Source organism: Flavobacterium sp. GNP011, from assembly GCF_056428925.1.
Map to the genome: position 1 here is coordinate 57,672 of NZ_JBWJVJ010000007.1, position 92,583 is coordinate 150,254.

71 protein-coding genes (1 of these 71 cut by a window edge) are annotated in these 92,583 nt (G+C 32.5%); 33 read left to right on the forward strand and 38 right to left on the reverse strand.

The genetic code is table 11. The annotated features are described in order from the left end of the window. The 5 genes from AC061E_RS08385 to AC061E_RS08405 all read right to left on the reverse strand — a co-directional run. Positions 1–2,836, reverse strand: partial view of a SusC/RagA family TonB-linked outer membrane protein gene (locus AC061E_RS08385; protein WP_478285819.1) — the 5' portion only. Its footprint begins 305 nt before the window's first position; 2,836 of the gene's 3,141 nt are visible here — the first part of the coding sequence; its start codon is at positions 2,834–2,836; its stop codon lies off the left edge, out of view. A gap of 494 nt (positions 2,837–3,330) precedes the next feature. Continuing rightward, positions 3,331–4,884, reverse strand: a complete 1,554-nt coding sequence (locus AC061E_RS08390; RefSeq protein WP_478285820.1) for a DUF4957 domain-containing protein — start codon at positions 4,882–4,884, stop codon at positions 3,331–3,333. A gap of 42 nt (positions 4,885–4,926) precedes the next feature. Next, positions 4,927–6,714 carry a RagB/SusD family nutrient uptake outer membrane protein gene (locus AC061E_RS08395; RefSeq protein WP_478285821.1) on the reverse strand — a complete coding sequence of 596 codons (1,788 nt, stop codon included), beginning with the start codon at positions 6,712–6,714 and terminating at the stop codon, positions 4,927–4,929. Between the two features lie 19 nt (positions 6,715–6,733). Then, entirely contained in the window at positions 6,734–9,865 is a 3,132-nt protein-coding gene (locus tag AC061E_RS08400; RefSeq protein WP_478285822.1) for a SusC/RagA family TonB-linked outer membrane protein, read from the reverse strand. 111 nt (positions 9,866–9,976) lie between these two features. Beyond that, positions 9,977–11,410 (reverse strand): glycoside hydrolase family 28 protein, encoded by a 1,434-nt coding sequence (locus AC061E_RS08405; protein WP_478285823.1) that lies wholly within the window; start codon positions 11,408–11,410, stop codon positions 9,977–9,979. A 305-nt stretch (positions 11,411–11,715) separates the two neighbouring features. Here AC061E_RS08405 and AC061E_RS08410 point away from each other — a divergent pair, with 305 nt between their 5' ends. Then, entirely contained in the window at positions 11,716–12,744 is a 1,029-nt protein-coding gene (locus AC061E_RS08410; protein ID WP_478285824.1) for a LacI family DNA-binding transcriptional regulator, read from the forward strand. Between the two features lie 98 nt (positions 12,745–12,842). Here the strand turns inward: AC061E_RS08410 and AC061E_RS08415 are convergent, their stop codons facing one another. From AC061E_RS08415 to AC061E_RS08460, 10 genes are all read right to left on the reverse strand, one after another. Continuing rightward, positions 12,843–14,459: a UxaA family hydrolase gene (locus AC061E_RS08415; protein ID WP_478285825.1), complete on the reverse strand. Its 1,617-nt coding sequence runs from the start codon at positions 14,457–14,459 to the stop codon at positions 12,843–12,845. A 29-nt stretch (positions 14,460–14,488) separates the two neighbouring features. Next, a complete protein-coding gene (locus AC061E_RS08420) occupies positions 14,489–15,934 on the reverse strand; it encodes a tagaturonate reductase (RefSeq protein ID WP_478285886.1) in 1,446 nt (481 codons plus the stop codon). Positions 15,935–16,120: 186 nt separating this feature from the next. Then, complete coding sequence (locus AC061E_RS08425; protein WP_478285826.1) at positions 16,121–16,936, reverse strand: SDR family oxidoreductase; 816 nt, start codon at positions 16,934–16,936, stop codon at positions 16,121–16,123. Further along, on the reverse strand, positions 16,937–17,617 hold the full coding sequence (locus tag AC061E_RS08430) for a bifunctional 4-hydroxy-2-oxoglutarate aldolase/2-dehydro-3-deoxy-phosphogluconate aldolase (RefSeq protein WP_478285827.1): 681 nt from the start codon (positions 17,615–17,617) through the stop codon (positions 16,937–16,939). Between the two features lie 11 nt (positions 17,618–17,628). Continuing rightward, positions 17,629–18,651, reverse strand: a complete 1,023-nt coding sequence (locus tag AC061E_RS08435) for a PfkB family carbohydrate kinase (protein WP_478285828.1) — start codon at positions 18,649–18,651, stop codon at positions 17,629–17,631. 14 nt (positions 18,652–18,665) lie between these two features. Next, positions 18,666–19,013 (reverse strand): cupin domain-containing protein, encoded by a 348-nt coding sequence (locus tag AC061E_RS08440; RefSeq protein WP_478285829.1) that lies wholly within the window; start codon positions 19,011–19,013, stop codon positions 18,666–18,668. 11 nt (positions 19,014–19,024) lie between these two features. Further along, the gene (gene uxaC / locus AC061E_RS08445; RefSeq protein WP_478285830.1) at positions 19,025–20,425 is read right to left on the reverse strand and encodes a glucuronate isomerase; all 1,401 of its coding nucleotides are present in this window, start codon (positions 20,423–20,425) and stop codon (positions 19,025–19,027) included. A 16-nt stretch (positions 20,426–20,441) separates the two neighbouring features. Continuing rightward, the gene (locus AC061E_RS08450) at positions 20,442–21,227 is read right to left on the reverse strand and encodes a gluconate 5-dehydrogenase (RefSeq protein ID WP_478285831.1); all 786 of its coding nucleotides are present in this window, start codon (positions 21,225–21,227) and stop codon (positions 20,442–20,444) included. Positions 21,228–21,232: 5 nt separating this feature from the next. Beyond that, positions 21,233–22,069 carry a 5-dehydro-4-deoxy-D-glucuronate isomerase gene (gene kduI / locus AC061E_RS08455; RefSeq protein WP_478285832.1) on the reverse strand — a complete coding sequence of 279 codons (837 nt, stop codon included), beginning with the start codon at positions 22,067–22,069 and terminating at the stop codon, positions 21,233–21,235. Positions 22,070–22,157: 88 nt separating this feature from the next. Continuing rightward, positions 22,158–23,603, reverse strand: coding sequence for an MFS transporter (locus tag AC061E_RS08460; RefSeq protein ID WP_478285833.1), 1,446 nt, complete (start codon positions 23,601–23,603; stop codon positions 22,158–22,160). A gap of 915 nt (positions 23,604–24,518) precedes the next feature. Between AC061E_RS08460 and AC061E_RS08465 the strand changes: the two genes are divergently transcribed. Genes AC061E_RS08465 through mptB form a run of 5 tightly spaced genes read left to right on the forward strand, consistent with a single transcriptional unit; the run spans position 24,519 to position 29,261 of the window. Continuing rightward, positions 24,519–25,238, forward strand: a complete 720-nt coding sequence (locus tag AC061E_RS08465) for a DUF547 domain-containing protein (RefSeq protein WP_478285834.1) — start codon at positions 24,519–24,521, stop codon at positions 25,236–25,238. Between the two features lie 41 nt (positions 25,239–25,279). Beyond that, entirely contained in the window at positions 25,280–25,678 is a 399-nt protein-coding gene (locus AC061E_RS08470; RefSeq protein ID WP_478285835.1) for a toxin-antitoxin system YwqK family antitoxin, read from the forward strand. Between the two features lie 4 nt (positions 25,679–25,682). Then, the gene (locus AC061E_RS08475; RefSeq protein ID WP_478285887.1) at positions 25,683–26,372 is read left to right on the forward strand and encodes a glycosyltransferase family 2 protein; all 690 of its coding nucleotides are present in this window, start codon (positions 25,683–25,685) and stop codon (positions 26,370–26,372) included. Between the two features lies 1 nt (position 26,373). After that, positions 26,374–27,855, forward strand: a complete 1,482-nt coding sequence (locus AC061E_RS08480; RefSeq protein WP_478285836.1) for a cellulose synthase family protein — start codon at positions 26,374–26,376, stop codon at positions 27,853–27,855. 41 nt (positions 27,856–27,896) lie between these two features. Beyond that, positions 27,897–29,261, forward strand: coding sequence for a polyprenol phosphomannose-dependent alpha 1,6 mannosyltransferase MptB (gene mptB, locus AC061E_RS08485; RefSeq protein ID WP_478285837.1), 1,365 nt, complete (start codon positions 27,897–27,899; stop codon positions 29,259–29,261). Here mptB and AC061E_RS08490 read toward each other — a convergent pair. The 4 genes from AC061E_RS08490 to AC061E_RS08505 form a co-directional block, all read right to left on the reverse strand. After that, positions 29,258–30,109 carry an EamA family transporter gene (locus AC061E_RS08490; RefSeq protein ID WP_478285838.1) on the reverse strand — a complete coding sequence of 284 codons (852 nt, stop codon included), beginning with the start codon at positions 30,107–30,109 and terminating at the stop codon, positions 29,258–29,260. The two genes, mptB and AC061E_RS08490, sit on opposite strands and share 4 nt — an antisense overlap. 49 nt (positions 30,110–30,158) lie before the next feature. Next, entirely contained in the window at positions 30,159–30,752 is a 594-nt protein-coding gene (locus tag AC061E_RS08495; RefSeq protein ID WP_478285839.1) for a 2OG-Fe(II) oxygenase, read from the reverse strand. Between the two features lie 114 nt (positions 30,753–30,866). Further along, on the reverse strand, positions 30,867–32,324 hold the full coding sequence (locus AC061E_RS08500; protein ID WP_478285840.1) for a magnesium chelatase: 1,458 nt from the start codon (positions 32,322–32,324) through the stop codon (positions 30,867–30,869). 144 nt (positions 32,325–32,468) lie between these two features. After that, positions 32,469–33,587 carry a vWA domain-containing protein gene (locus AC061E_RS08505; RefSeq protein ID WP_478285841.1) on the reverse strand — a complete coding sequence of 373 codons (1,119 nt, stop codon included), beginning with the start codon at positions 33,585–33,587 and terminating at the stop codon, positions 32,469–32,471. A 330-nt stretch (positions 33,588–33,917) separates the two neighbouring features. On the opposite strand from AC061E_RS08505, the gene AC061E_RS08510 reads away from it, so the two are divergent. The 3 genes from AC061E_RS08510 (at position 33,918) to tamL (ending at position 41,920) form a co-directional block, all read left to right on the forward strand. Next, a complete protein-coding gene (locus tag AC061E_RS08510) occupies positions 33,918–34,337 on the forward strand; it encodes an acyl-CoA thioesterase (RefSeq protein ID WP_478285842.1) in 420 nt (139 codons plus the stop codon). 263 nt (positions 34,338–34,600) lie between these two features. Beyond that, positions 34,601–39,559, forward strand: coding sequence for a translocation/assembly module TamB domain-containing protein (locus AC061E_RS08515; RefSeq protein ID WP_478285843.1), 4,959 nt, complete (start codon positions 34,601–34,603; stop codon positions 39,557–39,559). 66 nt (positions 39,560–39,625) lie between these two features. After that, a complete protein-coding gene (gene tamL, locus AC061E_RS08520; RefSeq protein WP_478285844.1) occupies positions 39,626–41,920 on the forward strand; it encodes a translocation and assembly module lipoprotein TamL in 2,295 nt (764 codons plus the stop codon). A 63-nt stretch (positions 41,921–41,983) separates the two neighbouring features. Here the strand turns inward: tamL and AC061E_RS08525 are convergent, their stop codons facing one another. Further along, a complete protein-coding gene (locus tag AC061E_RS08525; RefSeq protein ID WP_478285845.1) occupies positions 41,984–44,491 on the reverse strand; it encodes a M14 family metallopeptidase in 2,508 nt (835 codons plus the stop codon). 248 nt (positions 44,492–44,739) lie between these two features. Here AC061E_RS08525 and AC061E_RS08530 point away from each other — a divergent pair, with 248 nt between their 5' ends. The 3 genes from AC061E_RS08530 (at position 44,740) to AC061E_RS08540 (ending at position 47,556) form a co-directional block, all read left to right on the forward strand. Further along, entirely contained in the window at positions 44,740–46,167 is a 1,428-nt protein-coding gene (locus tag AC061E_RS08530; protein WP_478285846.1) for an L-serine ammonia-lyase, read from the forward strand. 51 nt (positions 46,168–46,218) lie between these two features. Further along, entirely contained in the window at positions 46,219–47,205 is a 987-nt protein-coding gene (locus AC061E_RS08535; RefSeq protein WP_478285847.1) for a fumarylacetoacetate hydrolase family protein, read from the forward strand. Between the two features lie 135 nt (positions 47,206–47,340). Next, complete coding sequence (locus AC061E_RS08540) at positions 47,341–47,556, forward strand: hypothetical protein (protein ID WP_478285848.1); 216 nt, start codon at positions 47,341–47,343, stop codon at positions 47,554–47,556. 86 nt (positions 47,557–47,642) lie between these two features. Here AC061E_RS08540 and AC061E_RS08545 read toward each other — a convergent pair whose 3' ends face one another. Next, positions 47,643–48,086: a nuclear transport factor 2 family protein gene (locus AC061E_RS08545; RefSeq protein WP_478285849.1), complete on the reverse strand. Its 444-nt coding sequence runs from the start codon at positions 48,084–48,086 to the stop codon at positions 47,643–47,645. Between the two features lie 98 nt (positions 48,087–48,184). Between AC061E_RS08545 and panB the strand changes: the two genes are divergently transcribed. From panB to AC061E_RS08585, 8 genes are all read left to right on the forward strand, one after another. Further along, positions 48,185–49,003, forward strand: coding sequence for a 3-methyl-2-oxobutanoate hydroxymethyltransferase (panB, locus tag AC061E_RS08550; RefSeq protein ID WP_144892010.1), 819 nt, complete (start codon positions 48,185–48,187; stop codon positions 49,001–49,003). 54 nt (positions 49,004–49,057) lie between these two features. Then, entirely contained in the window at positions 49,058–49,408 is a 351-nt protein-coding gene (locus AC061E_RS08555; protein WP_478285850.1) for a four helix bundle protein, read from the forward strand. Between the two features lie 103 nt (positions 49,409–49,511). After that, positions 49,512–50,201 (forward strand): RluA family pseudouridine synthase, encoded by a 690-nt coding sequence (locus AC061E_RS08560; RefSeq protein WP_478285851.1) that lies wholly within the window; start codon positions 49,512–49,514, stop codon positions 50,199–50,201. Positions 50,202–50,341: 140 nt separating this feature from the next. Beyond that, entirely contained in the window at positions 50,342–51,670 is a 1,329-nt protein-coding gene (locus AC061E_RS08565) for an aldehyde dehydrogenase (protein WP_478285888.1), read from the forward strand. 54 nt (positions 51,671–51,724) lie between these two features. Continuing rightward, positions 51,725–52,513 carry a DUF2189 domain-containing protein gene (locus AC061E_RS08570; protein WP_478285852.1) on the forward strand — a complete coding sequence of 263 codons (789 nt, stop codon included), beginning with the start codon at positions 51,725–51,727 and terminating at the stop codon, positions 52,511–52,513. Between the two features lie 710 nt (positions 52,514–53,223). Next, the gene (locus AC061E_RS08575; RefSeq protein ID WP_478285853.1) at positions 53,224–56,700 is read left to right on the forward strand and encodes a PAS domain S-box protein; all 3,477 of its coding nucleotides are present in this window, start codon (positions 53,224–53,226) and stop codon (positions 56,698–56,700) included. Between the two features lie 69 nt (positions 56,701–56,769). Next, complete coding sequence (gene ypfJ, locus AC061E_RS08580) at positions 56,770–57,630, forward strand: KPN_02809 family neutral zinc metallopeptidase (RefSeq protein ID WP_478285854.1); 861 nt, start codon at positions 56,770–56,772, stop codon at positions 57,628–57,630. Between the two features lie 355 nt (positions 57,631–57,985). After that, positions 57,986–59,272: a DEAD/DEAH box helicase gene (locus AC061E_RS08585; protein WP_478285855.1), complete on the forward strand. Its 1,287-nt coding sequence runs from the start codon at positions 57,986–57,988 to the stop codon at positions 59,270–59,272. Positions 59,273–59,456: 184 nt separating this feature from the next. Here the strand turns inward: AC061E_RS08585 and AC061E_RS08590 are convergent, their stop codons facing one another. The 5 genes from AC061E_RS08590 to AC061E_RS08610 form a co-directional block, all read right to left on the reverse strand. Further along, the gene (locus AC061E_RS08590; protein WP_478285856.1) at positions 59,457–60,410 is read right to left on the reverse strand and encodes a phosphoribosylaminoimidazolesuccinocarboxamide synthase; all 954 of its coding nucleotides are present in this window, start codon (positions 60,408–60,410) and stop codon (positions 59,457–59,459) included. Positions 60,411–60,511: 101 nt separating this feature from the next. Beyond that, the gene (locus tag AC061E_RS08595; RefSeq protein ID WP_478285857.1) at positions 60,512–62,860 is read right to left on the reverse strand and encodes an alpha/beta hydrolase family protein; all 2,349 of its coding nucleotides are present in this window, start codon (positions 62,858–62,860) and stop codon (positions 60,512–60,514) included. A 45-nt stretch (positions 62,861–62,905) separates the two neighbouring features. Then, on the reverse strand, positions 62,906–63,718 hold the full coding sequence (locus AC061E_RS08600) for a Cof-type HAD-IIB family hydrolase (RefSeq protein ID WP_478285858.1): 813 nt from the start codon (positions 63,716–63,718) through the stop codon (positions 62,906–62,908). Between the two features lie 216 nt (positions 63,719–63,934). Further along, positions 63,935–64,885 carry a PhoH family protein gene (locus AC061E_RS08605; RefSeq protein WP_478285859.1) on the reverse strand — a complete coding sequence of 317 codons (951 nt, stop codon included), beginning with the start codon at positions 64,883–64,885 and terminating at the stop codon, positions 63,935–63,937. 21 nt (positions 64,886–64,906) lie between these two features. After that, positions 64,907–65,422, reverse strand: a complete 516-nt coding sequence (locus AC061E_RS08610; RefSeq protein WP_478285860.1) for a hypothetical protein — start codon at positions 65,420–65,422, stop codon at positions 64,907–64,909. 122 nt (positions 65,423–65,544) lie between these two features. Here AC061E_RS08610 and AC061E_RS08615 point away from each other — a divergent pair, with 122 nt between their 5' ends. The 5 genes from AC061E_RS08615 to dnaN all read left to right on the forward strand — a co-directional run bounded on the left by AC061E_RS08615 (position 65,545) and on the right by dnaN (position 70,404). Next, entirely contained in the window at positions 65,545–66,372 is an 828-nt protein-coding gene (locus AC061E_RS08615) for an SAM hydrolase/SAM-dependent halogenase family protein (RefSeq protein ID WP_478285861.1), read from the forward strand. Between the two features lie 18 nt (positions 66,373–66,390). Further along, positions 66,391–66,687, forward strand: coding sequence for a putative quinol monooxygenase (locus tag AC061E_RS08620; RefSeq protein WP_478285862.1), 297 nt, complete (start codon positions 66,391–66,393; stop codon positions 66,685–66,687). An 83-nt stretch (positions 66,688–66,770) separates the two neighbouring features. Then, positions 66,771–67,496 (forward strand): gliding motility-associated ABC transporter permease subunit GldF, encoded by a 726-nt coding sequence (gene gldF / locus AC061E_RS08625; RefSeq protein ID WP_478285863.1) that lies wholly within the window; start codon positions 66,771–66,773, stop codon positions 67,494–67,496. Next, positions 67,496–69,181, forward strand: a complete 1,686-nt coding sequence (gene gldG / locus AC061E_RS08630) for a gliding motility-associated ABC transporter substrate-binding protein GldG (RefSeq protein WP_478285864.1) — start codon at positions 67,496–67,498, stop codon at positions 69,179–69,181. Before gldF ends, gldG begins: the two co-directional genes overlap by 1 nt. Before the next feature lie 104 nt (positions 69,182–69,285). Then, positions 69,286–70,404 carry a DNA polymerase III subunit beta gene (gene dnaN, locus AC061E_RS08635; RefSeq protein WP_144892040.1) on the forward strand — a complete coding sequence of 373 codons (1,119 nt, stop codon included), beginning with the start codon at positions 69,286–69,288 and terminating at the stop codon, positions 70,402–70,404. 250 nt (positions 70,405–70,654) lie between these two features. On the opposite strand, the gene AC061E_RS08640 is transcribed toward dnaN, so the two are convergent. The 3 genes from AC061E_RS08640 to AC061E_RS08650 form a co-directional block, all read right to left on the reverse strand. Further along, complete coding sequence (locus tag AC061E_RS08640; RefSeq protein ID WP_478285865.1) at positions 70,655–71,098, reverse strand: DinB family protein; 444 nt, start codon at positions 71,096–71,098, stop codon at positions 70,655–70,657. 124 nt (positions 71,099–71,222) lie between these two features. After that, positions 71,223–72,995, reverse strand: a complete 1,773-nt coding sequence (locus tag AC061E_RS08645; protein WP_478285866.1) for a MutS-related protein — start codon at positions 72,993–72,995, stop codon at positions 71,223–71,225. Between the two features lie 113 nt (positions 72,996–73,108). Next, positions 73,109–73,942, reverse strand: a complete 834-nt coding sequence (locus AC061E_RS08650) for a universal stress protein (protein WP_478285867.1) — start codon at positions 73,940–73,942, stop codon at positions 73,109–73,111. 169 nt (positions 73,943–74,111) lie between these two features. Here AC061E_RS08650 and mnmE point away from each other — a divergent pair, with 169 nt between their 5' ends. The 8 genes from mnmE (at position 74,112) to AC061E_RS08690 (ending at position 80,783) form a co-directional block, all read left to right on the forward strand. Further along, a complete protein-coding gene (gene mnmE / locus AC061E_RS08655) occupies positions 74,112–75,515 on the forward strand; it encodes a tRNA uridine-5-carboxymethylaminomethyl(34) synthesis GTPase MnmE (protein ID WP_478285868.1) in 1,404 nt (467 codons plus the stop codon). 220 nt (positions 75,516–75,735) lie between these two features. Next, the gene (locus AC061E_RS08660; RefSeq protein ID WP_478285869.1) at positions 75,736–76,296 is read left to right on the forward strand and encodes a helix-turn-helix domain-containing protein; all 561 of its coding nucleotides are present in this window, start codon (positions 75,736–75,738) and stop codon (positions 76,294–76,296) included. A gap of 5 nt (positions 76,297–76,301) precedes the next feature. Further along, positions 76,302–77,444, forward strand: coding sequence for a tyrosine-type recombinase/integrase (locus AC061E_RS08665; protein WP_478285870.1), 1,143 nt, complete (start codon positions 76,302–76,304; stop codon positions 77,442–77,444). Then, on the forward strand, positions 77,431–78,375 hold the full coding sequence (locus tag AC061E_RS08670; protein ID WP_478285871.1) for a hypothetical protein: 945 nt from the start codon (positions 77,431–77,433) through the stop codon (positions 78,373–78,375). The genes AC061E_RS08665 and AC061E_RS08670 overlap by 14 nt, the downstream gene beginning before the upstream one ends. 224 nt (positions 78,376–78,599) lie before the next feature. After that, positions 78,600–78,929, forward strand: coding sequence for a helix-turn-helix domain-containing protein (locus tag AC061E_RS08675; RefSeq protein ID WP_478285872.1), 330 nt, complete (start codon positions 78,600–78,602; stop codon positions 78,927–78,929). A 29-nt stretch (positions 78,930–78,958) separates the two neighbouring features. Continuing rightward, positions 78,959–79,378, forward strand: a complete 420-nt coding sequence (locus tag AC061E_RS08680; RefSeq protein ID WP_478285873.1) for a SprT family zinc-dependent metalloprotease — start codon at positions 78,959–78,961, stop codon at positions 79,376–79,378. After that, on the forward strand, positions 79,375–80,025 hold the full coding sequence (locus AC061E_RS08685; RefSeq protein WP_478285874.1) for a hypothetical protein: 651 nt from the start codon (positions 79,375–79,377) through the stop codon (positions 80,023–80,025). Before AC061E_RS08680 ends, AC061E_RS08685 begins: the two co-directional genes overlap by 4 nt. Positions 80,026–80,027: 2 nt before the next feature. After that, complete coding sequence (locus tag AC061E_RS08690) at positions 80,028–80,783, forward strand: hypothetical protein (RefSeq protein ID WP_478285875.1); 756 nt, start codon at positions 80,028–80,030, stop codon at positions 80,781–80,783. A 245-nt stretch (positions 80,784–81,028) separates the two neighbouring features. Here AC061E_RS08690 and AC061E_RS08695 read toward each other — a convergent pair whose 3' ends face one another. The 9 genes from AC061E_RS08695 to AC061E_RS08735 all read right to left on the reverse strand — a co-directional run bounded on the left by AC061E_RS08695 (position 81,029) and on the right by AC061E_RS08735 (position 92,180). Then, complete coding sequence (locus AC061E_RS08695; RefSeq protein WP_478285876.1) at positions 81,029–84,481, reverse strand: DEAD/DEAH box helicase family protein; 3,453 nt, start codon at positions 84,479–84,481, stop codon at positions 81,029–81,031. A 66-nt stretch (positions 84,482–84,547) separates the two neighbouring features. Then, on the reverse strand, positions 84,548–85,666 hold the full coding sequence (locus AC061E_RS08700; protein ID WP_478285877.1) for a DUF2130 domain-containing protein: 1,119 nt from the start codon (positions 85,664–85,666) through the stop codon (positions 84,548–84,550). Positions 85,667–85,931: 265 nt separating this feature from the next. Continuing rightward, complete coding sequence (locus AC061E_RS08705) at positions 85,932–86,510, reverse strand: super-infection exclusion protein B (protein ID WP_478285878.1); 579 nt, start codon at positions 86,508–86,510, stop codon at positions 85,932–85,934. 17 nt (positions 86,511–86,527) lie between these two features. Continuing rightward, positions 86,528–87,658: a restriction endonuclease subunit S gene (locus tag AC061E_RS08710; protein ID WP_478285879.1), complete on the reverse strand. Its 1,131-nt coding sequence runs from the start codon at positions 87,656–87,658 to the stop codon at positions 86,528–86,530. 5 nt (positions 87,659–87,663) lie between these two features. After that, positions 87,664–88,176 carry a hypothetical protein gene (locus tag AC061E_RS08715; RefSeq protein ID WP_478285880.1) on the reverse strand — a complete coding sequence of 171 codons (513 nt, stop codon included), beginning with the start codon at positions 88,174–88,176 and terminating at the stop codon, positions 87,664–87,666. Beyond that, positions 88,176–89,069 (reverse strand): hypothetical protein, encoded by an 894-nt coding sequence (locus AC061E_RS08720; protein ID WP_478285881.1) that lies wholly within the window; start codon positions 89,067–89,069, stop codon positions 88,176–88,178. Before AC061E_RS08720 ends, AC061E_RS08715 begins: the two co-directional genes overlap by 1 nt. Positions 89,070–89,225: 156 nt before the next feature. Continuing rightward, entirely contained in the window at positions 89,226–90,791 is a 1,566-nt protein-coding gene (locus AC061E_RS08725) for a type I restriction-modification system subunit M (RefSeq protein WP_478285882.1), read from the reverse strand. 1 nt (position 90,792) lies between these two features. Further along, complete coding sequence (locus AC061E_RS08730) at positions 90,793–91,122, reverse strand: HIRAN domain-containing protein (RefSeq protein ID WP_478285883.1); 330 nt, start codon at positions 91,120–91,122, stop codon at positions 90,793–90,795. Positions 91,123–91,181: 59 nt separating this feature from the next. Beyond that, complete coding sequence (locus tag AC061E_RS08735) at positions 91,182–92,180, reverse strand: helix-turn-helix transcriptional regulator (RefSeq protein ID WP_478285884.1); 999 nt, start codon at positions 92,178–92,180, stop codon at positions 91,182–91,184. Positions 92,181–92,583: the final 403 nt, after the last annotated feature.

Sequence of the window (92,583 nt, forward strand, 5' to 3'; positions counted from 1 at the left end):
GCACTCCCGCACCATTTGCAGGTACATACCAATCTTGAAGATCTATTTTTTGACGTCCACGATCATTTACATCAGCAAAATTATTATGAAAATCACTAAACACTGTCATTCCTTGATTTGCTATCAAAGCCATTCCAAAATCAAATTGATGCACTTTTAATGAAGTAGAAAAACTTCCAGTCCATTTTGGATCAAAATTACCTAAAATCGCTCTATCATTATTACCATCTATTCTTCCATCATTATTCAAATCCTTTACACGTGCCTCACCAGGTAATTGATTGTAAATAGCTGCCTGAGCTCTTTCGCTCTCTTGCCAAACGCCATCAAATACATAGTTGTAATACGAATTAATATTTTCACCAATAAACAAATTATTTCCTACGTCACTTACATCTTTTTGGTTATATATAGAAACCAATTTATTTACGTTTTTGGTAAAAGTAAAACTTGTCTCCCAAGTAACATTTTTAGTTTGAATGTTTTTAGTAGAAAGAGCAACCTCAACACCTTTGTTACTAATCGATCCTACATTTGAAGTAATAATAGGAATACCCATTTCTAAGGGAAGCGCTTGTTGAAACAATAAACCATCTGATAATCTATCATACACATCTACACTACCTGATACTCTATTATTAAAAAATCCAAAATCAAAACCAAAATTAGTTTCTCTTGTTCTTTCCCAAGTAAGCTCTGGATTTCCTAGACTTGAAGGAATAAATCCATTGCTAAGTGTAGTGCTATTAAAATCATAAAAAGTTGAATTGCTTAGTACATTTAAACTTGAATAAGCTGGTGTATTATCATTACCTGTATATCCTAAACTGGCTCTCAATTTTAAAATACTTATAAAAGAAACATCCTTTAAAAAACTTTCTTCATTTACTTTCCATCCGACTGCAACAGATGGGAAAGTTGCCCATTTATTCCCTTTGGCTAACACTGACGAACCATCAGCTCGTATAGTACCCGTAAATAAATACCTTCCTTTGAACGTATAATTTAGCCTTGCAGCATAAGACTCAAGCGTGTTCTTGAAAAAATTTGAACGAATAGCATATGTATTTTGTGGTCCTGATCCTAAATTGTAAAAATCAGTATCAAATGGGTTTTCACGTGATGATAAAAAAGAAGTCTCGGTTGTATTGCTATACAAACTTTGTAATCCTAAGAAATTGAAAACATGATCTTTTTTTAGGGTATAATTGATATTGAATTGGTTATCCCAAGTGTAATTAAAATTTTCAACATTATTGATTTCTCCCGAAAGTAAGTTTCTGTTTGCTATTCCTATGTTAGTCAATGGTCCAAAAGCTTTACCACGTCTTGAATCTAATTTACCTGCTGAAAATGTCGTTTTAAAAGTTAACCAGCTATTTGCTTTATACTCAGCAAAAACATTACCTATAGTAGCCCAGTTCACACGTTCATCTGTAGAATTTTCAATTTCAAGCAATGGATTTATAGAACCTGTTTTATTTATTGCTAAGTTACCGTTAGGGTATCTCAAAGTTCCTGGCTGTAACGCCAATGTTCCAACAAACTCATTTCCAGCAGCATCAATTGCCCAAGGTGAAGAAAATGGATTTTGTCTAAAAGCCTCTTGCATAGCGGTTGGGCTACCTAGTTGCTCATCTGTTTTAGACAAAGTTAAATTTACTCCTAAACCAAATTTACTGTTAACCTGATGATTTAATCCTGCTTTAAAGGTGTATTTATCTATGCTTTCATTTTGAACGTTTCCTGTTTCGCGCTGTTGTCCAATAGCTAAATTATAAGCCATACCAGATTCCCCTCTTCCTGAAACCGTTAAATAATTGTTTTGTGACATTGCACCTCTTAAAACTGCATCCGTCCAATCAAAAGTTTGGTTTCTTGCCACTCTTTGTAATAAAACATTATTTGTACCACCAGCGCCAACATTACTACTCAACATGGCTGGTGTAATACTCGCATAGTTGGTTACTGTTGATGAAAGCGATGTAGGTAAAAAAGCTGCTTGATGGTAGCTCCACCATTTTTCTCCACTCATAAACTCTGGTAAACGTGCCACTTGCTTGTTACCGTAAGACGTCTCATAAGATACGTTTATTCCTGTTTTAGCACTAGCACCACTTTTAGTAGTTACAATTACAACACCGCTTCCACCTCTAGAACCATAAATAGCAGCAGACGAAGCATCTTTCAACACATCCATACGTGCAATATCTTGTGGATTTAAAAAATCCATATTATCACTAGGAACTCCATCAATTACAAATAAAGGACCTGAACCATTTTTGTTAATAGAATTTGCTCCACGAATAACCACATTAAAACCATCTCCTAGCCTACCTGAGTTTGATGTTACTTGAACTCCTGCAATTCCACCTTGAATAGCTTCTAGAGGATTGGTCACATTTCTTTCAGTAATTTTAGCAGAAGATAAGGTATTTACAGCACCCGTTAAATCTGTTTTTTTCACAGTTCCGTATCCAACAACTACTACTTCTTTCAAGGATTGTGATTCCTCTACTAGAGCAACTTTTATAGTTTTCTTACCTGTCACATTTACTTCTTGAGAAACAAAACCAACAAAACTGATTTGTAGTACTGCTTTCTCATTTGTTAATTTTATAGTGAAATTTCCAGAAAAATCAGTACTTGCGCTATTACGTGTTCCTTTTTCAACCACATTTACTCCAGGTAATGTTAATCCAGCAGCATCAGTTATAGTTCCTGTAACAGAGGAAAGTTGCTGAGCCTTCATCTCCTGAACCATAAACAAGCTCAGTAAAAAGAAAAAGGCAACATAACATGCAGAGCCTTTTTTAACAAAATGTCTAAAATTCATAATTCAATAATTTGGTTAGTTTGTTTTTTGATTTTTTAAAGTTTGGTTATTTTTTTTCGTTTTAGACATTAAATGAAATTATAAAAAATATTTAATTTAAAATTTTTTATAATCCTTAATACTAGTAATAATCAAAACTTTAATTAACAATGTAATCGATTACACAAAACTAATCTAATTTTGGATATAAACAAAAAAAAAGCTTCAAAAAAAATAGGTAGTATAAATAATATGCTATTTTTTATTATATTCTTATAAAATATAATTTTTTAATGCTTTTTATATATCGTTCTTTCTAAAAAATAAAATTAGATAAATGATATTAAAAAAAAATGTAATCGATAACAAGTATTTCATTACTTGTGTTTTATTTAAAAACCATCTTGGTTTTAAGTTAGAAAGTGAATATTTAATTTTCAATTAGTTTTACATCTAAAATAAACGAGACATACCATAAGTATGCCTCGTTTATTATAAGTTATTTTTTTTTAGGTTTAACGCCAACGTGGAGCACCAATTTTTGAATCTATTAAGGTTTGATTTTTAAGTTTGAAAATACCAGTGGCTACATTTTCAAATTGAGGATCTAAAGTGGTATGAGTCCCAGAATTATCAAATTTTATGGGAGATGCAGCGCTATTGAAAAGTGCTGCAGCATTGAAATAATTATTTTTAGAAAAGGTTGGTACTGTTGTTCCAACCTGATTGGAATATATAGCCGTTGTTTGTACAAATAGGGTATTGCTAACCGATAAAACGTTAGTCACGAAACGCACATAAAGAATTCTATTTCCAACAGCGTTACATACATTATATAAAGTACAACTATCAATATTTACTCTTGTAGTTAATCCTGTTCCAGAAAGACCAGTTGCAGCATCAATACGAACAAAGTCTCTAGTAGGTGAACAATTATTAAAAGTACTGTTTTTAATAGTCAAGTCTCCCACATACGTGATTCTAAAATCAATAAAATCACCTGTATTTGTAACTATATTAGTTACTAAACAGTTGTCAATGGTAATCGAAGGAACTCTTGCGCTGGCTACGTTACCTCCTAGTAAAGAACGATCAAAATCATGAATGTCACATCCACTAATTAACAATGCCCCATAAGTAGTATTGGCAGAATTGTATCGAATAGCGTCTGTTAATGTCTTGTCACCACTCAAGTCTAAATCCAACAATGTAATATCTGTTGCGCCAGTTGATACTAAGAAATTAACATGTAATAAGGGTTTATTGAAATTATATAATCCTCTGATAGTAATAGGTTTGTTAATGGTAATCGTTCCTGAAAAAGCTTTGTAATCTCCAGGAGCTAAAACTAAAATTGCACCAGAAGCTGCATTGGTTATTTTATCATTTAAATTGTCTTCGGGTTTAATAAGTATCCCGTTTCCTATATCTATTCCTGTTTTGAAGGTGGTATTTCCGCGTTTTTTTGTGTTGTTGAATAACTCTGCAACATATTGTGTCTCACCAGTCAAACCAGTGATTATTGCTACTCCTTTTGTTTTTTCTTCTACTGTTAAGTTCCGTTGTATTGCTCCAGGATTCATTGTGATATGAGTTACATTGCTATTGGCTAACCATCTTAAAGTAGCTTGTTTTGCCTGAATTTCAGAATCAATTATAGCTATAAATAACTGTTCTGATAATGTTTTGGCTGTTGTTACGGACCATTTTGAATCTTCAAGACCTGTTGCGCTGATTCCTTTTACTCTTATCGAGTAGGTAGTTTCGCCTTCAAGAGCCACCTGGACAGGAAGTTCTTTGGCGGTTACTTTTAGTGTCTTGAAAATGGTTTTGAATTCGGTGTCATCGGCACTAAATTCAACCGTATAATAGTCGATAGCTTCATTGGTCGTCCAGTTGAGTTCTACCGTTGTTTGATTTTTTACTTTAGCAGTTAGTCCAATTGGAGAAAAGGCTCGATCTGTTATTAGACTGTCAATTAATTCTTCATTATAGCTTTGACAACTGCTTGTTATTAATGCTAAAAGAAAGAAAGACAGCAGGACTTTTAGGGTATGTTTTGTTTTCATGATCATTGATAGCTTAAATTATTTATTTTAATTTTTAGAAGATTAATAGCCATAATCATTAGTCAATTTACCATTGCTTCCATCGATAAACACTTGCCATATTGGCCAAAATTGTCGGTTATCTGGATTAACACCTGCTTTGTACAAAGAGTTAAGCTTTGCATCGTCAAGTTTGTTCCAAGCAAATGAGCTATAATCTGTTCCAGGATTCGTTACTTCACCTCTGTTTAACCCATAAATAGTTAGAGTTACATTGTCTATCCCAAGCTTAAAATATAAGGTACTAGGTACATCAGCATATTCCCCAGCACGGGCTTTTAGGTTAGCCATTTTTAATTTTGCTTCGTCTAACTTTGTTTTTAATAAATTCCAGCGAATCAATGCTTGCTTGCGTTCCATTTCGCCTGTAAATTCAAATTTATGTTCTTCTACAATTGCATTGAACATAGCCGTTTTTGAATTGATAGCATTAACATAATTATCTACTTTTTGCCCATGTAATGCTGATGCAAAAGCTCTTCTACGAATTTCTTTTAAATAGGGTGCTGCTGCTGCAGGTCCTTCTAATTCGTTAGCTGTTTCAGCAGCCATTAAAATGATTTCAGCATAGCGCATGTACATTTTGTTTACACCATCATCGTTGGTAGAAGTGACAAAGCGTTTCATCCATTCGTAACGGTATTTTCCGAAATACCAAGTGTCTAATGCTCCTAATTCTTGTTTAGCAATTCCGTTTACAGCTGCACTATATCTATAAGGAACACAAGTTACATTTCTTCTGCTATCGGCTTGGTCATAGTCATAAAAAACATGAGGAAGTGGACCTGCTGCTCCCCCACGATTGTTACCATTGGCATGAAATTGATTATTGGTTGCATGTCTAACGGCGAATGTAAACAACATTCTACCTCTACCATCTGCAAAAGGAAGTTCCCAAAGCGATTCACCTCCAGCGTTAATGTTTTCTTGATTGTAGTTTCTCCACAAGGTTTCGAAAGAAGATTCTAAACGAGCCGAGCCACTATTAATTACTGAACGGCATTCTTCAAGTGCTAGTTTGTACATCTTTTCTACAGAAAGCTCAACATCTTTACTCCTTCTTATTCCGTCAGGATACTGTTGAAAGCCGCTTGCGGCAAGAGCCAATCTAGCTCTAAGACCTTTCACAAAAGCTTTGTTTACTCTTTCTACAGTAGTGGTATTAACGCTTTGATTCGGCCAAGGTACTAAGGTAGCAGCTTCGCCCAAATCTTTTATTAGTTGTTTGTAAATTTCATCACGATTTGTTTTGGCTAAATAAATCGTTTGAGAATTAATAGGTTCAAAACGAGCAGGAACATCCCCCCAAGTTTTTAGTAAATCGGCATAATAAATGGCTCTTAGCGTTAAGGCTTCCCCTAGAAGATAACCAAGTTCATTACCTGGTTCTGGTTTACCAAAAGTTCTCAATCCACGAATACAGATATTGGATCTCTCTATTCCAGAATACATCATTGCCCAAACATTATTGGTAGTATTCATTTGGGTATTTATTGATTTAGCGTCATATACACATAAATCCGCATTATCGCCAGCTGTTTGTGAGCTGTTGAACCATTCAGTATCTGTATTTAAGCCATACCAAGGCAAAAAACGTCCTCGGTAAGAGTTGGTTTCGGCAAAAGGAATTTTAATTCCGTCAATTGCGCCTTTGGCTAAACCAGCATTAGAAAAAATTACAGATTCATCCAAAGTAGATTTTGCGGGAGCCTCTAAATAATCATCTCCTATATCTTGACAAGAAGAAAACAAGCCAGCTATAATTATTCCTGCAATTAATATCTTTTTCATATTGTACTACTTATTTAAATTAAAAATTTAGATTTAAACCAAAAACTATTTGTCTGCTTCTAGGATATGGTGAATAATCTACTCCAGGTGTAAGAGGAGTGTTTCTTCTGGTGGAAACCTCAGGATCAAGACCAGAATAATTAGTCCATACGAAAACATTGGTAGCGGTAGCGAATACTCTAAATTTGGTTGCCCCAATTTTTGAAGCAACATCTTGCGGGAGTGTGTATCCTAAAGAAAGGGTATTTAATCTCAAGAATGAACCGTCTTCTATAGCCCAATCACTCAACACAAAACGAGACATCATGGGTGACCATAAAGAAGTGTTTGCGTTAAGAGCGGCTAATTCAGTAGGGTTAGTAACTAATTGACCAGCTGCATTGAGATTCGTCCATCTTTTCCCATCAGCCATTTCGGAACTTAGGTTTCGGTATTGACTGTTCGGTGTAGCAGTGGTAAATTCAATTTTATTGGCATTATAAATATCATTCCCAACGCTCCAGTTGAAAGCTGCCGAAAGATCAAAGCCGTAAGCATTGGCGTTGATGACCATGCCTCCAGTGTGTTTAGGATTGGCGTCACCAATGATGGTTAAGTCTTTGGCATTTACAATACCATCTCCATCAATATCTTTTAATTTCATGCTTCCTGGAACTACAGGTCCTACAACGGTAGAACTATTAGCTACACCTGCTTTTAAGGTATAAGTCGTTCCATTATAGTCAAAGTCCGAAACTTCATAGCGACCATCACTCTTGTAGCCATACATTTGTCCTAAGGGTTGACCTACGTTTACTACAAAATCATTTCCAATGGCAGTAGATGCCCAGTTAGTGGCCTCGCCAAAGTTTTGCATTACACCAAGAGAGTTAATACGGTTTTTGTTGATACCGATGTTGAAAGAAAAATTCAAACCATAGTTTTGTTTTTCAAATACGATAACATTTAATGAGGCTTCAAAACCAGTGTTTTGTGTTTCACCCATATTTCGGTATTGAAAATCATAGCCAGTGCCAGGAACAGGAAAACGAATTAAAAGGTCTTTAGTGATGTTTTTGTACATTTCAAATGTTCCGCTTAATTTTCCATTGAATAATTCATAATCAAGTCCCACGTTTTGAGTAACAGTAGTTTCCCATTTCAAGTCTGGATTGGCTAATATTTTTGAAGCCGACCAAAAGCTGGTTACATTATTGATCCAAGCAGAGTTTGAAGACTCAAAATTTTGAACGGTTTGTCCGGTTGGAATATTATTGTTTCCAGCTTCACCATAGCTTAGTCTGACTTTAAGAGCATTCAACCAACTTACATCTTTCAAAAAGCTTTCTTCGGAGATTTTCCAAGCTAAAGCTGCCGCTGGGAAATACCCCCAACGATTATCGCCAAGAAATTTGCTAGAACCATCTGCACGATACGTTGCGGTAAATAAATAACGATTTTTATAATCATAGTTTACACGACCAAAGAAAGAAAGTAGCTTGTCGTCTGGACTGATAAAATTAATAACTGATTGTGGTTTACCTTGTGAGGAAAGGTTTTGAGCGCTATTAAAATCAAAAAACTTCGGAAAACCATGAACAGTGCTTGCAATTTGACTGGAACGAGAATCGATCATTTCTTCTCCAACTAGCACTTTTAATTTGTGATTTTCACTTAGGATCTTTTTGAAATCATAATTTAAGGTATTGGCATTTCTAAATCGTATATCTTTACGATCACTGATGATAACCGAAGGTAAACCTTGATTTTCAGCTGCAGGAATGTTACTTACATAATATGTTGAGCGACCATAGAAACGATTATCAGAATAGGTATAATTGTCTAAACCAAAATCAGATTTGAATTGAAGATCTGGAATGATTTTCCAACCAAAACTGCCCAGCATGTTGTAATTGGTTCTGTTTTGTTTACGATCATTATCGGCAACAGAAACAAAAGGATTGACCAAATAACTCGACAAAGCTTCATCGGTGTCATCTGTTGTTAATCCTGGGAGCGGTATAGGAGAGTAACCCACACTATGACGTAATCTTGCATCGGCCGAGGAAACTTCTCTTTGTTCATTTACACCTCCTCCAATAATTTCGGTATCAGAATAACGTAGGGTAAAAGAAAGGTCTATCTTGTCGCTAGCTTTGTTGTTTAAGCTTAATGAAACGTTATTTCTATTGAAATTTGAACCTACCATAATGGCTTTTTCGTCAAAACGAGCATAATTGAAATTGAAATTCACTTTCTCCGATCCTCCACGAATACCTAAATCATGGCTTTTTACTTCACCTAATCGACCGTAGATCTGCTCTTGCCAATCATTTCCTTTCATGCCAAGGTATTGATCATAATCTTGCCATTGCCCAAAATATTTTTCGTAGGAGGGAATATCGTCATCTAATAAAGCATATTCATATTGAAGTTTTACAAAATCCTCGGGTTTTAATACGTCAATTTTGTTGGCCAAGCTTTTTACGCCATAAAAGGTGTTGTAGTTCACGGTTAATTTTCCGTTTTTGCCTTTTTTTGTAGTGATTATCACTACACCATTCGCACCTCTAGAACCATAAATTGCTGTTGAGGAAGCGTCTTTTAGAATAGAAATATTATCGATATCAGAAGGTGAAACATCATTGATGCTGTTTACTGGGAAACCATCTACAATGACTAGCGGAGAACTGTCTTGTGTTAATGAACCACCTCCACGAATTCTGATTTTAATATCGGCGTCAGGGGAACCCTCTGAGGAGGTAATTTGTACCCCGGCAACTCGTCCTGTCAACGTTTCTGCTACGTTAGCAATAGGTTGTTTTCTCAAATCAGCACCTGATATCGAAGATACAGAACCTGTCAAATCGGATTTTTTTGAAGTTCCATAACCAATAACGACTACTTCTTTTAAGATTTGTTCGTCTGATTTTAAGACAACATTACTGGTGTTACCATTTGCTTTTACTTCTTTATTCTCGAATCCAATGTAACTAAAAACCAAAATGGCATTTGGATTCGATACTTTGATGACATATTTTCCATCAAAATCACTTGAACTAGAGTTGGCAGTTCCTTTTTCAATTACATTGACTCCGGGAATAGGTAGATTAGTATTATCAGTAACGATTCCCTTGATAGTTATGTTTTGAGCGAAACTTTGTGTACTCATGAACAAACATAGTAACAAGGAAAGAAACCAAAAAGGAGGTGTTTTTGTACTTGAAAAGTGGTTTAAATTCATAATTTAGGTCTTAATAGTTATTTTATGTGGTTTATTTTTCTAGTTCTCTTTCATTACTTCACCATTGATTTTAGTTTCAATAAAACGAAGATTTTCAACATGTTCTAATTGGAAAGGTTTGGCTACTTTGTCTATAGTGACATTTTTAAAGAGAATGTTTTTCACTGGAGATGTTGCATAACCTTTGGCTAGGATACCATATTTTCCTCCGTCTTTTACTTGTACATTTTCTAAGGTGATATTTTCTACTCTTGGGATAAAAGGACCTTCATTATCTCCTTTATATACAGAGTAAAACATATCAACTCTAAGTACTGCTTCTTTTACTTGCCCAACTTGTAAATTTCTCACATGAATATTCTCTATTAAACCGCCTCTTTTTGCATTTGTTTTTATTCGTATGGCTCGGTCTAAATTGGGACTATCCATGATGCAATTTTCAACATATACGTTACTCACTCCTGCAGATATTTCACTACCTATTGTTACTCCGCCATGCCCATCATACATTTTACAATTCTGAACGATGATGTTTTCGCTTTTAATTCCTACTCTTCTGCCATCGGCATCTCTTCCTGCTTTGATGGCAATACAATCGTCTCCAGTATCAAAAATGCAGTTTTTAATCCACACATTCTTTGAGTATTCTGGATCGCAGCCATCATTGTTAGGGCCGTGACTTCTTACGGTTACGCCATCAACCACAACATTAGTAGATTTGATAGGATGAATGATCCAAAAAGGTGCATTGGTTATTGTCACATCTTGAATCAATGTGTTTTTACATTCAAAGAACTGAATAAAATTAGGTCTCAAGTATCCATTGTTGCCAAAAACTCTTTCGTTTACAGGAATATTTTTTTCGGCCATATCTACTAAACGAAATCGATTGAGAGGATCGTTCTGACTTGGCATTCCCTCTTTCCATCCGTATTCATCTTTTCCGCACCAAGACCACCAGTTGTCATTTGCTGCTTGACCGTTCAATGTTCCTTTGCCAGTTATGGCAATATTTGTTTTTTTGTAAGCGTAGATAAGAGGAGAGTAATTCATTAATTCAGTTGCTTCAAATGAAGTATGTACCAGCGGATAGTAATCGTTTGTATTAGTGCTAAACAAGATTTCGGCTTTGTCTTCCAAATGTAAATTAACATTATCTTCTAAATGAATAGGACCAGTGAAGAATTTCCCGTTTGGAACAATTACTTTACCACCACCATTTTTAGAACAAGTTGCCACAGCTTTTTTGATCGCCTCGGTACAGTTGAAGGTTCCGTCGGCTTTTGCACCAAAATCTAAGATATTATATTCTTTATTTTTAAACTTTAAAGGTTTAATAGATTTAATAACCTTGTTCATTTGAACCCATGCCTTGTCGATATTTGGATTATTAGTTTGCGCTTTTGCAACAATTAAAAAAAAACAAACAAAGACAAGTGTTAAAAGTTTAGCCAAGGAATTGTCAGTTGTCATATTAGTTTTATTTAAAATTTTAAACATAATTATTATGGATTTATAATTTTTTAATGCAATCGATTACACAAACTTATGTTTTTCATACCAATTTACCAAAATTAAATTCATAAAAATACAAGTACTATAAAAAAAAGATTGTTTTTATATACTTAATGTAATATATTGTCATAAATATTACATTATAAACATTGTTTTTTTTTCAAAAAAGAACGTTATTTCAAGTTTACACAATCGATAACATAGCTGTATTATTAACAAAAAAGTATTAGTTTTACAACATTAATATAAACTACTGATTCCCAATGAGTGAGAAAACAACAATTTACGATATTGCTAAAGAGCTCAATATATCAGCAGCTACTGTATCAAGAGCGCTTAATAAAAACCCAAAAATTAGTGAATCCACCATTAAGCTTGTTCTAGATACTGCCGAAAAAATGAACTATAAGCAAAACCGACTTGCTCTAGCCTTGCGCAGTGGAAAAAGCGGAAATATTGGTGTTATTGTTCCTCGTATCAATACTAATTTTTTTGGTTCTGTTATTCGTGGTATCGAAGAAGAACTTCACCCTAATAAATACAACGTAATAATTTGTCAAACTCATGAAGATGAGAATAGAGAAATTGAAAATATAAACACTTTACTTGACGCACAAGTAGATGGAATAATGATTTCTATTACAAACGAATCAAAGAAAAATGAAAAAATAATTCATAGGGTTTTAGAAAAAAATGTTCCGCTAATCTTTTTTGATAGAAAGAAAAATATTGATGGCGTAAGCTCTATTACTATTGACGATTTTAAAGCGGGTTATATGGCTACTAAACATTTAATAGAACAAGGCTGTACAAAAATTGCACATTTGAGCGGTGATCAATCTCTTGAAATTTATGAAAATCGTTTTAAAGGATATCAAAAAGCATTACTAGATCATGGATTTCCTTTTAAAGATGAATATGTTATTCGATCAAAAAGTAATTTAGAAGAAGGTGCACTAGTAACTAAAACTTTATTACAACTGGATACGCCACCAGATGCTATATTTTCGGCGAGTGATTTTGCTGCATTAGGAGCCATACAAGAATTAAAAAGTCAAGGTTATACTTTGCCACAAGATTTTTGTGTAGTGGGTTTTGGAAACGAACCTTTTACAAAATTTATGGAACTTTCGATCACTACTATAGATCAATCCCCTCAAGAAATGGGAAAAATGGCTGCAAAAGTATTTTTAGAACAAATGAATACTTCAGATAATGTTAAAATTGAAAAAAAGATTGTTCTCAATCCAATATTACACATCAGAAAATCATCCTTAAGAAATCAGGAATAAAAAACGGGTGTTACTGTTGAGCAACACCCGTTTTTAACGAAATCTAATTGGCCATTCAAGTAATTAAAAAAATTAAGCACTTACGCCTTTATATTAGATTACAAAGAAACTCCTCTTTTCCAAGGTATAAAATCATTCTGATTTAACAAAGCAGCTTTTGTTTTTATGTCGCCGCTTGCCACTTGGATAATAAATTCCAGCATTTCATCGGCCATTTCTTCAATTGTTTTTTCACCAGTTATAATACCACCAGTATCAATATCAATAATATCAGACATCTTTTGTGCTAAGTCAGTATTAGAAGAAATTTTTACAACTGGTGCAATTGGATTACCCGTTGGCGTTCCTAAACCTGTGGTAAAAAGAACCATATTAGCTCCAGAACCAACCATAGCAGTAGTACATTCAACATCGTTTCCAGGTGTGCAAAGTAAATTCAAACCTGGTTTTGTAATATATTCTCCATAATCTGAAACGCCAACAATAGGTGAAGTTCCACCTTTTTTGGCTGCTCCAGCAGATTTCATTGCATCAGTAATTAGACCATCTTTAATATTACCAGGTGACGGATTCATATCAAATCCTGAGCCTGCATCAACTACTGTTTTTTCGTACCATTTCATTAGTTCCAAAAATCGAACTCCAGCCTCATCATCAACACAACGGTTCACTAATTCTTGTTCTACTCCACACAATTCTGGAAACTCTGAGAGTATGGTAGTTGCACCAAGAGCCGTCAACAAATCTGAGGTAACGCCTAAAGTTGGATTTGCTGATATACCTGAAAAACCATCAGATCCACCGCATTCTAAACCAATTGAAAGTTTAGACAAAGGAGCTGGTTTTCTTTCCAATTCATTGGCTTTTTTAATCGCTTCAAAAGTGTCTTTAACAACACTACTCAACATAGTTTCAATAGTACCTATTTGTTGCTGATCATAAATCAAAACCGGTTTTGTACTCGTAGGATTTATTTCGTGTAGCGCATCTTTAAAAATTTGGATTTGTAGATTTTGACACCCTAAACTTAAAACAGTTGCACCAGCAACATTAGGATTATTGACATAACCAGCTAATAATTTAGCTAAACTATGTGAATCTTGACGAATACCACCGCAACCACCCTGATGAGTTATAAATTTCACTTCAATATTTTGAAACAAATCTGAATTTTGTGTCTTTGAAATCGCTTCGTTTTCCCCGTTTTCAGCACTTACTAATGACCTCAATAACAATTGATAATCATTTTCTTTAGGCTTCATGAGTTCTTTTTCAAAAATATCTTTTAAGATTTCAATATTTCTGTTTTCACAAAAAACAAGCGGAAAAAAAAGCCATACATTTTCGGTCCCTACCTGTCCGTCTTCTCTATGGTACCCATTAAAAGTTCGGTTTTTCCATTTATCAATATTAGGAACTTCCCAACCAATAGTTTCTGTTTTTCCAGATACAGCGTCACTTTCATGCTTAACATTAGCAGTAGAAAGTAACCCACCCTTTTCTATAAATGCACTCGCTTTACCAACTAAAACTCCGTACATGATGATTCTATCTCCTATGTTAAAATCGGCTAAAGCTATTTTATGCTTCATTTTCACATCAGATGTAATTGAAATGAAGTCTTCCTCAAAAGGAATTATTTCACCTGCTACAAGATTTACTAATGCAACAGCAACATTATCTGATGGGTTAACTTTGATTAATTTCTTTTGCATTTTTTAAAATGTAATTTGTTTATATCCTATTAATTTTCAAGACTAAAATGAGCAAATCCTTTTTCAATTCCGTAATCCTCGATTGCGTTTAATGCAAGCAAAACAGCATGACTAAGACCTACAATTTTAGTCAAATCTTGTCCCCAAAAATTGATATTTGAAAGCGTTTTTTGAACTACTTCCTCTAAACTATTTGTTTTCCAAATCTCATCAAAAAAAGTTATAATTTCGGGATTGTCATCAAGGGGCAGTTTTTCTCCGTTCCAAGTTCCTTGATAAAACCTAATGAGACAAGCAAAAGAGAATGTAAGATTTATTGGTGTTTTATCGAACTTTTTAACATATTCCACAATACTTGGCAACACTCTAACTTTAAATTTATCAATAGAATTGAGCGCAATACTTGATAAATTATGTTTTATGAATGGATTTCTAAAACGGTCTAAAATGTCCTCTGCAAAGAGATCAAGTTCTACCTTGTCCATTGCTATTGTTTCATTTATTTCTTTAAAAATAGCATAATTGACAAAAGATCCTGTAAAAATATGATCTACAGTTTGTTTTACAGTTTCATTACCAAATAGCAATGAAAATGGAACCATTGCAGTATGAGCACCATTTAAAATACGAACTTTTCTCGTTCTATACGGTTGCATATCATCTACAATTTTCACATCTAAACTGGTTTTATGAAAAGGTAATTTGGCTCTTAAAGCGTCACCACCTTCAATAACCCACAGAAAAAAGGTTTCAGCAGTTACAATTAAATTGTCGGTATACTCTAATTGATTGTTGTATTCCTCAATTTCAGTTCTTGGATAACCAGGTACAATCCTATCAACTAGCGTATTATGAAAACTATTATTTTGGTTTATCCAATCCATAAAATCAGTGCCTAAATTCCAATCATTACTGTATTTGATAATGAATTCCTTAAGCGTATCTGCATTATTATTAATTAACTCACATGGAATAATACACAAACCTTTACTAGGATCACCGTTAAAAAACTTAAATCTTTCGTATAAAAGAAGTGTTAACTTAGCGGGATAAGAACTAGGTGGTTGCATTGTTGGAGTGTCTGATGAGACATAAGCAATTCCAGACTCAGTAGTATTAGAAATCACAAATTGAAGCTCCTTTTCTTTGGCTAAAGCCAAAAAATCCTGAAAGTTTACATATGGATTAATCCCTGTAACCAAGTTTGTAATTAATTTTTTCTCTTGGATTTCTTGTCCTTTAGTTAATCCTTTCAAGAATAGCGTATACAAACCATCTTGATTGTTAAGCATGTCGACCATACCATTCTCTATGGGTTGAACAACTGCAATTCCTGCATTAAATTCTAAAGAATCATTAAGCTCTTGAAAAGCATAATCAACAAAAGCTCTTAAAAAATTACCTTCGCCAAATTGCAACACTTTTATAGGACTTAAGACCTCTAGGTTTGTATTTTTTCTATTTAAATTCATGATTTTAAATTATTTAACACTCTTTTATAGTACTTATAATACCCCTAAAAAAGTAGAAATTTAATGAAAGAGTATTATAAACGACTTACTTTTATGCTTACATCCTTTTATTCTCTATGAGGAGTTAAGAATAACGATCAAAAAAACACGGTATAAGTCGCTTATTATACCTTTACTATAATACTATATTTATACTCCACTAAAAATTGTAAAGCCTCCATCTACTGTAATTTTAGAACCGGTTACAAATTTTGATGCGTCACTTAACAACCATATTAATGCACCAGCAAGTTCATCAGGATGACCAAAACGTTTGAAAGGAGTACTTTGCAATACTTGATTTCCTCTATCTGTTAGGGTTCCATCTTGGTTTGTAAGCAAGGTTTTGTTTTGTTCTGTTAAAAAAAAACCTGGCGCAATAGAATTCATTCTGATGGCATCTCCATACCGTATGGCAAGTTCTGTAGCAAACCATTTAGTGTAACTGTCTATTGATGATTTAGCTAAACTATACCCTAAAACTTTAGTTACGGCCAGTTGAGATACTACAGATGAAATATTAACTATACTGCCCGATCCTGCTTGTTGAATACTTGCACCAAAAACCTGTGTAGGTAAAATGGTTCCTAGTAAATTTAACTGCATCACTTGTTCTAAAGCATTAATGTTAAGACTAAAAATATCCTGATCTGGTTGGACAACGGCATCTGGAATATTTCCTCCTGCAGCATTTACTAAACCATCAATCCTACCAAAAGCATCTAACATTTTATCCCTTGCTAAAAGCAATTGGGCTTCATTTGTAACATCTGCAAGTAAGGCAATGGCCCTACCACCTTTATCTTGTATTTCTTGAACTCTTTGATGTGCTATTTTTTCATTTCTGCCTAAAATACCAACAATACCTCCTGCGCCAACAATACTTTTTATAAATGAATTTCCTATAATTCCAGTTCCTCCAGTGACTACAATCACCTTCCCTTTTAATGAAAAATTAGTTTCCATTTACTTTTTATTTTCGTCTCGAATTTGTTTTATATTTTCAAGGGTATTTCTTACTGTGTTTTCAAGTCCAAAAAAATCTTGATTTTTTATTACAACTTGTGATATTAATTGAGAACCAATACCAACACAAGTCACACCTGAATCAAACCAACTTTTTAAGTTTTCTTTATCTGTAGTTACACCACCTGTAGGCATAATACTAGTCCAAGGACAAGGACCTTTGATTCCTTTGACAAATTGAGGACCGTATACATCTCCAGGGAAAAGTTTTACAATTTCACATCCTAATTCCTCTGCACGAGCAATTTCTGTAAGGGATGCGCAACCCGGTGACCATAGCACTTTCCTGCGATTGCAAATAAGTGCAATATCTTCCCGCAATACAGGTGTAATAATAAAATTAGCTCCAAGTTGCATATACAGCGATGCTGCAGCAGCATCAGTAACAGAACCAACACCTAGAATCATTCCTGGTAGTTCTAATAATGCATATTTGTTCAAGGCTCCAAAAACTTCAAAAGCAAAATCACCACGACTGGTAAACTCCATCAATCTGGCACCACCATCATAACATGCTTTTATAATTTTTTTTCCAAGTTCTACGTCATTATGAAAAAACAATGGCACTAAACCCGTTGCCGCCATTGCATTTGCTACTTCAATTCTAGAATATCGTGCCATATATTACTATTTTATCGTGAAACTAAACCAGACCCGTCTCCATCTAGCATGTTTTCTATTTCTTTTATTGTAACCAAGTTATAATCTCCAGCAATGGTATGTTTTAAACAACAAGCGGCAACTGCAAAATCTAAAGCACGTTGATTACTTACTGGAAAATTCAATAATCCATAAATTAAACCACCCATAAAAGCATCCCCACTACCCACTCTATCCACCACAGGCGTTACTTCTTTTACTGCTGCATTACTTATATTTTTACCATCATATAATATACCTCCAATTCTTTGGTGTGAGGCACTCACAGAATAGCGGAGTGTCGTAGCTGCAATTTTTAAGTTAGGACATAGCTGAAATAATTTACCGTATAAGGATGGCAACGAAACTAAGTCTTGATAATTAGGTTGCACTTTAGATAAACCCAACATAAAATATGCTGTATCAATATCACCTAAAATTACATTACTGTACTTAAGAATTTCTGGCATAACTTCACTAGGAGTTTTACCATATTGCCATAATTTAGATCTATAATTTAAATCACATGAAATTGTTAATCCCAATTTATGAGCCACAACAACAGCCTCTAAGCAAGCTTCTGCAGCACTATTAGAAATTGCTGGAGTAATACCACTCCAATGGAACCATGTTGCACCCTCAAAAACCTGTTCCCAATTAATTAACCCTTTCGTAATTGTAGCCATAGCGCTGTGAGCCCTATCATAAACCACATTACTACCTCTTGTTCCTGCTCCAGTTTCTAAAAAATAAGTCCCCAAACGTTCCCCGCCACGAAGAATGTTTTTAGAACTTACGTTCATTTTTCTCATTTCTTTCTCTGCACAAACTCCTATCTCATTATCAGGAATTCTAGTAACAAATTCAGCTTCAATTCCATAATTTGCTAATGATGCCGCTACATTAAATTCACCTCCACCGTAAGATGCTGTAAAAGTTTTGGCTTGTTCAAAACGCAAATGTCTTTCTGTTGAAAGTCTTAACATTATTTCGCCAAAAGTGACTACTTTACTCATTCAATATTCCTTTACTATTTAATAAAATCAGCTCTCATAGGACTAAAAACATCAATCAAAATACCTTCTTCTAGGCATAAAACACCATGCAAACTATTAGAAGGAACCTGAAATGAATCCCCTTTTTTTAAAACACAGGTATCAGATTCTATGGTAACCTCAAATTTACCCTCGGCTACATACGTCAGTTGTGTGTGCGTGTGCTTGTGCATAGGTCCTATAGCGCCTTCTTTAAATTTAACATTCACCATCATAACACGATCATCAAATCCTGTTAGCTGTCTTAAAACACCAGTACTAGCAATTTCCCATTGCATTTCATCTGCCAAGAAAAATAATTGATTGGAACTATTTTGAGACATAAGTTTTTGAATTACAAATTAAAATACTCTTTTGCATTGTGGTAGCTAATGTCAGAAACCATTTTACCAATCCATTCCATATCGTGTGGTAACTCTCCCCTTTTAATTTCATCACCTAACAAATTACACAAAATTCTACGAAAATATTCATGTCTTGGAAATGATAAAAAACTTCTAGAATCAGTCAACATTCCTATAAAACAACTTATTAACCCCATATTAGAAAGTGCATTTAATTGTTTTGTCATTCCATCCTTTTGATCTAAAAACCACCATCCTGAACCAAATTGCACTTTTCCTTTTACGCTACCATCATTAAAATTACCAATCATAGTAGCCATAACTTCATTATCAGCAGGATTCAAATTATAAATTATCGTTTTTGTTAATTTATCTTGGCTATCCAAAGCGTTTAAAAAACGAGAAAGTTTTAACGCTTGCGGATAATCTCCTATAGAATCCCATCCTGTGTCTGGCCCTAAAATACGGTGCATTCGCTCATTATTATTTCGTAATGCTCCTAAATGAAACTGTTGCACCCAGCCATACTTGTGATACGTTTCGGATAAAAACAATAAAATCGCTGATTGAAATTTAAAAGCCTCCTCAGTAGTTATAGACAGGTTTTCTCTTTTCTTTCTAAAAATACGATTTACTTCAACCTCAGTAAAATTTTCGAAATAAATCTGATCCAAGCCATGATCACAAAGTTTACAACCGTTTTGATCAAAAAAAACGATTCTTTTTTCTAGAGCTACGCACAAATCAGCATATGAATCAATCGAAATACCAGCAACTTCACTTAATGAATTGATGTAAGCATTATACTCATCGTTTAAAATAAGAATAGCTTTATCTGGTCTAAAAGCGGTACTAACTTTAGTCTCAAATGGATTTTTAGTCAAAGACTGATGGTGTTCTAGAGTGTCAATTGGATCCTCAGTTGTACACACAAAACTGGCATTTACTTTTTTTAACAAGTTTTGGGTACTGTATTCTTTTGAAGCTGTTTTAGCCGATGACTCCTCATAGATTTTTTCGGCTGTTTTTTCATTTAATAGCTCATGAATATCAAAATATCTGGCAAGTTCTAGGTGTGTCCAATGATACAATGGATTACGCATAGTATAAGGAACCGTTTTAGCCCATTGTAAAAACTTATCTTTATCAGTTGCATTTCCAGTAATAAATTGTTCCTTAATCCCCAAAGTTCTCATGGCACGCCACTTGTAATGGTCTCCATTTATCCAAACTTGAGTACAATTTTCAAAAATTTTATCTTCAGCAATATACTGTGGTGAAAGGTGATTATGATAATCTATAATAGGCTGATTTTTAGAAAAATCATGATATAACTCTTCTGCAAATTTATTTTCTAATAAAAAATTATCGTGTATAAATGGCGCACTCATTTTTTTAATTTTTGAATTAATTTTCGTTTGTAGGTTTCCCAATAGTGGCCAAAATTCCACCATCTACATATACAATTTGACCGTTTACAAAGTCACTAGCTTTTGAAGCTAAAAAAACAGCTGTACCTGCTAAATCTTCAGGATTTCCCCAACGTGCAGCTGGTGTTCTATTGATTATAAAATCGTTAAACGGATGACCATCTACGCGTATAGGTTCTGTTTGTGTAGTGGCAAAATATCCTGGACCAATCCCATTAACTTGAATATTATACTTTGCCCATTCTGTAGCTAAATTTCTAGTAAGCATCTTGAGTCCACCTTTTGCAGCAGCATAAGCAGATACGCTATTGCGTCCTAGCTCACTCATCATAGAACAAATGTTAATTATCTTGCCTTCTTGTCTTTCAATCATTTGTTTAGCAACAAGTTGAGACATAATAAACGGACCAACAAGATCTACATCAATCACCTTTCTAAAATCAGCAATAGGCATATTAACAGCTAATTCTCTCTTAATAATACCCGCATTGTTTATTAAAATATGAATATCACCTTGCTCTTTTGTAATGCGTTCAAGATTTTCTGCTGCTGCATTCTCATCCGTAACATCAAATAAATAACCCGAAACGGTATATCCTTTTTGTGAATAATAAGCAAGAGCTTCTTCCATTTTTGAGGGTGTAGTTCCTGTAATGACAAGTGATGCTCCAGCTTGAGCGAGACCTTCGGCCATAGCCAAACCTAATCCGTGTGTTCCACCGGTAATCAAAGCTCTTTTTCCTTTTAAATCAAATAAATTCATAGGTATTATCTTAGTTCATTAGGTGCTACAATATCCATATCTCCATAATCTAAATTCTCTCCAGCCATACCCCAAATGAAAGAGTAATTGCTTGTACCCGCACCTGAATGTATAGACCACTCTGGTGATAAAACTGCTTGGTGATTTTGCATAAAAAGATGCCTTGTATTTTGTGGCTCTCCCATAAAATGACAAACTGTTTGCGGAGCTTGAATATCAAAATAAAAATAAGCTTCCATTCTGCGATCATGAGTATGAGCGGGCATGGTGTTCCAAACATTACCCGGTAACAACTCTGTTAGCCCCATTTGAAGTTGACAGGTTTGTACAATACTATTTACTATCAGCTTATTTAGAATGCGTTTATTAGCTGTAATTTCATCTCCCAGTGGAATGATTTCTGCATCTTCTCTACCAATTTTTTTAGTTGGATAAGAAGTATGAGCAGGTGCCGAATTAATATAAAACAAGGCTTGTTGTCCATTAGCATTTGCAAAAAGAACCTCTTTACAACCTTGACCTACATAAAGCGCTTCCTTAGTATTCAATTCATAGACAACTCCATCAACGGTTACAACTCCGGCTCCACCTACATTGATTATTCCCAATTCTCTCCTATCTAAAAAGTTTTCAGACTTTAAATATGGAATTGTTTCTAATTTTAAGCTTGATTTTACTGGCATAACTCCACCAACAACATACCGATCATACATGGAATAGGTAAGCTGAATTTCATCAGGAACAAATATATTTTCTATTAAAAACTGTTCTCTTAATTCATCGGTTCCATACTTTTTAAAATCAGTTGGATTTGTGGCATATCTAAAAGAAAAAATTGTCATGTTTTATTTTTTTATGTAATCGATTGCACAAAGATACTTGATAAAATAAAACTTTGGCAAAATAGTTTATAAAAATTTTAAATAAGATCTATAGAGAGGTTATAGGACTGTATTTAGGTACCAAAGACTTCATTACAATCCAGCCCGTTAAATAACACACAGCACAGATTGAAAAAATAATAAAATATCCAGCCTCAATACCTTTGAAACCCATAAAAATCAAATTCGTTTCTTTTGAGTAATCAAATAAAACACCAGAACCTTTATTAATTAATGTTGAACCTATTCCTCCTGCCAGACCTCCTATTCCTGTTATTGTGGCAATTGCTTTTTTAGGAAACATATCTCCCACGGTTGTAAATATATTAGCAGACCACGATTGATGTGCCGCCAATGAAATTCCAATAATAATTACTGGAAGCCAATAACTAATATGTCCTAGTGGTTGTGCTAAAAGTGCTAAGAGTGGGAAAAAAGCAAAAATAAGCATTGCTCTCATTCTTCCTTCATAAGGATTCATACCTTTCTTTTCAACAAAGTACGTTGGCAACCAACCACCAATTATTGATAATAATGTAATCATATAAAGTACAAATAATGGCAATGCTGATTGTGTTGAATCCATATTATAAACAGAACTTAGATAAGCTGGAGTCCAAAATAAGAAAAACCACCAAACGCCATCAGTCATGAATTTGCCAAAAGCAAATGCCCAAGTTTGTTTGTATTTAAAACAATCTTTAAGTGTGACTTTTGAATTTGACTCTGGAACATAGCCCACTAGTTTACTATCGGCAATATCATCTTGTTGAATGTATTCTAACTCTGATTGTGAAACTTTAGGATGCTTTTCAGGTTTATCATACATAAAAACCCAGAAACCCATCCATATAAAACCAAGTGCACCAATAATTATAAAAGCCATTTCCCAACCAAATGCTTTAGCAATAAACGGAATTGAGATAGGAGCTGCTAAGGCACCTACTGTTGCACCAGCATTAAAAATACTGGTCGAAAAAGCTCTATCTTTCTTAGGAAAATACTCTGCCGTAGTTTTTATTGCAGCAGGAAAATTACCAGCCTCACCTACCGCTAAAACAAATCGGGCAAAAATAAATAAGGTTACACTAACATTTATGATTAGTCCCGTGTCATTAACTGTTTTCAAAGCTTCTTTTGCGCCTTCAAAACCCACAAACCAATTGCCAGTGATAATTCCCGAAGTGGCAATACCACAAAATGCATGCAAGCAAGCACCAAATGACCAAATCCCGATAGCCCACAAAAAACCTTTTTTGGTATCCATCCAGTCCACAAAACGACCTGCAAACAATAATGAAACAGCATAAAAAATAGAGAATAAAGCTGTTATGTTACCATAATCGTTATTAGTCCAATGAAATTCTGGGGCAATAAAATCACTCCATGTTAACGATAAAACTTGTCTGTCTAAGTAATTGATTGTAGTTGCAAAAAAAAGCAAGCCACAAATAGACCATCGATAACTCCCTATTTTTATACTTTTTTGATTCATATTATTGGTATGATTTATTTTTATTATTAATTACTATATATGATACATTTAAACAAGTTATATAATCTTTAAAAAAAATATAAAACAAGAAATGTAATCGATTGCACAAATATAGATGTAAAAAATGATTATCCAAATTAATTGCATATAATTTTAAATAAACAAACTAAAAAAATACAATAATTAAAAATAATAAGTCAAAACTGCGCAATAAACAATTTAAATGTTAAGAGACGAAAATGCAGATTAACTATTAAGTAATTTTCATAGAATTAAAATACACTGAAATAAAAAAAATTATTTAAAAATTTTCAACTTAACAACTCATTAAAAAACAAGACAATAGCTTAGCTTATTGCTTAAAAAAAAAACATTTGTAAATCTTAATTGCCAAAACATAAAACTTAATAAGTTAAAAACTCGTAGATAAAAATAAGGAGATAAATAAAAAAATTCTATGTCCTTATAATTAGGGATACTGTAGTTTTAAAAAAGTACTAATATAAAGATATATTGAGATCTTATAAAAATGAGTTTTTAATTAAAATACGTTCTTTGAAATATTGGGAATTATTGATTTGTGAGCTAAATGAACAATATTTTAGATTGTCTATATAATTATTATATCTTTGCGCAAAATTTGGAATAGAGTTTGAAGTACTGATTTTTGAACATTCAAATGAATTGCATGATATTAATATTATTAATTCACTATTTTAGTTAAAACATTTATAACTAATACATTAATGATAGAATCATTTTATAAATTTATTAATCAAAGCTTTTGATTAATGAATCTTATTTATACATAATGAAATTGCAAAACATTTTAAGTTTAAAACAGTGAGAACAACATTAAAAATTAAATTTTCAGTTAAATATATTTATAACCAATACTAATTAAAGAATTTCAAAATGAAAAAAATTATTTTAACGCTTTGTTTTTTTGGCTTAACATTAGTTTCTAAAGCTCAAACTACAGAATTGTTTTTTGAACAGGCAACGATGTTCTTGAAGAAAAATGTAACTCCAGAGGGTAAAGTAGATTACTTTTCTATTAAGAAAAGTCCTGGAGAGCTCGTTTATATTTTAAGTAATATAGAAAAACTTGACACAAAATTTAGCGATAAAAAAGTAGCAAAAGCATTCTGGATTAATGTATATAATTTACGTGTAATTAAAAGTGTAGTTGATAAATTCCCAATAGAATCAGTAGAGAAAATTCCAGGTTTTTTTAGTACTGAAACTTTTATGGTAGGAAATCAAGAATTAACTTTAGACGATATTGAAAATGTTATCTTGAGAGATTTGTTTTTTGATCCTGCTATACATTTTACATTAACAAGTGCTGCAAATGGAGGTGCACCTTTATTAAACACTGCGTACTTACCTAATACTGTAGATGAACAAATTAAAGCAAGAGCAACATTAGTAATCAATTCTAAATACTATTTCTATGTTGATAAAGAAAATAAAATAATTGAGTTACCAAAGATATTTGAATGGTACAAAAAAGATTTTGCAGTAAACTATTTTAATGAAATTGATTTTATTAATCTTTTTTTAGAGAAAAAAATCGATAATAAATATACTGTAAAAACGTATGAATTTGACTGGACTTTAAACAAAATATAATCCTATATGGCCCTACCGCTGTGTAGGGCAAATAGAATTATATGAAAAACAAGAATTACATAATTATATTACTTTTTTTAATATGTATTATACCTGCCTTAGCACAAAAAACATATTTAAAAAATTATTACGATAACGGAAAATTAAGTTCTGAGGGTTGGGTAAACCAAAACAGAAAAACAGATTACTGGTTCTTTTATCACAAAAACGGCAATAAAAAAGAAGAAGGACATTACTTTAACGATAAAAAAACAAAGTGGTGGATTGTATATGATGTCAACGGTAAAATTCAAAGGAAAATTGAATTTATTAACAATCTTGAAAATGGCTTATGCATTTTTTACAACGAAGGTAAAATTTACAAAGCAGCAAGATACAATGCCGGATCTAAAATAAAAGAATGGACATCCATAGCGAGTTATAAAAAAGACAATCCATAACATGATGAAAATAATTAAAGTAATCATCCCTGCATATAATGAAGAACATGCAATTAAACATGTAATTCAAGAAATCCCTAGTTATGTAGCTGAAATAATAGTAATCAATAACAATTCTACTGATGACACGGTAGCAGTAGCTCAAAAAGCTGGTGCTACTGTATTATCAGAAAATAAAAAAGGATATGGTTATGCCTGTTTAAAAGGACTTGATTACATAAATACTACTCCCAATACACCCGATATCGTTGTTTTTCTTGACGGTGATTATTCTGATTACCCTGAAGATCTTTCTAAATTAATTGCTCCCATCTTAAATAATACCGCTGATTTTGTCATTGGCGCGAGAGTTCCTGAGTTAAGAGAAGATGGTTCCATGACACCACAACAAATTTTTGGAAACAAATTAGCCAATGTGTTAATGCGTCTTTTTTTTAGATCTAAATTTACTGATTTAGGACCGTTTAGAGCCATAAAATATAACACTTTACAGTCACTCAATATGGTAGATAAAACCTATGGTTGGACTGTTGAAATGCAATTGAAAGTGCTAAAAAAAAATATCAGCTATACTGAAATCCCTGTTCGCTACAAAAATAGAATTGGAGTTTCAAAAGTATCCGGTACTGTAAAAGGGACTATTATGGCAGGAGTTAAAATTATTAGTTGGATCATTAAATACGCTTTCAAATAATATGTTAGTACTATCTTACATCATCCTATTTTTTTATAGTGTATCTATTATATTGATCTTCTTTTACGGCCTTTCTCAATTGAACTTATTGGTTAATTACCTTAAAAGTTCCAAGAAAATTTTAAAATCGAATCAATTTGATTTTAATAACCCAAATGAGATTCCAAAAGTTACCATTCAACTGCCTATTTATAATGAAAAATATGTAGTAGAACGCTTGTTGCATACTATTTCTAATTTAGAATATCCAAAGGACAAATTAGACATTCAAGTATTAGACGATAGCACTGACGAAAGTTTAACCGAAAATATTCATATTGTAAATGAATTAGCTGCAACTGGTTTAAACATAAAACACATTACCCGAAGCAATAGAATCGGTTTTAAGGCAGGTGCACTGAAAGAAGGTTTAACTACTGCTGAAGGCGAATTTATTGTAATTTTTGATGCTGATTTTGTGCCTCAAAAAGAGTGGTTGTTACAAACTATTCCTCATTTTAAAGATCCAAAAATTGGAGTGGTACAAACTAGATGGGGTCACCTAAATAGAGATTACTCCATATTAACAAAAATTCAAGCCTTTGCACTTGATGCTCATTTTACATTAGAACAAGTAGGCCGAAATTCACAGTCTCATTTTATAAATTTTAACGGCACTGCAGGTGTATGGCGAAAATCTTGTATTATTGATGCTGGAAACTGGGAAAGCGATACTTTAACCGAAGATTTAGATTTAAGTTACAGAGCACAATTAAAAAATTGGAAATTCAAATATTTATTAGATGTTGTAACTCCTGCAGAGCTTCCAGTTATTATAAGTGCTGCCCGTTCTCAACAATTTCGTTGGAATAAAGGTGGCGCTGAAAATTTTGTAAAAATGAATCAGCGCATCATTAGCGCTACAAATATCAATTTTAAAACAAAAATTCATGGATTACTACATTTGCTAAATAGTTCTATGTTTTTATTTGTTTTTACAATGGCACTTTTTAGTGTCCCTGTATTGTTTATAAAAAGTTGGTTTCCACAGCTAGAAGTTTTTTTTAAAATTTTAGCATTTTTTGTATTTACCTCAGTTGTTTTTTTTACATGTTATTGGTTTACCTACAAAAAAATATATGGTGGAGGATTTATAAATTTCATTAAATACATTGGTTTATTTTTTACTTTTTATAGCATTGCCATGGGTTTTACATTTCACAATACCATTGCTGTTGTTCAAGGGCTTATTGGAAAAAAAAGTGATTTTATCCGTACTCCTAAGTTTAACATTGAAAGCTTAAAAGAGAAATGGAAACAAAACACTTATATAAATAAAAAGATATCAAAAAATATCATCATTGAAAGCTTGCTACTACTCTATTTCCTTTTTGGGATTTATAGTGGAATTCAATTAAATGACTATGGATTACTTCCGTTTCATATTATGTTATCCTTTGGTTATGGTTTTGTGATTGTTAATTCTTTCCGAATTGGAAACTAAAATGTAATCTCTATTTTTTTAAATAAATTCGCTTACGCAAAATGAAAGCACTTAGTAACTCATGTAAACTTTATACCATATTGAGCGCTCTATGCTATACCTACATAGGATATTTCATGGACCGAAAGGATTTTGTTGTTTTGCTTTTATTATTTGGTGTTTTATTTTTCTCACTTGTAAAAATCATTCAGGAACAAAAAGAAAACATTAACTATTTACTTGGTTTAGGTCTTTGTTTTAGAATCCTATTTGCATTTGCCTTACCTAATCTTTCTCAGGATTTTTACAGATTTATTTGGGACGGGAGAATACTCATAGAAGGATTTAATCCTTACACCAATTTGCCCAATGATTTAATTGTTAACCCCAATTTTAATATTGCTAAGGCACAAGAATTAATTAAATCGATGGGGAGTTTGAGTGCTTCTCATTTTTCAAATTATCCGCCAATTAACCAACTTTTTTTTGTGATCGCGGGAATCTTTGGCACCCAATCCATAGTTACGGCAACCATTGTTTTGCGATGTATTATCATTGTAGCTGATTTTGGTACAGCTATTTTTGGAGCAAGATTACTACAATCAATGGGTTTCGAAAAGTATAAAATATACTGGTACATATTAAATCCATTGGTACTTATAGAACTCACGGGAAACTTACATTTTGAAGGTGTCATGCTATTCTTTTTTATATGGGGCATCTATTTATTGCACCAAAACAAGTGGAAAACGGCTGCAGTAGCAATAGCCTTATCAATTGCAACTAAACTCTTGCCACTTATACTACTTCCATTATTTTTGCAAAAATTAGAATGGAAAAAAAGTTTTGTATTTTATCCTATAGTTATTGGCATTAATGTATTGCTTTTCTTGCCGTTTTTTTCAACCGCAATGGCTGAGAATTATTCAAATACAATTGCTTTATGGTTTGTAAATTTTGAATTTAATGCCAGTTTTTATTACATCATCAGAGAAATAGGATTTTATTATAAAGGCTATAATATCATTCATAGCACCGGAAAAGTTATCCCAATACTAATCATAATCTTTATCCTCTTACAGTCCTTTTTTGGTAAAAATAAAACCACACCAGACTTACTAAAAAGTATATTACTTGTGCTAAGTATTTACTTTTTTGTATCTACAACAATACATCCGTGGTATGTAATAAATCTTGTTTTAGTCTCGGTTTTTACAAAATACAAATTCCCAATTGTATGGAGTTTTACAGTTGTTTTGAGCTATTTTGCTTACTCAGGTCAACTATTCAAAGAGAATTTAATGCTTATTGCTATTGAATATGCCGTAGTTTTTTGGTTTATGTTTCGAGAATTAGAACTTAAACCCTTAGCATTTTATAAAAGATTACAATCTAAATTTTCAAATTCATTTTCTATAAAAGCTTAAGATTGCTGAGAAAACACAATCAAGAGTATCGCGATTAAAGCAATAAGTAAACCTAGACAATTTTTTACAGATAACTTTTCTTTGAAAACAACAACACCTATAACACTTCCTAAAATTATAACTCCTAAATTCATACCTGCAAAAACGGTAGATGGATTTGCAGTAAACACTTGGTGCGCTTTGAGATAAAAAAGGATGTTCCCAAAATTGAACACACCCACAAGACCACCTAACAAAATGTTTTTTAAAGTTATTTTAGATGCGTTTACAACTGTATCATAACATACCACCAGCAGCATAATAACTAATGCTATAGAAAAAACTACAACCAATGAACTGGTAAAAGGCATCGTTGTATAAAGTGCCATTTTCTTGAAAAGAATATCGATTATCCCAAAACCTAGTAAAACTAATAATGGGTAAGTCCAATTTGTTTTTTCTTTTGATACAGGTTTCATCAATATCATAAGTATAGCTGGGAAACCAATAATTAGCGATACAAGTTTGTACGTATTAAAAGTTTCATCAAAAATCAACCAAGCTGCCAAAATAGGAATAAATAAAGACAGTCTTTGAGCTGCATCGGTTCTTACAATTCCCACTTGTTTAATTGAGGTTGCCAAAAACAAAAAAACTGTTGGCAATAAAAAACCAATACTAACATACAATGCCCATGGAGCAGAGGATAAAGAAGTAAATTTGAAATCGAAAAAAAAGAAACATAAAAGTATGGCAACCGCATAGTTAGTTGCTACCATTTGAATAGCACTAGAGTTGTATTGTCTAGATAATTTAAAAATCACACCTACAGTAACACTACAAACTACACTAAGTAAAAGATAAATCATGTTTTTTCCTCAAAATTACTATTTAAGTACCAATTTTAAAAATAGCAACCTAATCTCTTTTGAGCCATCCTGTAATACTCATGCGGGGACAGTTTGTTTCCAATACTTCATGAACCAGCTCATCACTCTTAAAAAAAACTGTTTTTCCCAGAGTAGGAGCAATTTTTTGAGGAATCTCATTTTGATGTATCATTAGCTCACCGCCATCTGTAACTTTCCAGTCCGCATTTAAATAACTGATCATGCTAAATTTTCGGCTAGGATTGCTTTTAAATTGATCCAAGTGCTTTAAGTAAAAATCTCCTTTTTCATACAGGGAATAATGAAATTCATAACCTGTAATTCCAGTATAGCAACTTTGATTTAAGTATAAAATGAAGGCTTCAATTAATTTAAAAAATTCATTCTCAAAAACATTATTGTGCTTTTTATCCAACCAATAAATAGAATCACTCCGTATGGCACCATCATAAAGCAATTTATCTGAGTTGCCAATGCCAGCAGCAGTAAGCAAACTTCTTTCATTTAAGTTAAGAATGTTTTGTATTAAATGATCTGAAAGTTCTGGAGTCAAAAAATGCTCTGCTATACCTACTTTATTTTCAACATAACTTGATATCAAATTCTCAAAGGAATTTTCCATTTTAATTTTGGGAAAGACTGAAAATACAGTCAACGTAGCAAGGTAGATGAAATAAAATTACAAAGGCTGTTTTTATAAAAAAAAGGGTTTAGTAAAAACTAAACCCTTTTGCATTTATAATTTACTGATAAAACTACCGTAAATATCTTTGAACTGATATCCTTCGGAAAAACGATCTTTACTTAGTTTCTTGTATTCTACCAATCCCCAAAGTATAAATTCCATCATGAAAAATTTATCTTCTGAACTTACTTGCGGTTGGTATTTTTTAATCAAAACTTCCAATGGTGCTATTCCACCTAGAATTTTTTCATACTCTTCATCTGAGCAATCATCAAGTAATTCAAAACCACTTTCGGCAAAGAACCATTCTATGATATCTGTGTAAGCATTTTTGACACCTTCTTTTTCTAGTTTTTCAATTTTTGGAAAATACGCTGGAAAGAAAGTATGAATGGCATCACCCAATAAGTGTTGTGCTACGGCAGCGGCTCCCTCCTGCTCTCCTTCATAAACCAACTCTACTTTTCCAGTAATGGCTGGAATAATTCCCATAAAATCAGACAAACGCAAAGTAGTTTTATCTGCACCAGCTTTTAATGCTCTTCTTTCTGCAGTGCTTAGTAAATTTTCAAAAGCAGTAATACTCAATCTGGCACTCACCCCACTTTTATTATCAATGTATTCACTTTCTCTAGCTTCAAAACTTATTTGTTCTAATAAATCTCTTGCTAATGAGGGTACATACACCATGTCATTTTGCGTAGCATCCAGTTTTGCTTCTTGCTCTGTGATAGTTCTAGCAATTTTGATGGTTTCAGGATAATGCGTTAGGATTTGTGACCCTATTCTATCTTTTAATGGAGTTACAATACTACCACGATTGGTATAGTCCTCAGGGTTTGCGGTAAAGACAAATTGCATGTCCAGCGGCATTCTTAATTTAAATCCACGAATTTGAATATCTCCTTCTTGTAGAATATTAAACAAGGCTACTTGAATCCTGGCTTGTAAATCAGGTAACTCATTGATCACAAATATGCAACGATTCGCTCTTGGAATCATCCCAAAATGAATCACGCGATCATCAGCATACGATAATTTTAAATTTGCAGCTTTTATAGGATCTACATCACCTATTAAATCGGCAACTGTTACATCTGGAGTGGCTAGTTTTTCAAAAAAACGTTCGCTTCTGTGCAACCAGGATATTGGGGTATCATCTCCTTTTTCGTCAATAAGATCCTTGGCAAAACGAGATATCGGCTGCAACGGATCATCATTGATCTCAGAACCTGTTACAAACGGAATGTACTCATCAAGCAATTCAATCATCTTGCGAGCCATTCTCGTTTTGGCTTGACCACGAAGCCCTAATAAATTGATGTTATGACGGGATAAAATAGCCCGCTCAAGCTCTGGAATTACGGTATTCTCAAAACCATGAACCCCTTCAAAAGTGGGTTTTCCTGATTTTATTTTTTCTCTCAAGTTCGATCGCAATTCATCTTTAATGCTTTTGCTTTCGTATCCTGATTTTTTTAATTCTCCTAATGTTTTTATAGTATTCATCTATTTTTCTATTGAAATTGATATTGATTATTTATTTGGGTTTGCGTTAGGGATAGCAGTGTAAATCCTTTTTTGAGTCCCGAAATTATAGGGACTCAAAAAAGATTGAAACGAATAGCCCGACCCGCAGGGAAACGCCCAAAATTATTTTATTCTCTTTTTTCTATTGGTCTCGTAGTCCTCAAAAATCATTTCGCCCAATCCTTTTAATCCTGTATAAAAGGCTTTTCCTTGATTTGACTCCGTAAACTTGTTCACAAATTTTTGCAAATAAGAATCATTAGCAATCATAAAAGTAGTGATGGGGATGTGTAATTTTCTGGCTTGTTGCGCCTGATTGTAGCATTTATCCACAATATATTCATCAAGACCGTTGCTGTTCATATAATACGAACCATCTTTTTCACGAACACAACTTGGTTTTCCATCTGTAATCATGAAAATTTGTTTGTTTGTATTACGCTTTCTGCGCAAAATATCCATGGCTAGTTGCAAGCCAGCAACCGTATTGGTGTGATACGGACCCACTTTTAAATAGGGTAAATCTCTTATGGCAATAGTCCAAGCATCGTTACCAAAAACAAGAATATCTAAGGTGTCTTTGGGATAACGCGTGGTGATCAATTCTGCTAGTGCCATGGCAACTTTTTTGGCAGGCGTGATTCTATCCTCGCCATACAAAATCATACTGTGACTGATGTCAATCATTAAAACCGTACTCATTTGCGACTTAAATTGAGTTTCCTCCACTACCAAATCATTTTCGGTGAGCATAAAATCGCCAACACCATTATTGATTTGAGCATTTCGCAAACTCTCCGTCAAGGAAATGCGTTCGAGTCCGTCACCAAAATGAAATTCTCTAAACTCTCCCGTATGCTCATCTCCATTGCCTACATGCTTAGTTTTGTGATTGCCACTTCCAGAGCGTTTAAGATTTCCAAAAATGTTATCCAGAGCTTGCTGCCTTATGGCGCGCTCGGTCTTGGCTGTAATCCCCAGTCCGGAACTTCCATCCTCTTTCAACTCTTCCCGGATATAGCCTTTCTTCTTTAAATCTTCAACAAAATCATCAATGGTATAAGCCTCATCAGTAAGTTTATACTCTACATCTAATTCTCGCAACCAGTCAATTGCCTCATCAAAATCTCCAGAAGTATGCGTGATTAATTCCTTGAAAATACCAAAGAGTTTATCAAACGGAGACTGGAAAGGTGCTTCGTATTGCTTGAAATAAAATCCTTTTTTATTATCGTTTTTCATAGAATATAAAATTACATCATTTTAAAACGACAGCTTACAAACGTTTATTAATTTTTAGTTAAAAGCAATTTCAAGAATATAAACATTACAAAAATGATTTGGGCGTTCCCTCACCTCCACTATCGTTGCGGTGAGGTCGTGCTGTACGTTCTCAATCTCCCAAAAAAAGGGAGGATTTCCACTACCATCACTCACGCAAAACCACTTAAAAAGAACATATTTCCTAAAAAAGTAAATTCAGAGTGTAATTGTAAAATAAGAATATGAATACTCTAAAAACTTTTTCGCACCTTAGCAATCCATTTTAAAAACAAAAACCCCCGATTAAAAATGAGCGTATTTATAAAAGAATTGTCCTTTCGTTGGTCTGATCTTGATCCTAACTTTCATGTAAGACACAGTGCATATTATGATTTTGGAGCACAACACCGTATTGAAATACTAGAAAACCTTGGCTTAACCATGAAAGTAATGCAAGCACAAGGCTTTGGTCCTATATTGTTTAGAGAAGAATGTGTTTTTAGAAAAGAAATCAAACTTTCAGACAAAATTGTCATGCATACAAGAAGCTCACAAGTTAATGAAGACGGCTCAAGATGGTCTATTATTCACGAGTTTAGAAATGATGCCGATCAAGTTTGTGCAACCATAACCGTAGATGGTGCTTGGATGGATATTAAACTGAGAAAATTAGCTTTGCCTACACCTGAATTGGCTATAAAAGCTTTGAGTGTTTTTCCAAAAGAATAATACGTTCTTATCAAACACACTTATTTCCTTTGGGTGAAATACATACTTAAAATATTTCACCCAAAGTATTTAAGCATAACGGTTACGTCTTAATCCTAAAAATGGGAATAGGAACAATTGCCAAACTATTTTTTTGAAAGAATTATATAACTATTTTATACAATTCTATAATGGTAATTGTTGTTTTGTAGCGATATTTGTAGACATTTATGTTTCTGCATTAGCACATACATCACATGATTTTGATAGATAAAAAACTTCGTTTGAAAAAATATTTACAGCTTCTTTTAAAAATGTTCCTCTGGATAGTTGGCTCCTTGATAGCACTATTTTTGATACTTTTTTTGGTGATACAAATTCCATCCGTTCAAAATTATGCCAAGAACAAAGCGGTACACTATCTTGAAGAAAAAATCAAAACAAAGGTTGTAATTAACCACTTAGAAATAGGCTTCCCAAAAAAAGTCATTTTAGAAGGAGTTTACTTTGAAGACCAAAAAAAAGACACTCTTTTTGCTGGAGACACTCTTGCTGTAAACATCAGTTTATTTCAACTTATAAACAATAAAGTAGCCATAAATAGTGTTGATTTATCAGGTATTTCGGCGCACATAAAAAAAGATAGCAAAGGAACTTTTAATTTTGACTACATTATCAAAGCCCTTGCATCTCAAGAAAAACAAAAGACTGATTCAGCCCCAATAGAATTTTCAGTTGACGAAATTAAGTTGGATAGAATTAATTTTCGCTATTCTGATGGTGTTTCAAATAATGAAATTGCAACCTATCTCAATCATTTTAAAACTAGTATCAAAACATTTGATTTAAACCAAATGAACTTTGATATTCCAAAAATCAAGATTAATGGTTTGCAATTCAAGTTAATTCAAGGCATTACTTCTATAAAAAAGTCAAATATTGTAACAGAGAATAATGCCACGGAAAAGCCATTGAAATTAAAATTTGGTGATGTAGAACTTGGTAAAATAAAAATTGAATACAAAAGCCAAGAATCTAAATTGGCTACCAATATCTACGTGAAAAAATTGATCACCAAAGTAGATAAAATAGACTTGAACAATCAATATGCTATTTTAGAAAATTTAGAATTAACAGGAGTTGAAGGTGTTTTAGAATTAGGGAAAATAAAAAAATTAGTCACCCAAAATACTAAAGCTTCAAACGGTTCAAACAATTGGGATATTAAAGTAAAAAAGAGTGTTTTCAAGAGAATCAATTTTAAATATGATAACAATAACGTTGCTTTTACTCCAAAAGGATTAGACTACAATCATTTAGATATCAAAAACTTAAATCTAGACCTAGAAGTTCTCAATTACAACGCTGAAAACATCTCAGGTGAACTTAAATCTTTTTCAGCTAGAGATAAAAGCGGATTGAATATTACGGCGCTAAACGGTGACTTTTTCTATGGTAATAAAAATGCTTTTATCAAAAATTTGTATTTAAAAACTCCTCAAACCGAAATAAAGAATGAAATACAAATAGGTTATTCATCACTTGCTACTATTTCAAAAAATATTGGAGATCTGAGTTTAATAGCAAACCTTACCAAAAGTAGTATTGGTTTTCAAGATATTCTGTTATTTGTTCCTAATTTAGCTTCTACAAATCCATTTAAAAGTAATCCAAAAGCAGTCATTTCTATAAACGGAAAGGTAAAAGGAAAAGTAAAAAATATAATAATTCCGTCTATGGAAATCAGCGGAATAGGCTCAACCTCACTGGCAGCGAGCGGTACAATAATTGGTTTGCCAAATGTTGATAAAACCTATTTTGACATCAATATTAAAAGATTTCAGTCTGGTCAAAAAGACATAAATAATTTTGTCCCCAAAGGAACCATTCCTAACACCATTCAATTGCCTTCGAGAATTACTGTTACAGGAACTTTTAAGGGAACTATTGCTACTTTTATGACTGATTTAAAATTAGTAAGTAGTTATGGAAATGCGAATATTAAAGCTAAATTTGATCAAAGTCGCAAAAACTTTGAAAAATATGATGCCAAAGCTGATTTTGTAAACTTTGATTTAGGGAAATTTATCAAGAACGACTCCATTGGTAAAATCACACTAAAAACTACCATCAAAGGCACTGGTTTCAATCCAAAAACAGCAATAGTAGCTCTTAATGCAAGTATTCAAAAAGCGTATTTTAACAAGTATACGTACAAAAATATAGTTGTAAAAGGAACTATCCAAAAAGGTAATTTTAACGCTACTGCAGTGGCTAGAGACCCTTATTTGACATTCAATTTAGTGGGTAATGGTAGATTTCAAGATAAATATCCATCCGGAAAAATAAAATTAAATGTAGATATTGCTGATTTAGAAAAACTGAATTTACATGCTGGACCTTTAAAAATTCGTGGTATTGTAGATGCAGATATCCAATCGGGGGATTTAGATTATCTCAATGGTTCATTAACTGCTCATCATATTAATATCACCAATGCCAAAGAAAACTATACTATTGATTCTATCCAAGTTCATGCAATAGCAACCGCTCAAAAAAATTCTATTGAAGTAAAAGCACCTTTTATGGATGCGTTTTTAGAAGGGAAATACAAATTATCAAAAATAGGAACTGCAATTACCAATTCGATTGCTGCTTATTACGATACTAATCCTAAAAAAGCGAAAAAGAAAACTATAGAAAACCAACAATTTGATTTTAAGGTACAAATCAAGGATAGTCCTATTGTGATGCAATTGATACCTCAAATTAAAAGTCTTGAACCTATTACTATTACAGGTAATTACAACAGTGTACATGATTCTATTGTGCTAAATGGTGCCATTCCAAAACTAGTTTACGAAAGTATAACGGTTACTAATGCTACCTTAAAACTGGATACACAAGATCAAAAGTTGCTTTATAATTTTATTGTTGATGATATCCAAAACGAACAGTTTGAACTTCCGCATACAGAACTAACTGGGGATATTCAAAATAACATCATAACGTATGCACTTCAGTTAAAAAACACTAAAGAAGAAGAGCGCTACCTCATTGAAGGTAATGTTCAATCTCAAAATGGTGGTACCGAAATACGATTGAATCCTGAGAAATTAATTTTGAATTATGAACCGTGGACCATTGATAAAGATAACGTAGTTAGCAGTTTAACTAAAGGCTTGTTTATTAATAATTTTAATCTTCAAAACAACGGAAGTACTATTCAAGTTCAATCAGAATCAAATTTGGCAAACGCACCAGTGAAAGTCAATTTTAAAGAGTTTGATATCAACACCATTACAAGTTTTGTGGAGAAAAAGGACTTACAACTTAATGGAAAAATCAATGGAACGGCAGAAATAAGAAATTTAAACACATCACCCCTTTTCACTTCTGATTTAAGTGTTGAGAATTTTACATTTAAAAAAGATACTATTGGAAATATAAAGCTTCAAGTAAAGAACACTATTGCAAATCAGTATGATGCCGTTGTTGCAATAACAGGTCAAGGAAATCAAGTAAATCTTGAAGGGAATTATAAAACGACCACCAGTAGTTTTGATATGAATTTAATTATTGACAAGTTAAACCTTAAAAGCATACAAGGATTTAGTTTAAATAATCTAACGGAAAGTACTGGTTTTTTAAACGGAAAATTATCAATAACGGGAAGTGCAAGCCAACCTAATGTACAGGGGGAAATCGGTTTTAACGAAGTTGGTTTTAAGGTAACCCCACTTAATGCTAGATTCAAATCTATAAATGATAAAATAGTTTTTCAACCCAACACAATTGTTTTTGAAACCTTTACCATAAAGGATGAAAATGACAATGATTTGAAGGTTTACGGTACAATTGACACGTCTAATTTTAGTAATTTCGGATTTGATCTAACTGTTGATGCTAAAAATTTTAAAGCAGTAAATTCAAAAGCAAAAGACAATGATTTATACTACGGTGAATTATTTCTGGATAACAACATCAGGATCGCTGGTAATATTGATAATCCTATAATTGATGGTACTATAAAAATCAATAAAGACACCAAGTTTACCATTGTATTACCACAATCTGATCCATCAATTGCTGATCGAGAGGGAATTGTTGAATTTATAGATCAAGATAATCCTCAAATAATTACGAATACAAATCTTGAAACTATAAGTAGTGAATCAACCGTAAAAGGTATTAATGCATCAGTAAATATTGAGATAGATAAAGATGCAGAGCTTTCACTGGTTATTGACAAAGCAAATGGAGATTATTTAAAATTAAAAGGCGAAGCTCAATTAACTGGTGGCATAGATGCATCAGGGAAAACGAACTTAACAGGTCGATATGAGTTGAATGAAGGAAGCTACGAAATGAATTTTAACGGTATCAAACGAAAATTCAATATTAAAGAAGGCAGTTATATTTTATGGACCGGCGAACCAACTAGTGCAGATATTAATATTACAGCTATTTATAAAACTAATGCTGCGCCTATTGATTTAGTAAACGATCAATTGGGCGACATAACACCTACGTTAAGAAATACATACAAAGAAAAAATTCCTTTTGAAACAGCCCTAAAAATGAATGGAGATCTTATGAAACCCAACATTTCATTTGATATTATTTTACCTGATGGTAACAACAATGTTTCTACTGAAATTATTAATACAACTCAAGCTAAACTAAGTCAATTAAGAGAACAACAAGATGAGTTGAACAAGCAAGTTTTTGCATTGTTATTGTTAAATCGTTTTATTGGGGAGAATCCTTTTACTAGCGAAAACGGTGGTACAACCGTTTCTTCATTAGCTAGAGAAAGCGCTAGCAAAATTTTATCGCAACAACTCAATAACTTGGCAGGAGATTTAATTCAAGGAATCGAATTGAATTTTGATTTAAATACAACTGAAGATTTCACATCAGGACAACGTCAAAACAAAACTGATTTGAGTGTAGGTGTTTCCAAAAAACTACTCAATGACCGACTCAAAATAACCGTAGGAAGTAGTTTTGGTATTGAAGGTTCTCAACAAGCCAATCAAAATGCAAATAATATTGCAGGTGATGTTTCTATAGATTATCAACTTACAAAAGATGGAAGATACAAAGTAAGAGCTTATCGTGTCAATAAATACCAAGTAGCACTTCAAGGTGAAGTTGTAGAAACTGGAGTTGCATTTGTAATCACAATGGATTACAACAAGTTCAGTGAATTGTTCCGAAAAAATGCATCAAAAAAATAATTTCAAATCATAAATAAAGCTGTACTTACATATCAAAATAGTCTTTATTTTACAAAACGAATCGTAATGAAAGGGAAAGGTATTATAAACTTATTTTTTTTATGTCTGCTATTTCAATCCTGTAGCAACACCCGTTTTTTACCCGAAGGTGAATTGTTGTATACAGGTGCCGATGTTATTATTGAAAAAAATGACAGTACTAAGAAATCCAGAAAAGAGCTCAAAAATAATTTAAAGGCACTAGTAAGACCCAAGCCCAATAAATCTATTTTAGGGTTAAAACCAAAATTATACATTTATAACCTTGCTGGAACTCCAAAAAAAGAAAAAGGATTGCGATACTGGCTAAAAAATAAAGTGGGAGAACCGCCTGTATTATATAGCCAAGTTGATTTAGAGTATAACAAAAGTGTCTTGCAAAACTACATTGAAAATAATGGATACTTTAACGGAAAAAGCAAAGCCGATTCAACACGTGTTGATAAAAAAGCTAGCGCTACATACACGGTAACTACAGGAAAACAGTATACAATTAATGAAGTAAAGTTCCCAATAGACTCCTCAAAAATAGGAATTGAAATACGCAATACGCAACGACGATCCTTATTAAAAAAAGGAGATCCATACAGTTTAGAACAAATAAAAGAGGAAAGAATTAGGATTGATGCTAGACTAAAAGAAAAAGGTTTTTTTTACTTTAATCCTGATAATATTATTGTTCAAGTAGACTCAACTGTTGCAAAAAATAAAGTAGACCTTATTGTTAAAGTCAAGTCTGATGCATCTAAACTTGCAACAACACCCTACAAAATAAATAAAATAGTAGTGTTTTCTAATTATACTCTTGATGCTGAAAACAAAGCACTTAAAATTGATACCATTAAAAAACAAAATGGACTCGCTATTATTGATCCCGAAAATTTATTTAAACCCCGCATTTTTGATAGGGCTTTGTATTTTAAAAAAGAGGATTTATACAACCGTACCAATCATAATTTATCTCTAAACAGACTAGTTAATCTTGGTGTTTTTAAATTTGTAAAAAATCAATTCAAAGTTTCGGATACTATAGGAAATTATCTCGATGCTTATTATTATCTAACACCATTACCTAGAAAATCTATTCAATTAGAGCTTTTGGGTAAAACCAATTCAGCTAATTATACTGGGACAGAATTAAACCTAAACTGGAGTAATCGCAACACTTTTAGAGGTGCTGAGTTGCTAACTATTTCAGCATTTGGTGGTGTTGAAGTACAAGTTTCTGGACAAAATAATGGCTTTAATGTTTACCGTTTTGGTACTGAAGCTAATTTAATTTGGCCAAGAATTATCGCTCCTTTTAAATTTAAATCGCCTTCAGGTTTTGTGCCAAAAACGAAAGCAACAATAGGCTATGAGTTTCAAAATAGAACAAAACTATATTCTCTGCAAACCTTCAAAGCCTCTTTTGGATACCTTTGGAAAGAAAACGAAAGAAAAGAACACCAACTTAATATAAGTGAAATAACATACGCAAGTCCTCAGAATGTTACCGAATTGTATTTAGAAAAAATTGCAGAAAATCCATCTTTAAATAAAGTAATCGAAAAACAATTGATTTTTGGTCCTACCTATTCGTATACGTATACCAATACTACTCAAAAACGTAGAAAAAATACGTTCTACTATAAAGGTACCGTTGATTTAGCTGGAAATATTGCAGGATTAGCCACAGGTGCAAATGCAAAAAAAGAAGACCCAATTACCGTATTTGATGTTCCTTTTAGTCAATTTATAAAAATAGAAAATGACTTTAGGCATTATTATAAATTTTCAGAAAATTCCCAATTGGCAACCAGAATCATTGCGGGCGCAGGTATTGCATACGGAAATTCAAGAGAAATGCCTTTTATTAAACAATTCTTCATTGGTGGAACCAATAGTTTGCGTGCTTTTAGAGCCAGATCTATAGGGCCAGGAAGTTTTAATAACGAAAACCAAAATACAAATTCTTTTTTACCCGATCAATCAGGTGACATTAAGCTCGAGTTCAATACAGAATACCGTGCACAAATTTACGGACTCGTAAAGGGAGCTTTATTTATTGATGCAGGAAACATTTGGTTATTACGTGAAAATTCAGAAAAACCAGGCGCTCAATTTTCGAATAAATTTATGAGTGAAATGGCCGTTGGAGCGGGTGCCGGATTACGCTTTGATTTGTCTTTTTTAGTACTGCGTACGGATCTTGCTTTCCCTTTACGAAAACCAAATTTACCCTCAGAAAACCGTTGGGTTTTAGACCAAATCAATTTTGGTAGTGGTGCTTGGCGAAAAGAAAATTTAATTTTCAATCTAGCTATTGGTTATCCTTTTTAAAATTAATTTTCACAAAAAAAGCACGAATCAACGTGCTTTTTTTGTTAAAAGAAATTCTTGTGATTAATCCACAAGAAATAGTGCATTACTAAATAAGAGAATTCCATTTTCCCAAAAACCTCTAAACAAGGGATTATCAATCATGTAAACAACCGATCCAGCCCCTTTTGATTCTACTGCAAAACTTACAGTATTATTTAGTTTTTTCTTGATTTTACTACCTACAAATCCGTAACTTTTGTAATCAGTAGGAACATATATTACATTAAATGCATTTTTTAATAATGAATAGCGTTTATCATCTGTTTTTAAACTAAAATAGCGATCTCCTAGTCCAAAACTTAAAGGATGTGATTGATCTAATTTATTTTCAATGATTGCTCCAGGAATTGCTTTAGAAATAAACCTACGCTCTGCATTTTGATAATCAAGTGTTCGTTCTAATAAAACATCCTCATCAGCCTCTTTTTCTGCTAAAAGTTTTTCTTCTTCTGAAGCAAATGGTGTCAAAGCGTAACCTTCTTTTCCATCAAAAAGAGAAATAGCATTATTCATGGCAATCACTTTTCCGCCATTGTTAATCCATTCTGATATTTTTTTCTGCTGTGCCTCAGTAAAATCATAATAGCCATCTGCTAAAATCAATGTGTTATATGAAGCTAAATTCAATCTGTTAAAATTATTCGTTTCAACAACACTCACAGGATATCCTAATGTCTCTTGCATATAATACCAAGTGGCTCCAAACTCTGTTGGACTCACTCCTTTTCCAGAAAATAATACCACTTTCGGAGCTTTTAAAAGACTAAAATTTTCACCGCCAATATCCCTAGCATTCGATGAAAAACCAGTTGAAATAGTATTAAAATCAGATTTGTCTTTGACTAAATTGATAATGGTTTGTTCAAAATTTTGAATTTGAGGATTGTCCGTTTTGGTCACTATTAATCCTCCTGGAGCTACAGTAACAGCGCCAAAAACGGCTTCTTTTGCAGCTGTCCTAACTTTAATATTATTTTGATGTAAAACCGATAAAACTTGCGCTGAAACTCTATTATTCCAAGGAATATGAAAAGCATAAACATTTTTTGAAACTTCACGAACTGGAGTTTCTAGGGATGTCTTAGTTGAAATGGCAATATCATTTTTTACAGCATAACCTTGAACACCATAAGCGAGTGGCAAAGCCCAAGCCGTTATGTCATAGGATAAACTATCATTTAGTTTTTGATTGGGTTCAAAAAGAATTTGAGTCAGTACCGCCTTCGGTTGGTCTACTTTTACAATTAAATCATTATGGTCTATTGTAAAACTGGTTTCCATCTTTGTGGAATAATTGTAACCTGATGTTTTTGCACTTGCTGCAGCAAAACTAAACTCAATTTTGTTTTTTGAAAGTAAATCAGTCATTTGAACTAATTTCGGATTGCTTTTCATGACATAGGTTTTGTAAGCTCCCTTAACTGTTTTTCTGGAATTGTTCATAAATCCACGAAAACCATTGAGCAATTCTTCTGCTTTGTTAGAAGCCGACTCAACCACTGTTAAAACCGCAGTTGCATGATGCGCTACTCTATCTTTAATGGTCAATATAGATCCATTACTCATTTGTATTGCGCGCCCAGCTCCTATTCCGCCCTGTTCTAGGGTCATACCCACAGCTCCGTTGTACGTAGGATAAGTATCGCCGTAACTTGGGTAAAACAAGTCAAAACGTTCTCCGGTGTTGTACATCCAATTTTGAGCATCAAACTTTTTAGAAATATTTTGACCTAAAGTTTGGTGAAAATCCCGCTGATATTTTTCAATAAATTCATGTAAAGGTTCAGCTGACGGAGGAAAAAAATAAGGAGAGTCATACCCCATTTCATGTACATCAGTATGAACTTGAGGCATCCACTGGTGGTACAAAGCAATGCGTTGTTGAGACTCTAGCTGTGTTTGCCAAGCCCAATCTCTATTTAAATCAAAAAGATAATGATTGAATCTTCCGCCTGGCCAATCCTCCATATGTTCTCTATCGGATAGTTCTGGATGTGTTTTCTTTCCGGAAATTTCTCTTAACCAATTCCCGTATCGAGAATATCCATCGGGATTAATACACGGGTCTAAAATTACAATGGTATTCTCTAACCATTTTTTGGTTGTTGTATTGGAAGGATTTAGCAATTCATAAGCAACAGTCATCGCACTTTCTGTTCCAGCAAACTCATTGCCATGAACATTAAAACTCAACCAGACAATGACTTTATCACCTACAGTTTGATTTTTCTTTGGCGAAAGCCCAATTGATGCCAGATTATTTGTCCTGATTTCTTCAAGATTCGCCAAGTTTTCTGGCGTTGAAATATAGTAAACATTTAAATCTCTTTGCTCCGCCGTTACTCCGTATTTATGTTTTACAATGGCAGAAGAGTTATCAATAAGCTGTTTGAAATAGTTTTCAACTTGATGGTACTGCGAAATTTGATTGCCATAGTTAGGCAAATATTGCTCAGGAGATTGAATTTGAGCATTCGATTGCAGAACCATTACTGCACTGAACAAAACTGAAAAAACGATTTTTTTCATAGAATTAAAATTAGTTATGCTCCAAATTTAACTATAAAATTGGTTTTCTACAATGCACCTTTAACTACGAAAATGAAAAAATTGAATGTACCTATTGTTACAAAAGATATCGAAATTTAGGATGTTTCAATTTTGATAAAATTGAATAAAAACTACATTCTCATTGTTAAAAAAGCACTTTTAGGAGTTCAAAAATTCGTTTCGTTGCAACATTCTATTATATTTGCAGTAAACAAAATTAAATCTAGATGGAAGAATGTATCTCTGTTTTTGACATGCTAAAGATTGGTGTTGGTCCTTCAAGTTCTCATACTTTAGGGCCTTGGAGAGCAGCTGAACGCTTTTTAGAAGAACTAAGAACTGAAAATTTACTCTCAGCTGTGACTCGTGTACAAATAGATTTATACGGTTCACTTTCCTTAACAGGAAGAGGCCATGCAACAGATCTAGCAGTCATGCTAGGATTAAGTGGCCAAGATCCAGAATACATTCCTGTTGAAAATATCGATAGCATCATTAAATCTATCGAAAATAAAAACGAAATCAATTTAGGGAACGAAAAAAACATTCCTTTCTATTTTTTACAAGACATTGTTTTCAATAAAAACTTCCTTCCCTTTCATGCAAATGGATTGACCTTTACAGCATTTCTTACTAACGATTCAAACTACACAGCTACATTTTATTCCATAGGTGGTGGTTTTGTTGTAAAAGAAGAACGAACCAATGCTAAAAAGAAAACACAGGTAAAATGTGCTTTTCCCTATCCGATTGATAAGGCATCTGAATTGCTAGAAATTTGTACCAAAGAAAAAAAATCAATCTCAGAAATAGTATTTGAGAATGAGAAATCAATGCGTACTGAAGAGGTAATTGATCATGAACTCATGCGTATTTGGAAAACCATGCTAGAATGTATGTACATCGGTTGCCACTCTGAAGGGATTCTCCCAGGCGGACTCAATGTGCGTAGACGCGCCTTTGATATGCATCAAAATTTAATTGGATTGGCAAATTATGATTCGCCACAATCTTGGTTAGAAGAAATCAGAAAAACGGAGGTGAAATTTCGACAAATTCTAAAATGGGTTTCTTGTTTTGCACTGGCCGTAAATGAAGTTAATGCAGCTTTAGGTCGCGTAGTTACTGCCCCTACAAATGGTAGTTCTGGAGTAATTCCAGCAGTTTTAATGTACTATTTAGTAATAGAAAATCACAAGGCAGGCAATAAAGAAATCAAACAATTCTTGATGGTAGCGGGCGAAATAGGCAGTATTTTCAAGAAAGGCTCCACAATATCAGCTGCTATGGGTGGCTGCCAAGCAGAAATTGGAGTGTCATCAGCCATGGCAGCAGCGGCACTTTGTGAAGCTATGGGTGGTACTCCTGAGCAAGTACTTATGGCTGCCGAAATTGCAATGGAACATCACTTAGGTTTAACTTGTGACCCAATAGGAGGCTTGGTTCAAATTCCGTGTATTGAGCGCAATACTATGGGAGCCATCAAAGCCATTAATGCTGCTGAACTGGCTCTTGAAACTGATCCAAAGAATGCAAAAGTGCCACTGGATAAAGTAGTTGACACGATGTGGGAAACTGCCAAGGACATGAATAATAAATACAAAGAAACATCTGAAGGTGGACTTGCAATTGCGGTAAACATGGCCGATTGTTAACCTTGAAATAAATATTTAAGCTACTATAATAAACTCATAAACAAAATCTAAATGAAATTAGCTTCAATTGACAATAAAACCAGAGATGGACAATTAGTTGTTGTAAATAAAGATTTAACAAAAGCAGTTACAGTATCCGAAATTGCAGCAACAATGCAATTCGCAATTGACAACTGGAAAGAAACAGAAACTAAATTAGAAAGTGTTTATAATGACTTAAACTTAGATAAGTTGCCTAATGCGTTTAACTTTTCTTCTGTTAGAGTTTTAGCGCCAATTCCTCGAGCGTATCATTGGGCTGACGGAAGTGCTTATGTAACTCACGTAGAACTAGTCCACAAGGCTAGAAATTCTGAATTACCAGAATCTTTTTGGACAGATCCATTAATGTATATGGGAGCTTCTGACGCATTTATTGGAGCGAATGATGACATTGAAATCGAAAATGAAGATTGGGGTATTGACTTTGAATCCGAAGTAGCTGTTATTACAGATGATGTTCCTGCAGGAACTAATTCAGAAGATGCTTTAAAACATATTAAGTTAATCACCATTATTAACGATGTATCTTTACGTAATTTAATACCAAATGAGCTTTCCAAACAATTTGGATTCTATCAATCTAAACCTTGGACATCATTTGCTCCTGTGGTTGTAACTCCAAATGAACTTGCTCATAGCTGGAAAAATGGAAAACTTCATTTGCCACTACATTCAACCTTAAATGGAAATCTTATTGGTTCGCCAAATGCTGGGATTGATATGACTTTTGACTTTGGTCAATTAGTTGCACATGCTTCTAAAACTCGTTCATTAATGGCCGGAACAATTATTGGTTCAGGAACAGTTGCAAATCAAGGAAGTCTAGATGGTTCAAGCTGTCTAGCAGAAGTTAGATGTTTAGAAATAATAAAAGATGGACAAGCCTCTACTCCATTTATGAGTTTTGGGGACAGAATAGAAATTGAAATGAAAGATAATGATGGCAAGTCAATTTTTGGTAAAATAAATCAAATTATAAAAGAGTATAAAAAATAACTGTTGTAAAAAGGCATTTGGCAAGTTTGGGTTTTAAAGATGATTTTTTCTTTCAAGTTTAGTTTTTCATTTTAAAAAACAGGTTTTCATAATTCCAAACTTACCAAGCGCCGAAACAGTGCGTTACTTTTTGTGATGATTTTAATTATACTTTCTCATAAATTAATCCCTATCAAGATCATGAAAATCAACTGGACAACACTTATTGGATTAGCTATAGTGATTCTAGTTTTAATTTGTTTTTTGATAAGAAAAAACAATAAAGACAAAAAAGACTATACTGATTTCTTAAACCAAGATTTTAAAAAACAAGAAGAACAAGAGTCCGACTTAAACGATGAACGTTACTAAGCATTCCCTTTTTTGAAATGCAATTTTAATTGATCCTACTTTATAACTGAGTATTATTCGAGGAAAAAAGTTCTCAAAAACGTCTCTTATTTTCGGCGAGTATCAATTAAATGAATGATTCTCCAATTTGAAGTTTCTGCAACCTGATCTCTAAACAAAGTGAATGAATTAACTCCTTTGTGACTTAGTTTGCCGTTACTATAAAATTCATAAGGTGTCCACACGTGCGCTAAACTTCCTTCTATTTGAACTGAATAAGTCAATATTTTTTCATGAAATACTGTTCCTTTTGGAATATTGGCTATTGCTATAAAAAACGCATCTGGATCGCTATTCTCTAATTTAGCACTTCCTTCTTTTTCTGAAATGGTTTGTAAAATCATTTTTTTATCACAAATAGATTTTAACGTCATCGTATCTTTGGCATGAAAAGCCAAGAAAAATTTTTCAATTGCATTTTGCGCTTCCTTATTTTGTGCTTGAATACAGTTACTTACAACTAAAAGCAAAAGTACAATAATAGTTCTCATAGTAGCTATTTAACGGTTTTTGAATAAAAAAACTTTAGTTATACATTAAAGAATAAAAATATTCATTTTAGTACCTTTACAAACTTAAATATAAAATTATGTCTGTAGCTAAAAAAGATTATAAAAGAATTACAACTAAATCGTTGATTGAAATGAAAGCCAATGGCGAAAAAATTTCAATGCTAACAGCTTATGATTTTACAATGGCAAAAATTGTAGATACAGCGGGAATTGATGTGATTCTTGTAGGTGATTCGGCATCAAATGTAATGGCGGGTCATGAAACTACATTGCCAATTACACTTGACCAAATGATTTACCATGCTTCATCTGTAGTGCGCGCCATAGAAAGAGCACTTGTTGTGGTTGATTTACCTTTTGGAAGTTATCAATCAGATCCAAAAGAAGCCTTACGATCTGCTATTAGAATCATGAAAGAAAGCGGTGGTCATGCCGTAAAACTTGAAGGTGGTAAAGAAATAAAAGACTCTATAAAAAAAATATTGAATGCTGGAATTCCGGTTATGGGACATTTAGGTCTTACGCCGCAATCTATTTATAAATTTGGTACATATACCGTTCGAGCAAAAGAAGAAGAAGAAGCGGACAAACTAATTGAGGATGCTCAATTACTTGAAAAATTAGGCTGTTTTGCATTAGTTCTTGAAAAAATACCTGCCCATTTAGCCGAAAAAGTAGCGCAAAGTATTTCTATTCCTGTAATAGGGATTGGTGCTGGTGGTGGTGTAGACGGCCAAGTACTTGTAATTCATGACATGCTAGGAATGAATAACGAATTTAGTCCACGTTTTTTAAGACGCTATATGGATTTATACAAAGAAATGACAGCTGCTATCGGGCAATATGTTGCTGATGTAAAGTCAAGTGATTTCCCTAATGCAAACGAACAATATTAAATATAGACCCCTTAGATTATCAGACTATTTAGATTGTTAGAATAAAAAAATAAAATGCATCGATTTAAAGATTTAGAAATTTGGAAAAAAAGTAGATTTTTTTGTTCAAAAATTTACACAGTGACTTCGTCTTTTCCTAACGAAGAAAAATTTGGACTAACAAATCAATTAAGAAGAGCTTCTGTTTCTATTCCTTCAAATATAGCCGAAGGATCGTCTAGGCAATCAAATAAGGACTTTGCACGATTTTTAGAAATTGCCATCGGTTCAGCATATGAAATTGAAACACAAATTCTTATTTCATCCGATTTGGGTTTCATCACTCCGCAAGATTTAATAGAATTAACAAATATGTTAGAGGAAATTATTAAGATGACTTCAAGGTTTAGAGCAACTTTATTATAGTCTTTCTTAATTTTTATTGTTTTTAGACGGCAAAAATTGTTTAGAATCTAAACATCTAACAAAGTCTAATTTGTTTAATAATCTAATAATCTAAAAAATCTAAATGAAAATAGTTTCTGATAAAAATAACTTACAAATTCTACACGAAGACAACCACTTAATTGTGGTGAACAAACGTGTAGGCGATATTGTTCAAGGTGATAAAACGGGTGACAAACCTTTGTCTGATGTGGTTAAAGAATATATTAAAGAGAAGTACAATAAACCAGGTGAAGTATTTCTAGGAGTGGTACATAGGCTTGACAGACCTACAACAGGAATTGTAGTTTTTGCAAGGACCAGCAAAGCATTGACTAGAATGAATGAGTTGTTTAGCAATCGCGAGACTCAAAAAACCTATTGGTGTGTGGTTAAAAACAAACCCTTACATGATACGGATAAACTCGTGCACTATCTTAAAAGAAACGAAAAAAACAACAGCTCAAAAGCACATTTAAAAGAAGTTCCTGACAGCAAATTAGCTAGTTTAGATTATAAAATCATCAAGGAACTCAATAATTATTATGCGTTAGAAATAAATCTTCATACCGGCAGACACCACCAAATTAGAGCGCAACTCGCTGCCATAAATACGCCCATAAAAGGAGATTTAAAATATGGTTTTGACAGAAGCAATCCAGACGGTGGAATTCATTTGCACGCCCGAAAATTAGTATTCACCCACCCAGTCTCTAAAGAAGTAACTACTATTATTGCTCCCACACCAGACGATGTTATATGGAATGCTATTTAAGAAGCATTCATTAACTTTAAAGCGTAACAAATTTTATATTTGAACTACTAACACCAATAGAAGAATCTTGTAGATTTCTAGGGTGAAGACCCCTTGCGCTATTTTGTTTCTAAAATAATACTGTAATATTTAAAATCTAAATTGTGAATCAATCCGACATAAGTTCTCGTAAAGAATCTTTGAAAAAATTATTGCAAGTCATCATAAACCATGAAGAAGCAATAATAAAAGCGTTGTATGATGATTTTAAAAAACCAGCTTTTGAGGCTGTTTTAACTGAAACGAATTATGTTATCAGCGACTTAAAAGAAACTATTAAAAATATAAATTCTTGGGCAAAGCCAAAAAAAGTTAGGTCTTCCATACTTAATTTTCCTTCCTCAGATTATATTTACAGTGAACCTTATGGACATGTTTTGATACTTGCCCCGTGGAATTATCCTTTTCAACTCGCCTTATGTCCTCTTGTAGCAGCTGTAGCCGCAGGAAATAAAGTAACATTAAAACCCTCTGAACTTACTCCTAATACTTCACACATCATTTCGAAAATTATTAGTGGAACTTTTGCTGCAAAAGATGTCGTTGTCATAACAGGTGACGCCACCGTGGCAACACAATTATTGAGCAAACGTTGGGATTACATCTTCTTTACAGGAAGTGTTCCTGTAGGAAGAATTGTTGCTCAAGCCGCTGCTGTTCATCTTACGCCAGTTACCTTAGAACTAGGAGGAAAAAGCCCTTGTATTGTAGATGAAACGGCTGATTTACAACTTAGCGCACGCCGAATTGTTTGGGGAAAAATCATCAATGCTGGACAAACCTGTGTAGCACCTGATTATATTTTGGTTCACCAAAAAGTTAAGAAAGAATTCACAACTTATTTGATTCAAGAAATTGAAAAAGCTTTAGGTACAAATCCTGAACAATCACCAGACTTTGCTCGAATTGTAAATTTGAAAAATTGGCAACGATTAAACGATCTATTAGATAAAGAAACTATTTTATTAGGAGGGCAAACCAATAAAAATACCTTATATATAGCCCCTACTTTACTTGACGAACCTAAAAGTACAAGTCCAGTAATGAATGAGGAAATTTTTGGTCCAATATTACCTATCTTATCTTTCCAAAGTAAAACAGATTTGGAAAGAGTAATAAAAAGTTTTGAAAAGCCTCTGGCGCTTTATATTTTTAGCAAAAATAAATCATTCACTGATGAAATGCTGCAAAAATATTCTTTTGGTGGCGGTTGTGTAAATGATACCGTTATACATTTAGTAAACAATAGATTACCGTTTGGTGGTGTGGGTCATTCCGGAATGGGTGCCTATCACGGCAAATTAAGTTTTGATATATTTTCACATAAAAAAGCAATTGTAAAGCGTGGTACTTGGCTTGATTTACCAATACGTTATGCACCATACAATGAAAAACTAAAAACGATTCGGAAGTTTTTAAAACTGATTTAAAAGTATTTAACCTTAAAACCAATACCTAATTAATAACCATTAACCTCTTTTAAAATGAATGCAACTGTTAAAAAACGTGTAGAAGAAATTAAATCACAAGGCTACAACATAGATTTTGGCGATGTTTTTAATCAAACTATAGAAAACTATAAAAAAATTGCAATGTATGGCGGTCTGGTGCTTTTTTTGTTTTTTGTTGTTTTTATATTGGGGCTAAGTGGCATTTTCTCAGCAATTTTTGGTACCGATGAGGCGTTAACGATTTTAAAATCAGAAGATTTTAAACCTAAAAATTTAGACCTATACGGCTTATTGATTGTATCCTTAATAAGTATTGTAATAGGGACTATAGTAAGTCCTTTTATTGCCGGATTGTATAAGATGGCTCACAACGCAGATAAAAATGAAGAATTCCATGTATCAACTATGTTTTATTATTACAAAGCACCTTATTTTCAAGAAATTATCATTGCTACATTTTTACTTAGTGTCTTAGATAGCTTGATTAATGGAGCTATAAACTATGTTGAAATACCAATTTTAGGTGCTGTACTATCAGTTATAATTTCATTATTTACATTTTTAACTATTCCCTTAATAATTTTTGGGAATTTAAAAGCTATTGACGCCATAGAAAGTAGTGTAGCTGTTGTTGCTAAACAGCCATTTATATTGTTTGCTCTCTTGCTTGTAGGGATAATAGCTGTAATTCTAGGTTTTTTTGGCTGTTGTATTGGCATTCTTTTTACCATTCCTTTTATATACGCTATGATTTATGTAATTTACAAATACATCATTGGTTTTCCTGAAAACAAGGGAGAAGAGCTACCTACAAAATTTTAACCTTCATTATAAAATAGTAAGCCAAAATTGATATCAAAATCAATTTTGGCTTATTCAAATAAAAGTAGTAATTTGTTATTTTTATATTAATTATAAAAATAACAAACTCAATTTAGAAAATTTTGATTCATTACTGCAATTATTTACTTTCAATCACATTAAGCTACTTTTCAACAAGTTGGTTCTCTACAACTGTTTCAAGTAAATTAATGATGATTTATGAAAAATTAGCATTAGATAATAATTTATTTAGGGTATTAAATCCATTAGTATTTTTAATACTTTTTTTGATGATTTTTAAATTCTCAAAAATAAAATCTTTATTGTATCCTGAGTATATTAAAATCTATCCTCTCAAGGATTCAAAAAGTGAAGAGTATCAACTTTATTTTTTATTTCTGGGTTTAGTTATACCTGTTTTAGAAATTATTTTCGAAATATTTAAAGTACGAACAAAAAGTCTTCTTTTTCCTAACCTAATATTAGGAAGCATATTATTTTTGATTTATTATTTAAGTCTAAAATCAAAATATATTTACCGGTACATTCAAAAAATTTTTAGAATAGCATTCCTATTTTCATTTGTTATCATTTCGAGAAACTTAATATTATTTCCAAACGATAAAATACCGTTTGTTGGCTTCATAATTGCATTCTTTTTTTCCTATTCAATCATAAAATCTCAAAAATGGTATTGGTTTTTTATTAGTTTGAACTTTATATTTATAACTACTATTTTATTATTTGGCATCATCCCTTTTGATTCAGCTGTTTTACTGTTCAATTATTGCATAATAGTTGTTATTGTCAATTACATTAGACATCTTTCTATCATTAATTTAAAGAGTAAACTATTATTTCACAATCAAATCATTAATAAAGGAAGCTCATTAATTTTAGCTACAAATGTAAAAGGAAAAGTTGTTTTTTGTAGTGAGAATGTAGTTTCAATTTTAGGATATACAGTAGAAGATGTATTGGGTTATGGATATTGGGAACGCACTGGTGACCAAGATTTATATAGTGAACAAGAAATTCAAGACTTCATTGACGATAAAATATTTGTACGGAAATTAAAGTGTAAAAATGGAGAATACAAATACATACAATGGAATGACAAAAAATTTTCCAATGATTTAATTATAGGAATTGGTCAGGATGTAACCAAAGAAGTACTAATTCAAGAGCAATATAAAAATGCTATTGAAGGAGCTATTGATTTGATTTATGAAGTAGATCATAGAGGTTTTTTTACTTTTGCAAATGATTTCACAATCAAAGCTCTAGGTTTCACTCCGCTTGAAATTATTGGACAACATTTTTCTACATTTGTTCATCCGGATTATTTAAATGAAATAAACCGATTTTATTCTAAATTAGATGATTTTGAAAGTAATTTCCCTACTATTGAATTTCCTTTATTTAGAAAGAATAAAAAAAACATATGGATTTCTCAAAAAGTTACAATCCGAAGAAATAAGGATGGAAAAATCATAGCATTCTCAGCAATTGCAAGAGATATTACTAAACTAAAAGACATTGAAGATAGTACAAAAAAAAGACAAAAAAAAGTAGAAGAATACAATAGAACAGTTACACAATTGTCTACAACAAATTTTAGTAACTATATCAATTTAGAAACTCGATTAATGAAAATATTAGAAACTGCTTCTAACATTTCTAAATGCAGTCGAGTGAGTTATTGGAAATATGAAAAGGACCAAATTATTTGTCAAAATTTATTCAATTTAGACAGCCAAACTTTTAAAAAAGGAACTGTTTTAGAAAAAAAAGATTATCCCATTTACATTGATTCCATTCAAAGGAAGAAACTGATTTGTGCACCCAATGTTTTAAAAAAGCATGAATTATCAGAGTTTATAGAAGAGTATTTTTTAGTATTAAACATAAAATCTGTACTCGATATACCATTTTTTATTGATGGTGAATTAATGGGAATAGTATCTTTTGAAACCATAAAAAACAAAAGAAAGTGGGATAACGAAGATATAAATTTTGCAAGAGCAATTGCAGATATCATATCTTTAACATTAATTTCTCAAAGTAGGTTTGAAACAGAAAAGAAATTAGAGTACAAGAGTGAATTACTCTCTGCAATGACACTTTGTACTGAAAAGTTTTTAAAAAGTAATGATATTGATGCTATTTTTACTGATGTTCTAGTGATAATGGGAAAAGCTACAAAATCTCACAGAACTTATTTTTATGAAAATAATGATGTAACAAAAACGATTAGTCAAAAATACAGATGGATTATACAAAATGATACTTTAAATGAAGTCAATCAAAAACTACAGCACCTGCCGCACGATTATTTTGAAGAACTACTTATTCCCTTGTTATCCAATACTATTTATACTGCCGTAGTACCCCAAATTGAAAATGTATCTCTCCGACAGAAATTAGAAAATATTAACGTTTGTTCAATTCTTCTTTTTCCAATTTTCGTAAAAGATAAATTCCACGGTTTTATTGGATTTGATGATACAAAGTTGGCAAGATATTGGTCAGATGACGAAATAAATATATTGCAAACATTAGCTCAGAATATAAGTTTTTCATTAGAAAGAATTAGAAATGAAAACGCTATATATGAAAGTGAAGAAAAATTTAGATTGCTTGCCAATAATATACCTGGAACGGTTTACCTCTCTAATTATGACGCTAAGACTACAAAAATTTATATTAATGATGAAATAGAAAATCTTACAGGTTATGACAAATCAGATTTCTTAAACAATAAAATTTCATTTATTGATTTGATACATCCATATGATAAGATTAAAACTATTGCTGCACAGAAAAAAGCAATAAACGCTAAAAAGCCTATTCATCTTACATACAGAATTATTCATAAAAACAATAATATTGTATGGGTTGAGGAGTTTGGCGATACCATTTACAAAAATGGAAAAATTGCATTTATTGAAGGAATATTTATTGATATCACAGAAAGAAAACTAGCCGAGACAATTGTTAAAGAAAAAGAACTTGCCGAAGCGGCAAATAAAGCAAAGTCAGATTTTTTGGCCAATATGAGCCATGAAATTAGAACTCCCCTAAATGGGATTATAGGATTCACTGATTTGTTAATGAATACAAATCTAGGCGAAATACAGGAAAAATACATGACCACAATAAGTCAATCAGCGCATTCATTATTAAATATTATCAATGATATTCTAGATTTTTCTAAAATTGAAGCAGGTAAACTCGATTTATATTTTGAAATATGCAACTTAAAAGAAATTCTTTTACAAATTATTGATTTAATACACTTTGAGGCAAACCAAAAAAATTTGCATCTAGACTTAATTTTAGATGAAAATATTCCTTTCAATTACTTATTAGACAGTGTCCGATTGAAACAGATTCTCATTAACTTGTTAGCAAATGCTGTTAAATTTACTGAAAATGGTTCTATAAAATTGATAGTGAACGCTGTAAAGCCTATAAAAAATGGCTATATAACAATTCGTTTTGCTGTAGTAGATACTGGCATTGGGATTTTAGAAGAAAATAAAAAGAAAATCTTTAAAGCTTTTTCACAAGAAGATGGATCCATTACTAGAAAATTTGGCGGTACAGGATTAGGATTAACAATATCCAATCAATTATTAGGACTAATGAACAGCCAACTACAACTGGAAAGTACCATCAATGTGGGAAGTACATTCTATTTTGACTTAGAATTAAAAGTAACTGATAACATTATTAACCACAAATACTTAGCAAAAAAAAATTCGGATATTAATGACAAGATTGAAGAAGAAAATAATTTAATTTCAAGAAAAATACATATTTTGATTGTTGAAGATAACAAGGTAAACATGTTACTCTTAAAAACTATTATTAAAAACGAATCCTATCTAACTCAAATTCATGAAGCTATAAACGGATTAGAGGCTGTTGAAAAATTTAAAGATGCGCCAATAGATATTATTTTTATGGATATTCAAATGCCAATTATGAATGGATATGAAGCCTCTCAATGCATTCGAAACTTACAACATGGAAAAACAGTTCCTATAATAGCAATAACTGCAGGTGCAGAAAAAGAAGAGAAAGAAAAATGTATTGCAGCTGGTATGAATGATTACATCTCAAAACCAATTATAAAAGGAATAATAGGTGATACCATTTTAAAATGGATTTCTCGCAACTAACATTAATGTTGCAACTATTAAAAAAAAATGTACTTTTATTATTTAAAATAAACCATTAAAATAAAATATATGAAATGGATTGGCAGACGTCAAAGTGAAAATTTAGATGACAGAAGAGGAATGTCATCAGGAGGCAAAACAATTGTAGGGGGAGGAATTGTAGGAATTATAATCTTACTTTTAAATACATTTGGTGGAGAAAATGCTCAAATGTTAACTCCCATTCTTGAGCAAATGAATCAAGGCCAAAGTGCTCCCACTGAGCAAAGAGCGCTTACACCAGAAGAGCTAAAAGAAAAAGAATTTATAAACTTTCTCGTTGTCGATAATGAGGATGTTTGGAAAAAAATATTTGAAGAAAATAATAGAAAGTATGAAAATCCAGTGGTAGTTCTTTTTTCAAATTCTGTAGACACTAAATGTGGAAGCGCAACATCAGCATCAGGACCATTTTATTGTCCTGCGGACCAAAAAGTATATATGGATTTATCTTTTTTTGAAGAACTAAAAACTAAGTTTGGCGCTAAAGGTGGCGATTTTGCTACTGCGTATGTAATTGCACATGAAGTTGGACATCACATACAAACACTACTAGGAACTTCGGCAAAAATGAGAGAAATGCAGCAAGGAAAAAGTGAGGCAGAAGCTAATAAACTATCTGTAGCATTAGAATTACAAGCAGATTTTTATGCGGGAGTCTGGACACATTACAATCAAAAAATGAATAATTTTCTTGAAGAAGGAGATATTGATGAAGCTTTAAGCGCCGCACATGCTGTTGGTGATGATGCCATTCAAGCAAAAATGCAAGGCCATATTGTTCCTGAATCCTTTACTCATGGTACCTCGGCTCAAAGAAAAGCTTGGTTTATGAAAGGGTATAAAACTGGAGATGTCAGTCAAGGAAATACCTTTGCTGAAATCAATTAATACATTGTGGCATGTAGCATAACAACTACATGCCTCAATTTTTTTATTGGAATTGATCCGAAAATAAATTGTCAGGTTTATTTAAAAATGTTATTTATTCGTAAAAAGAGCATCATTTGTAATGGATGGACATCCAATTACTGTTTCCATTTTCATTGTTATATAGTGTTTTATAAGAAACAAAGCGATTAAAAAACTTTCGAAGAACCCACTTTATACTGTAAAACAACAACTTACACAAGCATCTTTAACAAAGAAAACCTATCAATCAAGAGATATCCAAAATAATGACATACCTTTGCACGAAATTAAAGGAGCAAAATATATAAATGTGTTTGCTTCGTAAATACAATTTATGTCATTCAATTCATTAGGTTTATCTGATTCTTTACTCAAAGCAATCAGCAAAAAAGGGTACACTAACCCATCTCCAATTCAACAAAAAGCAATACCTCCCATACTTAAAGGCCAAGATGTTTTAGCATCTGCTCAAACTGGAACAGGAAAAACAGCAGGTTTTACGCTCCCAATATTGCAACTGTTATCTCAAAGTCAACCCGTTCGCAATCGTCCAATTCGATCGTTGATATTAACACCTACTAGAGAATTAGCAGCTCAGATATTAGCAAATATCAAAGAATACAGCGAATTTTTAGATTTAAAAAGCACCGTTATTTTTGGTGGTGTAAATCAAAATCCCCAAGTAACACAATTACGTCAAGGCATTGATATTCTGGTAGCAACTCCAGGAAGACTTATAGACTTGCATAATCAAGGTTTAATTTCACTTGCAAAAGTTGAAATTTTAGTACTTGATGAGGCAGATAGAATGCTGGATATGGGATTTTTACGCGATATTGAAAGAGTACTGAAAGTTTTACCTCAAAAAAGACAAAACTTACTTTTCTCTGCAACTTTTTCAAAAGATATTAAGAAACTAGCAATGGGAATTCTTCAAAATCCTGTCCAAGTTGAAGCTACTCCAGAAAATACTACTGTTGACGCCATAACCCAACTTATTTATCCTGTTGCCAAAGAGAAAAAAACCGAATTAATCATAAAACTGATTATCGAAGGTAGCTGGAAACAAATTTTAGTATTTACAAGAACCAAACAAGGCGCTAATAAACTAACTGAATTCATGAATGCTGCTGGCATTAAAGCTGCCGCTATTCACGGAAACAAAGGTCAAGGTGCTAGAACAAAAGCGCTAGAAGGTTTTAAAAACGGAAGTCTTACAGCTCTTGTTGCAACAGATATTGCTGCACGTGGATTAGATATTCCATTATTACCTCATGTTGTAAATTTTGAATTACCTAATATACCAGAAGATTATGTTCACAGAATTGGGAGAACAGGTCGTGCTGGTGCAAATGGTAAAGCAATTTCATTGTTTAGTCCAGATGAAACTGTTTTTTTAAGAGATATCGAGAAATTAGTTGGGTTAACAATCCCAAAAGAAAACATAAAAGGTTTTGAACCAGATCCAAACGCATCAAAAGAGCCTATAAAACAAGGGCAAGGTAGAACACAACGCTTTTCTGCACCCAAACAACCTAAAGTAGATGCAGCCAAAAAAACAAATAATTTTGGAAATAGACGTACTACTAGCTCAACCAACGAAACACGAGTAAATAGGTAATTACTATAGATGAAAACCTATAATTACTAAAAACAATAAATACCGTAAATCAAAACATGATTTACGGTCTTTTTATTTGATTACGTTGATAATCTTTTAAAAATGAAAAAATAATGATTTTTGATAAAGATTTTTGACACAAAAAATCCGCTATTCAAAAATAGCGGATTTTATATTTTGATCATTATTTACGAGACAAATAGTCTACTACATTAGCTTCAATTCTTGCATCAATGTTAGTGATATCTGCTTTTATAAACTTTTCACCTAATATATTTTCGTATAATTCGATATACCTTTCAGATACAGATTCTATATACTCATCTGTCATTTCGGGAATTTGTTGTCCTTCAAGTCCTTGAAAACCATTTTCTATCAACCACCTTCTTACAAACTCTTTTGACAATTGTTTTTGTTCGGCACCATTATTTTGACGGTCTTGATATCCATCTGCATAAAAATAACGAGAAGAATCGGGAGTATGAATTTCATCAATTAAAACAATTTTACCTTCTTTAGTTTTACCAAATTCATATTTGGTATCCACCAAAATAAGACCTCTACCCGCTGCAATCTCTGTCCCTCTTTGGTACAAATCTCTGGTATACTTTTCTAAAACAAGGTAATCTTCAAGAGATACGATACCTTTACTTAAAATTTCTTCTCTTGAAATATCGGCATCGTGTTCTCCGTTATCTGCTTTAGTTGTAGGTGTAATTATTGGTTCAGGAAATTTATCATTTTCTTTTAAATCATTTGGCATTGCAACGCCACAAATTTCTCTTTTACCAAGAGCATATTCGCGTGCCGCATGTCCAGACAAATAACCTCTAATAACCATTTCTACCTTAAATGGCTCACACAATTTCCCAACAGCTACATTTGGATCTGGTGTATCAAGCAACCAATTTGGCACAATATCCGATGTTAGTTCCATAAATCGGGTAGCAATTTGATTTAAAATTTGACCTTTGTACGGAATTCCTTTTGGTAAAACCACATCAAATGCAGAAAGCCTATCAGTAGCAACCATAACCAATAGTTCATCATTTATAGTATACACTTCTCTTACTTTACCTCGGTAAACTGCTTTTTGATTGGGGAAATTGAAATTTGTAGTTGTAATTGTGTGGCTCATTTTTCTAGTTGTGTGTGTTTATATTGTAGCTGCAAATTTAAAACTATTTCATAAAGTATAGCAATGAATACCTCATTCAATTGTTTAATATTACGGGAAAACTATTTTTTGAGTAAGGTTTGATTGAATAAATCTAATATCCTACTGTACTCATCAACCCAAGAATACGTTTCTTTGAATCCGTGTGCTTCAACTGGAAAACTAGCTAAACTCCATTTTTTCTTACCCAATTCAATAAAACGCTGAGACAAACGAACAATATCCTTATATTCTACGTTGTCATCAACCATTCCGTGCAACATCAATAAATCTCCTTGAAGATTATCTGCAAAATAAATTGGAGAACTTTTTTTGTACGCATCGGGATCTGTTTCAGGAAAATTTAAAATATTACCCGTGTAGCCATGGTTGTAGTGTGCCCAATCTGTAACAGATCTAAGTGCTGCACCTGATGCAAATTCCTTTGGAGCGGTTAACATTCCCATTAAGGTAATAAAACCACCATAAGAACCTCCGTAAACACCCACTTTTGAAGCATCTATATCATGATTTTCAACCAAGTACTTTTTTCCATCCAAGTGATCTGATAAATCTTTTCCTCCCATAAAACGGTATATCCCGGTTCTAAAATCGCGTCCGTATCCATCACTACCTCTATAATCGATGTCAAGAACCGTATATCCTTGATCTACTAACATGTTGTGAAACATATACTCTCTATGGTAGCTACTCCAATAATTATGAGCATTTTGCAAATAACCTGCTCCATGTACAAATAAAATAGCCGCTTTATTAGCATTTGCTTGCTGAGGCTTGTATAGTCTAGCATGAACGGTTGTACCATCTTGAGCTTTAAACGTAATTACTTCGGGTGCACGCCAAGAATATGACTTAAAACTTTCTGTTAACGATGATGTAATTTGGTCCAAAGAGGTATTGGTCTTATTACTTGCAACATATAATTCCCAAGGTTTATTTTTATAAGAATAGCGAACTAATAACGAACTTTCATCAGGAGATATACTTACTTCATGAGCACCATCATTAGTTAAAATAGGTTGCATTTTTTTTGTCGAAATATCAAGCTTGTAAAAACTTCTATTTCCTGGATGTGTGGTTGTAGTTGTTAGGTAAAATGTTTTTCTATCTTTAGCCAAAACTACTGATCGTACTTCCCAGTTGCCTTGCGTCAATTGCGTTTTAAGTTTTGATTTTAAATTGTATGTGTACAAATGAGAATAACTGGTCTCTTCAGATTGGAAATAAACAGTCTTATTATCAGCTAAAAAACCAAGAGTTCCTCTCCCGAAAGAGCTTGACGGAATTCCAGGACCACCAATCCATGCTTCGTCATGCTGATAATCAATTTCTTCAAAAGTATTTTTTTCAAGATTCAAACGTACAATCCAACGGTCTTTGTTATCTTGACTTCTTATCTCTGAAACGGCATAGCTACCATCATCATTATATATTGGCTCTTGAACAATAATTAATTTGTTCTTTTTCTCCACATTTTTATTTTTCTCATACAATTCAAAATATTTTGGTACATCTTGAATATGGCTCAAAGTAGAAAAATTGATAAAATAAACAGAGTCTTTAGCAACATTATAAACACCAAACTTTGAAGGAATCAAATTATTTACAGAAACTTTTTCTTTAGTGTCAACAATATCATTGTAGCCACTTGCAGTAATAAAAGCCTCCATTTTTTCTCTTTTCCCCTCTACTTCTTCTAGTAATCTAAAAGTGGCATAACTGCCTTTGGGATCCATTTTTAACCCTCCAAAAGTATTTTTTCCATAAAAATAAGGTTTTGGAAAATCTGACATAGAAAGTTTTGCTTTTTCAGCATTCCATTTTTTTAACGCCTCTTGATCTCTTACAAATTGGAATAGTTCTTCTTGCTGGGTCTTTAAAAAAGTTTCTTTTTGAGAAGCAACCTCGTCCGCTTTTCCTTTTCGGAAATTTGTAAGCTGAATCAAAGAACCTTCGTTGATGTTGTATTGAAAAATATTGTCATTCTGTCTAAAAAACAACAAACCCGCTGTTGCACTTACTTGCAAATTTGAAATTGGACTGCTGTGCTGAAACAACTTTTTAGAAATTTTATTTTTCAATGAATACGAATACAAACGGCCTTTGTCAAGATAAAAATAAACATCTGGATTTGATGATTTTCTTAAATCTAATCTTGAAAAAACAGCTTCACTAGCAGTTGCAAGTTCTGGTTTCGGCATGCCTTTTTTCCAAAAATACGTACTATTTCCTAGTTCATTATTTGGATTCCAATCAAAATATACTTTTTGTCCATCTATAGACCATCTTTCGTTTTCTGGTTGAGAACCAATGAAAGCATTTCCTTTCATGATTTCCTCTAGCTTTAAGGTTTGACTGTAAAGGGTAACCGAAAAAAATATATAAAGAATAAGTATTATATTTTTATTCATTTCAATTTGATTTAAGTTTAGTTGTTATTGTTATAATTCTAATTTTTAGTTCACTATATTTTTAATGATATATTCTGAAACTCCGTCGGTATCGTTGCTCGTTGTTATTTCAAGTTGCGGCAACAGAACTTTCAAACTTTGAGGAGCATTCTCCATAAGTATGCCTATTCCTGCCTCACGGAGCATGTTTTCATCATTAAAACCGTCCCCAAAGACAAGAGTTTCTTGAAAACTAAAATTCTCAAGTTCAAGAATCTTAGCAATAGCTACACTTTTATCTACTGATTTATCCATGAATTCTAAACAAAAAGGCAAACTAAAGGCATGATTGAATAACCCCTCATGTTTTTCTAAAATCTGATCTCTAACTGCAAGTAGTTTTGAGTGGTTTTCGTGGGTAAACAATAATTTAATCCCAGCATAGTCTTCTAATTCATTAAAATTTACCAGCTCAGGACGATACCTTATTTCAGGTTGAAAATCATTTAACTTCTTGTTAAATTTATTGGTAAACCAAATATCCTCTTTGAATAAAACCGTTGTAATAACTGGATCAATGTCAATACTTAGTACTGATTGAATGTGATCACTTTTTATATCAAACGAATAAAGTAACTTTTTGTCAGGGGCATGAATACGAGCACCATTTGAAGAGACCAAATAAACGGGAAATCCTAGTGAATCAAGTATTGGCATAGCATCAAGATGGTGGCGCCCCGTTGCAACAATGATTACATAATTATGCCGGTGAAGTTTTTGAAAAACAGAAATGGTTTTATCTGAAATTGTATGATTTGAGTTGAGTAATGTCCCATCTAAATCACTAACTATAACTTTAGTATTCTTGTTTACAATCATATTTTTTCTAAAAAATTCACATTCCTCAAAACTATTCTATTTTTTAGACAATGAAAAGAGAACGTACTTTTTTTTAGTGTAGCATTATGTTAAAATAGAATATCAATACAAAACCTTTTACAAATTATTATTTAAAAAAAAAAGATAGATTCTTAAAAATTAAAAATCGGGGATGACATTGTATTGCGATCCCCGATTTCAATATTAAATAAAGTTCTAGTCGTTATTTTCAATCATTTTGTAAGCATCAATAACTTTCTTAACTAGTCTATGACGCACAATATCTTTATCATCTAGGTAAATAATTCCTATTCCATCAATATCTTTTAAAACTAACAATGCTTCTTTAAGTCCAGATATCGTTCGCCTTGGTAAATCTACCTGACCCGGATCACCTGTAATCATAAACTTAGCACTTTTACCCATACGGGTTAAGAACATTTTCATTTGGGAATGTGTTGTATTTTGAGCTTCATCTAAGATTACAAAAGCATTATCGAGTGTTCTTCCCCTCATGAAAGCAAGTGGTGCAATTTGAATAATGCCTTTTAAAATATAATCTTCTAATTTTTCATTAGGCAACATGTCTCGTAGCGCATCATACAAAGGTTGCATGTATGGATCCAGTTTTTCTTTCATATCGCCAGGTAAGAAACCGAGATTTTCTCCAGCTTCAACCGCAGGTCTAGTCAAAATGATTCTTTTTACCTGTTTTTCTTTCAATGCTTTCACAGCCATGGCAACACCAGTATATGTTTTCCCTGTTCCTGCTGGACCTACTGCAAATACCATATCGTTTTTTTCAAGCGTATCAACAAGCAATTGCTGGTTAGGAGTCATGGCTTTAATTATTTTGCCACCCACACCATGTACTAAAATTTTGTCACTCCCTTGAAATTTGCGATCTTCTTGTGCATCTCCCATAATAACTCTTTCAATAACATTATTATCTATGTTGTTGTAACGCATAAAATGAAGCATCAATCGCTGAAATCGTTTTTCAAATTCGTCTAAAACTTCCTTTTCTCCAAAAGCCTTGAGTGTAGTTCCTCTTGCAACGATTTTTAATTTGGGATAATATTTCTTTATGGATTCAAGATGAGTGTCTTGAGCGCCCCAAAAGTCTTTTGGAGCGATGTCTATGAGCTCAATTATTCTTTCGTTCAAATGATAATATGTTTAGTTGTTTTAATTTAAAGTTAATCGAATTCCTATACCGTTTGAATTGGTTATCAAATCTACTTTGGTGCTTTGAAACTGCTCATAACCTGTAGCATTTTGATTGTTGTATTCCGTAACTACATTTTTAATTTTTTTTGAGAAACCTATTCTTACCGGAATTGCAATTAAAAGAGCAGCAAAACCTGTACCCATAATTATTATAGGAATACTAGTATTGGGTTCACGCTCAAATTCTGGATACATACCATGATCAAATCCTGAAATCACGTACGCCATAGTTCCCACACCTAATACTACGGGTCCAGCTATTAATAACGTATTTCCAATTGTTAGCTTTCTCCGTCCTACATTATATTCGCGTAACAAATCGGGGTTTTTAGTCAATGCAATTCGTACTAAATTAGGTGTTAGTACTGTATTTTTTTGATTGGTAATAACACCATTTCCCTTGTAAACAAGAATTTGACTCCAAGATTTTAAACTCATACTAAGTATAAAGAGAAATAAAAAGATTTTTTTCATACCAACTAAAATATTCAAATTGAAATTTCTATTTAATTTAAAGCTTAAAATACTTTAGCTTTGCGTTTCTCAAATTTAATGAAAATTAAGTTTACAAAACAGCAATAGTTATAAACAAATTTATGTCAATAATTACCCTTACTACCGATTATGGCTTGAAAGACCACTTTGTAGGTGCGTTGAAGGGAAAAATTTTATCTCAATACGCTGAGGCAACAATTATTGATATCTCTCATGAAATTGATCCTTTTAATACCGTAGAGGCCAGTTATTGTGTAAGCGCATCATACAACAGTTTCCCTAAAAGTAGTATACACCTCATAGGAGTAGATATGGAGCGTAATAAAGAAAACCAACATATTGCAATGCAATGGAATGATCACTATTTTATTGCTGCTGATAATGGCATTTTGAGCATGCTTTCGCAAAAAGTAAATCCGCAAGAAATTGTAGCTATAGACATTCATGATCAACTAGACCCAGATGCTGTTGACCTTGATGCATTTGTATCCGTAGCATGTCATTTAGCTAAAGGTGGAACTCTAAACAATATAGGAACCCACATTAATTCACTAAAAGAAGTAACAGATTTAAATGCGGTTTTAGCTGTTGATGGAAATTCGTTAAAAGGGCATGTGGTTTACATTGATCATTTTGGGAACGTTGTTACTAATATATCCAAAGAATATTTCAATCAAGTAGCACAAGGAAGACCTTATGAAATTGTTTTGAAAACTAAAAATATTAAAAACATATTACCAAATTATTCTGCTATTGCAAAAAATGACAAATATCCCATTAAATCCTATGAAGGTGAAAAACTAGCTATCTTTAATGAAGCAGGTTACTTAGAAATTGCTATTTTTAGAAGTAATCCGTCAAAAGTTGGATCGGCAAGTAGTTTATTAGGACTGAATTATAGAGATGTTATCATTATAAAATTTATTTAAAGTTTAAATCAATATCTAATGTTTGTACGCATTGTAAAATTAAGTTTTCATGAGGAGCATATTCCGTCATTTTTAGAAAACTTTGAGTTAATGAAAGATAAAATACGAAATGCGCCTGGAAATCGTTTCTTAGAATTGTATCAAGATAAAAACAAAAAAAGCATTTTCTTTACCTACAGTTATTGGGAAACCGAAGCCGATTTAGAAAATTACAGAAATTCTGAACTTTTTTATGATGTATGGACTTTCACCAAAAAATTATTTAACGATAAACCCGAAGCGTGGAGCGTAGATAAATTAGTTACTTTAGAGTAAAAAATAGTTTAAAGTTTAAGGTTTAAAGTTTTCGTATTGAGAACTTTAAACATTAAACATTTAAAACTTTAAACAAAAAATAAATGAAATCAATAGTTTTACGAGAAATAAAATCCTTTTTCGGTTCGCCAATAGGTTATTTAGTAATTGCCATTTTTTTAATCATTAACGGATTGTTTCTTTGGGTTTTCGAAGGAGAATACAACATCCTTAATTCTGGTTTTGCTGATTTGACTCCCTTTTTCACTTTGGCACCTTGGATTTTAATTTTCCTTATTCCAGCAGTAACCATGCGCAGTTTCTCTGATGAGAAAAAACAAGGAACCTTAGAATTATTACTAACAAAACCATTAAGTATTTGGCAAATTGTAAACGGTAAATTTCTTGGAGCCTTACTTTTAATTCTAATAGCCATAATTCCAACCTTTATTTATGTTGCCGTAATTTATGATCTAGGAATGCCTGAAGGCAATATCGATATGGGAAGCACAATAGGTTCGTATTTTGGGTTAGTGTTCCTAATCGCAGCCTATTCTTCGATAGGGATATTCACCTCTACATTATCAGACAACCAAATTGTTGCTTTTATTTTGGCAGTTTTTATTTGCTTCTTTTTTTATTTTGGGTTCGAAGGCATAGCAACAGTGATTCCAAGTTTATCTCAAATTATTGCTTCATTAGGTATGCAGGATCATTTTAAGAGTATGAGTCGCGGAGTTCTAGACACGAGAGACATTCTTTATTTTACAAGTATTACCGTTGTCTTTCTTTCATTTACTGTTTATAATCTAAAATCTTTCAAATCGTAATGACTACTTCTAAGAAAAAAAACCTGAAATCAGTATTGATTATTCTTGCCATTGTATTAGTTGTAAATGCAATAGGAAGTTCCGTTTTTCATCGTTTTGATTTAACAAAAGATAAGAGATACACCCTTTCCCCTACCTCATTAAAAATTATTGAGGTAGGGGAAAATCCGCTTGTTATAAAAGTATACATGCAAGGCGATTTACCTCCAGAATTCAGACGCTTACAACAAGAAACAAAGCAACTTTTAGAAGAATTTCAAGCATACAATTCTAATTTAGTGTTTGAATTTGTAGATCCTTTGGAAAACAAGGACGCAAGTATGGACAACATCAAAGAATTGTATCGAAAAGGCTTAACTCCTGTAAACATAACTGTTGATGACAAAGGAAAACAGTCACAAGCTATGGTTTTCCCGTGGGCAATTGCTGTTTATGATAACAAAGAAGTAAACATTCCTTTGCTAAAGAATATCATGGGAGCCTCAACTACTCAAAAAGTGATAGGATCTGTACAGCATTTGGAATATTCTATTGCCGAAGGTTTAAATAAAATTACAAAAGCCAAACAGAAAAAAATTGCTGTTATAAAAGGGAATGGCGAACTACAAGATATTTTAATGGCCAAATTTTTATTGCAAGTAAGAGAAAGTTACTTTATTGCTCCTTTCACGCTTGATTCAGTAGCAAAAAATCCGTTGAAAAGTTTAGAATCTCTTAAAGAATATGAACTAGCACTCATTGCAAAACCAACCGAAACCTTTACCGATCAGGAAAAACAAGTACTGGATCAATACATCATGAATGGTGGTAAAACGTTGTGGCTTGTAGACCAAGTTGCTGCAGAAATGGATAGTTTGTACAATCCTGCAGGAGCTACCCTAGCTTACCCTAGGGATTTTAACTTGAATGATATGTTTTTTAAATATGGCTTTCGTATTAATCCAGATTTGATAAAAGATGAACAAGGAAGCCCTATAAAACTTGCTACTGGCGAACAAGGAAGTGCAACTCAATTTCAGGAATTCAACTGGAAGTTTGCACCGCAAGTATATCCTACAAGTGTACACCCTATTGTAAAAAACCTTGGAGGTATAAAATTTGACTTTGCTAATCCTATTGATACTTTGAAAAACGGCATCAAAAAGACAGTACTGCTACAGTCCTCACAATATTCAAAAAAGATAGGAACGCCATCAGAAGTAAATTTAGAAAGTGTTACCGAAGAAACTTCACCTGCTGATTATGCTGCAAAAGGTAAACTTCCTTTATCAGTATTACTCGAAGGTAGTTTTGAATCGATGTATAAAAATAGAGTATTGCCTTTTGAACAAAAAACATTTATAGACCAAGGAAATGCAAATAAAATGATTGTTATAGCCGATGGAGATCTAATCAAAAACCAATTGGATAAAAACTTTCAACCTGTTGAATTGGGTTATGATCAGCGTTCAGGAAATTTATATGACAATAAAGATTTTTTAATAAACTGTGTCAATTACCTATTAGATGATAATGGACTTATTAACATTCGAAGCAAGGATCTAGATTTACCTTTATTAGACAAAGAAAAGGTTTATGAAAATTATAGCAGTACCCCAATACTAACTATCGGGTTACCAATTATTATTTTGGGGATCTTCGGTTTTGTGTTTACTTTCATTCGTAAAAGAAAATACAGTAAATAGATGTTAATAAAAAAGTTTCCAAACTAGAATAGTTTACGATATATTTGTAACATGTAACGTATTTCACGAATAAAGAAATACCTTAAAAAAATAAAATAAAACAGATGAAATTTATAGTATCGAGTTCATACTTATTGAAACAATTACAAGTTTTAGGGAATGTAATCAATAGCAGCAATACATTACCTATTTTAGACAATTTCTTATTTGATCTAGATCATAATGTATTGACCGTATCTGCATCTGATTTAGAGACTACTATGTCTGCAACCTTATCAATCGATTCAGAAAGTAAAGGTAGCGTTGCCGTTCCTGCAAAATTACTTTTGGAAATTCTTAAAACATTTCCAGAGCAGCCCTTAACATTTACTATAGAAGATAATAGTACCATAGAAATAAGTTCTAACTCAGGTAAATATGCGCTTGCGTATGCTCCTGGTGAGGAATTTCCAAAATCAGTAAACCTTGAAGATCCATCTGTAACACTTGTTCCTGCTGATGTTTTGGCTACAGCCATAAGTAAAACTATTTTTGCTGCGGGTAATGATGATTTAAGACCTGTAATGTCAGGAGTGTTTTTTCAATTCTCGCCAGAAGGTTTGATTTTTGTGGCAACTGATGCGCACAAATTGGTAAAATATGCTCGAACTGACGTAACAGCCTCTCAAGTTGCTGATTTTATTATGCCAAAAAAACCATTGAACATCTTAAAAAATATTTTAGGATCTTCGGATGCAGAGGTAAAAATTGAATACAACGATTCGAATGCTACTTTCTCTTTTGACAATTACATTTTGATGTGTCGTTTAATTGATGGGAAATATCCAAATTACGAAGCCGTAATCCCAAAAGAGAATCCAAATAAATTAATGATTGACCGTACTCAATTTTTAAGTTCTGTACGTCGTGTAGCTATTTTTTCGAACAAAACTACACACCAAATTAGATTGAAAATTGCTGGTGCTGAGTTAAACGTATCTGCAGAAGATATTGATTATTCTAACAAAGCCGAAGAAAGATTGACTTGTGATTACCAAGGTGACGATATGCAAATAGGCTACAACTCTCGTTTTTTAACTGAGATGTTGACCAACTTACAATCGGATATGATTATGCTTGAAATGTCTTTACCTAATAGAGCTGGAATCTTAACTCCAGTTGATGGATTAGAGGAAGGTGAAACTGTTACCATGCTGGTAATGCCAGTAATGCTTAACAGCTAAGATTACAATTTAACATACGCTATTAACCAAACCATTTTTATATTGAAAAAAACCGTCTCTATTTTGGAGACGGTTTTTTTTCTTACGGCTGTTTCTGATTTTTATGAGTTAACTGTTTCACGACTTGCTGAAGTGGAGAATTAAGGAAACCTAAACTTTCTGTTAAGTATTGACTTTACATGTACAAAATTAATATTTAATTAAACCAAGATCCCAATCGCAACAAACTGCTTTTGGACGATTGATTTTCTTATTCATATTCAACTATTTGTTTTAAATGATGTTCTAAATGTTCAACATAGTCTGCTATCAAAAATTTTAAGGTGAAAATATTTCCCCCTATTTTAATTTCTCTTTTTAAGTTGTCAATAGGTATTCTTTTAATAATTTCAAGAAGTTGTTTATTATATATTGTCCAAAATGAAATAATCTGCTCTGAATTTATTTGTTGGTAAAAACTACATTCATTCCATTTATTTTGGTTGTAACTAATTTCAGGAGTTATTTCAAATTGTCCACGAACAAATCTTTGATGATTATTTGTTGCACTGTCAATTAAATGTCCAATAATTTCTTTTTTACTCCATTGATCCTTTGATATTTTTAAAGAAAAACTTTCTTCACCCATTGCATTTATAAGACTTGGAATTATATCAGTTAAATATTCTAACCTTTTTATTGATTGCTCCACCATTTTATTCTGTTTTAGTTTCCATTTGTACAAACTGTCACCAAACTTTGAAATTATCAAACTTAAAATCAAATTTAATTGATCCTTTTGTAAGACTAGTTTTAATCTCGAGTAGATACTTTTAATTTTAAATCACTCCCATTTTTTTCATTAAGAAAGTAGCGCTTTTGTTTTTACAAATTCCGTCACGAAGTTTGTAATCAAAATGGAGCTCATCATTGACAATCTCTACTTCAAAACATTTATTTACTAAGGTTTCAGGATATTCATTTGTAGTAAGGCAAACTTCAATATCATGTGTAGCAATGGCACCAATAGCATTTTTAGCAATCACTTTCTTAACTACTTCTATGGTACCGTTTCGCTTGTCATCAGAATTTGTTCCGCGCAAAATTTCGTCTAGTAAAATAAAAGCTGGTGTATGATGCAATTCGTCCATGATTTGTTTTAAGCGTTTTATTTCAACAAAAAAATACGATTCACTATCAGCTAAGGAATCTGATAAGCGCATGGATACTAGCACTGGTAAGGGATGAATATTAGCTTGTAACGCACATACAGGTGAGCCAATTCCTGCAAGAACCATATTGATACCTAGACTTCTTAAAAAGGTACTTTTGCCAGACATATTAGATCCCGTTAATATCATAAATGATTGTGGATAAAAACAAACGTCATTGCCTATTCTAGTTTTTTTGTTCAACAAAGGATGACTTAGTCCTTTAAAATCAACTTCGTACTTGCTGTTTAAACTTGGATAAACAAAATCTGGATTGTTATACCCAAAATTTGCTAAACTGTTGAGCATTTCCATTTCACCAATAACATTCAACCATTGCTCTAGCGCGGCACCATTGTTGTTTTTCCATTTTAATAAAGCCTTAAAAACATGTAAATTAAAAAGGAAAGTTCCGTTAAAAACGGTTGCAGTTACAAAATTTCCAATACTATCCATATTAGAAAACAATTCAGATAATTTTTTTAGATGCGCGCTGGCATTTCCGTTTTCAATTTTTAATTGCTGTTGCAACTGAATTAGTTTTTGAGATGTAAAAGGCTCCTTTTCAATTTTTTCTAATAGTAAACTGTATTGGTGAATTGTAATATCAATATTTGTTGAGGTGGCTACTTCGGCTAGAATGCGTTTGACAAACCTTCCTAAAACCATCAAATTAAATATAAAAACATAACCCAGAATTGAGGCGAAAATAAGTTTTGAAGTGACAACATACAATATCAAAAAAGTAATAAAAAGTTGCGGTGATAGGTATGAAATTAAAACAGTTATTCGGGAAAGCGGTGTACTGTTAAATGTAGTCCAACGCATTAAATTTTCGTAACTAGTTGCCGTGTCCTCTCCTACCTTGGCCACAGCCAAAAACTCTTGACGCCACTCTATTTTAGATGACAACTCCCTCACTGCCTCTTGATTTTGCTCAATCTCAGTAGTAGGTGCAATGGATAACAATCGTTTTGCAAACGTTTTTTTTCCTATGTAAGTAGCTGTTCTATTTAAATTTTGGAACAAAGAATGCGCACCAAAAACATCTAAATCATACGCATACGGATGATGAAAATCATTGAATTCAATTCCATTTTCAAAAGGAATAGATTTGCCCTCTAAATAAGAAATCTCATTAGTATTAATGTCAATTAGGGCCTTATTTATCTTTCTCTTAATATTTATAGATGTATGCACACGCATTAAAATAATAAACAAAACCAGAAAAAAAACAGCTGCCAGACTGTACAGTAAAGCATTCGTTTTTAAATAGTAATAAATTGAAACAAAAAAAAGCACCATAGCCAGTAATCTACTTATACTGATGCTATTGTACTTTTTTGTTAAGGTTGATGCTACTTGTGAAAATTGAGCAACTCTTGATTTATAAATTTCCATATTTTGAATTGATGATTTACAAATATAGTAAATTAGTTCCCTATCTATCTCAATTAAAAGCAGTGGCGCCGCTGTACTACAAGACGATTGGAAAAATCAAGAGCTGTATGAAGTTATTCAACTGGGATGGCTAGAATAGGAATTTCTAGATGCCTAGCCATCTTCTTGGTTAAACTAGGATTGAAAATTCCCTCAAAAAAACTTCTTTTATACGGTAGCATAGTCAAAACATCAATCTCTTTATACTGAATAAAATCTTCAATTGAAGTTGCTACCTCATCACTGTGAATCACGTGAAATTGAACTGGATCAGCACTAAACTCCTCTTCCCATGCTGCAATCGTTTCTTTAGTAACGTCAGAATTTGACGTTTTAACGTATAGGCATTTCACTATTGCATTGGTTTTTCTAGCAATGTTAAGTACTTTTTTTAAGGCTTTTTTGTCTTTAGTTCTAAAACGTGTGGTAAAACCAATTACTGAAATGGGTTTAAAAACCGACTGCTCAGGCACAATTAGTAAAGGAACATTTGTTGCTGATATACTGTTTGCCGTATGTGTCCCCATTAAAAAAGCATCCCAACCCGAAGCACCAGCCGTTCCCATAATTATAAAATCAATGTGCTCCTCTTGAATAATAGCAACAATATTTGAAAGTAAATCGCCCTCAGTCAGGCGGTGTGATAGCTTGATGTTTTGTAAATTTCGACCTTCGGCAAGTTCACGAAGCTTAGGAACCTGCTCTTTGAAGGCATCAAACTGAGACAAAGCCAAAGAATCATAAAGTATTGCATAGTTTGCCGGAAAAAACTGTGTGTCATACATTGGTATCTCAAAAGTATGCAACAAAACAATCTCAGCATGGACTATTTTTGCAAATTCCAAAGCATGGATGAATGCATTAGTGGCAACGGTAGAAAAATCGGTAGGGAATAGAATCTTTTTCATAGCTTTAATTAATTGTTTATTAGTAGTTTAGTCAAATTTACAATTAAAAATTTACACAAAAAATGACATTTATCAGTAACCCTAATTTTAAAAATAAATAGACATCCTAAAACCCGCAATTCTTGTAGACCCATCATTTTTAGTTACTTTTGTATAAAAATAAATCAAAATGATTCCTCAAGACTCCATTGTTGCCCTTGCCACACCATCTGGCGCAGGAGCAATTGCTATAATACGAATTTCTGGTCAAGATGCTATTCCTATTACTGATAGTGTTTTTAAATCCATAAAAAATAAAAACTTAGTCACTCAAAAAACCCACACCCTTCATTTAGGTCATATTGTGGATGGTTCCAAAACGCTTGATGAAGTATTGGTTTCTGTTTTTAAAGGGCCTAATTCCTATACCGGCGAAAATACCATAGAAATTTCTTGTCACGGATCAACGTATATTCAGCAACAAATTATTCAGTTATTGCTTCGAAAAGGCTGCCGAATGGCCGATGCAGGTGAGTTTACCCTACGTGCTTTCTTGAACGGAAAACTGGATTTATCACAAGCCGAAGCGGTAGCCGATTTGATTTCGTCAGACAATGAAGCCAGCCACCAAATTGCGATGCAGCAAATGCGTGGTGGTTTCTCTAATGAAATTGCCAAATTGAGAGAGGAACTTTTAAACTTTGCTTCGCTTATCGAACTCGAATTAGACTTTGCCGAAGAAGATGTAGAGTTTGCAGACAGAACCCAGTTTCACGAATTGTTGAATAGAATTGAGTTTGTACTAAAACGTTTGATTGATTCCTTTGCGGTGGGTAACGTAATTAAAAACGGAATTCCCGTTGCTATTGTGGGTGAACCCAACGTTGGAAAATCGACGCTTTTGAATGCTTTACTCAATGAAGAACGCGCCATTGTATCTCACATTGCGGGCACAACGCGTGATACCATCGAAGACGAATTAGTCATTGGCGGCATTGGTTTCCGCTTTATTGATACGGCAGGTATTCGCGAAACCAAAGACTACGTAGAAAGCATCGGTATTCAAAAAACTTTTGAGAAAATAGAACAAGCGCAAGTGGTTTTATATTTGAGCCCCCTAACCCCCAAAGGAGGAACTCTTGATGCTGAAAATATCAAAGAGGTTCAAATTGAATTTGAGAAAATTAAGAACCAATTTCCCTTGAAGCCCTTGATTATTATTGGAAATAAAAAAGATTTATATTCCGATAATGAAATTGAACATATCAAGAAAGAAATTCCAGAAATACTACTTTTGAGCGCCAAAAATAAAGAAGGGGTTGACGAACTCAAAAACCAATTGCTTTCCTTTGTCAACACCGGTGCGTTGCGTAACAACGAAACTATTGTGACCAACACCCGTCATTATGATTCCTTATTAAAAGCTCTTGATGAGATTAGCAAAGTAAAATATGCGCTTGAAACCAACCTTTCTAGCGACTTGATGGCGCTTGATATCCGTGAAGCATTATACCATTTCGGGATGATTACCGGTCAGGTAACTAATGATGAATTGCTGGGGAATATTTTTGCGAATTTCTGTATCGGCAAATAGCAACACAAAAAAACACAAAACAAAACACACTAAACCCTTTATTTTAAAGGGTTTTTTCATTTTTACCACTTTTGTATTTTGTGAAATTTTGGCATTTTTTGCATCATTTTGTACCTAAATTGTACCTCAATTTGATTTTTTGTATATATTTGAAAAATAGAGTCAAATTATGTCCCTTATTGACCCTTAATTATCCCTAAGTATTCATAAAGCATTTTATATGAGTTCAAATATTGAAATAACAAGAGTTTGTGAACAATGCAAAAAAGAATTTATTGCAAGAACTACAGTGACAAAATATTGCTCGATGGCTTGTACTAAAAAAGTATATCGATCAAGGCAAAAGAGCATAAAAATTACTGCTAGTAACAAAGAGACTTTTTTAAAAGTTAACAAGATTAAAGAACCAGTTGAAGACAGAGATTTTTTAACAGTAAGGCAGGCCTCTCTCCTATTGAATATATCACCAAAAACGATATATAGACTTATCGAACGCAATGATATCAATTCCTTCAACTTCTCAGAAAGAAAAACAACTATTAGAAGAAAAGACATCGATTTCTATTTTGATGCAAATCTAAAAATACTAGAAAAAAACAAAATCGATTTAATGACCGATTACAATTTAGAAAACTCCTATACTATGCAGCAAATACAAGAAAAATTTAAAATTTCAAATGGTGCTTTATATAATATAATAAGTAAATTTAAGATTCCTAAAAGGAAGCAAGGAAAGTATACACTTGTAAAAAAAGAGCATATTGAAAAAGTATTAACTTAAAAGAGATGAGCAAAGTCACATTAAGAAATAAGAAGCTTGTTGGCGGTAAATTAAGTCTCTATTTAGACTATTATCCTCCCATTATAGATACTAAAACTGGCAAGGAAACAAGACGTGAATTTTTAAAATTATTTATTTACGAAAACCCAAAATCGCAAGAAGAGAAAAAGCACAATTCAGAATCCAACGATTTGGCTGAATTGGTAGCTGCAAAACGATTAGTACAGTTAAGAAATAAAGAATTTGGTTTTAAGGAAAATATTAACCTCAACATTAATTTTATTACCTTTTTTAAATCGGTTGTTGATGAACATTACAATACAGGAAGCAAATCTAATTATCAAACATGGAAGGCATCTCTTAACCATTTCACACTACTATTTGGTGAAAAGGTAATGACTCATCAACTCTCCTTAAATCATGTAAAAAAATTTCGTGCCTATTTATTGACGGCAAAAACATCAAGGGGAAAAACTGATAAGAAACTATCCGTAAATACAGCTTCATCCTACTTTAAAAACTTTATTGCTGTTTTAAAATTAGCTTATAAGGACAATTTAATTACTGAAAACTTATCCGAAAATGCTGAATATATCAAAGAGCAAGATACACACAGGCAATATTTAACCGAAGAGGAACTAGGAATTTTATGGAAAACTGAAATAAAAATGGAAAAAGTAAAACACATGGCACTATTTTCAGCTTTGACAGGACTTCGGTTTGTAGATGTAAATAATCTGGATTGGAAAGATATTTTTAATGATAGCCATCAAAATCATTACATCATGTTGCGAGAACAAAAAACTAAATCCATTCATAATCATCCGATTTCAAAAACTGCATACGATATATTAAAAAAGCAAGAAACAAGACAAGGTTTCATTTTTGGTAATATAAAATACCATGAGATTACCAGACCGATGAAAGACTGGATTGAGAAATCAGGAATCCAAAAGAAAATTTCCTACCACAATTTTAGACATAGCTATGCTACCTTACAATTAGCTAACGGAACCGATATTTATACAGTATCAAAATTACTAGGACATAAAAATGTTTCCACCACACAGATTTACACCAAAATACTAGACAAAAACAAAATTGAAGCTGCTAACCGAATTAACTTAGATTTAGATGGATTATCTTGAGGAATATAAAAGTGTAATTACTAAAGAAAGTACTGCCGTTAAAAAATTTATAATAAATTTTCTGGTTGATCAACAAAATAATGGAGTAAAATTTGACAGGGCTATTGCAAATTTATCCAATCTATTTTACAAAGAGTATCTTTCTAAAAACTTAATTGAAAAACATAATAGTTACTTTGAAAGAATCCTAAATGACCTAAGGATTCATAACTATTACTATGATCAAAGAGATGTAGATAGTTTCTACAAAACATTACAAAATGAAGTCAGGATAAACTTTCTCAGTTTGGTAGAAAATTTTACTAACAACAAATTAGAAGATCATGAAGCATTTGAAAAATTAACCTATGAGAGTTTCGTTGAATATGTTTTAAAGTACACAATATATAAAAAAACACAATCACGAATTGATAATTCTATCCCTCACTTAACTGATTTATTCAAGCTATTTTATGAATTAAAAAATTACGATGATTTTAGTAATAATTTCTTGTTTGAAGAAAGCGAAAAAATTACAATGTTAAAAATTAGTAATATTTTCAAAAAACACGGTAAAAATTATATTGGTAAAAAAGCGAACGATAAAGTTAGCAATGGATTATCAAAAATTGATGAAATCAAATCAACTTTTGATGAAAATGAAAAAATCATATTACTACATCTAATTTTATTTCAGGATAAAAAAATCGATGGGACCGATAAAATTAAACTCTCTCTTTTAATCGGCAATTTAACCGACTATAGTATTTTCGAAGGAGATGCAAAAAATAATACGTTATATAAAAAAGTTAACGCCGGAATAAATCATTATGGTAAAAAAAGTCAAATACAATATTGCACAAATATTCTAAATAATATTGAGTCATTAGAACTAAAAACAACAAACGATCTATTAAAAGCCATTAGAACCAAAGCCCGCGATAGTAAATAAATTAAAACATCGATTAAAGTAAAAAATTATAAAAAATTTAAACATCTGAAGAATCTCAGATGTTTTTTTTTATCCAAATATGCATAAAATAAACATTAAACAATTAAAATACAGTAATTTATAATAATACGTTTTGATGAACCACTATCCGACACTCAAATAAAAAACTAGACATCACTCATACTTTTGGTTTCAAATTATAAAATCATTTAAACAAATTAACTATGAGTAATTTAAACATGCCCTTTTCAGAGATAATAAATTTAATTTCTGATCAAGTTGCCGAAAAGGTTCTAAAGAACCTTAATCCCTCAAATTCTTCTATTGAGGATATCTTTATGAACATTGACGAAACATCTAAACTCATCGATCTGAGTAAACCCACAGTTTATGGCCTAGTGCATCAAAACAAAATCCCGTACCACAAAAAAGGGAAACGTTTGTACTTCCTAAAATCTGAAATCCTAGATTGGATTAAAAGCGGTAAAAAAGAAACGACATCGGAGCTTGAAAGTAGAGCAAACGAGTATTTATCTAAAAACAAATTGTTTTAAGCGTCAATCTAACGTAAAAATAACGAACAATGGAAAACTATTTATACCGCTGCGAATATTGCTGCAAAGACTATAAACCAAAACGTAGAGTTAAACAAAAGTATTGCAGCAACAGTTGCAGAACTAGAGCTTTTGTGGTGCGCAAGTTAAAATCGGTAAACTTGCCAACAGTTGAAGATAAAAAGGAATCAGAAAAAAAATCCGAACGTATGAGCTGGCATGGTGTTGGAAATGCCGCCGCAGGAACTCTAGCCGTAAATGCTTTAACAAGCATCTTTACCAAAGAAGAAAATAAGCCTGCAACTAAAAAAGACATACAGAATTTATTGGGTTCACTAAAACAACGCTATCAACCAATTTTGAACTTAGCAATAAGACCTGATGGAGCAAAGGCATTTTATGATTTGCAAACTCAAAGTATCATTTACTTAAAAAGGCAATTACCATGAAAGAGTTTAAAGAACTAGGCTTCATAAAGCTAAACAGAGCAATTCTTGAATGGGAATGGTATCAAGATCATAACACCTCTCGACTTATGATCCATTTGCTATCAAAGGCAAATTATACAGTAAAACAATGGCAAGGCTATACTATAAATCCTGGTGAATTAATAACATCAATAGATAAACTAAGTAAAGAAACAGGCCTCTCGCAAACTGCTGTTAGAACTTGTTTGAAAAAACTAAAAAAAACTCATTATATCAATACTCAAAGCACAAACAAATTTACCATCATAAAAATCAATAAATCAAACATTTATGACGCTCCAATTATTACAAATAACGAGCAAATTGGCAGTCAAATAACAAACGAATCGCAAACGATAAACAATCCATTAACAACAACTAAGAAAGTAAAGAAAGAAGAAGATATTAAAGAAAGATTAGAAAATTTTAAAAATCAAGTTTTCCAATTTTATAAATTTTATTCACAAGAGCATTTAAATAGTTTTTGTAACTATTACAGCACTATAAATAGTCAAACTGGGCGCCAAAAATTTGAAGAATATAACAACTGGAATTTAGAAGATCGCCTTAAAACATGGAGGAGTATTAATTCGAGTTCAAAAAGTCAAACATTTTCAAAAAACAGATAACTATGATGGAAATTCCACAAAAATTAAAACCCGAAAACTTTACGATTGAATCTTTTATTCAAAAGGAAAGTAATCAATCATTGATAATTAGTCCCAAAATGTACTTGAGAAATTATACCATGAAAGAGATACGAAACTTATTTTTGATCGAATACAAAACTAAGTTTAATCGTGAATTTGAATCTACAAATGATAGCAATGAATTACTTTATACCATTATTTGCTACTTTTTTAAAGACGATAGATTTTTTAGATCACCCTGCCTAAATTTCCCAGAGGGTAGTACTCCTTCTTTTTCAAAAGGTCTTTTAATTATGGGAAATTATGGAATTGGAAAAACAAGTATCCTATTAGCCCTAGAACAAGTGTTCAATAAATTTGTATTTTACAATCCAGTATCGCATTTCAAATCAATAGCAGCACATGATGTAGTCATTGAATATGAAAAAATACAAACTGCTGAAGAAAAAGAGGATTTTTATTTAAAACATCAAAGAGGGTTTCGTTTTTATGATGATGTCAAAACGGAAGATGTCGCCTCAAATTATGGAAAAGTCAACCTATTTGAAAAAATAATATCTTTAAGAGATTCAAAACGTTCAAAAACATTAATCAGTTGTAATTTCGACCCTGCATTTCCAAATGATTTCGCCAAAGGACTTGACCAATTTGGAACAAAATATGGTGGACATATTTATGATCGTATTTTAAATAATTTCAATTTTATTCAAGGCAATGGCAAAAGTTTTAGAGGCTGAATTTACAAAACAGAAAAAGATGCATTTCAAAAGGCTTCTTTGTATAAAAAAAGAACTCCTATGTAATAGTCTTTGACATTTTTCAGTACAAAAAATAAATTAAAAAAAGGTATTATGCATCCAGCGAGATTAATAAATAACAAAACGAGCGTTCTTCAAACCTTTAAAACAAAATAAAACTTTCAATTATTCTTTTATAATCTACAAAGTAAATGTTGTTTTTATATACATTCAGATTAAAACAATTATCCTAAGCCTGCATTTTGATTAATTTCTTCAATCAATTGAATTACTTTTACTAATTTATCCTCTTCAGGAAAAATCCCAATTATCCCATTATCATCTTGATCATTGAATGGTGGTTGCGTTAACATCGTTTTATCTAAAACACCATTTCTATTCAAGTAATCAATAATTTTTTGAATGAATGTAATTTGATTTACATTCAAATTTGCTTGCTGAATAAAGGTGGCGAAATGCTTTTGAGCTGCTTCTATATCTAAACCAATTACTCTTCTAACGAATTTTCCCAAAGGTTGCTCTTCATATTCAGAGAATAAACGGTCTTTGCTTTCGGCTTCTTGCATCAAAAATTCCTCTAGAAGCTCTAATTCTTGGAGTGTTACTGGAATATTTTTAAATAATTTGTCAATTACTAAATGGTTTCGATTTTTTCTGATAAAAGATTCTACACGATCTTTATAACTTTTTAAATTAGTATACCCTATGAGAATATCTTTTTCTTGTACTTCACCGTGTGGTAGTTCATCTGTAAAATCAGAATAGATCGGTTTTTCTTTGTTTTCGTCTTTTAGAAACTGAATTAAATTCCGAAGTTCCTCCCTTGTCTTTTCTAATTGGGTCAACGAAATATTTTGCCAAAACTCATCTGTCATTACCTCGTTAATTGTGGCAATTTTTGATGCTACAGCGGGAATATTTCTCTTGGTAAACAACAAATTAGCAATAGAATGTATATTGTCAATATAACGGACTTGTTTTTTACTTTGTTGTAAAATCGCTAATTCTAGTTGATAAACGATTAAATCAAAACGTTTAGCCAATTCATCAGTATCTTCTGTGTAAGCTACTAAATGAGATAAATTCTGTTGTATGTCTAACACATCGCTTTGTGAAATTGATTTCCAATTAGTATCAATTTTATACTTATTTACAAAACGCAAATGCTTTCTCACTTCAAAACGAGTGTTATCTAATTGACTAATTTTCTCAAATAAATTATTTCTATACTGATTGGCTACTTCATCATCTTGCGTTGAGGCGTCGGGATTATTTTGAATACTTACTACAATATCAAGTTGTGCCTCAAACAACTGCTGATGCAAAGGTTTTGCTGTGGTAGGATTATATCCATCTGGAAAATCTTCAAAAAATTCAAAATTACCACAAATATCAAATATCAGAAAGAACTCTTTGTCTTTGCCTGGACCAAAAATATTAGGACACAAACGTGTACCTCTTCCGATCATCTGCCAATATTTTGCGTACGATTTTACTTCTTTGAAAAATACCAAGTTTAATACTCTAGGTGCATCTACTCCTGTATCCATCATGTCTACTGAAACGGCAATTTGAGGCTCTTTTTCGTCACCTTTATCAAAACAAAACCGTTCTAGTAAATCCTGTGCTTTATCTTCGTAATTATCAATCACTCTCAAGAACTTGCCCCCGTATTCAGGATAATTTTTATTGAAACGTTCTTCTATAAAAATTGCATGTTGATGATTTTTTGCAAAAATGATGGTCTTTCCTAATTTATCACCGCTTTCAATCTTTTGTCCATTTTGCATCAGATAATCTAACACCTTATCCACTGTATCTTCATTAAATAAAAAGGAATTGACTTTGCTTTTAGCAATTTCTGCAATGCCTGTTTCCGAATCGTCTCCTTTGATTCCAAATAATTCTTCGAAGCGTACTTTATCTCTTTCGCTCAATTCTGAATATTTTACTCCTTTTCGTGGGAATTTTAACGGAATTGTAAATGCCTTTGGAGGTACTAAAAATTTAGCTTCTACCGCTTGGTTTAACTCATAAGCAAATGTCGGATTGTCATCTTCAATCTGAAACAAATGATACGTATTGCGGTCTAACTCTTTTTTGGGAGTTGCGGTAAGTCCAATTAATATTGCATCGAAATAATCAAAAATAGCTTGGTACTTTTGGTAAACAGAACGATGCGCTTCATCAATAATAATTACATCAAAATGACCTATTCCATAAAATCGCTCTTCTTGCGTTTTTAGATTGTCAATTTTGTTCATTATTGTGGGATAAGTAGAGAACACTAATCTAGTATTGTTATCTTCTTTTTCCTTAGTTAAATCAATAGCGCTCAAATGAGGTAAATGCTCTTTAAAAGCATTTTTAGCTTGCGTTACCAATGCATTTCTATCTGCTAGAAACAAGACTCGTTTTGCCCAATTGCATTTGGTAAACATTTCAATCATAGCCGCAGCGGTTCTTGTTTTTCCGCTTCCTGTTGCCATGACTAACAATGCTTTTCTGTTTCTACCTTTTAGTTTATTATCTTTTGTAATCACTAATGTTTCTGCCACCCTTTTAATTGCTTCTAACTGGTAAGCTCTACCCGCAATGGCAGTATTTACAGTAAAATTTCTAATGTCTAAACGTTCAAAACGTCTCTTCATTAACAATTGTAATTCTTCTTTAGTATAAAACCCTTGTACTTGGCGTTCTGGGTAAAAAGTATCGTCCCATAAATAGGTTTCGTACCCATTGGTATAAAAAATAATAGGTCGTTGTCCTGTTTTTTGTTCTAAACAATCAGCATAAAGTGTAGCTTGATGTTTTCCTTTTTTTGCATCATGTAAGGTACTTTTTGCTTCTACAACCGCTAAAGGTTTTCCATTATCATCCCACAGCACATAATCTACATAACCTATACCTGTTTTGTTGGTGGAAATTGGCATACCTGAAACTTCGTATTCAATTTCGATACCTAGCCGTAGTTTGTCCCAACCTGCTTCTCTCAATAATAAATCGATTAAGACTTTGCGAGTTTCGTATTCAGAAGTGAGTTCTGGAACAACTTCTTGATTTTTATAAATAGTGCTTCGCTCTTCTTTTCTAGACGCAATGATTTGCAGCTGTGCATCGAGTTGTTGCTTTAATTTTTCGTTTTCTTCTGCTAGTATTGCTTGTTGCTTTACTAATTTATTGGCTTGTTGACGTTCTTTTTCAAACTCTTCTGTTAATTCCTGTAATTGTTTTTTGGTTTTATCAGCTACATCTCCATAAGGAATGAAACGCTCATCAAAATCAATAATATCAGGATTTTCTTTACTATAATACTTACTTAACCAAGATAGAAAACGAAAGGTATTTTTTAATGCTTGCAGCGCTTCTAAGGCTCTAATATTCTTGCCGTGAGCTGCATTGTTACCGTATAAACGCACGATGTCTAACTCCATTAGCATACTAGGTTTGAGTATGGCTTTGAAACTATCGTTGTGTAATAAAGCGCCTAATTTTGTATCATAAGGCAATTCTAAATCTTCATCGTTTTGATATAACCAGAAAATGGTTTTCTCTAAAGTACTTCTGCACAATAAAGCGGCATAACGAGGTGCTGTAAAAGTATGTTTTTCAGCACCGCTTACTTCGTTAAAAATTGCGGGAAATTCTTTTTGAAGAAATAGAAAGTTAGAGTTCATTAATTAAATTTTGTACTAAAATACTACTTTTTCTGCTAAGAGAAAATTATTCTTCGTTTTTGATTGCTATTCCAACTCATCAAACTTAGATTTCATCGTAGGATTACCATGCGTTAGCTTTTTGATAGTTAACTCTTCGGTTTTTTCATTGGCTAGTCGAAGGTTATTTTCAGAGGACATCAATGCGGCTTTTGTTTTTTCAAGTTCTTTAATTGTTTTATCAATGCCGTCAATAGCATCTTTAAATTTACGACTTGCTAAATCATAGTTTCTGGCAAAACCGTCTCTGAACTTATTAATCTTATCTTCAAAGTTGGTAATGTCAATATTCTGATTTTTTACCAAAGCCAATTCAGCCTTATATTTTAAAGAGTTCATGGCCGCATTACGCAACAAAGTGATTATCGGAATAAAAAATTGCGGACGCACCACATACATTTTTGAAAACCTGTGTGAAACATCTACAATTCCTGTGTTGTAAAATTCGCTCTCCGCCTCAAGCATAGTAACTAAAACAGCATACTCGCACTTTTTCTCGTTACGATCTTTGTCTAGTTCTTTAAAAAAATCTTCGTTTTTCTTTTTAGTTGCGGTTTCATCACCTTCGTTTTTCATTTCAAACATGATGGAAATAATTTCGTTCCCAGCGTCATCGGTTTCTTTGTAAATGAAATCGCCTTTGCTACCAGAACGAGAATCATTATCTTTTTCAAAATAAGCGTTCTGGAAAGCGGTAGCACGCAATTTATTGAACTCTGTTTCGCAATGTAGCTCTAAGGTTTCTCCAATCATTTTTGTTGACAATTTTACTTTCATGTCTTTTACACGGGCAATTTCTTCGTCTTTGTATTTAATAATGGCTTCTTTACTTTGTAACTGCGTATTGAATTGTTGCATCAATGAGTTCTCTATATTTTCTTTTTCTAACTCTTTTGTTTTAACCTCATTCAACAAATTATCCCGCTCCTTTTCAATTTTTTGAACTGCTTCTGTTACGGCTAATTTTTTGGCTAATTCTGCATTGCCTAATTGCGCTCTCAAAGTAGTCAATTCATTTGTGTTTTGCGACTGTAATTGAACTAACTCTGCCTCCTTTTGCGCAAGCTTTCTAGATAATTCTAATGCAGCATCAGCTTTGAGTTGGGCTAGCGCTGCCTCTTTTTGAGTCAACTGTTCTTGCAACACATTTTTTATCTTGGCTTCGGCTAGTTGTACTGCACTTTCTTTTTCTCTCTCTGCTAGCTGTAAGCGGTTGTTTAACTCTTCTTCAAACTGATGGTCACGAACTTGTTTTAAAATATCAGCATAACCCGCTTCATCTATTTTAAATGCTTTGTTACAATGTGGACAAATGATTTAGTTCATGATTTTTTAGTTTTTAGTGGTGTGTTTCATGTTTTTTTTTAGCTCAACATTTTATAGATTATTTCATAGTAAAATGTTGATATGACTAATATCTCCAATCATTTGTCCATTCAGGTCGATTTTCTTGAACGACATACTTTTCCTCTTCAGTCATAGTCAAACTTAAATCGAGATGCTCTGGAGTAATAATCTCAGAAATATATTTTGAAAGCGCTATTGAAACTTTGTTTCCTTTAGCAACAAATGAATTTCCTAATTGTTTGTTGTATCTTAAAATTCCTCTATCTATCAAACCTGAAACTATTGTATCATCGTATGGCATTTTTATTGAATTTTGACCTTGAATAGCAAATTCTCTCAATACTGCTTTTTCACGATGATCTAGATTAAGTAGTTCTTTTTTCAACTCTTCTTTAACCTTTTTAATATTGATTTGATATTCAATTTTTTGATACAACCAAATAACAAAATTTACCAAAATAAAAATGGTTGAAAAAACAAATATAATTCCAACATAACCACTATATTCCTTGAATTTGTCAAAATGTAAAGTCTTGGTAAAATTATCAGGCATAAATAGAAATACTGCAGATCCCAAAGCGGTTACAACAAATATTTTTGTTGGTAATTTTGTGAAATCGAAAAATGATTTGAAATCTATCATACTAATATCATTTGTTTTTAATTTAACTCCCCTTTAAACGCGCTTTGTAACAAACTCTGAAACAACGCCTCACTTTTTTCTAATGCTTCTTGTGCTTGTTGTTTTTGCACCTCTATTACTGCAACCCGTTCTGCAAATTGGTTTTGGAGTTCGATAGGTGGATATAAAATATCTAAATCTCTTAATGCCGTTTTAGTTATAGATTTAGTAGTCGCTCCATTTAATTTTGAATTAATATTTTTTTTTCCATAATCTGTAGAAAAGAAGAAAAAGAAAAATATTTTATCGAGATTATTAAAAGTCATCATTAATTGATTCAATCCCAAAGAAACAGGTTTATTTAAAATAGGCATTAACCAAAAATCACCTGCACTTCCGATTTTATTCATTATAATTTCACCTCCAAACACTTTTGTCTTTTTAAATAAATCATAAGTTTCCTTAGAAACATACTTTAAATTATTTTTAAAATCATTTTTGTTTAAATTGGTTGTTCTTATCATTATAGCATAATCCTCTTCATCTTTCATTTTAATATTAGCTGAAACCCAATCATTCCCTCCATTGGAACCAACATCAACTAATACACCTAAAAACTCATTCAATTTCCTTTTCTCCCACCCCTTCTCATTCTTCACAGGATCCCCAAACATATCCAAAAACAAGCTTTGTGTGAGCGCATCGCATTTTTGTACAATGGCACGGTTGTTTTGAATGATGGCATCGGCTTGGTCTAAAATAGCGGCTATTTTTTGTTGGGTGGTGAGGGATGGTAAATTAATTTGAATTTGTGAATACTTTGATATCCAATATCTTTTGTGTTGTTCTGCTTCAAATTTTATAGTTTGCATTTTATAATACAGATACTTTATATCGGCTTTATCTTTAACTGCTTTTAAAATTTTTAAAGCAGAAGATTTTACTTTAAAGGGGAAATCAACAAAATGAAAAGATGTTGTAAAATCATCAAAAATAATTACAGGAACATCATTAAATATTCCATTTTCTTCATTAGCATATCCTAATAAAAATGATTTACCAGCTGTTAAAACTGGAGTATTATAAATATCATCATAGTTTTCAGTTTCAACAATATATTTTGTTGGTTGTTCATATTTTAGAACTTCATCTAATTTGATTTTTTGCATTTTGACTAATTTGATTTTTCAAAGAATGAAAAATATATGAATGTAATGTTTCTTATGTTTAACAGTATTAAATGTAATACCGTTGTTAAATTTAATAGGCAAAGTAGATTAAAAAACCAATTTTCATAAATTGAGGAAATAGGAATGATATAACCAATTACTTCGAAAAATATTATTATAAATGCTAATAGTGTTGAGTAAGAAATATAAATGTAAAGCTCTTGAAATAGATTTATCTTTTTTCCGCCGATTCTTTCCATTCCCTTTTTTCCTTTTAATTCATCAATCATTTTACTAGAAGTTGAAGAAAGAAATGTAATGGCTGTAATATTAAATCCAGCTAAAATTCCAACCAATGATATAATTTGACCAATAAATTCATTATTAAAAGTTAATTCTGATGGAACAACATATATAATAAGTAATGAAAGAAATAATGGAATTACTATATCAAAGATTAGGTACTTTTTGGTTATAATGACATAGTCAAATATTAAAACTAAAAATTCTCTAAACATTATATTAATTTTATCATTTCTGTTTTCATTAAATCTTTAACAATGGCTTTTGTCGTTGGATCTAACGTTACTTTTATATGGTTTGATTTCATTATTCTTTCAATAAAAAATTTGTGAACATTTTTGTCATTATCCTTTCCACAAATCCAAACTTTAGAGATATTAGTGTTGCTGGCAAAACCTGCAGCAACATCTTTTGCGAACTCTCTAATATTCATCATAGTATCTGCTCGAACATCAATAATTAAATCCTTTTTTACTTGAACTGTTCTGTTGGACAATTTTAAAAAATCTGAACCTAAAACTTCTTTGTCCATATAAACTTTACATTCAACAATTCTGTCTAATTGAGCAATTAACTCATTTGGATCGCTAATAATAATATCGCCCATTTCAGTATTAAAATCTTGTTCAATTCGTTTTACGGATAAATACTTTCTAATGAACTTATCAAGATATTTTTTAAAATGGTTAGATGTAATACCTAAATGTGTATTTTGCAAAATAATTTCAAATTCTGAATTATCTTTAAAAGCTAAAACAAAATAGTTTTCTTCTTTTTCACCTTCAGTTAACTCTTTAGGATTCTCTCTCTCCGTATTAGTTAAGCTATCAAGCAGATTTTTCTTTGTTCCAAATGAAGCTGACTTAATCATTCCAAAAAAACATTTTTGTCTACCTTGAAAGTATCTTGGTTGGATAATTTCAATGAAATCTAATGCACAATACTTTTTTGGAGTTATTTGCATCTTTCTATCTTCCTCATTTAAAGAATTTAAAAATGTAACAAAGTCTGGAAAATCAAAATCCTCGAAACCATTTTCAATATTTAACCCTTCATACAATTTGAATATATGATAGGATATTTTCTTGGGTGTTTTGTCAATTACCATATTATTTATTATTATAACTTATATTGTTAATTTAATTACTCAATTGAAACTTCAGTATAGAACTACCCACTTATAATGAGCAGGTCCCAGGTTCGAATCTAGGCACGATCATATCTTTTTGAGGTTTTTGGTTTGAATCCAGTCAAGATTCAAAACTTATCCTAACATTTTCTCTAAGTCCAATAATTTTTTTGCATTATCGGCTTGTAAGTTTTTAATGTCTTGAATTAACACGCTTGGTTTTTCGTACTGTACTTCTTCATACACTACTTCTTTGTAGCGGTTAATGCTCAGGTCGTAGTCGTTGGCTACGATGTCCGCTTTGGGAACCAGGAATGATTTATTTGTTCTATCCTTAAAAAGCCCTTCGACTCTGCTCATAGTGACAGCATCATTGACAGTTTTCCAGTCGTTGATGATGAAAGGAATGTCGCATTTACCCGTGACTTCAGTAGCGGTTTGTTCCGGATTATTAAAAACAGCTGCTAATTGTTCTTCACTAATTAAGGAGTTGCGTTTATCATCTAAACTAAACCCATCAGCTTGCATATCATAAAACCAAACGTTATCTGTACCCCCTGAATTGGTCTTGGTGAATAGTAAAATGGCAGTACTTACTCCCGCATAGGGTTTAAAAACACCACTTGGTAAAGAAATCACACCTTGTAATTGTTGGTTTTCTACCAGTTCTTTGCGAATGTTTTTGTGTGCGCCTGAACTACCAAACAATACGCCATCAGGAACAATTACGGCCGCTCTACCACCCAATTTTAACATGCGTAAAATGAGGGTTAAAAACAGTAATTCGGTTTTCTTGGTTTTGGTAACTTGCAACAAACTGCTTTCTACCTCATCATAATCCAATGCTCCTTTAAACGGAGGATTTGCTAATACTAGCGAATACTTTCCGTTAATGGTGTTGCTCTCCGCCAAGGCTGAACCGCCTACTAGTTGCGGTGATTCAATCCCGTGCAATTGTAAGTTCATCGAGGCAATACGCATCATTGAAGGGTCAATTTCTAGTCCGTTGAACATATTGGTATTGTAATGCTCACGGAAGTTTTTATCTAAAAATAAGTCATTCTGTTTATCGTGAAAATATTGTCCTGCCGCTACCAAGAAACCTGCTGTCCCTAATGATGGATCGCAAATGGTATCGTCTGCTTTGGGCTGCGTCAATTCTACCATCATTTGGATAATATGGCGAGGTGTTCGAAATTGCCCGTTGGTACCTGCTTCTGCAATTTTACCCAACATGTATTCGTATAAATCGCCTTTGGTATCACGGTTGCTCAACGGTAATTTATCAATTTGTTGCACCACTTTGTCCAACAGTTTAGGCGTATCAATCATAAAAGTTGCCCCTTTGATGTACTCTGTAAACTTACCGCCATCAGCACCTAAGGTTTTCATAAAATCAAAAACCGTTAAGTCGTTTAAATGACGCTGCGGTTTTCTGAATAGATCAAACATCACCTCTGGATCTTTGTCTTTAAAAAAACTCCAACGCAATTCTTTCTGTCCTTCTGTATAAATAGGTTTTTTGGTTGTGCTGCCTAAAAGTGCTATTTCTTTTTCGATCAAAATTTGCTTGTCGTCAAGTTGTTTTAAGAAGATCAAGTAGGTAAACTGTTCGATTACGGTCAAGGGATTCGAGATTCCACCAGTCCAGAAGTCGTTCCAGATTTTGTCTATTTGAGATTTTAATTCGCCTGTTATCATGTTATTCTTTTTTTGATATTAAATGTGCTACGATTTGCATTTGATTTTCTGGATGGGCCGTTGGATCAATTCTCTGGATCATCAATTGAAAAATACCCTCATATCCCATTGTGAGTAATTTATAAAATATTCTATTTTCATTTCTAGGTATAAATCCTATTTTATTGTCTCCAAAATAAATGGCCACCGCTCTGGCATCAAATTTATTTTCTGTTTCTAGTTTAGCCTGCAATACGGTTCCTATTTGTAATTCTTGAAAACAAGTTGGCAAGTCATAATATGTGGCACCTACTAAATTAAAATTGGCTAAATGTTCCTTTTTTGCGTTCATGATTTTAGATTTTATAATTGAATTACAAAGTTAAATTTCATGTATGCGGTCTATCTGCACTAATAATTATTATTCATTTTTTCGATTCTACTTTTCATTTTTTCCACAAAAGAACTAGGTTCTAGCACTTGCAAGCTTTCGCCATGAGATAATAATAACGATTCTAATTCATAATTAGGAATTACTTTGATTACAATTCGATGCATATTGTCCTCAAATTGATAAGCTTGGGACGGATGGATGGGCTTTGTTCTAATATAAGGAACCAAATTTTCGGCTATTTTAATTTTTATAGTTTCCAAAGGTACGTCTGGAATAGTTACCCCGATAATGTCATCGAAATAATCGTTAAAATCGACCGTGCAGTTTTCGTATGTTTGTTCTGTTTCTTTGATTGATAAAATTCTATCAAGAGCTATATTAGTGAGCGACTCATAGTTGGGTGATTTACCAAATAAAAACCAACGCTTGTTGTATTGTTTTAAATGGTAAGGACTTAGTTCATAAGTTATACTGTTTTCATTTTTAAAATTTTTGTATTCAATGGACACCACTTTTTTATAAATAATAGCATTGTATAATACAGAGATAAAAGGTTTGCCCTCTAGGTATTCATTTTCTTCAAAACTCATCACTTTTTCTGAGTTCTTGTTTAATTTGAATTCGGCGTCTAATCGTGTGCCTAATTCATCAATCCAATCGTATTGCGGCATTCCTTTAAAACGGCTCAAAGTAAGTAAAGCCTCTTTTAGTTGAATCGCTTCAATTTCGTTCAACGGTTTGTTAGAAATTGAAAAGTTAGGATCTTGATAGCGATAGTAAACCGTTCTGCCATCTTTACTTTTTTCCAATTCAATAGACCAACCCTGTTCGCTTTCCATAAAGCGAATATCATCGTACAATTGTCTTTTTTGAATGCCTTCCTCTTTGCCCGTAAACTCATAAATAGCTTCGTTACAAGCAGCCATTAAATCAGCAATGGTAAATCTTTTACCATGATTTCTAAAACACTTATCCAAGGTGTTGTATCTAATTTGTGCATGTTTATTTGTTGCCAAAATAATTTAGTTTGAGAGATTTACAAACATACAAAATTCAATACTCTCAAAATGATGTAAATATGTAAAATCGTACAATCTTATTAACATATTAAATGCTTACATTAGACTTTTTCAAAAACAACACATAACGATATTGCTTTTGATAAATGAGACGAATACTCAAAAAAGCAACTAGGACTCTTCCTCTATTTTAGTTTTGGCAATTTTAAATTGATTGGATAATGTGTTTGTAAAAGGAGTAATAGGTGTTTTTATTTCGTTGGTTTAATTATCTTTCCATTGGAAATAAAGGCCCGCAAAAGCAAATAGTTCCTTGTTGGCAATTCCGACTTGATTTTTTAATTTGTTTTTCCCTTTAAATTAAAGAATCGGACCTCCAACATTCATTCCTAAAGCTCTT

Excerpts from the sequence above, each read along its gene's own strand:
- AC061E_RS08390 (WP_478285820.1), bottom strand. The coding sequence starts at position 4,884 with ATGAAAACAAAACATACCCTAAAAGTCCTGCTGTCTTTCTTTCTTTTA.
- AC061E_RS08395 (WP_478285821.1), bottom strand. The coding sequence starts at position 6,714 with ATGAAAAAGATATTAATTGCAGGAATAATTATAGCTGGCTTGTTTTCT.
- AC061E_RS08400 (WP_478285822.1), bottom strand. The coding sequence starts at position 9,865 with ATGAGTACACAAAGTTTCGCTCAAAACATAACTATCAAGGGAATCGTT.
- AC061E_RS08405 (WP_478285823.1), bottom strand. The coding sequence starts at position 11,410 with ATGACAACTGACAATTCCTTGGCTAAACTTTTAACACTTGTCTTTGTT.
- AC061E_RS08410 (WP_478285824.1), top strand. The coding sequence starts at position 11,716 with ATGAGTGAGAAAACAACAATTTACGATATTGCTAAAGAGCTCAATATA.
- AC061E_RS08415 (WP_478285825.1), bottom strand. The coding sequence starts at position 14,459 with ATGCAAAAGAAATTAATCAAAGTTAACCCATCAGATAATGTTGCTGTT.
- AC061E_RS08425 (WP_478285826.1), bottom strand. The coding sequence starts at position 16,936 with ATGGAAACTAATTTTTCATTAAAAGGGAAGGTGATTGTAGTCACTGGA.
- AC061E_RS08430 (WP_478285827.1), bottom strand. The coding sequence starts at position 17,617 with ATGGCACGATATTCTAGAATTGAAGTAGCAAATGCAATGGCGGCAACG.
- AC061E_RS08435 (WP_478285828.1), bottom strand. The coding sequence starts at position 18,651 with ATGAGTAAAGTAGTCACTTTTGGCGAAATAATGTTAAGACTTTCAACA.
- AC061E_RS08440 (WP_478285829.1), bottom strand. The coding sequence starts at position 19,013 with ATGTCTCAAAATAGTTCCAATCAATTATTTTTCTTGGCAGATGAAATG.
- uxaC (WP_478285830.1), bottom strand. The coding sequence starts at position 20,425 with ATGAGTGCGCCATTTATACACGATAATTTTTTATTAGAAAATAAATTT.
- AC061E_RS08450 (WP_478285831.1), bottom strand. The coding sequence starts at position 21,227 with ATGAATTTATTTGATTTAAAAGGAAAAAGAGCTTTGATTACCGGTGGA.
- kduI (WP_478285832.1), bottom strand. The coding sequence starts at position 22,069 with ATGACAATTTTTTCTTTTAGATATGCCACAAATCCAACTGATTTTAAA.
- AC061E_RS08460 (WP_478285833.1), bottom strand. The coding sequence starts at position 23,603 with ATGAATCAAAAAAGTATAAAAATAGGGAGTTATCGATGGTCTATTTGT.
- AC061E_RS08465 (WP_478285834.1), top strand. The coding sequence starts at position 24,519 with ATGAAAAAAATTATTTTAACGCTTTGTTTTTTTGGCTTAACATTAGTT.
- AC061E_RS08470 (WP_478285835.1), top strand. The coding sequence starts at position 25,280 with ATGAAAAACAAGAATTACATAATTATATTACTTTTTTTAATATGTATT.
- AC061E_RS08475 (WP_478285887.1), top strand. The coding sequence starts at position 25,683 with ATGAAAATAATTAAAGTAATCATCCCTGCATATAATGAAGAACATGCA.
- AC061E_RS08480 (WP_478285836.1), top strand. The coding sequence starts at position 26,374 with ATGTTAGTACTATCTTACATCATCCTATTTTTTTATAGTGTATCTATT.
- mptB (WP_478285837.1), top strand. The coding sequence starts at position 27,897 with ATGAAAGCACTTAGTAACTCATGTAAACTTTATACCATATTGAGCGCT.
- AC061E_RS08490 (WP_478285838.1), bottom strand. The coding sequence starts at position 30,109 with ATGATTTATCTTTTACTTAGTGTAGTTTGTAGTGTTACTGTAGGTGTG.
- AC061E_RS08495 (WP_478285839.1), bottom strand. The coding sequence starts at position 30,752 with ATGGAAAATTCCTTTGAGAATTTGATATCAAGTTATGTTGAAAATAAA.
- AC061E_RS08500 (WP_478285840.1), bottom strand. The coding sequence starts at position 32,324 with ATGAATACTATAAAAACATTAGGAGAATTAAAAAAATCAGGATACGAA.
- AC061E_RS08505 (WP_478285841.1), bottom strand. The coding sequence starts at position 33,587 with ATGAAAAACGATAATAAAAAAGGATTTTATTTCAAGCAATACGAAGCA.
- AC061E_RS08510 (WP_478285842.1), top strand. The coding sequence starts at position 33,918 with ATGAGCGTATTTATAAAAGAATTGTCCTTTCGTTGGTCTGATCTTGAT.
- tamL (WP_478285844.1), top strand. The coding sequence starts at position 39,626 with ATGAAAGGGAAAGGTATTATAAACTTATTTTTTTTATGTCTGCTATTT.
- AC061E_RS08525 (WP_478285845.1), bottom strand. The coding sequence starts at position 44,491 with ATGAAAAAAATCGTTTTTTCAGTTTTGTTCAGTGCAGTAATGGTTCTG.
- AC061E_RS08530 (WP_478285846.1), top strand. The coding sequence starts at position 44,740 with ATGGAAGAATGTATCTCTGTTTTTGACATGCTAAAGATTGGTGTTGGT.
- AC061E_RS08535 (WP_478285847.1), top strand. The coding sequence starts at position 46,219 with ATGAAATTAGCTTCAATTGACAATAAAACCAGAGATGGACAATTAGTT.
- AC061E_RS08540 (WP_478285848.1), top strand. The coding sequence starts at position 47,341 with ATGATTTTAATTATACTTTCTCATAAATTAATCCCTATCAAGATCATG.
- AC061E_RS08545 (WP_478285849.1), bottom strand. The coding sequence starts at position 48,086 with ATGAGAACTATTATTGTACTTTTGCTTTTAGTTGTAAGTAACTGTATT.
- panB (WP_144892010.1), top strand. The coding sequence starts at position 48,185 with ATGTCTGTAGCTAAAAAAGATTATAAAAGAATTACAACTAAATCGTTG.
- AC061E_RS08555 (WP_478285850.1), top strand. The coding sequence starts at position 49,058 with ATGCATCGATTTAAAGATTTAGAAATTTGGAAAAAAAGTAGATTTTTT.
- AC061E_RS08560 (WP_478285851.1), top strand. The coding sequence starts at position 49,512 with ATGAAAATAGTTTCTGATAAAAATAACTTACAAATTCTACACGAAGAC.
- AC061E_RS08570 (WP_478285852.1), top strand. The coding sequence starts at position 51,725 with ATGAATGCAACTGTTAAAAAACGTGTAGAAGAAATTAAATCACAAGGC.
- ypfJ (WP_478285854.1), top strand. The coding sequence starts at position 56,770 with ATGAAATGGATTGGCAGACGTCAAAGTGAAAATTTAGATGACAGAAGA.
- AC061E_RS08585 (WP_478285855.1), top strand. The coding sequence starts at position 57,986 with ATGTCATTCAATTCATTAGGTTTATCTGATTCTTTACTCAAAGCAATC.
- AC061E_RS08590 (WP_478285856.1), bottom strand. The coding sequence starts at position 60,410 with ATGAGCCACACAATTACAACTACAAATTTCAATTTCCCCAATCAAAAA.
- AC061E_RS08595 (WP_478285857.1), bottom strand. The coding sequence starts at position 62,860 with ATGAATAAAAATATAATACTTATTCTTTATATATTTTTTTCGGTTACC.
- AC061E_RS08600 (WP_478285858.1), bottom strand. The coding sequence starts at position 63,718 with ATGATTGTAAACAAGAATACTAAAGTTATAGTTAGTGATTTAGATGGG.
- AC061E_RS08610 (WP_478285860.1), bottom strand. The coding sequence starts at position 65,422 with ATGAAAAAAATCTTTTTATTTCTCTTTATACTTAGTATGAGTTTAAAA.
- AC061E_RS08615 (WP_478285861.1), top strand. The coding sequence starts at position 65,545 with ATGTCAATAATTACCCTTACTACCGATTATGGCTTGAAAGACCACTTT.
- AC061E_RS08620 (WP_478285862.1), top strand. The coding sequence starts at position 66,391 with ATGTTTGTACGCATTGTAAAATTAAGTTTTCATGAGGAGCATATTCCG.
- gldF (WP_478285863.1), top strand. The coding sequence starts at position 66,771 with ATGAAATCAATAGTTTTACGAGAAATAAAATCCTTTTTCGGTTCGCCA.
- gldG (WP_478285864.1), top strand. The coding sequence starts at position 67,496 with ATGACTACTTCTAAGAAAAAAAACCTGAAATCAGTATTGATTATTCTT.
- dnaN (WP_144892040.1), top strand. The coding sequence starts at position 69,286 with ATGAAATTTATAGTATCGAGTTCATACTTATTGAAACAATTACAAGTT.
- AC061E_RS08640 (WP_478285865.1), bottom strand. The coding sequence starts at position 71,098 with ATGGTGGAGCAATCAATAAAAAGGTTAGAATATTTAACTGATATAATT.
- AC061E_RS08645 (WP_478285866.1), bottom strand. The coding sequence starts at position 72,995 with ATGGAAATTTATAAATCAAGAGTTGCTCAATTTTCACAAGTAGCATCA.
- AC061E_RS08650 (WP_478285867.1), bottom strand. The coding sequence starts at position 73,942 with ATGAAAAAGATTCTATTCCCTACCGATTTTTCTACCGTTGCCACTAAT.
- mnmE (WP_478285868.1), top strand. The coding sequence starts at position 74,112 with ATGATTCCTCAAGACTCCATTGTTGCCCTTGCCACACCATCTGGCGCA.
- AC061E_RS08660 (WP_478285869.1), top strand. The coding sequence starts at position 75,736 with ATGAGTTCAAATATTGAAATAACAAGAGTTTGTGAACAATGCAAAAAA.
- AC061E_RS08665 (WP_478285870.1), top strand. The coding sequence starts at position 76,302 with ATGAGCAAAGTCACATTAAGAAATAAGAAGCTTGTTGGCGGTAAATTA.
- AC061E_RS08670 (WP_478285871.1), top strand. The coding sequence starts at position 77,431 with ATGGATTATCTTGAGGAATATAAAAGTGTAATTACTAAAGAAAGTACT.
- AC061E_RS08675 (WP_478285872.1), top strand. The coding sequence starts at position 78,600 with ATGAGTAATTTAAACATGCCCTTTTCAGAGATAATAAATTTAATTTCT.
- AC061E_RS08680 (WP_478285873.1), top strand. The coding sequence starts at position 78,959 with ATGGAAAACTATTTATACCGCTGCGAATATTGCTGCAAAGACTATAAA.
- AC061E_RS08685 (WP_478285874.1), top strand. The coding sequence starts at position 79,375 with ATGAAAGAGTTTAAAGAACTAGGCTTCATAAAGCTAAACAGAGCAATT.
- AC061E_RS08690 (WP_478285875.1), top strand. The coding sequence starts at position 80,028 with ATGATGGAAATTCCACAAAAATTAAAACCCGAAAACTTTACGATTGAA.
- AC061E_RS08695 (WP_478285876.1), bottom strand. The coding sequence starts at position 84,481 with ATGAACTCTAACTTTCTATTTCTTCAAAAAGAATTTCCCGCAATTTTT.
- AC061E_RS08705 (WP_478285878.1), bottom strand. The coding sequence starts at position 86,510 with ATGATAGATTTCAAATCATTTTTCGATTTCACAAAATTACCAACAAAA.
- AC061E_RS08710 (WP_478285879.1), bottom strand. The coding sequence starts at position 87,658 with ATGCAAAAAATCAAATTAGATGAAGTTCTAAAATATGAACAACCAACA.
- AC061E_RS08715 (WP_478285880.1), bottom strand. The coding sequence starts at position 88,176 with ATGTTTAGAGAATTTTTAGTTTTAATATTTGACTATGTCATTATAACC.
- AC061E_RS08720 (WP_478285881.1), bottom strand. The coding sequence starts at position 89,069 with ATGGTAATTGACAAAACACCCAAGAAAATATCCTATCATATATTCAAA.
- AC061E_RS08725 (WP_478285882.1), bottom strand. The coding sequence starts at position 90,791 with ATGATAACAGGCGAATTAAAATCTCAAATAGACAAAATCTGGAACGAC.
- AC061E_RS08730 (WP_478285883.1), bottom strand. The coding sequence starts at position 91,122 with ATGAACGCAAAAAAGGAACATTTAGCCAATTTTAATTTAGTAGGTGCC.